The organism is Peribacillus kribbensis DSM 17871, from assembly GCF_000430765.1.
Lineage (GTDB): Bacteria > Bacillota > Bacilli > Bacillales > DSM-1321 > Paraperibacillus > Paraperibacillus kribbensis.
In genome coordinates, this window is record NZ_KE387241.1 from 1 (window position 1) to 81,279 (window position 81,279).

Genomic DNA, 81,279 nt, shown 5'->3' on the forward strand with positions numbered 1-81,279 from the left:
ATTGGAGTGGAAGGCACGAAGACTCCTGCGGGAGCAGCGGGACAGGTGAGACCCCGCAGGCGAAGCTGAGGAGGCTCACCGCCCGCCCCGCGGAAAGCGAAGTGCCCGGAACGGAAATCAACGGACCTATTTCTACTCCATACAGGACCTCATGGAAATTCATGAGGTATTTTTTTTTCTAATCGTGCCGCACTGACCTTCATCCACCAACGCCGTTTACCTCAGCCAGAGGCGGGTAAATAAAATTATTCCAATTAAACCATCTTTGTGTTACTATAGAATCAATACCAAATTATATTAATTCTAATTTATAAATCTCATCTTTCATTTATTTGTATCGCCTATAATCCTTGCTGTCATCAATATGATGACAGCTTTCCTGTTTTTTTCAGCGTATTGAACTTGATTATCTTTCTCAATTAGAATGTTATATTTGCGAACAGGCCATGAAGGAGGAGTTTACATGAATGCCAATGCCAAAGCCTTATCAGAGGAAGATTTACGGAGTGACAGTCCCTCCCTGCTGCAAAGGATCCGCCCGCATGCTGAATTGATAGCAGCCTTGGTGAGCGGAGTCTTAATCGCAGCCGGATGGCTCTTATCAAAATCAGATGCTTCTGTCCTGTCTATTGTTTCGTTTTTATTAGCCTTTGTGATAGGAGGCTATGCCAAAGCCAAGGAAGGAATCGAAGAAACGATTGCCAATAAAGAGCTCAATGTGGAAATGCTGATGGTTCTCGCTGCCATCGGTTCTGCGGTAATCGGCTACTGGACAGAAGGCGCTGTGCTGATTTTTATATTCGCTGTCAGCGGCGCTCTCGAGACGTATACCATGAATAAGAGCCATAAAGAAATATCCTCTTTAATGGAGCTTCAGCCTGAGGAAGCCTTAAGGATCCTGCCAAATGGAAGAGAAGAAAAAGTCAAAGTCAGTTCTCTTGAAATAGGAGATATGATTTTAATTAAACCAGGTGAACGTGTTCCATCGGACGGCGCCATTGTGGAAGGCTCCACTAATATTGATGAGGCAGCGATTTCTGGGGAGTCCATCCCTGTAACCAAGGGTGTGAATGATGAAGTCTTTGCCGGAACGGTAAATCTTCGGGGGACCATCTCTATTAAGATTACTAAATCAAATGAAGAAACACTTTTTCAAAAAATCATTCAGCTTGTTCAAAATGCCCAAAGTGAGAAATCGCCCTCCCAGCAGTTTATTGAACGATTCGAAGGAACGTATGTAAAAACAGTATTAGCCATCGTATTTTTAATGCTTTTTGTTCCCCACTTTTTATTTGGCTGGAACTGGAACACAACCTTTTACCGGGCGATGATCCTGCTCGTCGTTGCCTCCCCCTGTGCGCTTGTGGCCTCGATTATGCCGGCAACCCTTTCAGCGATATCAAACGGCGCTAGAAAAGGAATTCTTTTCAAAGGCGGGATTCATCTTGAAAATCTCGGGAACATGAAGGCAATTGCTTTTGATAAGACTGGAACTCTTACAAGGGGAAAACCAGAAGTTACAGATGTGATTACAAGGGAAGACATGAAGGAAGAAGAGTTCCTTCAAACAGTTGCGTCCATTGAAAATTACTCCAGCCATCCGCTGGCACAGTCCATTGTAAAATATCATAAAGGCCGCTTTAAGAATGAATTGTTTAGACCAGAGAATATGGAAGATGTCCCTGGCTGGGGTGTCCGTGCTTATGCTTCAGGGCAGGAATGGCTTGTTGGGAAAGCCGGTTTTGCAGGCCTTGAAGCTGCTGAAAACTTTATGGGTGGAATCGGCCATAAGCTTGCCGAAGAAGGAAAAACGCTTGTATTCGCAAAAGACCAGCATGGGATTGCCGGGATTATTGCCTTAAAGGACCTGGTGCGGGAGGAGACAGCAGCCGCCCTGGAGGAGCTGAAAGCGGAGAGTATCCATACAATCATGCTGACCGGGGACAACAGGGATACAGCCCGCGTGATTGCCTCGGAGAGCCATATTGATGAGTATATCGCGGAATGTCTGCCTGAAACAAAGGTGGAAGAAATCAAGCATCTGAAAGAAAGGTTCGGTTCGGTAGCCATGGTCGGGGATGGTATAAATGATGCACCTGCCCTTGCCACCTCTTCAGTCGGAATCTCCATGGGAGACGGTACCGATGTTGCACTGGAAACAGCCGATGTGGTGTTGATGAAAAATGATCTTCAAAAGATTGCCCATGCCATTAAACTATCGAAGAAAATGAACAGAATCATTAAGCAGAACATTATTTTCTCCATTACTGTGATTATGGTGCTGATCTGCTCAAACTTTCTTCAGTTCCTGGATCTTCCTTTTGGAGTTATCGGCCATGAAGGCAGCACAATCCTGGTGATATTGAATAGCCTGAGGCTGCTAAAGATTAAATGAAGAATAAGATGATATTAAGAAGGACCCTGCTATATCTGACTGTCATTTCTAGATAAGCAGGGTCTTTTTATTTTTGACTCTTAGATCTTAACCTTTGCAGCAGCTATTTTTAACAGTCAGGCTTATGCCGGTCGCTTGCCATGGCGTTGATTTCCCCTCCGATGATAAGGATAATCCCAGTCAAGTAAAACCACACCATAAGAACAATGATTCCTCCGAGCGTTCCGTAGGTAGCTGCATAATGGGCACTTTTCTCTACATAGAACGAAAAGGCATAAGAAACAAAAATCCAGCCTCCAGTAGCAAATAAGGCTCCTGGAAGTACGGTCAGACATTTCAATTTAATATTAGGGGCGAACCAATAAAGCATCAAAAAAATGATAAATAACACGAATGTACTGATTCCCCATCTAATAAAGGCCCATATGTACATGAATTCTGAAGAGAGGCCAAGGAAATCGCCAGCAGCTCTGCCAATCTGACTCCCGAATACCGGAAGAAGCAGGGCAATGATGATCACTGCCATCATCCCCAGTGTAAATACCACAGACAATGCCCTCGATAGGATAAACGGCCGATTTTCTCTTACATCATACGCTTTATTAAAAGCCTTGACGATTGCGTTCATCCCCGTCGAGGCTGTCCATATAGAGGCAGCGATACCAAATGAAAGAAGTTTCCCGCTTCCTTTCATGAGTAACCCCAAATTTTTCCGCACCAGCTCCATTGTCCCTTCAGGCGCATACGATGCCGCAAAATTCAAGATATCCCCCTCCTTGATAGGAAGGTAGGGAAGCAGGGAGATAAAAAAAAGCATAAAAGGAAAAAGAGAAAGAAGAAAAAAATAAGCAAGCTGGGCCGCCATACCGGATACATCATCCGCTGCAATTCGTTTATATAAGTCACGGATAAAGACCTTCATGCTCCCAGCTCGCTTTTCATTAATGAGTGATTTGTGAAGCCTGATTCATGCTGCCCTCATGCATTTGGGCATGGCCGTCATGGGTTAAAACATCCTTTGTTTCCATGACCACTTCAGCAACCTGAATCGGGACTTCCTTTAATTCATCCACCTTTTCGGAGATAAAGGTAAGATCATCCGAAATTTCTTCAATCTGAGTGCGCAGTCTTCCAGAAAACTCACCCATCCTAGCAAGGCCATCCATCGGATTTTTAAAGAAAGACTTCATTCCGGCATATGTCTTCCGGCTTCCATCCATGAAGGACATGCGGGTTCCACGATCAAACATTGCTAGAGCCCCTCCCGCTGCAGCACCATATAAAAGCCCTCTCAATAGCTTGCTGTTCCCCCTGCTAAAGCTGTTTACCTGCTTTTCCATCATTCAGCTCCTCCTTGCCATGCTAGTCAGTTTTCTTAAAGTATTGTGGTGCTTTTTTATTTTTTATCATTTCAATAAAAATATAATCCACAAATTTTTCTAAATCTTACATATGACTTAAGTAACGGCTGTTCTTTTAAAGTGGTTGACTTTTATCATGGAAAAATGGAAAGATGGACTTACATATTAGTTGCAAGGAGAGGACAAACAGATGGACTTAAAACAAAATACCCCTCAGAATGTAGAATTTATGGTGGAAAAGATCATTGATAAGTTAAGGATCATGAACATCGGCGCAGTAAAAGCGGTATCGTTTAACCAGGAAATGTATGAGGAGCTTTTTGATATTTATGAACTGGTCATGAAACAGAAGCAATTTTCTCCGAGGGAATTAGAGGCAATTGCAGAAGAGCTTGGAAGGCTTAGAAATTAATCCCTAAAAGTTTCAAAACACAAAAAAAGAATCCGCCCTTATGTGCAGAATACACTCCATAAGGGCGGATTCTCTAAAAATTTTTTTTAGAATTAGACGACTTCCTGATCGGTCAGGATCAGCGGACCGTTGGAAGTTATGGCGATGGTGTGTTCATACTGCGCAGAATACTTTCCGTCAAGCGTCCTTGCAGTCCATTTATTTGCATCCATCCGGGTATGGAACGTACCGATATTAATCATGGGTTCAATGGTGAATACCATTCCCTCTTTAAGACGGACTCCCTTCCCCTCCTGGCCAAAATGGGGAACATCCGGTTTTTCATGGATAACGGATCCGATTCCGTGTCCGATAAAATCCCGCACTACCGAAAACCCCTTTGCCTCAGTGAACGTCTGGATGGCATAGCCAATATCCCCTATACGGTTCCCAGGCTTGCAGGCCTTAATTCCTTCATATAAGGCATCCTTTGTTACTTTTAACAGCTCCTCAGTTTCCGGCTGAAGGCTCCCCACTCCATATGACCAGGCAGAATCCGCTAAAGCTCCGTTTAGATTGACCACCATATCGATTGTGACGATATCCCCGTTCCTCAACGGACTTTTTCTCGGAAACCCATGGCAAACCTCATCATTCACACTTGCACAGGTGGCATATTTGTAGCCTTTATAGCCTTTTTGCTCAGGGCTGGCTCCATGCTTTTGCAGATAACCATTCACGAACTCCTCAATTTCCCATGTAGTGATACCGGGTGCAACCAGTTTGGCTATTTCTTTATGACATGAAGCCAGGAGCCGTCCAGCCTCGTGCATCGAAGAGATTTCGCGGTTCGATTTTAGAATAATCAATTTTTGACCACCCCTTGATTGAATAATCCTCTCCCTATTCTATCCTAAAAAGACTCACTCTGTTAAATTCCAAAAGGAGCTGCATCCGTCTTCCGCTGCCTCATGAATAGATTCAGCTTCCGGGAGACTCGGGAATCATAAAACCATTATTGAAACATAAATTGTTAGGAAGAGCCTTATTATTACAAAGGAGGGTCTTTATGCTGATTCATGTGGTCAAACCAGGAGAAAGCTTATGGTCCATTTCCCAGTCCTACAGGGTTTCAGTCTCCGAGATAATAGCCTTAAACGAACTGCAGCAGCCGGATCGGCTGGTGAACGGGATGTCCCTGATCATCCCCTCACTTTCCCAGACCCATATAGTCCTAAGGGGAGATACCATCTGGAAAGTTGCAGACTTATACGGCGCCGATGCACAGTCCATCGTCCAGGCAAACAGGCTTACGGATCCCGGCCGCCTTGTCCCTGGCACTTCCCTGCTCGTACCGCCAAAGACCCATATCGTCGCTGCAGGTGAGACGTTATCCCAAATTGCCGTCCGAAACGGAGTTCCTCTTACAGAATTGATTCGGATAAATCAGATACAAAATGAGCAGGTGCCTGCTGGTACAAGGCTATTCATTCCTTTGAGGAAAAGATTCATTGAGGTAAATGCTTATACAACAAACCAGGGGAAAACCGGTGCCAAAGAGGTAAGTGATTCTGGAAGATACCTGACCTATTGGACACCATTTGCCTATACTATACAGGCAGATGGAGGTCTGGATCCTATTAAAGACGAACCAATCCTTGAGGCTGCAAGAGTTCAAAAAGTAGCACCTATACTTGGAATTACAAATTTCTCCTCTACGGATCCCGGTTCTCGGCTTGCTCATACTATCCTGTCAAGCAGGGATCTGCAGGAACGTCTCCTGGACAATATTATCAGCGTGATGCAGGCTAAAGGATATGCAGGATTAAATGTAGACTTTGAAAACGTACGGCCGGCTGACCGTGAGCTTTATAACCAATTCTTAAGAAGGGCTGCAGCTGTCCTTCACCCGCGGGGATATTCCCTCTCAACTGCTGTAGCTCCCAAAACAAGTGCCGGGCAGCAGGGCCCTTTAGTCGAAGCACACGATTACCCAGCCCATGGAGATATTTGTGATTTCGTTGTCCTGATGACCTATGAATGGGGCTATAGACTCGGTCCTCCACAGGCTATTTCACCGCTTAACCAAATTAGAAATGTGCTTGATTATGCAGTGAGCGTTATTCCTAGAAACAAGATTTTCTTCGGATTTCAAATATATGCACGTGACTGGCTCATCCCGCATCGACAGGGACAGGAGGCAGAAACCTTCAGTCAGCAGGAAGCCATCCGGAGGGCGGTTCTGCATGGTGCAGCGATTGAATATGATCCTGTCTCCCAATCCCCCTTTTTCCGTTATACGGATTCCAAGGGACAGAGGCATGAAGTTTGGTTTGAAGATGCCCGGAGTGCACAGGCTAAATTTGAAACGGCACTGGAATATGGAGTCCGCGGTATCAGCTACTGGGTGCTGGGGTATCCGTTTCCCCAGAACTGGCACCTGCTGGCTGATCGGTTTACCATCCGAAAAATCCGCTGATGACCATAAAAAAAAGGAAATGAGCCGCGGCCCATTCCCTTTTTTTATTTCAATAAATTCAAAGACTCCCGGGTAAACGCAGGAATATCATCCGGATTACGGCTGGTTACCAGCTGGCTGCCACATACAACCACTTCTTCATCTTTGAAATTCACACCTGCATTCTCCATATCTACACGGATAGAAGTGAATCCAGTAGCTGAACGGCCGTCAAGTGTTTTTGCCGTAATCAGCAGCTGAGGACCATGGCAAATTGCAAAAACCGGCTTCTTATCATCCATGAATGATTTCGCAAATTGCACAAAGCGATCATCTGCCCGCAGCTGATCAGGAGAAAATCCTCCCGGAATGAAAAGAGCATCAAAATCGCCAGGGTTTACCTGATCGATGCTCTCATCGATCGTTACTTCAACTTCGCCTTGTTTGCCCTTGACTGTCTTGCCTTTTTCCTTCTCTATGGCAACCACTGTATGGCCGGCTTCCTTAAAGCCCTGCGCCGGGTCTCTGTACTCAGAATCCTCAAAGTAATCCGTAATCACACAGGCAATTTTACTCATGATCAATCGTCTCCTTTTCCTTTTGAAATGTTGTCTACAACATATTGTCTTCCCTTTTCCCATAGAGATAAACCTTATCAAAACAATAGGAATCGTTACTTTGATATTGTAATATAATCAAAGTCGCATTTTTCAGGAGAGAGCAGAGATATAACGTTAACTCCAGGCTCAAGAGAAATCCGGACGATTGCATCCGTCCAGTCCTTCGCCTTATTTAGTGAAGCGGATGCTTGATGCCGTCCGTTAACATTAATGGACTGAGTCATATTCCTGCTTCCTGTGTTTTTATATTTGATTTCCAGCACATATGCTCCTCCCTGCTTGACGGAAAGAGGAAACACCAGGGTGCTGTTTTTTTCGGCCGCTGCTATCTGCTGGTTTCCTGCCTCAGGGTCGAAAGCTGGACTGGCTTTTTTTAGATAGGCTAATTCTGCTTCGTATCTAAATGCCCGGGCTGACTTTGGTATAAGCTCTATCGAATCTACCTCAGTGAAAAGTTTCCCTTTTCCAAGACGGATGCTGTCTTGATTTCGGTCCAGCCGGACATCCATTTGGGCATCCCTCCAGGAATCCCAGCCAAAGCTGTCATAAAGCAGCTCGTTCTGTCTTCCATTAACCGTCACCAGATGGCTTGCGGTATCTCCCATGCCATTTGAATAACGCACATTCAGGATATAGTCTCCCTTAGGAAGACTTAGATTGTTAAATTCAATATAGCTGTCTTCATAATCCATTTTCCCTACCTTTGCACCACCCGACGCACTGGAATTGGGGATGATTTCAGCATGATGGATTTGTGCTTTTTCTGCCTCATACTTATATACAATCCCGGGCTGTGCAGACATAAGCAGTCCATGTGATTCTCCTGAGGGGGCATGCATCCAAGAATCTGCTGGTACAGGGCTTCCAAAGTCCGGGGAACCATCCTTGTTCCAGCTGAATTCCTGCATCCGTATATTCCGATTCCAGCCTGCCCCTTTAAACTTAGCTGCATGATAGACCATCCAATCTTCCCTTCCATCCGGTGACTTCACAAAGCTGCCATGCCCGGGGCCGTACACATTAAGCGCCGGATTGCTTTTAAATACAGGCTGCCGGCTTTTAATCCAGGAGGATTGAATCAATGGATCCTTCCCTTTTAGCGACAGCATGCCAAAACAGTAATCATCTGTCCAGCTTCCGCTTGCTGAGTAAATAAGGAATACCTGGCCTTTATGATTTTTAAGAATTTCCGGACCCTCATTTATAAGCGGATTACCTTTCTTCTCCCAGTCCAGCTCTGGACGCGAAATTTGTGCTCTTTTCCCGCTGATGGTCCAAGGGTTTGCCATTGGAGCGATGTACAAGTTCTGGCTTATATTCTCATCGCCTTCCCAGCCTGACCAAATAAAATATAATTTGCGGTCCAATTCCAGTACAGTGCCATCTATTGCCCATTTATCGCTTGGATCGGATAATTTCCCAAAGCTTGTCCCTTTAGGATAATGATAGGGGCCCATTGGATCAGAGCCATCAGATTCAAGCACATACATTCGCTGCTTGCCCATATCACCGTCAGAAGCAGCAAAATAAATGTACCATCGTCCTTCCAGATAATGAAGTTCTGGCGCCCAAATATTGGCTCTGTTCGGATCACTGGCCCCAGGGCTCCAGACCACCTTTTTTTCACCAGAATTAAGGTGAGTTAAGTCCTTTGATTTCCAGACTGTAACATTATTTCCCGTTGTCTGTGTGTAATAATAAAAGCCGTCTGAATGCTTGATTACCCACGGATCTGCTCCATCCCCCATAATAGGATTTTTAAAAGTTTTTTGCTCACCGGAGTTCAAGTTTTGATTTTCCGGCACTTTTGCTTTTGCTGAATCTGCAGACATAAAAAGTGGATTCATTGTAAGAAGGACAATGGCTGCAACGAAAATACCTGCCGCTTTTAGTTTCATAGAATCTTCCTCCTGTTTTATAGATTGGCTGTTTTCGCAAACTGCTTTGGAACAAGGTGGTTGATTTAACAATGAGATCCCCTCTCAGAACTCTTTATAAAACAACAATCTTTTAGAAAAGAGCCTATAGATTTTTAATTTCCATCTCATTAATGATAGCGCTGTCATTTATTGTATTCCATAAGCCAATTCTCCTAAAAAAAGAGCAGTTTCAGTTCTTAATAACCTGGTAACCAGCCCAGCCGTCCTCTATCAATCAACCCTGCTCTTTTTCTTAGTCAATCTCCCGAACCGATTCATTCCTTCTTCCAGATGATCCAAAATCTTTATCCTATGATCCAGAATCATAAAATGTCCTTTATGCGGTATCAAAAACAGATTTGCTCTCTTATATTCATTTTTTAAGAAAGAGGAAGCGGCATGAGTGGAAAACAGGTCTTTTTCTCCCTGCCAGATCGTCACAGGAAAATAGCTGTCTTCTGGATATTCAAGAACAGCTGAACAAACCGCAGACAGTTCATCATAAAGATGGCGGCCCTTAAGCCGGCTTACGTCTTTGACCGCCTGGTTAAGCAGTTCTTTTACTTCAGAAGCGGGGGGGATGGGGTGACCGGAAGCATCGGAAACCGATAAACTCAGTCTCTTTTTTAATTTTCTGGCTATCCATCTGCTTATTAGTTTAGCTGCTTTACTTGAAAATGCCGGAGCCTTCTCTATCAGCCAATTCACACATTTCCAACTAATTGGAAGGATAGACTTGACCCTTTTTAAACCAATTGGCAATGTACTTCCTATAAGAGTCAAACTCCTGATTTTTGATGGATACCGGTTGGCAAATGCCTGAGCGAATAGCCCTCCCGTTGACCATCCGGCAATCGAGAAGGCTGACAGCTTAAGAGAATCCGCCAGTTCCAGCAGATCTTTCGCATAATCATGAAGATCATATCCGGAAAATAAGCTGGATTTTCCATAACCAGGTCGGTCTGGCGCGATTAAATAAAGATTTCTCCTGGTTAGTTCTTCTTCCATTTCAAACATGATTGGCGAGGACGAACCAAAGCCATGCAAATAAACAATTGGTCTGTTCTGCTGGTTTCCAATCAGAAAATACGATAAAGTACGGCCATCCCGAAGCCTCAATAGTTTTTGTTCCATCACTCGAAAGCCCCCCGCCAAGTTTCAGATACCCTAACTGATTAATTCCCTTTTCAAGCATGAAGAAACCCTGTTCATTTGAAAGAACAGGGCCGGTACTTTTATGGTATACTTTTATGGTATTTATTGATTATTCTCATTCGGCATGATTAAAATCTCCACGCGCCTGTTCTTTGCGCGGCCTTCTTCAGTGGAGTTGGATGCAACAGGCTTAAATTCTCCATATCCCTTTGCGCTGAACCACTGCGGTTTTAGTTTTGGGTTTTCCAGCAGGATTTTCATGAAATTCACTGCCCTCATAACACTGAGGTCCCAATTGGAATCAAATTGAGAAGTGCTGATCGGCATATTATCTGTATGACCGCTGATCACCACGCTTCGCGGAGGATTCATGACCAAAAGGCCTGAAATCTCACTTGCGAGCTTTTGGTCCTCCGGCCTGATATCAGCGGTCCCAGAGTTGAACAGAACTTTATCACTGATCGTGACAAGAAGACCTTCGTCTGTAAGTTTAGTTGCAAGTCTTCCTGTCAGGTTTTTCTCCTGAATATATGCATTCACCTTTTGCTGAATTTGGGAAAGCTCCTTCTGATCCTCTTTGCCCAGTCCGCCTTTATCCTTCTGCTGGTTATTATTATCTGCATCATTTTTCCTGTCCAGATTTTCTTTCTGTCCCTCTGGCACAGGGCTGGGATAATCCAGGACCCCGGTTCCCCCGGTGAACACATCATTGAAGGCTTTGGAAATCAGCTGAAACTTTGCAGCATCCACTGAGCTCATGGCAAAAAGAACAATAAATAAAGCAAGGAGTAATGTCAGAAGATCCGCATATGGGATAAGCCACGACTCGTCTACATGGTCTTCATGATGCTGTTTCTTCTTTCGTTTAGGCATCTTCTTTCACTTCACCTTCAAGCAAGTTCTTTCTTTCCCCTGCCGGCAGATAAGAAATCAGCTTCTGCTCGATCGTCCTCGGTGCTTCACCTTCCAGAATGGACAGGATTCCCTCAACCATCATTTGTTTGACCCTGATCTCAGCTTTTGACTTTCTCTTTAGCTTATTCGCAAAAGGATGCCAGAGCATATATCCTGTAAATATACCCATTAGGGTTGCGACAAAGGCCGCGCTGATTGCATGACCCAATGCTTCCGTATCATTCATATTACTTAAAGCAGCAATTAATCCGACTACTGCCCCCAGTACGCCAAGAGTAGGGGCATAAGTACCGGCCTGGGTGAAAATGGCCGCTCCGCCTAAGTGCCGTTCCTCCATCGCTTCAATTTCCTCTGATAGAATATCCCTGATATAGTCCGCACTCTGTCCTTCTACAGCTAAATTCAGTGCATTCTTTAAGAATGAGTCTTCCACATCCTCAGAAATGGCTTCAAGAGCGAGAAGTCCTTCCTTTCTTGCTACCTGTGCCCATTCTGAAAATGTCTTAATGACTTCCCTCTCCGAGATGAATTTACTTTCGGTAAACAATATCTTAAAGAGCTTTGGGACCCTTTTTATATCACTTGCAGGAAATGCTATGACTACCGCAGCCATAGTTCCGGCCACGATAATTAAGATAGCCGCCGGATTTGCAAGTGCCGCCGGGCTGACCCCCTTTAAAACCATTCCGACACCTATGGCTATAAGGGCAAGTATTATTCCGATTATTGAAGTTTTATCCATAATGCCCACCTGTCTTTATTAGTCGTTTTGTTTCTTCACTTATATATCGGCCTAAAAAAGAAAATAGTGAGCAGTTTCCGCATTTTTTCATGCGCAATTATGGACAAAAAATGAATGGAGGCTTCTTCAGAACTGGAACTCTTATTCTTAGTGAGACGAAAAAAGAAAAAAGAGACTGGCGCCTCCCTTCTCTATTTGGGCGATTCCAGTCTCCTTTGCGGATACTTTTATTTTTTCGGGTGAGATCTTGAAAGATCCCCGTTCCCGCCTATCCTGCTGTAAACTTTATCACCATACTGCCGAAAGGCTTTGGAATGGGATGATTCTCTTTTTTCCATGACCTTCCCAAACTGCAGAAGCTTTTCATTCAATTGCGTTGAAAGTCTAGCCTTCTCATTTTCATCATCACAATTAGCCATTAAATCCTCTATATTGATCAGCTCTTTTCTGATTTTATCTTCTTCGGACTTAAGCATGCCGGCGTTTTTCATCATTTTATACGCCATTCTCATGCTCTCAGGAATAGAAGAAAGATCTTCGAGCTCTAACGGTTTACCCAGACCTGAAAGATTTTTAAATTCACCCTCGCTGATGGCTTTTTTGATTTTATCCTCTGCTATCAGATGAGCTATATCCATGTGAATCCCCCTCGCACCAAAATATAAAAGAATAGTCCTCCATGGCCAAGAATTCAGCCCCTTTCACCTACTATATCGCAAAAAAGCAAAAATACACCTTTCCTTTCTTATTCGGTGTGGAATTTCGTTTGTTCAGATACTTGGACCCATTATGAAACGGCCTTCTTTATCAGCTCTTTTACTTTTGCATCGTTTTTCCATATATAGCCTTACGTTAGAACGTTAATAATAATGCACACAGAGGAGCAAACTGACTAATATCAAACATCAAAGGAGGAATTCCCCTGGCACGCGGCAAATCATTCGATCATAAGAAAAAGGGTCATCCCGGAGATTTTCCTGATCACAGTCCCGCCCTTCCAAAGGACAAAACCCGGAATTTTGAAGAAGTTGAGGATATCGTTACTTATGAAGCCTTTAAAAACCGAGTAAAAACTGGAGAAAACGAACAATAAATATTTTGAAAGCAGGCTTTTTTGGGCCTGCTTTCCTCTATTCCTGTGACATCATCCATATTCCAACGGCAGCAGTCTCTCCTGCATTTTTAAAGCTGTGAGGCAGCGTGCTGTCAAACATAATACTGTCTCCCTCCTGGAGAGTGTATACCTCATCTCCCACAGTGACTTCCAGGATTCCCTGAAGAATATAGCCGCATTCCTCCCCGTTATGGAACATAAGGGGCTGGTCCTTTGTATGTCCTTCTTCAATAATCATCTTAAAGAATTTTTGCTTTTTCCCTGTGCCCGCAAAAAGCATTTCATACCATACATCAGGCCGGGATAATTGAAGCCGGGAATGACCTCCCTTTCGGATAATCTGCACCCGATCATTCTTCGGCTCTTGAAAGAAAGAAAAAACATCCACCTCTAAATGGCAGCTGAGTTTCCAGAGCGTTTCAAGAGATGGAGCAGCCATCCCCCGCTCAATCTGGGAAATCAAACTCTGGCTGACACCGATCAATTCAGCCAGCTTATCCGTCGTCAAACCCTTGCTCTTCCTAAAAGCACGAATCTGCTTGCCAATCAGCTCCTTGGGGAGGTCTGCAGGTTTTTCAAGCTTGCTTTCCATAGAGAACTCCCCCTTTTAAAACAGATAAGACCGCAAACTTTAAGAGCCCTGGAGCCGCAGTGAGGGAAAAAGGAAGCTCCAGTCTTTCTGTCCGCTTATGTGCATCCTTTCCGTAGGGACCGATATTAATGGCTGGAATATTCAGGTCCTTTATGACAGGCAGAGGCAGGTCATAGCCTCTTCCGTACAGCGGCATTTCCTTTTCCAGCGAGGGAATGACTTCATCTGCATCCATCAGCCTGCAGTAGCAGATATCGGATAAACCCTCAAAATAGTTTTTTAGCTTCACTTCCTCATTATAGGTATACCTGGCATGATCAATCAGCTCCCCAGCCATCTCTAATAGCCTCTCTTCCTTTGGGCTCATTTTATCCAGGTAGATATGAGGGTAATAAGGAGGAGCAAACATAATCAGATAAAAAGGGGCAAGATCCGGAAAAAAACTGCTGATTCCCCTGGCAATTTCTACAGTAAGCTGCCTGTAGTCCATATCAGCCGAAGTCTTCATTTGCAGCAGGCTGTCCATTTTTTCGGCAAAAGGATCGCCGTGCCTCTCCAATCCAAGCGCATAGAGATCTGAATACGTATAGACCCCTGGCTTTAACCCTGCCAATTTCTCATTCAACGGAAGGCGGTCCTCCTGATAGGCCTCTGCGATCCTTTGAAATATTTCTTCAGAGCTTTCCCTTGCTGCCATGACAAGTTTATCCATTACGGTCTGCGGACTCTGCTTCAGGGTTAAGATGTTGTATAAAACATACGCGTCTGTTGGTGTCTGTACATTATAGGCATCCTTAAGATCTGTAATCTTCAGGGAGGTCGGCCTTGGGTTTCGCTCATACCCCTCCTCTTCCTTAAAATAAGCAGAGAGCTCGATTTTATTGGTGACTGCAGCTGCCATCCACGAGGCATTCACGCCTTCAAGAGGCTCCCCCACATGCGTTTCCTTCCCGCTGCAAAAAATCAGCGGCAGAAGTTTTCCGACAGAACCTAGATACATGTATTTAGATTGGTCGCCAGGATAGCCTGCAAAGCTGGGTTCACTGCATATGCAGACTTCATAGTCCAGGCCCAATTCTTCCTTCAGCCTATGCAGCAGCCGGATTCCCTCAAACATTCCTTCAGAATTTCTCTCTTCATCCGGGACCGCCAGCAGCAAAACATTACCTGCAAAATCCATTTCCTGAACCAGCTCGGAAAGAAGGGCGATTTGCAAGGCAAGTCCCGCCTTCATATCCATGATTCCTCTGCCAAACAGCCAATTACCCGACTCCAGGTCCTCCCTTACTTCAGGAGGCAGAGGTTCAGATAAGAGCCTGGCTGTATATTCATCCGGCTTAAATGCCAGAGGCTTCAAATATCCATAATCCTCGATTCCAACCACATCAAAGTGGCTTAATAAAACCACAGTCTTGGAGGAATTCCCATTTCCCTTGAACAAGGCAGCCGCCATATTTCTTTTAAGAGAGTCATTCAGGAGAGCTTCTTTATACAATTGATCTGGATGATCTTGAAAATAGGGGATTTCTCTTAAAATAGCCAGAATTTCATCTGCCATATCTATTTCCTGGCTTGATCCTGATATACTCGGAACTTTGACCAGCCTTTTGATCAATTGCAGGATACCTTCCTCATGATTCCAATGTTTCATGTGGAACTCCCTCCTTTTATTAATGTTGTTAATTTTTTTATTAATACTGTTTCTATCATTATATAAAAATTCTAAACATTCAATCATTATTTTCTGACATAAAAGAAGAATATTGTCCGGGAAATATGTCTTTTTGTGAAAATGCTCCTTCTCTTTTCTTTTTCTTTTCTGTATTGTCAGTCATATTTCAAACAAGGTAAGATGGTAAGGGTAAATACAACGAAATGGAGAAACTGTATGCGGCTTCGTGAATGGAACAAAAATTTAAAAATCCGCCTTGGCGGAGAGGCTTTGGTGAATATCACATTCTGGATGTTCTTCCCCTTTCTTGCCATCTATTTCACAGATGCCTTTGGAAAAAATATTGCCGGAATGCTATTAATTTTTTCACAGGTATTTTCAGTAATCGCCAACCTGATGGGCGGCTATTGTGCAGACCGATTTGGCAGAAAGAAAATGATGGTGATTTCTGCAGCCGGGCAGGGGGCTTTCTTTGTTTTATTTGCAATGGCGGATTCCCCGTGGCTTCATTCCCCGATGATCGGGTTTATCTGTTTTACCATTGTGAGCATATTCGGCTCCTTCTATTGGCCAGCAAGCCAGGCAATGGTAGCCGATGTAGTGGAAGAAAAAGACCGGAATGATGTCTTTGCCGTTTTTTATACCTCTACGAATATTGCGGTTGTCATCGGCCCTATCCTGGGCGGCATTTTTTATGTGAACCACCGTTTTGAGCTTCTATTTTTATCAGGAGTGATCTGTATCCTGCTAAGCGTCGTCCTGGCAAAATGGACAAGTGAGACCGCACCAAGGATGGACGCCCCATCTGCGGCAGGAAGCAGCAGAAACGGACTGCAGTTTTTAAAGAACCAGATTTTCGAGTATGGGGTCATTATCCGTGATAAGACCTTCCTGCTCTTTATTGTGGCAGGAGTTCTTGCAGCACAAACCTTTATGCAGCTGGACCTGCTGATCCCGGTCTACACAAAAGAAGTCATTTCCTCCCAGACTCTTTTTTCATTTGGGGACTGGTCCTTTGGACTCGGAGGGGAAGAAGCTTTCGGACTATTAATCTCTGAGAATGGGTTTCTAGTGGCGCTGCTGACAATTGTCGTATCTAAGTGGATGTCCTCCTATCAGGAAAAGCATGTATTCATTGCTTCATCTATCATCTACGGCGTTTCCATTTTCCTCATGGGCCAGACTGGGATACTATGGGGGCTGATTGGAGCGATGGCTCTTTTCACCTTTGCGGAGCTGATGACTGCAGGTATACAAAACGGATTTATTTCTAAGCTTGCACCCGAGCACATGCGCGGTCAGTATTTTGCCGCAGCCAGCCTGCGTTTTACTCTGGGGAGAACCATAGCCCCCTTATCCATTCCCATGACCGATTTTTTTGGATTTGACTGGACTTTTGGAATTCTTGCTCTCCTCTCCCTCTTCAGTGCCCTCCTTTACTTTGTCATGTACAGGCGGTATGACTTAACCAAGGTGAATCCTGCCAAATAAATAATAAAAAAAGGCTTATCCCTGCATAAGCCTTTTTTACTGTTTTTATAAATAGGAATTTTGGCTAATCTTTCATATTCCGTCAAAATTTATTACTTCATTTCCTTTTTCCTGCAATTTCCTATAACTCTAGAACTAGAATTCACGCAGTTTCCCGACAGGAGCCAACAATTACCACCTTTTCAAACCGACATAAAATTGAAATTTTATGTAGAATGCTGTTATGGGGTTAATCCAAACTCTATCGAAAGGGTGACATTTTTGTTTAAAAACACAAATGAAATAGGAATTGATTTAGGAACTGCCAATACACTGGTATATAGTAAAAATAAGGGAATCGTATTAAATGAACCTTCTGTGGTAGCCATAGATACAACAACAAAAACCGTTCTTGCCGTTGGAGCAGAAGCCAAAAGCATGATCGGGAAAACACCGGGAAATATCATAGCCGTGCGTCCGTTAAAGGATGGAGTTATCGCAGACTTTGATATTACCTCCCAAATGCTAAAGCAAATCATGAAAAAAGCCGGCAAAAAACTAGGCTTCTCCATTAGAAAGCCAAATGTAGTCGTTTGCACACCATCCGGGTCCACATCTGTTGAGCGGCGCGCCATCCATGACTCTGTAAAAAGCTGCGGCGCGAAACAGGTCCATCTAATTGAAGAACCGGTAGCAGCAGCCATCGGCGCCGATCTGCCTGTAGATGAACCAATCGCAAATGTGGTTGTCGACATAGGAGGCGGAACAACAGAGGTAGCCATTATCTCATTCGGAGGAGTTGTTTCCTGCAATTCCATCCGCATAGGAGGCGACCAGCTTGATGAAGACATCGTCCAATATATAAGAAAAAGATACAACCTCCTTATCGGAGAAAGAACTGCGGAACAAATCAAAATGGAAATCGGATACGGACTTATCGAGCATGACGAACTTTCCATGGAAGTCCGCGGGCGTGACCTGGTTACCGGCCTTCCAAAGACCATCACTCTAAGATCCTATGAAATTCAGGATGCCATCAAAGAATCCCTGCTGCATATTCTAGAAGCCATCAGAGCCACTTTGGAAGACTGCCCGCCGGAACTAAGCGGCGACATCGTCGACCGGGGCGTCATCCTGACAGGCGGTGGAGCACTCCTCAACGGAATCCAAGATTGGCTGAGCGAAGAAATCGTAGTACCAGTCCACCTGGCTCCAAACCCGCTCGAATCCGTAGCCATCGGAACAGGCCGCTCCCTCGACGTCATCCACAAACTGCAAAAAGCAGCGAAGTGACCCGAAAAGCGGAGAACGGTGCCTCTCCAGTAAAAAAAATGCTAAAGAAGCATGTTTAGCCATACAATTTAATTACTAGACTTGTTGAGAGGCAGCCATCCGACAAGCATAAGACGAAGCTCCCATGGGAAGTGCTCTTTCTTCCCATGGGAGCTTTGGCTTATGACTCGAGGATGGCAGTTCGGAGCTGGACACCCGAAAAGCGGAGAACGGTGCTTTTCTAATTTAACTGCTTTTGGCAGAATGAAATCTTACATTTTATAAAAACGCTGACTTATTGAAAAGCAGCCACCTGAGAGGCATAAGAAAAGCGGCAGCGAAAGGCCGCTTTTTGCCTTTTGGTGGCGATTGGCTTATGACCGAAGGTGGCAGTTCGGAGCTGGACAACAAGAAAAGCGGAGAACGGTGCCTTCCTAATCAAACTTGGCTAAGAGAAGCTTGATAATCAAACTAATTAAACAACTAGACTTGTTGGAAGGCAGAGACCCGACAAGCATAAGACGGGCAGGCTGTGAAGCGCTTTTCTTCTCATGGCCTGCTTGGCTTATGACTCGAGGGTCTCAGTTCGGAGCTGGACAACAAGAAAAGCGGAGAACGGTGCCTCTCCAGTAAAAAAAATGCTAAAGAAGCATGTTTAGCCATACAATTTAATTACTAGACTTGTTGAGAGGCAGCCATCCGACAAGCATAAGACGAAGCTCCCATGGGAAGTGCTCTTTCTTCCCATGGGAGCTTTGGCTTATGACTCGAGGATGGCAGTTCGGAGCTGGACACCCGAAAAGCGAAGAACGGTGCCTCTCCCGTAAAAAAAGTTAAAGAAGAATGATTAGCTATATAATTTAATTACTAAACTTATTGAAAAGCAGCCACCTGAGAGGCTAACAGAAGCATGAGCAACCTGAGTAAAGACAAAACTCAGGGAATAGGTAAAAGCTCTACTCTAATCTGACATAAATCACCAGATAAGGGATGTAATCCAGACAACCAGCAAAAGTTTATGTCCTTCATAGACCGGATAAAGGACATAATCCAGACAGACGGCAGGAGTTTTGTCCTTGATATTTACCCCAGCTATAAATTGGAGAGCCGATGGAAGTGTGCTTTCTTTCCATCGGCTCTTTTGCTTATTATCAAGGATGCCTGGATACAAAATAAAACCACTGCCCTTAGACAGTGGTTTTATTTTGTAGTTATTGAACTTCAGCAGAAAATGTTGGTGCTACAAGCTTAGCACTTTCAAATGCTTTAGCAAGCTTTTCCTGGCCTTTTTCAAAGGTTGCATTGGCTGCATCAAGGGATGGTGCGTCCTTTTTCAGCTCATCTGCTTTAGCCTGATAAGAATCTGCAAAGTCTTTTAATGCTTCTTCAAGGTCAGCTTTTTGGCCTTTTAATTCACTTGGAATCTTGATTCCCTTTAGTTCCTCAGCAACAGCAGCTGCTGAATCGGATGCTTTTTGTCTGTCGGCTGCAGGCGGCGGAGTTTGAGCTCCTTCGTATGCATTTAGATCGCTGTCTTTTTCATTAACCTTGCCTTTTAGGTTTAAATAGAAATCAAGTAATGTACCTGATACATCTGCTTTCTCAGTTGTAGCTTCCTTGTCTTTGTTTGCAGAAGCCTTGTCATCGGTTTTGTCTGAGCATGCTGTTAAAGCAAGTGCCAAAGCCAGCGCAGAACCTAGTAACCAAATTTTTTTCATGATAATCCCCCTTTTATACCTAAGAGCAGATCAAGCACCTCTACTCCTCTATTTTGGAATTTCCAATGTTTAGAAAATTCCTCCGACTTACATAATATCATTAGCCATATACCTAGTAAAGGCAATCTTCAGTAAAATCCCAAAGATTAAATTATATGAAAATTCAGATAAACATTCAATACTTTTTTGTTTACAGTTAGATTACAATTTAAATTCCCCTTATATGAGTTCCTCCATTTGTTCATATAATTTTGCCTGTCTGCTTTCTATTTCCGTTTGCTTATCATACAGTCGTTGAAGTGCTTCCAGGCTCTCCTCCGCCTCCATAGACCTCTGAATCTCTTTTAATTCAGCGTCCAGGTGGTCCATTTCCTTTTCAATCATGCTGACATCCGCTTTTTGAATAATAACAGGAGCAGGAAGTTGATCTGGCATGGTGTTTCTATCTTCTACTTTTGTTCCTTGACTGGCTTTTCTCTGCCTTGCTTCTTCCATCTTTTTCTTAGCCCAGTCATAATTACCGGTAAATGTGCGGAGGCTGCCATCTTCCAGCCAGCATGTTTTTGAAAACAGCTTATTTAATAAATAACGGTCATGGGAAACCGCCAGGATAGTACCGCTGAATTCCTCCAATGCCTCCTCCAGCACTTCACGTGAATCGATATCTAAGTGATTGGTCGGTTCATCCAGAATCAGGAGGTTGATGTCCTGATGCATCAGCTGCGCAAGCTTTAGGCGCATCCGTTCGCCTCCGCTCAGCTGTCCAACCTTCTGGAAGACTGCCGGACCGTAAAAAAGGAACCGCGCCAGTACATGCCTGGCCTCTCCTTCTGTCATCGAAAGGTCTTCTCTGAACGCCTCAATAACTGTTTGCGAAACATTTTGCATATATAAATGCTGCGATAGATATCCGATTTTAACACTGCTTCCCAGCCTTACTTTTCCACCATCAGCTTCCATTTCCCTTTGAATGATTTTCAGGAGGGTAGATTTCCCCGAACCGTTTTTCCCTACAATTGCTATACGCTCCTGGAACTGCAGATGCAGATGGATATCCTGGAAGAGAAGGTTTCCGTCAAAGCTTTTCCAAACCTCCTCCATCACAATAACATCCCTGCCGCTTCTTTCTCCCGACTCAAGGGTCAGCCCGATTTTCCTCCGTTCAAGCACAGGGCGCTTAAGCTTTTCCATTCTTTCCAGGGCACGTTCCATATTTCTTGCCCTTCTATGCAGTCCTTCATTAGGAGGATTCGCTCTGTTTGCCCACTCTTTGAGCCTTTTTATGGCTTCCTTCATTTTCTTTATCTTTTTCTGCTGTTCCTGATAGGCCTGGAATTCCTCAAGCAGGCGCGCTTCCTTTTCTTTCATAAATCCAGAGTAGTTGGCATGGTATACAACCGCTTCACCATCTTCGATATCAATGATTTTCCCCGCAATCTCATCGAGAAAATAGCGGTCATGCGAAATGACAATGGCCGTACCATCATATTCCTTTAAGAACTGCTCCAGCCATTCCACTGCATCTATATCAAGATGATTCGTCGGTTCATCCAGCAAAAGCAGTTCAGGTGCTGTTAACAGCAGCATACCGAGGCATACCTTAGTCTGCTCTCCTCCGCTTAATTGGGTAAATTCAGACTGCATTAACGGATGAAGCTGTAATCCATTTGCGATTTTCGCTATCTCAGCGTCCATTTCGTAGCCACCCTGCAGAGTAAACCTTTCCTGGGCGGCTCCGTACTCCTCGATTGCCTTTTCAAGCTTTACTCCTTCTGCAGACTCCATCATTTTCTCCAGTTCCTTCATCCTGCCTTCAAGCTTCAGCAAATCACCAAAGGCAGTCCGAAGCACCCCATCAACCTTAATTCCCGCCTCAAACTGTGGTATCTGCGCCAAATACCCAACTCTCAGCGACTTCTTCAGGGATATCAAACCCTTGTCAGGTGAATCCGCCCCGGCAATGAGCTTCATGATGGTTGTTTTTCCACATCCGTTTGGCCCGACTAATCCAATCCGGTCTCTTTCAAGCACCTCAAAAGATAAACTGTCAAAAATGCTGTTCCCTCCATACATCTTCCCTGCCTGCTGTACACTGCATACAATCATGATTTTCCCTCATTTCTAATTGAATAGAATGAAACACAAAAAGCCCATGGAAAGATAAAACTTCCATGGGCTCCCAAAAAAACAAAAAGAGGCTTAAGAGCCTCTTTTCCGCCGTATTTTAAAAGCTGTGAAGAGATATCTTACGTTTTATTCCCATATGCAATTCTTAAAAAAGGGCAGACTTCTCCCTTGGAAAATTGCACATGAAAAATTGCACAGACAATATAAATAAACTCTAAATATTGTTCGCGCATGGGAATAAAACGCTTCATCTCTTTCACCTCCTTAATAAATTTCTAAATTATGAGATAATTATATCTCTTTTTTCCTATTTTAACAATCATCAATGTTAATGATTTCCTAAAAATAGAAATTTCATTCTTTCTGTCAGCACCTCTTGATCACACAAAGGCGCAGGACTATATATAGTCCTGCGCCTTGAGCGACAAGTTCTTTTATCCTCTAGGGCCTTATCGATATAAAGTATATCGATTATGGACGAGCGTTCCTTTGTTACGCTCAGTATAAATCCCTTGTCGTGCATTGCCAAATACTCCAATTGAAGTCGCTGCTAATCGACTCATCGGCTATCAGTCCCCTCGTTTTTTGTATTTCAGCGTTGCCTTATTTATATAGCCGCTGGCAATAAGGTTAAACACATTTATTTAAAATATTTAATTTGTCTGAATGAGCTTGATCAAGCGCAAATCATCACTTTTCACTTAGATTTGGTCTGCAGAAATTCCTATTGGAGAAGTATCTACTTTTCCCCCGATAGGGCTTGTCCTTTAGACCCCTGCTAAGGGACAAATCTTTCTTCCACTGGCCGGGTTTTGTCCTTTAGACTCCTGTTAAGAGACAAATCTTTCTTCCACTAGCTGGGTTTTGTCCTTTAGACTCCTGCCAAGGGACAAATCTTTCTTCCACTAGCTGGGTTTTGTCCTTTAGACCCCTGCTAAGGGACAGAGCTTTCTTCTACTAGCTGGGTTTTGTCCTTTAGACTCCTCCTAACGGACAAATTCTTCTTCCGCTGGATAGGGTCTGTCCTTTAAACCCCTGCTAATGGACAGAGCTTTCTTCTACTAGCTGGGTTTTGTCCTTTAGACTCCTCCTAACGGACAAATTCTTCTTCCGCTGGATAGGGTCTGTCCTTTAAACTCCTGTTAATGGACAGAGCTTTCTTCCACTGGCCGGGTTTTGTCCTTTAGACTCCTGCTAATGGACAGAGCTTTCCTTCCCTCGATGAGGTATGTCCGTTAGAGCCTCTTTCTAAACGATTTTTCCACTCTCAAAACGAATTTCACTGGGAATCCTTCTATGACTTTTGTTCTGCTTTCCGCCTGAGTTTTTGTCTTGTGAGAGCCTCTCTCTGAACCGTTTCTTCCACTCTCAAACTAAGTTTTGGTCTTGATACCACTCCTCTGAACCGTTTCTTCCACTCTCAGCCTGAGTTTTGATCTTGAAAGCCCTCCTCTGAACCGTTTCTTCCACTCTCAAACTAAGTTTTGGTCCTGAGACCTCTTCTACCTGCCATTTCTGCAATAACAACAAGTTCCAGCCAGGAGGCTGCAGACCCTTCCGCCTCCCGACACGTAAATATACCCGGAGCATTCCAGCTTATTTTTGACGTTCTCTCACTTGGGATGATAGCCTTGAATTAGGAGTGAAAATTTATCCAATTTGAGGAGTGGTAGTATGCAAAATAAGCAGATTCTTCTTGCAAGCCGTCCAGTAGGGATGCCGGATGAACGTACATTTGAGATCAGGGAGGCAGCCATTCCTGATCTGTCAGATGGAGAGGTTTTGATTCGTGCTGTATATGTGTCCGTTGATCCCTATATGAGGGGAAGGATGACGGATGCGGAGTCCTATATCGAGCCCTTTCCTTTAAACGAGGTGATTACAGGCGGTGTGGTCGGACAAATCGAACGGTCTGCATCTCCTGACTTCAATGAAGGAGATTTTGTCATCGGGACATTGGGATGGCAGGAGTATTCCATTGCAAAGGCGAAGGAAGTCAGAAAGATTGATCCGGCTGCCGCTCCCATTTCCACTCATCTCGGCATTCTGGGGATGCCGGGCTTAACCGCTTATTTTGGCCTTCTTGATATAGGCAAGCCTCGGGAAGGAGAAACGGTTGTAGTGTCTGGTGCGGCTGGAGCCGTTGGTTCGACGGTAGGACAGATTGCAAAAATCAAGGGCTGCCGCACGATAGGTATTGCCGGGTCAGATGAAAAAATCAGGTACCTGGTTGAAGATCTCGGATTTGATGATGCGATAAATTATAAAACAACTCCTGATCTTCGTGCTGAACTGAAGGAAAAGTGCCCTGACGGTGTTGATATTTATTTTGATAATGTCGGAGGAGAGATTTCGGACAAGGTTCATGCCCGGTTAAATCGGCTGGCGAGGGTTCCTGTCTGCGGCGCCATCAGTACCTATAATCTTAAGGAAAGAGATATTGGACCAAGAGTTCAGACACTCCTGATTAAAAAGAGTATACTCATGCAGGGCTTTACTGTGGGAGACTATGCAAAGCGCTTTAAGGAAGGCGCTGCTGATCTTGGAAAGTGGCTTGGGGAAGGCAGACTGAAATATGAAGAGACGGTCCGGGAGGGCTTCGAAAATATTCCCGATGCATTCCTTGATTTATTCCGCGGGAAAAACACAGGAAAACTCCTGGTTAAGGTAAGTGATCCCAAGTAAAGACTTCATAAATAAAAGGAGGCAGAATGGTTGATTCTGTCTCCTTCATTATCTTAGCTGACCAGCATTTTAATAATCGTAATTACAAGGCCGATGATAAAGCCGCATACTGCCCCATTCACCCTGATCCATTGCAGGTCTTTTCCAATATTGTTTTCCATAATTTCAATCAAGGTTTCATTATCCAGCTTATCAAGGTTTTCTTGAACAAGCTTTCCGATTTTCTTGTGATTGTCCTCGATGACCTGTGCAATTTGTCCTTGGACAAATTGTTCTAACGCTTCTATTTTTTGTTCATCACTTTGTAATCCGTTAATCCGGCTGTGTATGAATGGCAGGATGGTCTGGTCCCAAAGTTTCTCATCTTCCAGCTTTTCACGGCAGATTGCAATAAGCTTTTCCAAATTTGTTGAAATTAATTGGTGCGGGTCCCATTCGTTGATCAGCTGCAGCTTAAATCCCTCTGCTTCTGAAAGAAGTTTTTCATTCTCGGTCAGTCCCTTCAACTCTCTGCGGATATAGGCAAGAAGGGTCTGGCGGTTGGAGTTGTCTTCCCTTTTTAGGCTTTCAATTCCTCCTGCAAGAAGGCTTTGGATGATGTTACCCAGCTTTTCCTCACTCATAACGCTGCGGAAGGATTTAATGGCAAATTGCAGGAACCCGTCAAATTCCATCTGGTCAAGGGCATGGAGAGCCATTCTTCCTAATTGAGTGCTTCGATTATGGGTATGAAGCCAGTTCTCACCGGCCCCAATGAGCTTGTCCAGCAGCTTTTCATCGTATTTTCGGCTTACCGTACTTTCTACGACAGACGAAAGCACCGGCTGCAGCTGAACGGAAGAAAGATATTCCTTCATCTTTCTTTCAATGAATGGAGTCAGATCTTCCGGATGGACTTGATTTAAAGCATAACCTCCAACCGATTTTATACCCTTTTTGACTCCATCCGAATATAATCTGTTTTCCACAAAACCCAGCACCTTCCGGATGATGGAAATCTGCTGTATTTTTTCAATGATGCTTTCCTTTGTAAGCCAGTTATTTTCAAGAGCGGATACAAGGGCATTGACCATGCGGTCTCTATTTTTAGGCAGCAATGCAGTATGGGGGATCGGCAGTCCTAAAGGATGGCGGAATAAGGCTGTGACAGCAAACCAGTCAGCCAGCCCTCCGACGATCCCTGCTTCAAATCCCCCCTGCAGCAGCCTCATTATTAAATAATCCTGGAAAGGTATCGTAACAATAAATCCAATTCCCATGATCAGAAGTGATAATCTGGCTAAATATCTTGAGCTTTTAAACATATAATTCCTACTTCCTCTTTCATTGCGTATCGTATTAATTTAAATACCGTTATAGAGAGAATACCATTCTATTATAAATAGAACAAAAGCACCGCGTTATAAAATCCCTGCTCACACTGTAAATGGATATTCCTTCATTTCCCTATTATATTATAAACCATATCTGCCGTCATTTCGGCCTTCTTGCAAACACGTGAAAAAAGGGCATGCATGCTCTAATACCTTTGACCCTGCCTGCATTAAGCCATATTTGGGGGAATAAAATTTGTTCCTTTAATGACCTCCGGAGGAGTATCATGAATATACGGCGGCGCTGGCTTGAGCTTAGGGCTTTGGCAAAAGGGACAAGATTTTCCACAAACTGAAATACCCCTTCTCCATCCATACTCAGCCCCTGCGCCCAGTGCCCTTCTGCACTTTCATCCCCTGCTGAAAAGTTAAATAGAACATAAGAAACCTCGCGCTTTTCAAGCTCCTTTGGAAAAGTGCTTGGCACCACGATTTTTAAACCATATTCTCCCGGCAGGAGTCATTATTCAAAATAATATTTAGGGGTATATTCTCAGCAGACAGAAACAAAGAATATGAATAGTGGTACTAAAGGAGGGATGTTTATGGAGACTACCAATCATAATCTGGATCAGAATATGGGGGGCGGCCCTGTAAAAGAACGGCTGGAAAGCGATAACGCATTCAGCACCAGCGGTCTGAAAAACCTTCGTCTCACCAAAAAAGCAGTACGAGGATCTTATAAGCAGCATTAGGATGAAGGCAGCCTGCGGCTGCCTTCATCCTATCTCCTTCTCGAGACTGCCGTCCTTTCCTCCCATAGTTCCCTCTTCTTCCTGTCATTTCTCCAGGATAGAAAATTGGAGATCGTTAAGTATATGGAGACAACCATACCACTGACTGCTACAAATAACGCAATATACTCAAAAAGATTATAGTGCAGTACCTTATTCCAATGAATATTCCCCTTAAAATCATCTATTACCTGATTCATCCCGTAGATACCGCTGATTACCGTGAAGAGGGTCAGGTATAACAAAAGCAGACTGTCCTTTTTGTCATTAAATCCCTCTTGATACCGATACAGGCTCTCGAGGGTCTCCTTTCCATCGCTATACATCTGATCGACCTTGAACTCTTCTCTGAGATGAAGGAAAAGATCACGGCCCTGAGATTCAGCGGCCAGCTCGACAAAATAGTAATTGGCTGTAAAAGCATTGACGATATAGATTAGTTCTTCAACCTTTTCTTTATCCCGTTCAATCCGGATCTCAGAATAATCATTTGCGATTTTCAGGAGTACGATTTTATGAAAAAGATTTAAAAGAAGTCCATAATAATGTTCTCCAAACATCTGGCTGACCCAGCCTTCCAGCGATTCTCCCTGTTCATTGGTCACACAGGAAAAATGGTCTTCTTTTACCACATAGTAAGTATCCGGCTCCCACCTCTTATAACTATTCTCCTCCAGAAAATCGTTAATATATTCTCCACTGGAGGAACTGATCTCTGGAAAGCCGTTTTTATCGAGGCCATCAAGATTGGCAGCCCGGAATGCTTCAATTTTATCAATCTTCTCCTCGCCCTTGAGTGCGAATATGGATTGAACATACATACGGTCATCCTCAAAGAAGGGAAAAGTCTCAAAATAGGATTCCTCCATATTTTTGTGGTCCATATACTGGGGAATGGATGGATTAACAAAATCAAAGATAAATTCTTCCACTTCTTTATATATGGCAGCTTCCCCTTCTATCTCGATTTCATGATTTATATTTCTTCGTGAATTCAGGCTTCTGAATCTTTTCGTGAATTCCACTGCAGCTGCAAAATCTTCTTCTCCCACCTGCAGGCGGAGGGTGAGAAAGCCAACATTAAACGGGCAGATGGTGATATCGGTTGATAAAAGCTTAAATGGAAGGGAAAAATGCTCAGCCTTAAAATAGCAGTTTGTGTTCAGGGGTTTTGAATAACGGTGAAAGCCTTCATGCTCTTTAGAGGCGGGGAAGAGAATCTTGTTGGTAAAAGGCAGATAGTAGCTTTCAATATTTTCATGAGAAACAGAAAAGTCTCCATAATAGCTTTTCTCCAGTGAAAGTTTATCGAGTTCAAACCATTCATACCCCTGTTTTTTCAAATCTTCACGCAAAGGCTTTATAACATTATTTTTAAAAGAAAATGGAAGTACAAACATCAGCAGTGCATGATTCAGCTTTTGTTCCTTCAAATTAATTCTACTTTTCATATCCAGAGCTCCTCCATAATGAGTGCGGACTGCTTCACTTTACTTTTTCCCTGAATATTATGTTTCAAGCCTAACTTTTTATGGCAGGAGTGTTAATTCATTCAAATCCTTATTGGACCACACATAAAATCTTAAAAAAAATTTTAAAATAAATAATAATTAGGAAGGAATCCGGTTATTTTAAGGAGAGAAGAGCAGTGATTAAATTTCGATGTTTAAGAAGTGTCTATAAGGGGCAAAAAAAGAACAAGCTTATAAGCTAAGCAAAAAATTCAACCAAAAAAGGAGATATGCTATTATGAGTTTTTTATGGTCATTAATTATCGGCGGTATCATAGGCTGGCTGGCAGGATTAATCTTAGGACGTGATGTTCCAGGCGGTATCATTGGTAACATTATCGCTGGTTTCATCGGCGCATGGCTTGGCGGATTGGTTTTCGGAGATTGGGGTCCTGATGTAGCTGGATTTGCTATTATCCCTGCTTTACTCGGTGCCATTATCTTGATTCTGATTGTAAGCTTCATTATGAGAGCCGTCCGCGGCCGAAGCGCAAATCATTAACTGTAAACGAAGAGACCGCAGATATCTGCGGTCTCTTTTTTGTTTTTAAGCAGCCTGTCCATGACATTTCCAAAGGTTACAAGCATGACGATGAACACGAATACCACCGCTGCGGCCATGGCCGGTGTCATGGTGATAAAGCCTTCGTTCATAGCCTGGGACTTCCCTTCAGACCTTGTCTTTACTCCGGAAGGAAGCTTCAGAGAATCGATTTTCCTTATTCACTTCTGCTGGCGCCTGACATGTTATCGGATGTGAACCGGCCTGAGATCTCACCGTATTCCTGCTGGTTTAGACGATAGAGGGCAGAAGGACCCGGATTTATCATTTATTAAAATAAATGAGATTTAATTGCTGAAAATTAGGGGTATAGACCCAATATCCCATAATTAGGAGGTAGATTATGAAGGCTGTAACATTTCAAGGAGCAAAAAATATGCAAGTCAAAGAGGTTGCGGATCCGAAGATCGAAAAAAAGGATGACATTATAATTCGTGTCACATCTACCGCTATTTGCGGTTCAGATCTCCACATATATGCTGGAGCTCTGCCGGCACACAAGGATTATGTAATCGGGCATGAACCCATGGGAATTGTTGAGGATGTAGGTTCTGAAGTTACGAAGGTAAAAAAAGGGGACCGTGTTGTCCTGCCATTTAATGTTTCATGCGGTCATTGTTATTATTGCCAGCATGACATGGAAAGCCAATGTGATAATTCGAATTCCTCTTCACCGATAGACAGCGGAGGCTATTTTGGCTTCACAGAAAGATACGGAAATTATCAGGGTGGACAGGCAGAATTGCTGCGTGTACCGTATGGTAATTTTATGCCTTTTGTAATCCCTGAATCCTGCGAGCTGGAAGACGAAGCCCTGTTGTTTATGTCAGATGTACTTCCAACAGCTTATTGGAGCATCGAGAACTCCGGGATGAAGAAGGGTGATACAGTCGTGGTTCTCGGATGCGGCCCAGTAGGATTGATGGCACAAAAGTTCGCCTGGATGAAGGGCGCCGGCCGGGTCATAGCCGTTGATAATCTGCCATACCGCCTTAACCACGCAAAAAACAAGAATAAAGTAGAAACGATTAATTTCGATGAACACGATGACACAGGTTCTTATATAAAAGAAATCACAAACGGAGGAGCAGATGTGGTTATCGACTGCGTTGGAATGGATGGCAAGAAATCTCCCATTGAAGCTGTCCAGCAAAAATTAAAGCTGCAGGGCGGGACCATCAGCGCCATCCAAATCGGCTTGAATGCCGTAAGGAAGTTTGGGACCATCCAGCTTACTGGAGTCTACGGTTCTATGTACAATATGTTCCCGCTCGGTAATATCTTCGAACGGAACGTGACATTAAAAATGGGACAGGCCCCAGTCATCCATTATATGCCGATGCTGTTTGATAAAATCATGAATGCCGAATTCGATCCGACCGAAATCATCACACACCGTGTCCCGCTCGACCAGGCAAGCCAGGCTTACCAAGTCTTCGCCAATCATGAAGATGAGTGCATTAAAGTTGTTTTGAAGCCTTAGTACTAGGGGACAAGGCCTATTTTCGAGAAATAGGCCTGTCTCCCTTATTTACGGAGATGCAATTCCAGCTCTTTTCGTATTTCTGGAGGAATGGGTTCTGAGTATTTTTCTTTTATATGATAATTCACGTATACGGCTGTTCCTTTCACGCATAGAGTTTCTCCCTGATGAATTTCTTCATATAAGACCAGGCTTGTACGGCCGACTTTTTCCACCCAGGTATATATGTCCACTGTTTTCCCATAATAAATCTGGCTGACATAGTCCACATTCATATTTAAAATGATCATCCTCCAATTTTTGAAGGAAGAATCAGGTGTGAACAGCTTAAAGATTTCATTCCTCCCGGCTTCGAGCCATATGGGAATGGTGGTGTTATTGATATGTCCTACTCCATCTGTTTCTGACACTCTAGGTTCAATCCTTGTGTGATACATACAAATCCACCTTTCTAAATACCCAGGATCACTTCCCCCTCCAGGGCTGCCTTAATAGCTGCTGCCTTCCTGCCGGAAAAAAGCCATAGAACCTATGGCTTTATCTCATACAAAAATTTAGTGCCTGCTCCAGGTCTTCCCACAAATCCTCCCACTTTTCCAGGCCGACGGACAATCTGATCAGCTGGTCTGTGATACCCATTTCGATTCTTTTATTCTCCGGAATCACTGCATGTGTCATGGTTGCGGGGTGCTGGATCAACGTTTCTGCATCTCCGAGGCTGACAGCAATTTGTATGAGCTTCAGAGAATTCATGAGAGTTTGGGCATCTTGCTTGCTGCCCTTTATGGTAAATGAAATCAGTCCGCCTCCCTGCTTCATCTGCTTCCGCATGATGGGATAGTCAGGATGCTCAGGGTCTCCGGGAAATAATACTTTCTCTATCATAGGATGGGATTTTAGTTTTTCACTGATTCGGGCAGCATTTTCACAATGCCGGTCCATCCGTACTGGCAGGGTCTTCAGCCCTCTCAGGAGAAGCCAGGCATCAAATGGGGCCATGATTCCTCCAATATCCTTCAAAGTGGTTTTGGCAACCTTATCAATAAAGTCCTTCTTTCCTGCGGCCAGGCCTCCGACTACATCCCCATGGCCGCATATATATTTGGTTGCACTGTGGAGCACAATATCACATCCATGCTTTAAGGGCTGCTGCAAGTAAGGAGAGCTGAAAGTATTATCAACAACTACCGGGATTCCGTATTCATACGCTATCTTTGATACCAGTTCCAGGTCGATGATCTTCATCGTGGGATTTATCGGAGTCTCTATATAGATGCATACCGTTTCAGGACGGATCAAACTTCGGATCTGCTCTTCGTTTTCCATGAATGACAGGCTGTGGGTAATGTTATACTTTTCCTCCATTAATTCTAATAGTCCATAGGTACATCCGTACAACCCTTGGGAACAAATGATATGGTCGCTTGATTTTGTCAGTGCCAGAAGTACCGCTGATACTGCCGCCATTCCGGAACCGAAAGCAAGTCCTGCTTCAGCTCCCTCCAGGAGGGCTATTCTCTCTTCCAGTGCCTTCACGGTTGGATTGCCGAGCCGCGAATAGATATAGCCGTCCTCTTCACCCGCAAAACGCCTCTCTCCCTGCTCTGCCGATGCAAAAGTAAAGGTAGAAGTCTGGAATATCGGCATAGTGAGACTGCCGAGCAGATCATTTTGGCTCCCTGAATGTATCACTTGTGTTTCCATATTGCTAAATTTTTTTTCCATAGAAAATCCCCCCGAAAAAATGATAGCTCTTCTTCATTTTATGATGCATCATATAAAATTGTAAGCGTTTTCTAAAATGTTCATGAAAAACCGTCAAATCTTCGTGGCAAATGCCCTCCTTTTTTCATACCAATATATACATCTAATTACTCCTCGGAGGTTCCATATGAGAAAACTATTAATCCTGGCATTTATCGGCCTGGCTGCCCAGCTTATTGACGGCTCCCTCGGTATGGGCTTTGGCATTACTTCTACATCACTTCTTCTGCTGCTCGGCTCTGCCCCTGCTGCTGCATCCGCTTCGGTCCACCTTGCCGAAGTAGTGACCAATGCAGCATCAGGCATCTCGCATATCCGGTTTGGCAATGTCAATAAGCAGACCGTTTTTAGACTGATACTGCCAGGGTCCATCGGTGCTTTCGCGGGTGCCTGTTTTTTAAGCAGTCTTCCCGGAGATGTAATCAAACCTTATATATCTGGATTTTTGCTGCTGTTGGGCTTCTATGTCATTTTCCGATTTGCCTTTATAAAACAGAAAAAGCACTATGCGAAAAAGGGATTTTCAAAGAAACAGCTGATCCCTCTCGGCCTTGTCGCCGGATTCATGGATGCAACCGGCGGTGGCGGCTGGGGGCCCGTCACTACGCCTGTCCTCCTTGCTAAAAATGATGATGAGCCCCGGAAGATTGTCGGTTCAGTAGATACAAGCGAATTTGCTGTATCCCTCTCAGCCACTCTTGGATTTTTGGTCTCCTTAGGATGGAAGGAAGTCAGCTGGACTTGGGTGCTGGCTATTATGGCGGGTGGGATGCTTGCCGCTCCAATTGCAGCCTGGCTCGTTAAGAAAATGCCTGCACACATCCTGGGAATCTTGGTAGGCGGGATTATTATCTTAACCAATCTGCGCACTCTTCTGAATACAGGAGGACTCTTCACCGAAGCCTTTATCTACCTGACGTATGCTGTTATCTTTGTATTATGGGGAACTGCTCTTTTTGTTTCCGCGAGGAAAAATAAGAATTCAAGCCGCAGCATCATTTAGTTCCACAGAAAAAAGGGCAGCATGCCGCTGCCCTTTACCTTATTTTCTATGAACTTTTGCCGGTTTTTTCTCTTCCCTCAGGTCTCCAATTTCACCCTTATAGAAGTTTTTTTGCGAAATGCTTATGTTCAGTGCTTTTGCATACCGTTTTAAATCTCTTTCTTCACTTGGTGAAAGAAGAGAGATGACGGTTCCTTCAGCGCCTGATCGTCCAGTCCGGCCTGATCTGTGAATATACTGCTCTACAGTTTTCGGCAAATCATAATGAATAACATGTGTCAGTCCCTTTATATCCAGTCCCCTCGCCGCGACTTCTGTAGCGAGCAGTAATGAATGCTCCCCTGCACGAAGACTCTTAATCGCTGCTTCACGGTCCTTTTTGTTTGATTCCCCATGCAAGACTCCATGAGGAACTTTGTTATAGGAAAGTCTCTCAGAAAGCACGCTTAAATTGCCAATATCATTGACAAAAGCAAGCCCCTTCATACCTTTTAGTCTGCTGATTTTTTCAAGGAGCTTTATTTTATCCCTGGGATCGGAGATAAAATAAATATGATCTACCTTTGAAGGAATGTTTTCCTCTTTCTCTACGGTAATTACCTCTGGTTCGGACATCAGTTCTCTCGCACGGTTTTCAATTTCCTCGCCAAGAGTCGCAGAAAACAAGACAACTTGTCTATCCTTCAAAGTACTTTTAATTATATTCTGGATCGTCCCGGTATGCTCTGGAACTAAAAGCTGATCTCCCTCATCAAGGACAATCGTTTTTACTTCATGCATCTTCATCTTCTTTTGTTTAATCAGTTCAAAAATTCGTCCGGGGGTTCCGACTACAACCTGAGGGCGCTTTTTTAATTTCTCAAGCTGCCTCTTCAGGTTGGCTCCGCCAATAAAGGAAGCTCCGGAAATCTTTGTTCCCTTTGTCCACTTTTGAATTTCCTCATTAATCTGCATCACAAGCTCATGGGAAGAGGCAAGGATCAGGGCCTGGATTGCAGAGCTTTCTTCGTTGATGCTATTTAAGGCAGGCAGAAGATAGGCGAGCGTCTTTCCAGTGCCTGTAGGAGACTGGGCCATAAGGTCCTTTCCTTCAAGCATGACGGGTATGGCTTTTTCTTGGATAGTTGTTGGCGCAGAAAAACCTGAATTATTCCAGTTCTCCAAAAATGCAGGCTTCAATTTATTTAAAAATTCATCTGTTTGAGTCATGTAAATCTCCTTCAGTATATTATAGAGAATATATTAACATAAAAGAGCTGACAGCCTGTTAATTTAATTCAAAATCACCAGATATTTGTATACCTGTTAACTTGATATCTCCTGATTGAACCTCTGACTTAAGCGAAGCAGCCTTATCTTTTATAGTAATATCTCCAGAGGCCGCCTTTACTATGAGACTATTGTTCAGTTTCCTGGGGACCTGCACCCAGGCTGATAATACCTACTAAAGAAACCCGCCAATAACGATGGCGGGTTTCACTTTTTTCACTGTCAATTCGGCACCTTATGAGAAAGCACCTCAAACCGGATCTCTTACTCTGACAGCTCAGGTTTTTTTATCATTTATCTTTCTTTCTCTTCTTACGGTTCTTAATCCTGCTTAATGCCTCGTAGACAATTGGAACAATAACCAGTGTCAGCAGGGTTGAGCTTGTCAAGCCGCCGATTACGGTCACGCCGAGTCCCTTGGAAATTATGCCGCTTCCTTCAATACCGAGCGCAAGAGGAATAAGTGCGCCGATTGTAGCGATGGCAGTCATCAGGATCGGACGGAGACGGACTGTCCCCGCGTCAAGCAGGGCCTCTCTGGTACTCATGCCCGCTTTCTCGTTATGGATGACACGGTCAATTAAGACAATGGCGTTGGTGACGACGATTCCGATCAGCATCAGCGCTCCGATCATGGCAGAAACACTTAATGTTTCTCCTGCAATCAGAAGTCCCAGCAGGCCTCCGATAATCGTAAACGGCAGGGCGAACAGAATGGCAAACGGGGCAAGCCCTCCTCCGAATGTTATAACGAGGACCAGGTAAACAATGGCGATGGCTGCAAGCATGGCAAGACCCAGCTGCTTGAAGGATTCATTAATATCCTGGCTGACACCGCCCATATTGATTTCTGTATTGCCTTTATCGATCTTATCGACTTTCTTTTGGATATCGGCAGAAGCCTTCGCAGCATCATCTGTTTTCAGCTGGCCGCTTACTTCTACATAAATTTTGCCGTCTCTTCGGCTGATGGTATTGGATGTTGTGCCCTCTTTGACATCGACAACATCTTTAATCCTTACTTCTCCGCCGATTGGAGAAGAAATGGTCTTATTGGTAATATCCGAAATGGAATGGTAGGTTTCCTTGTCGGCCATCACATATACATTTAATTCTTCGTCATTCTTCACTACCTTGGTCAGAACTGGACGATTTCTCTGCGGACTGAGTGCCATTCCGATCTGGCCAGCAGTAAGGCCCAGGCTGCTCAGTTTTTTCTGGTCTGCAACCAGCGTATATTCCGCATATGTTTCAGACATGCTTGAATCCACATTCTTCAGCCTGTTGTCTTTTTTCATGATATCCTCGATATCGCCGACAACAGGTTTAATGTCCTTCATGCTGTCGCCGTACACATACATCTTCACTTCATTGCTGGAACCGCTGGAACTGAAATTCTGGGACATCCACTCGCCATTGTCAGTGAATGACTGAAGCTTTTTGATCACTTTGTCCTTTTCATTCTCAAAGTCTGGTGTGTCATCCTTGTATTGTACGTAGAATATGGCACTGTTCGTTTCTCCGGGATTCATTGGATTTTCTCCGCCAAGGGACATTTGGACCGTTTTTACATTCTTACGGTTCTCGAAAAAGTCTTCAGCTTTCTTTGCTGCATCCTCAGACTGATTCAGGGTTACCCCAGGGTCAGGCTTGAATGTAGCAATCATCATCTTCTCTTCTTCAGAAGAAAGGAAGCTCACACCTATAACCGGGATGAGGAACAGACTTCCAGCCAAAATCAGAACGGCTGCGATAAAGGTGATGATTTTATGATTTAAAGCTCCGTTCAGAAGCTTCCGATAAAATCCTGCCAATTTTCCGGGACCATGATTCTCATGTACCTTGACTCCCTTTTTAAACAGAGATGATGCAAGCATCGGCACAATGGTAATGGCCACAATCAGGGAAGCTGCAAGTGCAAAAACAATGGTCAAGGCAAACGGAAGGAAGAGTTCGCCAACCATGCCCCTAACCAGCCCCAATGGCAGGAATACAGCCACAGTTACTATGGTTGAGGAAAGAATGGGAATGAACATTTCCTTTGTAGCTTCCCGGATTAAGTCTCCGCCTTTTAGGGATTCCTCTTTAAGAGACATTCTTCGGTAGATATTTTCAATAACAACAATCGAATCATCCACTACCCGGCCTATCGCGACCGTCATGGCACCCAGTGTCATCATGTTCAGGGTGATATCCATCTGCTTTAACGCCAGGATGGCTATAATCAACGAAAGCGGGATGGATACAACTGCAATCAGCGTAGATTTAATGTCCCTCAAGAACAGCAGGATGATGACTATGGCGAAAATGGCGCCAAACACAGCTTTATTTAACATCGTGCTGACAGAGTCTTCAATTGGTGTTGCCTGGTCGAATGTATACACTGTCTCAAGGCTGCCGATTTCCTTCTTTAGGTCCTTCATTTTATCTTTTACATCGTTCGCAACATCCACCGTATTGGCGTCCTGCGCCTTTACAATCGAAATTCCGATCGCTTCTTTTCCATTTGTCCGGGATATGGATTCAGCTTTCCCGACTTCCTTTATATCAGCGATTTCTTTAAGCTTTACAGCCGGGATGGCAGTACTTCCCTGCTGAGCTCTGCCCTGGAGTGCAGCTGCCCCGGCGTTGGTGCCTTGGCCTTGCGGGCTCTGGCTGCCTGCACCCTGCTGGCTGCCCATACCTGAATTTTGCTGCTGTGAAGCCCCTCCGCCTGATGAAGGGACTGCCGGGATTTCCAGATTCTTTAAATCTGAAATGGTCGTAATATTCCCATCAATCTTTACGGATTTTTCTGTATCCTTAAACGTGTAAAGCCCAAGAGGAATATTGACATCCGAGCCTTTGATGATGTTTTGGACGGTTTCTTCATTAAGGCCCAGCTGTTTCATTTTATCCTGCTTGAATGTCAGCTCTACCTCATCCACCTGCTGTCCGGAAATCTGGACGGAGGAAACACCATCGATTCCTTCCAAGGCAGGAGCTATTTTGTTCTTAACCGTTTTTGTCAGCTTTGCCAGAGATTCTTTATCATTAGAAACACTAAGAGTCAGGATTGGAAAAGCGTTAAAGTTCAATTTAGAAGTCTTCGGATCCTGGACGCCATCCGGGAATTTGATACCAGAAACAGCTTCCTCTACATCTTTCTTGGCATCGTCCATGTTTTTTCCAAAGTCATATTCAATCTGTATGGACGAAGCATTCTGATAAGAAGTCGAGCTTACTACTTTTACTCCGCTCATGCTCTGCACAGCCTGTTCGATCGGCTGGGAAACTGAATCGGCGACTTCCTGAGGAGTCGCGCCCGGGTATGCAGTCGTAATGCTCAGTACAGGAGTACTGATATTCGGGATTGTTTCAAGCTTCATGTTCATGCCGGAATACAGGCCCGCTGCCACTACGATGAGTGTCATCAGCCAGACGGCAAATTTATTTCTCAGTGTAAAATTGATGATTTTATTCATTTTACCCTCCCTTTTACAGATAAAGCATTGACCAGTCGGTCATAATATATAATAATATATCTGACCGGTCATTCACCGTCAATACATTCCTTTCCAATTCACAAATTCTTAATAATTTGAATGTCTGGGATTATCATACATATTAGCTTTTAGGCGGTGGTATTTTGAAGGAAAAAGAAAGAACGATTATGGAGACAGCCATTAAGTTATTTGCGGCAAAAGGATTCGATGCAACTTCCATTCAGGAAATTGCCAGCCATGCGGGTATATCCAAAGGTGCCTTCTATCTGCACTTTAAATCCAAAGAAGCCCTGCTTCTTGAGATTTTTAAATACTATTATGAAAAAAACAAAGAAAAAATGGAGAGCTTAAAAGGTCTGAATCTGGCTCCTGAGGATCTATTTATAGAACATATCGTCTGCCAATATGAGTCCATATTAAATAAGAAGGACTTCATTATCATGCACGCCCGCGAGCAGGCTCTTCCTTTTAACGATTCAGTAGCAGAGACGATAAAAAGCATGCGCCGGGAATCTGCCGAAATGATCCGGCAGAATATCTACTCCCTTTATGGGCAGCCAATAGAAGAATATCAATGGGATTTGACTATTCTTGTTCAGGGAATGATCCACTCCTATTTGGAGCTGATCCTTTTTTTGAATATGGAGCTTGATCTGTACGAGATCGCTGGGTTTATCCTGAATAGAACTCATGATATAGCACAAGGGTTACTACAGTCTGATGCAAACCCGATTATCACCAGCCACAAACTTACAGAGTTCATGAATTGTCCTTTTCCTGGGAAAGTGGACAGGGATTCCGTCCTCCAGGCCATTTCTTCTGCAAAGGAGGATTATAAAGATTCGGAGGATGCCCTGGTGTCCCTGGAGCTCATAGAATCCGAGATGCTGTCCAAAAATCCAAGGATCCCTGTCATACGGGGGATGCTTTCCAACCTGGAAAGTGAAGAAGGGATGCAGTCTCTCGTTCGAAAGATTGAATTCCTTTTCAATATCTAAGCATTTAAAAGGCTGCACCCTATGGGTACAGCCTTATTTCATTTAAGAAAGGACTATGACAGCTTTCGCACTGCTTCGTCAAACTCTTTGTTGATTTCTTCAGATGGCTTCAGTGTTAACAGACTTACCACAATGATGGCTATCCCGCTGATAATGAATCCTGGGATGAGCTCGTATACGTCCGAAAAGGCGTCAATCTGCTCCCAGATGATGACCGTGAGTGTTCCCGCAATCATCCCCGCAAGCGCTCCCCACTTGTTCATACGCTTCCAGTAAAGACTGAGAAGGATTAGCGGACCGAAGGCAGCACCGAAACCAGCCCAGGCATATCCGACCAGATTCAAGATGGTATCGCTTGGATGGACGGCCAGCCACAATGCGATCAGGGCGATTCCGAGAACAGATAACCTGCCGACAAGTACAAGCTCCCTATTGGAAGCATTTTTTCGTATAAAAGCTTTGTAGAAATCCTCAGTCAGGGCACTGGATGTGACCAGAAGCTGGGAGGATATTGTACTCATGACTGCAGCCAGTATGGCAGCAAGCAAAAAGCCGGTAATCAAAGCAGGGAAAAGCTGATCGGAGAGCACAATAAATACCGTTTCTGCTTTATTTAAGGTTTGATGGGTAATATGGAAATAGGCAATCCCTATAAGGCCGGTGAACATAGCGCCTACAATCGAAAAGACCATCCAGCCCATACCAATTCTTCTGGCATTCTTCATTTCCTTAACAGATGCAATGGCCATGAAACGGACGATGATGTGAGGCTGGCCAAAATAGCCCAGTCCCCAAGCTAAAAGAGAAATAATTCCGATGGGTGTGATCCCTTTAAATACCGAAAGTAACTCAGGATTAATGTCATGAATGACGTCAAATGTATGGCCTACGCCGCCATTATTCACAAAAACGACGATTGGAACGATGATAAGGGCAATAAACATAATGGTTCCCTGAACAAAATCGGTCCAGCTCACTGCCAGGAATCCGCCAAACAATGTATAACAAACCACAACACCAGCCGTAATCCATAATCCGGCCGAATAGTCCATATTGAATGCTGTCTTAAACAAAGCTCCCCCGGCAACCATCCCGGAGGAGGTATAGAAGGTAAAAAACACTAAAATAACAAGCGCCGAAACAATCCTTAATATCCGCGATTCATCCTTGAATCGATTTTCCAGATAATCCGGGATGGTGATAGAATCGTTGGCAACTTCTGTATAAGTCCGAAGCCTGGGTGCGACATAGAGCCAGTTCGCATATGCCCCAAGGCATAATCCTACAACTATCCAGCCGCTTGAAACACCATTTGCATACATGGCCCCAGGCAGACCCATTAACAGCCAGCCGCTCATGTCGGATGCCCCGGCGCTCAAAGCTGTTACAGCAGGGCCGAGATCCCGTCCCCCCAGCATATAATCGGAGAGATTAGCTGTTCTCCTATAGGCTATATACCCGATTAAGAGCATACCTGCCATATAAATCGCTATTGACGTCAATACCCCATAATCCATAGAATTCCTCCTATATAAAAATAATTTTTTATAAATCCTTATAGGATTATCTATTGCTCTAAAGCCTTTACACCTCCCTTTTTTCTTTCTATTCTAAAAATACAATTATATTTATATAAGAACAACAAGAAAAGAAGAGTTTGTTAAACTTTTTTAACCCTTGGGTTATAGCCCTGCTGAAGCAGCGTGTACTGCATCATTGAATTGTAAAGAAGGAAATGATACTCTTAACAGGGTGTTTTTCAGAAACAGCATATAAACAGCTAAATAGGAGAGTCATCATGTTTGATTTAAAAAAGAACAATACAACCCCTGGGACTGAATTAACAGCCGGCCTCACAACTTTTTTTACAATGGCTTATATCATTGTTGTGAATCCGCTGATTCTTTCAGATGCTGGGGTGCCCTTTCAACAGGGCTTTACAGCCACCATCATCGCAACCATCATCGGAACCTTGTTCATGGCCGTGGCTGCGAACTACCCCATTGCTGTCGCGCCTGCCATGGGTACGAATGTATACTTTGCTTACACGGTCATCCAGGCACACAGCGGAATTGGTTACAGTGAAGCCTTTTCCGCATTATTTATAACGGGCATTCTATTTTTTATATTATCCCTAACCAGACTCCGGTCCATGCTGATCCGGATCATTCCTGAAAACCTTAAGTACGCCATTACTTCTGGAATCGGCCTGTTCATTGCATTCATCGGCCTAAGGTTATCAGGGATTATCAAAGCACATCCATCAAATCTTGTCGGGCTTGGCAATCTGCATTCACCGAGCGTTGTGCTGGCATTGGCCGGACTTGCCATTACACTCATCCTGATTACCTTGAATGTACCCGGGGCCATCTTTATCGGAATCGTCTTGACGGGCATCATCGCTATGTTTACCGGACAGCTTTCCTTCAACAAGGGATTTGTCTCGCTTCCTTCTCTTCCAGAAGGGCTGGTTGCGTACAATCCGGTCCATGCCATCAGTGATGTCATCCAGTTCAGCCTATATCCGGCCATCTTTTCCATTATCCTGGTTACCATTTTTGATACAACCGGTACGGTACTCGGAGTGGCTAAACAGGCTGGCCTTATGCAGGGTGACAAACTGCCGCGTGCACGAAGGACCCTTGTGGCAGACTCTGTAGGCACTTTGTTCGGAGCCATCTTTGGGACTACCCCAACCTCTGCCTATATCGAATCCGCTTCGGGGGTTGCTGCAGGCGGGCGTACTGGCCTGACTTCAGTGTTTGTAGCCTTGTTCTTTGCCATTGCAGCATTTTTCGGACCGATGATCAGCGCGATTTCAGGAATAGCGGCAATCACTTCACCGGCACTTGTCATTGTAGGGGCTTTGATGCTTAGCAATGTACGGCATATTGTCTGGGATGATTTTGATGAAGCCTTTCCTGCCTTTATTGTAATCCTAACCATGCCGCTGACGTCAAGCATTGCGACAGGGATCGCCTTTGGATTCATCTCTTACCCGCTGATGAAAATGGCAAAGGGCAAGTGGAAGGCCGTCCATCCGCTGGTATACATCTTTGCTGTTTTATTTGTCATTCAGCTTGTGTTTTTCCCTCATTGATCGGTAAAACTAAAAAAGCTGTTCCTGGCATGATACCTGGAACAGCTTTTTTTCATTTCGATGTTAATCCAGGGCTGGAAAGTGTCTTTTAGGTTATGAATAAACGGGATTCTGCCGCAGTTTTTTTAGCAGCACCGGGAGACTTTTCCGCCCTTTGCATTGTATCTGGCATCCTGGGCCTCGCAGAAAAACTCTTTTCTGCTTTGGATCTTTTCATCCGGATGATGCCTTTTCATATGATCGACATACTTCTCATAGTCTGGGACCCCGACCAGGAGGGAGATAAATTGCCTGCGATAGCTCATTGCTTTTAGGAGTTTAGCCAGCATATTGTTTAGGGCCCTCCCCGGTTCTTTTTATATAAGGATCTTCATGCAGCGTGACTTTTTTGTTTGATAAAACTTTGAACCAAATCTTGATGGCCGAAATCAAAACAGCAATCACAACCACCATAAAGATGGCGCACAGGGCCGCATCGACATAGTCATTCATGACCACCTGCTTCATTTGCGCTTTCGTTGCTGCCGGGGCGAGCACTTTCCCGCTGTCCAAAGCATCCTTGAAGACCCTTCCGTGTGCAAGGAAGCCAATTTTAGGATTATCATGGAACAGCTTCTGCCATCCCGCAGACATGGTGACAATCAAGAGCCAGGTAGTTGGAATAAGAGTGATCCATACATATGCTTTTTTTCCCATTTTAAACAGCAGGGTTGTTCCAAGGAGGAGAGCTATCCCTCCAAGCATCTGATTGGCAATCCCAAACAATGGCCAAAGCGTATTAATACCGCCAAGAGGATCAATGACTCCCTGGTAAAGGAAGTAACCCCAGGCAAGAACACAAAGGGTGGTTGCAATAATATTGGCGAAAAGTGATTCCGTTCTAGCGAACGGTTTATAAAATTGTCCAATGAGATCCTGAATCATAAAGCGTCCTACACGTGTGCCAGCATCTATTGTAGTCAAAATGAACAGGGCCTCGAATAATATCGCAAAATGATACCAGAAAGCCATTAAGGCCTTTCCCCCTGCGACATTTGAAAACAAATAAGCCATTCCTATAGCAAGCGTTGGGGCCCCTCCGGTTCTTGAGAGGATGCTTCCTTCTCCAACGTCCTTGGCGAGAGTGGTAAGGTCGTCCGGTGTAATCGTAAAACCCCACTCTGTTACCGTTTTGGCCGCCTGGACAGCATCGACCCCGATGGCAGCAGGAGGGCTGTTGATCGCAAAATACACACCCGGCGTCAGGACGCATGCCGCAATCATAGCCATTACTGCCACAAAGGATTCGGTAAGCATCGCCCCATATCCAATCGGTCTTGCATGCGATTCCCGTTCAATCATTTTAGGAGTCGTTCCAGAGGAAACCAGGGCATGGAACCCGGATATGGATCCGCAGGCAATCGTTATAAATAAAAATGGAAACAAATTCCCTGAAAATACGGGTCCTGTACCGTCAATGAATTTGCTGACAGCAGGCATCTGCAGGTCAGGTGCCACTATTAGGATCCCTAGAGCCAAAGCAGCGATCGTACCTACCTTTAAAAAAGTGCTTAAGTAATCCCGCGGGGCAAGCAATAGCCAGACCGGCATGACTGAAGCGATGAAGCCATAAACGATCATCATAATGGCAATCGTTTCACCTTTGAACGTAAACATTGCAGAGAGTGCCTCATGCTGTGATACATATTGCCCGCCGTAAAGTGATAATAATAGAAGAATGATTCCTATAATTGAAGCTTCCCCGACTCTGCCCGGACGGATAAACCTCATATAAATGCCCATGAAAATAGCGATTGGAATGGTAGCCGCGATCGTAAACATTCCCCAAGGACTTCCTACGAGCGCCTTCACTACAACTAAGGCTAATACAGCTAATAAGATAATCATGATTCCCAGGATGCCTATCATGGAAATAATGCCTGTGACAGGACCCATTTCTTCTTTAATGATTTCTCCCAGCGACTTTCCTTTCCTTCTCATGGAACCAAATAAGATGACAAAATCCTGGACGGCTCCGGCAAGAACTACTCCTGCCACAATCCAGATGGTTCCCGGAAGATATCCCATCTGTGCGGCAAGGATGGGTCCCACAAGCGGTCCCGCACCCGCGATGGCTGCGAAATGATGGCCGAATAGCACCCACTTATTCGTCGGTACATAATCCTTTCCATCATTGTGAACTTCAGCCGGAGTCTTGCGGGTATCATCCAGTTCAAACACCTTTTCAGCTATATACCGGCTGTAAAAACGATAAGCAACGGCATACGTGCTGACCGCAGCCACAAGGAGCCAGATTGCATTTATAGACTCCCCCCTCTTCAAAGCAAGCACGGCAAACCCCGCTGCCCCAAGAGCTGAAACAATGCCCCAAATCAATATCGATTTAAGCGCTTTCAAAACTATCCCTCCTTTTTCCATTTATAAAGCTATTATACTAATAATTTTGAATATTACAAATACATTAAAGCAATTATGGGGTCTGCCCCGTTTCCCGGGCTCCGAATGGTTCAAATGTATAAACGCGGGCGGCATTCGGACTACTTCCCTGGCTCTGCCTCTCAACCTGTCCGAATGGGGCTCGCATTCGGACAACTTCCCTGACTCTGCCTCCCAACCCGTCCGAATTGGGTTCGCATTCGGACTACTTCCCTGGCTATTTCTCTCAACCTGTCCGAATGAGACCCGCATTCGGACTACTTCCCTGGCTGTACCTCTCAACCTGTCCGAATGAGACTCGCTTTCGGACAACTTGACCGGCTTTTCCCTCTAAACAAAGGGCGGCTTTGAGGCTTTCGGACCCAAGTTCCGAATCTTCCCTAAGGCAGGCTTGCTGCCCAAGCTGACGCCGCTTCCGATTTTTCTTTTCTAAAAATGGTTTTTACGTTCTACGAGACGATTCCATTGTTAAAACAGGTTGAATAGAGCAAAAGATGATTAACAGGACAGGTGAGACCCGAAAGGCGGAGCTGAGGAGGCTCACCTACCCGTGGAAAGCGAGCATCCTGGAGCGGAAATCAACCACCTTGTTCTAAAAGCAGCAAAGTTTGTGAAAACAGACAAATAAAAAACTGGCCAGAGGCCAGTTTCATATAATTACAGCAGGGATTCTGCTCCATCGATATAGATTTCGGTACCTGTGATGTGTGAGGACTGATCTGAGGCAAGGAAATAAACAAGATCCGCTACCTGTTCTGGTTTGCCTGCTGCATTTTCGAGCGGCTGATTTCCTTCCGGATACTCAATTGGAATCTTCACCTCCTCGACTCCTTTTTGAGTGAAGGTATTCTGATCAATGTTGGTATCGATGGCTCCAGGACAGATTGCATTTACCCGGATTTTATATCTGGCAAGCTCTAAAGCTGCCATTTTCATAAAGGCTACCTGCCCTGCTTTTGTAGTGCTGTAAGCAGAGAAGCCGATATTTTTAAACATTCTGTTACCATTAATAGAGCTCGTGATAATGATGCTTCCGCCGCTGTTTTTCATGTGCGGTATGACAGATTTAACCAGAAGGAAGGTCCCTCTCAGATTTATCGTCATAGTCTGGTCCCAATCCTCCGCTTCCATCTCCTCAATGGAGGTAATCGTTCCGTTAATGCCTGCATTAGCAAAAAGCACATCGATCTGCCCCCACTTTTCCATAACCTGCTGAATGGCAGAAAATACATCCTCCTTATTCGAAACATCAGCCTCCGCCACAAAAACCTCTGCACCGCCGTCAGCTATTTCACTGCGGACTTTTTCTGCTCTTTCTTCCTTAATGTCTATGATGCACACATTCATACCTTCCTTAGCGAACCTTTTGGCTGCAGCCGCTCCAATTCCAGATCCTCCTCCAGTAACCACCGCTACCTTGTTTCCCATATGAATCCTCCTATTCTATTTTCAAAGTGCTGCCTCTGAAGAGTTTCCTGCATCCTCTTCATGCAATTTTCAAACCTTCTGCACGATACAGCCTCTCCTACGTTTTATTTCCCACTTTTCATACATAAAATGTGTGTTCTGAAAAAAAACTAGAACTATTAACAAATTTTTTAAGGGAGGCGGGCAGCCTGGCACAGTTTTTTAAAAGCAGAAAAGGGAAGCAAGGTTCCCAAACGGACTCTGCTTCAAACAGCAAGGATAAACAGGATGACGTCCAGACCTTCACTTTTAATCTTGAAACAAACATCCAATTAATCAAGGATACTTTAGGTAACCCGCCAGATATCAATGTTAGGAAGATCGAGATAGATAAAGAGCAAAACTACACGATTGCGGTTATCCGGATGGATGGAATGTCAGACAAAATGGAAATCAATTCGAGTGTTATCGAGCCGCTGACGAAGCTTACCTTCGAACAATTAAGAAAGCAACTGGAAAACCCAAATTCCTCTAATACTTTATCGAAGCTTATATCAGTAAATAAGCTGAGCTGCTATACAGAAGTGAACAAAGTAGTCCATTCTCTCCTCCAAGGCAATGCCGCCATCCTGGTAAACCATTCACAGGAAATATATATGGCTGCGACCAGGATGCTGAAGGTAAGAAGCATTACGGAGCCTACATCCCAAACCGTTATCCGGGGACCCAAGGATAGCTTTACAGAGGATCTGAGAACAAACACCTCCTTAATCAGGGCGAGAATTACGAATAAAGATTTAAAGCTTGAAATGGTAAATAAAGGTGAAGTAACCCACACTGATATTGAGCTTATGTACATAAAGGGTATTGCGGATGAATCAATTCTGAGTGAAGTAAGGAGAAGGCTGGAAAAGATTAAGGTTGATGGGATACTTGAATCCAGCTATGTTGAAGAATTTATCCAGGACAGCCGATTTTCCCTTTTCCCAACCATCTTAAGTACAGAACGGCCGGATGTGGTAGTGTCCAACCTCTTAGAAGGCAGGTTTGCCATCTTTGTATATGGCACCCCCTATGTACTTATTGGTCCCGCTGCCTTTATCCAATTTTTCCAATCAGCTGAGGATTATTATCAAAATCAATATATGGGGACATTTATCAGAATCCTCCGCTTTATTGCATTTTTCATCGCCCTCTATGCCCCGGGGCTGTATGTTGCTATTATGACGCACCACCATGGGCTTATTCCTACCACTCTGCTGGTATCACTTGCCGGGCAGAGGGAAGGTGTCCCCTTTCCTATAATCATTGAAGGATTGGTTATGGAGATTGTATTTGAGGTGCTGCGGGAAGCGGGTATAAGGATGCCCAGGGCTGTCGGCCAGACCGTATCCATTGTAGGGGCATTAATCTTAGGGCAGGCAGCGGTAGAAGCTGGCTTTGTTTCGGCCTCGACTGTAATCGTTGTATCTTTGACAGCGATTGCAAATTTCACTATGCCATTTTTTAATGTTGCCATTGCGGCAAGGTTATTACGATTTTTTATCCTGCTTTTAGGATCATTCATTGGATTGTACGGGATCATGCTGGGAACGTTCATGATTCTTGCCCACCTATGCAGCATCCGCTCGTTTGGCATCCCATATTTCGAGCCAATCGCTCCATTCAGGCTTAATGAGCAAAAGGATGTTTTTGTGCGGCTGCCTATTCCTTATCATTTCAGCAGGCCATCTCCGGCAAATCCTGAGCAAAAAAAGCGGGCAGGGAGAAAGCAAAATGAAAAATAAAGCGTTCATTGCCATAGTGGCATCTGCAGTCATTCTGCTGGCAGCCGGATGCTCCAATTACCGTGAGTTAAGAGATATTACCTTTATTTCGGGTATGGGAATTGATTATGTTAAAGAAAAAAAAAGGTATGAAGTAACCTTTCAGGCCTTTGCTCCAAGTTCATTTTCTGGCAGCGGGTCCATAGGGAGCGTCCTCTACACTTCTCAAGGAAGAACCATCAGTGAGGCAGCGCGAATGGCGTCAAAAAAATTCTCGAGGATAGCAGATTATTCACAGGTAAGTTTGGTGGTTTTGGGGGAAAAACTATCCAGAAGATTAAGCTTGAATTTTATTTTTGATGTTTTTGAAAGAGACGCAAAAATCCGAACCAACATTCCTGTCCTCATCGCAAGAAAAAATTCTGCAAAAGAGGTATTATCTGTCGTTCCCGGAAATGAAAATCCTGTCCAATCTATCATTGGAAAAATAAGAAATGCTTCTCAAACGCAGGGTGAGAATGGGGAAACAATGATCTACCAAATCATAAATCAGCTTGCCAGTAAGGGAATCGAACCCGCCATTGATGGAATATCCGTAATTAATTCAAATGATCCTTCTAAGGCCGGGCAGAAAGAAACTAAACTGAATGGTACCGGAATCATCAGGAAGGGAAAACTGGTTGCCTGGATGGACGGATCAAATGCTAAATCGATATTTTTGTTAACGAATAAGATACGCCAGACAAATGAAGCCATTCTCTGCAGCGGAAATAGATATACCTCAGTCCGTATTACGGATGCCCATAGCACTCCCAATATTAAGGTCAAAAATGGAGTTCCCCAAATTACCATTAAAGTCCGGGCATTCGGGGTTATTGACGAAATGCTCTGTAATGCAAACCTTATGCAGAATAATATAATTAATAAATTTGAAAAGGAAGCCGCCTTTAACTTAAAAAATCATATAAGTGAGGGAATAAAGGAAGCACAAAAACAGAAAAGTGATGTTTATGGATTTGGCGAGCTATTGCACAGGGGAAATTTCAGAGTATGGAAAAATTACGAAGATAATTGGGGAAAAACATTTGCAAAGGCAAAGATAAAAATTAATGTAACAGTTATATTGCATGGAACAAATATGAGGATTGAACCTTATCCCTACAAACGGTAGAAATGAAATTCATGAAAGCACTGGTGAAATTATGAATGAAATAAAAATTGGCAGATTTCAATTCTTTACTTTACTATTCCTTTTTGAATTAGGAAGTGCTGTTTTATTTGGCATGGGAAAGGATGTCAAACAGGATGCCTGGATCCCAGCACTAATTGGAACCCTGGGAGGATGTCTCATATATACAGTTTATACTATGCTTCATAATTTATATCCAGATCTTCCTATCACCAGCTACTCCAAAAAAATATTGGGAAAATATATTGGTTCAGCGGTAGGATTTGCTTACATCGTCTATTTTATATATTTAGCCACACGCGTGCTTCGCGATTTCGACGAAATGCTTGTCATATCCCAATATCATAATACTTCGCTGCTAACAATAGGACTATATATGATAGCCACTATCATGTATGTTATGTTTAAAGGGTTTGAGGTATTTTCAAGGGTCAGCCTGATTTTATTTCTGGTTCATACCGCAACAATTACAGTCATATTCGCATTGGAGATTGCGGACAATCTGATTATTCCTGTAAATCTTCTGCCTGTACTCGAAAAAGGCTGGATCCCTATCTTTAAATCTGTCTTCCCCGCATCATTAACAGTTCCTTTTGGAGAGCTAATTGTAGTGACCATGTTTTTTCGATTTGTCAATGGCCAAAGTTCAATTAGAAACATCGGTTTCATGGCCATTATTCTAAGTGGGTTGTATTTAACTTTCCGTAGTCTGATCAATATCGCTATCATTGGACCTGATGTAAGATTCCGCTCTACCTTTCCAATAATATCGGAAGTGGGGCTTATCAATATCGCTAATTTTATCCAGCGAATGGATTCATTCGTCATTGCCGTTCTGGTGATACTCGGTTTTGTGAAAGTATATATTTTCTACTATTGTGCGTTATCCGGAGCATCTGATCTATTCAAACTTAAAAAACCGGAAAAATTGATCTTTCCATTTGGATTTATCATTATTATTTTTTCCGTTTTTATTGCGCCGAATTTTAATTTTCATATGAAAATAGGCTTTAACATTGTGCCGCTTTACCTGCACATTCCATTTCAAATTGGAATTCCCCTTCTTCTCTTAGCGGTCGCTCTCATAAAAATAAAAAGAAGCAGATTGAGGCAGCAGGATTGCTGACCTTCAGTTCTGCTTCTTTGTTTTTTTACTGAATATCGCATAAATCAGCCAAGCGGTACTAAGTCCAAGAACCGAGACCAAGTCCTCTTTTCCTAAGTTTATAGAGTAATCAAGTATAAATTGAATAAGTTCCTGCAGGCTCACTCCAGCTACAGCGTTCTCTATAAGAACCAGAACCGCCAAGGAAGCAGCGACCATAATACTGACTATAGTTTCCTTCACTATTTCGGACCGCCTTACTTTTTACCTAGTATGTGTTAAATCGCGCTGCTTTATGATTATGCACTTTTAACAAAGAAAGACTGTTCCCATGAGGAACAGTCCCAAACGCGTATTCTATTAAGCAATAGGATCATCAGGGTTATGATCTCTTCTTACCGGCCGGCCTTCATGGGTCGCGTTTGTATCCGTGACAATGCTGTTCCGGTCAAAAGGATTCACGGTACCCTCATGATTTTGAGTGGCGTCTACCATAGGCTTTTCTGCAAGGAGCGGATCCTTCGTCTCCTCAAGCAGATTTGCCGTGTCCTTCTCAGTTTCATCATCCAGACGGTTTGTACGGTCCATAAACCCGTCATCATCTGAAGAAATGGTTGTCCGCCCTTTCTGAATACGCCCCTCAGTCTGAGCGGTATTTCCTGAAAGTACGGAATTATTCCGGCGTTCCCCTAGGCCCGTCCCTTCAGAGCTCAGCCCCTCCATGCCTGAATCCAGGGTCGTTCTGTCTGTTTCCATGGTATGGACCCGGTCTGGATCACCTGACCCCAATACTGTTCCATCTGTTGTACCGGCCCTGTCCAGATCTCTTGATCCCAAGTCTGCGCTGCCAGGATTGAGCACGCCCGATCTGTCACGTTCCATCGTACCCGCAGTCATTCCTCTGCGGCTATCCGCATCGACTAATACTAATATCTTTCCGGATTTAAGGTCGCTTTCATATCTTTCCGCCTCTTCATCCGGGATTCCCATGCCAATCAAAGCTCCTGCTATACCGCCAGCTCCAGCTCCTGTAGCAGCGCCCGCAATGGTTGCCGCAATAGGACCTGCTGCGAGGATTGGGCCAATTCCAGGAATGGCAAGAGCTCCAACACCCGCAAGGAAACCGGTCAGGCCGCCAAGCACACCGCCCGTCGTTGCCCCGGCTGCCGCTCCTTCTCCCGCTTTCGTGCCGGTTTCATCGGTTATCTCCCTGGCCTCTTCAGGATCTTTGGCAATAACAGATATCTCATCTCGTGCATATCCCTGTTCCTGTAAATCTTCTACTGCTGCAATTGCAGAATTTCCATCATCGTAAACACCAACAACTCTCTTATTCATCATTTATACCTCCTAAGAAAATTTGGCTATAGAGTATCATTACCCGATGAGGAGCAGAATAACCCTGATTGTCCCCATTGTCGAAAAGTTCCATGTTTGCCATAATGAGAAAGCTGAATAATCTAATGCAGCGCAGGTTCTCTGCTATTCGGAATCATCTCCACCCCTCCGCCTGCCCCCTAGATCTGCAAGCAGGTGAAAAATAAAACTTGGCCCTTTCAGCCCCAGTTTGTCCAAATTTTCCAGAATACCTGCCCCTTCATTTCCAATCAGAAAAAAAAGGACAGCCGACCTTGTATATTGTCCTGTGTTTCCCATCACGATGTCGAGCTGATTGGCCGCTGTCAGCAGGATAAAAAGGAGCGGCTTTGCGGCCGCTGTCCGGAAGGATTTTTCCCATGAGAACGTCCCTGTAAAAAGCATGGCCGCATTTTTTGTGACACCTTCACAGCAGGTCAGAATAAATAAAGCAAGAACAAAACGGTCCAGCCCGCCGGCGAGATAAAGGGCTGTATGCAATAATCCAGAATGAATGCCTTCCCAGTTAACTATGAATAACGGATGCACAGCAATTCCCCCTTCACAAAGACAGAACATATGTTCTTGAATCTATTATAATGCTTTTTGAAGGTTCAGCCGGCTCCCATTTAGTGTTCGATTTATCCTGCTTTTTGTCTGAATAAAAGATGATCCTAGATCATTCCAAGAGCCGTGGCAATCCGGGCTAAAGCCTCTCTCTTTTTTTCATAATATTTGGCCTTCTTTATCCCAAGCTCCATATAAACCTCCAGATCTGTGGGATCATGATTGCTCAGGAACTTTTTTTCGATTACTTCCCTTTCCAAAGGGTCCAGGGACTGCTCAATCGCCCTTTCCATCTGCTGCACCTTCAGTCGGGATTCCTCGTTCATTTCTCTCGAATTCGGAAAAAGATTTGCAAAGCCAGCCCTCTGCCGTTCTTCCAGATTGGCAAGCTGTATTTTAAGTACCGTATAATTTTTCAGCTCTGCTATCACCAGCTTATATATCTGCTCCATCTATAAGTCTCCTTTCTTTTTTTACTAGGACAATTTTCATAATTTCATTTACTATTTTAATTTTATTACAGAAATCCTACTAAAAACAAGAACACTTGTTCCTGTTTTTATCTCATTTGGCTGGCTGAGTTTGTCTTTTTATTTGGCTGTTTTCACAAAATTTTCGGCTTTGGAAGAAGGTGGTTGTCGAATTTTTAAAAAAACAGCAATCCTTTAGAAAGAGACTTTTATTTAAAATAACATCCCCTATATCCTTGGAGCCTATAAGGGACTGTTTCCACTCTGCATCTATTAAAAAAGGCTGATTGAAAAGAAGGGGTGTTCACCCCTTTCGTTCCAACCAGCCTTATTTGCTCATTCCGTCATGGTGACAGCCTGACTGCCCATCTGCTCCCAAGCCTTGATAAAGCTTTCCTTAGGCAGCTTACTGTTCTTATGCCCATACGGGTCATTTATATAAATATGGTCCTGATCGTACCCTGTGATCACGACACTGTGCTCTTTATACGTTACTTTAATTGGGCCAAGCGGAGTATCCCAGGCAACAAAATCATTGACTGGCGCAAAAATCGCAGTCGTAATGATCCAAACCGGCGACCCTTTTCCGACCTGTTCAATAATCTGGTCGAATGGCTTGCCTGTCAAGTCCATGACTCTTCCGCCCGCATATTGCTTTGCAAGCTCTGCAATGGGGCCATGGTAAACCCCGAGGCCGGGTCCATCCTCCATATTGCCCACGAAGCCGCTGTTAGGATTACCCTTTTTCCCTGATGTGTAGGTCAGAGGGACTCTCTTAATGGCCTTTGCAAGGTCGTTCTTTGATACATGAATTCCCCGGTAATTCATCAGCATTGCAAGGCTCGTCACTTCACAGCCATTATAAAGCCTTGGTGCATCCATCTGATTTAAGATCGGCACATCAAGCATCTGGGTATCAGGCACCTTTTCCTGCTCCTCCTTTTTGATTTGATCCACTTTTGTTTGTATCTTATCTTTAATGTTCTTTACTTCATCCTTTGCCTTTGCTTTGGCTTCATCAGCAGCGATTATATTTTTTTCCGGCTGATTTCCACTCGAAGAACATCCTCCCGCAAATAGCAGCAGTCCGCAAAGAACAGCAGGTATTTTTAGATAGCGCTTCACTTGTCTGCTCCTTATCATGGCATTTTCATATGGATATTTTACCATAATATTTGTCGGAATCTGTCCGAAAGTACTGATTTTTTTATTGGAAGTTGTAATCAGGGATTCTTCAGCTGACTATTAAATAGTCCGGAATAATAGCCTCCGAGGGCCAGCAATTCATTATGTGATCCGCTTTCCATGATTTGTCCTTCATTGAGTACTATAATCTGATCAGCTTTCTGAATCGTATTTAATCGATGCGCAATCACAAAGCTGGTTCTGCCTTTCATCAGCCTTTGAAGGGCTTCCTGGATTTTCATTTCGGTAATGGTATCGATGCTGCTTGTAGCCTCGTCCAGGATCAAAATTTCGGGATCCGCTAAAATTGCTCTGGCAATTGATAGAAGTTGTTTCTGCCCCTGGCTTATTCCGCTTCCATCCTGCTGAAGCATCGTATCATACCCCTCCTGCATCCTGGTGATGAAGGAATGTGCATTCGCGAGAACTGCCGCTCTTTCGACTTCTTCGTCGGTCGCCTCAAGCCTGCCATAGCGGATGTTTTCCCTGATGGAACCCTGAAATAAGAAAGAGTCCTGGAGAACAAAACCCATATTCTTTCTCAGATCCTCTCTTTTCACCCTGCTTATATCAATGCCGTCCAGAAGGATTGAACCGCTGTCTGGATCATAAAACCTTGATAATAGGTTAATGATGGTGGTTTTGCCTGCACCGGTTGCCCCGACGAAGGCAGTCATTTGGCCTGGTTCTGCTTTAAAGCTTAAATTAGAGACCGTGTTTCCTTCTTTCTCATAAGAAAAGGAAACATTTTTAAACTCCACTTCACCAATTACAGAGTCCAGGGGAAGGGTCAAACCTTCGTTATGCGCTTCCTCTTTTTCATCGAGGATATCAAAAACACGCTCTGCACCTGCAATAGCCGAAAGGACGGTATTGAACTGGTTTGCGAGGTCATTCAACGGCCGGGTAAACTGCCTGGAATATTCGGCAAAAATGACGATTGTTCCTATGGAGATGTGTCCTTTGTAGGCAAGAAAGCCTCCGATTGCAGCTATGACTGTAAAGCTTAGATTGTTTAATCCGTTCATTAGCTTGGGAATGAATCCGGAGTAGGAGGCAGCCCAGAAGCCGGCCTCTTTTAGCTGTCCGCTTTTTTCGAGGAACTGCCCGATCACATTTTCCTCCTGCGAGAAGGTTTTGATAATCCGCTGGCCAGAAATGGTTTCTTCAATAAATCCATTCAGCTGTCCCAGATTTATCTGCTGCAGCTTATACAAACGGCCTGTCCGGTTTGTGATCCACTTCATTCCGGTAAACATCAAGGGGACGATGATAAGTGTCAAAATGGTGAGCAGCGGGCTCAGCCAAAGCATGACAGCCACAGTCCCAATCAAGGTCAAGAGGCTGGAAATCACCTGGATCACCGAGCTGTTAAGGGTGGAGCTGACGTTTTCAATGTCATTCGTCACCCGGCTCATCAGCTCTCCATGCTGCCTCTTATCAAAAAAAGGAATAGGGAGGTTATGCAGATGAGCAAAGAGCTGAGTCCTCATCTTCGAGACTGTCCCTTGTGCGATGCCGATCATCCAGTAGTTCTGCAGAAAGAGAGATAGAGAGGTCAGCACATAAATAAAGGCCAAGCCTCCCAGCAGAAGCAGGATGCCCTCATTTTTTCTCGTCACGATATACCAGTCAATAGCTTTCCCTGTCAAAAATGGGCCAAGCAGCGATAAGACTGAGCTGATAATCACCATGGCAATGACTAAATATAACTGCCTGGAGTTTTCCGCAAGATATCTCCACAGCCTTTTAAGGGTTTGAGACTGATTCTGCGCCCGCGGCTTTTTCCTTGAAGGAGCCTTCGTCTGGGTCAGTTCCTCTTTCTCCAAAATCCGTTTATACCGAAAGGGTTTAGAAAGATCTTTGGGCATGCTGCAGCTCCTCCTTTCCAAACTGAGATTGAAAGATCTGCTGGTACAGCTGGGATTCTTTAAGCAGTTCAGTGTGGCTGCCTCTTTCAAGCAGCCTTCCCTCTTCCAACAGCAATATAGTATCCGCTTCTAAAGCGGTGCTTATTTTTTGAGTGATTATAAAAATCGTACATTGATACTCTTTGATCGCATGAAGCAGAGCTGCCTCCGTTTTCAAATCGAGGGCGCTTGTGCTGTCATCCAGCATAAGGATCCGGGGCCTTCTTACCAATGCCCGGGCAATGGAGAGCCGCTGTTTCTGACCGCCTGACAGGTTGACGCCCTTTTGGCCAAGCATCGTATCATATTGTTTGGGCAGCTTAAGGATGGTCTCATGAATCTGGGCAGCCTTAGCTGCCTTCACGATTTCCTCCATGGAAGCATCCTCCTTGCCCCAGGCAATATTTTCTTTTATGGTGCCGGTAAACAGCAATGCTTCCTGAGGGACATATCCTATTTGTTTTCGCAGGGTTTTGATTTTATAGGTGCGCAGATCCTGGCCATCTATAAGAATGCTGCCGCCTGTTGCATCATACAAGCGGGGAATCAGCTGGAACAGGGAGGATTTCCCTGATCCTGTCGCCCCCATGATACAGACGGTGCTCCCTGCCGGGTAAAAGAAGGATACATCCTTTAAGATCAAGGCTTCTGAGCCGGGATATTGAAAGGATACCTCATGGAACTCTACTTCACCCGAAATCCTTTTATCGCCCTCAGGTCCCGCATCCTTCATTTCGTTCTCAGTTTCCAGGACATCGGAAATCCTTCTGGAAGATGCCCTTGCCCTTGAGAAAGCTGCGATAATAAAGGATAAAGGGGAAAAGGCAGCAGTAACCCTTGCTGTATAATTGACGATAGCCACGACCTCACCTACCCTGGCACCATGGACAGGCAAAAGCTCACTGCCAAGCCATAAAATCACCATCAGGCTGATATTCATGACAAAAAGCAGGGAAGGATTGACTGTTTCCATCATCCTCAACACATATACGGTCCTGGATTTTAATGAATCGTTTGCCTCACCGAAACGGCTTCCCTCATAATCCTTTCTCAAATAGGCTTTGATTAGCCTGATTCCGATCAGATTCTCCCTCATCACACTATTCACATTGTCCAGCCTTTCCTGCACAGTGCGGAATAACGCACCGCCCTTTTGCATGATCCAGGCCAGGAAAAGGATCAAAAATGGAATGACCGCTGCAAGGACAAAAGCAAGCTTATAGTTCACAGTAAATGCCATGGCCGTGGCGCCGACAATCAAGAGAGGCGCCCGCATCATAATTCTTAGTCCCATAAACACTGTATTCTGCAGCTGAGTTACATCATTCGTCATCCTGGTAATCAGGGATGATGCTGGGAACTTATTAAAATTCGCAAAAGAAAAGGACTGGATTTTTGAGTAAAGCTTTTTTCTTACATCATAAGCAAAGCTTTGACTGACATGGGCGGCGTAAAACGAATTGACGATCCCGCCGAGAAAGGCAAAAAGAGAAATACCAATCATTACCGCTCCCCACTTCAGAATGACCGGGGGATCCTTTTCCACAATTCCATGATCAATAATTTTCGAAATGATCAGCGGCTGCCATAGCTCGACAGCCAGCTCCACCAGCATAAAAAATAAGGCCACCGCCGCAGAGGCGCGATATGGCTTCAAAAACTTAAACATCGTTCGCATATTAACATGCCCCCACCCATGATGATTTTTATAATTAGCCATCCTAATATCTCGAATCTCAACTATTAACTACCTATAATAATCATACTCCCGTTCCCCCGCTTTTTACACAAAAAATTCTCTGTGACATGGGAGAAACGCTTTGGGGATTGTCCCCATTTCCCAAGAATATTTCCCGGATGTTCTACTGGCGCGAACGGACACCATCGCTTTATAATGTAGTTTACTGATAATTATAAAAATACCATATTGGGGGTAGGTTCATGTACCAAAAAGCAGCAGAGGATGTGTGGGAAGGCAGGATAGACAGTACGTTTGATAAGGCAATGTTCCGGCTGCACCAGGGCATCCGGAACTTAGACCTGCAGGAGAATCCAAAAGATATTCCTACAGGAAGCATCGGGTTCCTGGGTTTCAAATGTGACGAAGGAGTCAGAAGGAACCAGGGAAGGACCGGCAGCCGTGAAGCCCCTGACCTTTTGAGGGAAAACCTGGCTTCCCTTCCACTTCCGCAGCAGGCCACCCTTTATGATTTCGGCAGCATCATTTGTGAAGAAACCTCTATGGAGGAAGCGCAGAAGGAATTGGGAGAGGCCGTCGCCAGGCTTCTGCAATGCGGTATTTTTCCCATCATACTGGGCGGCGGGCACGAGACCGCCTTCGGGCATTATCTTGGCCATAAACAGCTGGATCCTTCATGCAGCCTCTCTATTCTGAATATCGATGCTCATTTTGATCTCCGCCCCTACCAGGACAGTCAGACTTCGTCCGGAACCATGTTCAGGCAGATCCTGGACGATAACTCGAACGCGGCTTACTTCTGTACCGGCATCCAAAAGAACGCCAATACAAAGTACTTATTCGATACGGCTGAAGCTTATGGATGCGAATTTATATATGAAGAAGAAATCCACCAGGATTCCTTAGCCAGTTCGATTAAAAAGATGGAAGCCTTCATTCGTACACGTTCCTCCTGCATGCTGACCTTATGCTGCGATGCCATTGAGGCCGCCCACGCCCCTGGCGTCAGTGCCCCTTCTCCCTTCGGCCTGCATCCGAAGCACGTCCGGGCCATGCTTAAGGCCCTTGCCGGGAACCCCTGCGTTAAGAGCTTTGATATTTCGGAGATTAATCCATCCCTTGATGAAAACGGAAGGACAGTAAAGCTTGCCGCCCAGTTGATTTACGAAGTTATTTTAACAAGACTTTGTCCGCCTTCTCATTAGAACAAGAAAAAAGGAGCATATCTCAAGACAGGGCATGTGCTCCTTTTAGTGTCACCTTTTCACAGGAAACCTCATCACTTTTTCGCCATCCCAGACCTCCCCTGTATCTTTAAATCCAGTCCGCTCGTAGAGTCTGCAGGCTGTATGGTTTTCAGGAAAAACGGTGAGTCTGATCTCCTTGCATTGCGGGAAGCGGCTAATCACATAGTTCATCATTTCCTGAAGCGCCTCTCTTCCATATCCTCTGCCCTGATATCTCGAATCGATAAAAAAGCCATTGATCCAATACATATCTTCGGTATTTTCCTCAAAGGCATGCATGATAAAACCAACCATTTTAGCATCTTTATAGATAGCAAACGGAACATATTCCACTCTTTCACCGTCAGGCCTAATATAGACCTTCGCAAGCGAAACAGCTGCCAGCGGCACAAACTTCGACTGACTTTTCTCCACATTGAGTGAAAGGCATTCAAGCCAATTATCCCTCGTAACCTGCACCAGCTTAACCATAAAACCCCTCCAGTCTCCTCTTTACCTCCATCGTAACAGGATGCAGCTCGTCCGAACATCAAATTTTCCCACTTGATGGAAAACTGTCTGTCCCTTAAGATTATTTTTATATACAAATCGGGGAAATGGGGACTGTCCCCACACATAGGAGGTTTAAGGCATGGCTGGATATTCAGAGCTTGAGAACGGGGTTTTTCCTTCGGTTTGTTCGCTGGACTGCCCGGATCAGTGCGGGCTTCTTGTTCATAAAGTAAATGGCCGGATCGTGAAGGTAGAGGGAGATCCAGGGCATCCTGTGACTCAGGGGAAGATCTGCAATAAGGTTCGTAATATGCCTGAGCGGCTTTATGATGGCAAGCGGCTTCAGCATCCTCTTAAGAGGATCGGACAGAAAGGTTCCGGGAAGTTTAAACGAATTACCTGGGATCAAGCCATTGAGGAGATTACTGGAAGATGGAAAGAGCTGATCGCCTATGAAGGTGCAGAAAGCATTCTTCCCTACAGCTTTTATGGCAATATGGGCAATCTTGCCGCTGAAGGCATGGACAGAAGGTTTTTTAACCGCCTGGGTGCAAGCCGTCTGGAACGTTCCATCTGCAACTCGGCAGGCGCAGTTGGCTACAGCTATACCATGGGGGGAAGCATTGGCACAGACCCGGAGGAAACCGTGCATTCCAAGCTGATCATCCTGTGGGGTGTCAATGCGGTAAGCACAAATATGCACCAGATTGTCCTGGCCCAGAAAGCGAGAAAAAATGGGGCAAAGATTGTGGTCATTGATGTGCACCGAAACCGGACCGCTGATTGGGCAGACTGGTTCATCCCCATCCTGCCGGGCACAGATGCAGCCCTCGCTCTCGGCATCATGCATATTCTGTTTAAGGAACAGCTGACGGATGAAGAATTTTTGAAGAAGCAGACGGTCGGGCATGAAGAGCTCCGAGACCATACAGCGAAGTATACTCCTGAAATTGTATCTAAAATTACAGGAGTGCCTGCAGAGGATATCTATAAGATCGCCCGCATGTACGGCACCATCTCTCCATCCTTCATCAGGATTGGCAATGGCCCGCAGCACCATGATAATGGGGGAATGTGCATCCGGACGATATCCTGTCTTCCTGCTCTAACCGGACAGTGGACAAAAAAAGGAGGCGGCGCCTTGAAAGGAAACTCCGCTTTCCTTGCCCATAATGCCGCCGCCCTGCAGCGGCCGGATTTAGTAAAAAAGCAGACCAGGGTTATTAATATGAACTCCCTTGGCCAGGCACTCCTTGATGAGAAGCAGCCTGTCCGTTCCTTATATGTTTACAGCTCCAATCCGGCTGTCGTTGCTCCTGAAGGGAACAAAGTCAGACAGGGGCTTCTCCGTGAAGATCTGTTCACGGTTGTTCATGATTTATTTTTAACCGAAACAGCAGCCTATGCGGACATTGTACTGCCTGCAGCGTCTTCCTTTGAAAGCACTGACTTTTATACTTCCTACTGGCATCATTATCTGCAGATTCAGCAGCCTGTCATAAAGCCGTACGGAGAATCTAAATCCAATGTGGAGGTATTCCGCCTTCTGGCTGCTGGAATGGGCTTTACGGAAGACTGCTTCCATGATTCAGAAGAGGACATGATCCGTCAGGCGCTTGACCATCCTGGCAATCCGCATTTAAAGAGTATAACCCTGGAGGGCCTGCTGAAAAATCAATATCTGAGAGCCGGCCGGCACAGCTTCCTTCCGGAGAAGCTGCCGACACCAAGCGGAAAAATCGAGCTGTATTCGAAAAGGATGGAGAAAGACGGACATCCTCCCCTCCCAACCTATACAGCCCTTCCTGATGAGAAGTTTCCGCTGCAATTCATTCCAGCTCCTAATCATAATTTTTTGAATTCCACCTTTTCTAACAATGATAAACACATCAATCTGGAAAAGGCGCCCCGGCTGTTCATGAATAAAAAAGATGCAGAAGAAAGGGGCATCTCACACGGAGATAGGGTGAAAATCTGGAATGACCGCGGCTCCTGTGAGCTTACCGCATCAGTCGGAAACGATATACTGCCAGGGGCAGTACTGTCAATGGGCCTGTGGGCTGACCTTCCCGGCACAAAACAGCTTGTAAACTCCCTCTCTCCTGACCGGATTGCGGACATGGGCGGAGGTGCCGTATTCTTTTCCGGAAAAGTAGAGGCAGTAAAGCTGTGATTGCATTTCATAACAAAAAGCAGGCATCCCGGCTTTAATGGCCGTTTTGCCTGCTTTTTCTTTTTATACAGAGTCTTTCTAATCGGGCATCCCAAAATCCTTAAACGGCCGAAGCTTGAGCTTTACTTCCCCTATAACGGACTTTATCGAAATAAAACCGAATCTGCGGCTGTCCGTGCTCCAGAGGCGATTATCCCCCATCACAAACAAATATCCTTCGGGCACCATGGACTTCCCTGTTACTTCCTTTAAGGTAAAATTTCCTGTCAGCTTATCCCCCTCGGGAACCTTTGCCTTATTTTTCTTAAGATAAGGCTCGCTGTACCGCTTGTTATTGATATAAAGAACATCGTCTTTCATTTCAACCCGGTCACCGGGAAGCCCAATGACCCGCTTGATATAATAATCCTCAGACCTCGGAGAATGAAAAACAATATTGTCAAAATGATCTATTTTACTTACCTTCGTAACCAGAATCCGATCTTTGTCATTGAAGGTAGGAGCCATGGAGACACCATAGACCGTAAGCGGGGTAAATATAAACTGGCGGAAAATAAAGGCGATCGCAGCCGCCAGCAGAATTGATTTTGTCCAAGACCATAGCTCTCTATAGATCTTTTTTTCCATTTATTAAAAACCTCTCCTTAGAAGGAATATGAAATTGTCTTACTACCATTATATCTTCAGGAGAGATTTTTAAAAGAAAAGTCTTTTATAGTTTCAAAGGATGTTTCAAATAGAATAATCCTCAGGAATAAATACCTTTAATTCTCTGGGCTTTATATAAACCTGTTCCCCCGCATCCAGTTTCAATTCCTTAAAAACCTCTTTCATCATCTCCGATTCAAGGAACTCCCCTGTATCAATCCGCTTTAATTCAATACGGACAACAGGTCCTACTCTATGGATATAATGAACAACCGCTTTAATACACTCCCCGCCGATATCTTCTCTATGAATTGTAATATCATGGGGGCGGGCATACCCTACTGCTTTTAGCGGTTCGCTGCCACGTTCCCCCTCTGCCTGTTCCTGTCCATAATCCAGGCCTCCTTCCTTCAAGCGCCCGTGAAACAAATTAAAGTTGCCAAGGAAATCATATACGAACGGGCTGACAGGATGCTCATAAACTTCCTCGGGGCTGCCCTGCTGTTCAATTTTCCCTTGATTCATGACCACGATCCGATCAGCCACATCAAGCGCCTCTTCCTGGTCATGAGTGACAAATATACTGGTAATATTAAATTCATCATGCAGTTTTCTCAGCCACCTGCGCAGCTCTTTTCTAACCTTGGCATCCAGGGCACCAAAAGGTTCATCCAGGAGAAGCACTCTCGGCTCCACCGCAAGGGCCCTCGCCAGGGCAACACGCTGCCGCTGCCCCCCAGAAAGCTGAGACGGATAGCGGCCAGCAAAGGCTTCCAGTTTGACAAGCTCCAACAGTTCCTTCACCTTTTCCTTGATTTCCTGTTTTCCCGGCCGGGTTTTTCTCGGCCTGACCTTCAGCCCATAGGCTACATTATCAAAAACTGTCATGTGGCGGAACAAAGCATAATGCTGAAAAACAAAGCCTACCCCGCGTTCTTTAGGATTTACCGAAGTTATATTTTCCCCATGAAACAGGATGGATCCATGATCTGGAGCTTCAAGACCTGCAATAATCCGCAGCAGAGACGTTTTCCCAGATCCTGAAGGCCCAAGAAGGGCAATCAACTCTCCGGTATCCACATTGATATCTATTTGATCAAGTGCTGTAAATTGGCCAAATCTCTTTGAAACATTCTTAATTTGTATACTCATTCCTTAAGCTCCTTTATACCAGCCTGTTCTTTACCGGCCCGCTCTAGTAAACTTTTTATAACTAAGGTAGCGATTGCCAGCAGAGACATTAAGGATGCAACAGCAAAAGCGGCTGAAAATTGGTATTCATTATAAAGGATTTCAATATGCAGGGGCATGGTGTTCGTCATGCCTCTTATATGTCCGGAAACCACCGATACCGCTCCAAACTCCCCTATGGCTCTTGCATTACATAAAATGATTCCATATAAAAGACCCCACTTTATATTGGGCAGAGTAATTCTCCAAAAGGTCTGGAAGCCTCCTGCCCCAAGGGTCATGGATGCCTCCTCCTCTGCAGACCCCTGGGACTGCATGAGCGGAATCAGTTCCCTTGCCGTAAAAGGCAGTGTAACGAATATCGTAGCAAGCACAATGCCGGGTAATGCAAAAATAATTTTAAGGTCGTGCCGGAACAGGAAGTCTCCAAAGAGGCCATGGGAGCTAAACATTAGTACAAAGATTAAACCAGCGATGACCGGAGAGACTGCAAACGGAAGATCAATGATCGTCATAAGAAGATTCTTTCCTCTAAAGTGAAATTTCGTAATGGCCCACGCGGCGGCAATTCCAAAAAATGCATTCAGGGGCACCGAAATAGCCGCAACAATCAGTGTGAGTTTTATTGCCGAGAGGGCATCCTTATCTGACACGGCCGCAGCATATGCCGCCAGCCCCTTCTCAAAAGCCTGGACAAAAATGGCCATGAGAGGCAGTACTAGAAATAATAGCAAAAATCCAAGAGCCGCACTTATGGCTGCCCATTTTATAAGCGGTGATCCTCCTTTTACAGTTTTCCTGGAAACCGACGTTTCTCCATAAGTCATAGGTACATGTCCTGCCATTTTCCCTCTCCTCTTCAGTTCTCTAGATAACGCCTGTTGCTCCACCATTGAAGCAGGTTTATGACGAGCAGCAGGATAAAGGAAATAACCAGCATTACCGCAGCAATGGCGGTGGCTCCCGCATAGTCGTACTGTTCAAGTTTAGTCATGATCAGAAGGGGAGTAATTTCTGTTTTCATCGGCATATTGCCAGATATAAACACAACCGAACCATATTCCCCCAGAGACCTGGCAAACGCTAGGGCAAATCCTCCAAGGGCAGCCGGGAGCAGCTCTGGGAAAATCACCCTCCAAAACGTCTGTGCCCTGCCTGCCCCCAGGCTTGCTGAAGCCTCTTCCAGCTCGGGCTCGAGGTTTTGAAGCACGGGCTGGACCATCCGTACCACAAACGGCAGCCCGATGAAAGTGAGTGCTATGATAACGCCAAGCGGCGTGAAAGCAACCTTAAACCCAAGGAATCTCCCGATCCATCCGTCAGGCACATATAAGGTAGTTAATGCAATTCCTGCCACTGCTGTGGGCAGTGCAAACGGGAGATCCACAAGACCATCTATTAATTTTTTCCCGGGGAATTGATATCGAACAAGAACCCATGCGAGTAAAATTCCAAAGACAGTATTAATTCCACCCGCTATTAAAGAAGATCCGAAACTTAATTTGTATGAAGCTACTACTCTAGGGTCAAATATCGTTTTAAAAAACTTCTCCCAGCCCATCCCTGCCGTATTTATAAAAATAGTGGATAACGGCAATAATACGAGGACACTTAAATAAAAAACTGTAAACCCTAGCGAGAGGCCAAATCCCGGCAGCACACCCTTCCTTCCAGCCCTGCCTTTTCCTTTTTTATTCATCTATTTCTCCCGCTCCCATTCATTAGTAAAAGCACCCGGCTTATGCCAGACTGGCTTTATTTAGGCTGATATATCTGATCAAATGTGCCTCCATCGCTAAAGTGATCCTCCTGTGCTTTCTTCCAGCCTCCAAAATCCTTGTCTACTGTGACCATTTCTATAGAAGGAAATTGACTTTTAAATTTTTTGAAGACCTCCTGGTTTCGAGGTCTATAGTAATTTTCCGCTGCTATTTCCTGGCCTTTAGCAGAGTATAAGTACTCCAGGTAGGCTTTAGCCACTTTCTCCGTTCCCTTCTTCTCCGATATTTTATCTACAACAGCAACTGGTGGTTCTGCCAGGATGCTGAGGGAAGGGTTAACAATTTCGAATTTGTCTTTACCGAGCTCATTCAGTGAAAGATATGCTTCGTTTTCCCAGGCAATCAGAACATCCCCGATTCCTCGTTCTACAAATGTGGTAGTCGAACCGCGGGCACCTGAATCCAGTACTTCTACATTCTTATAAAGCTTTTTCATAAAGTCCTTCGTTTTGCCCTCATCATGGTTATACTTTTTATCCGCATACGCCCATGCCGCTAAATAGTTCCATCTGGCTCCCCCGGATGTCTTCGGGTTCGGCGTAACCACAGATACACCTTTTTTTACAAGATCATCCCAATCATGAATCTGCTTAGGGTTGCCCTTCCTTACAAGGAAAACAATGGTGGAGGTGTATGGTGTGGAATTATCTTTTAGTTTGGACTGCCAATCGCTTGAAAGCAGGCCGCCAGCTTTTGAGATTTCATCAATGTCATAGGCCAGAGCAAGCGTCACAATATCTGCCTGGAGCCCGTCAATGACTGCTCTCGCCTGCTTTCCAGATCCGCCGTGAGACTGCTGGATGGTGACATCCTGGCCAGTCTTGTCTTTCCAATACGCCGCAAATTCTTTATTGTAATTCTCATACAGCTCCCTCGTAGGATCATAAGATACATTCAGCAATTGAACAGTTCTTTTTGCTTCACCTGCTTCCTTTTTCTCTCCGCTGCTGCTTTTTTCACCCGCACTGCAGCCAGCAAGCATAAGAACCAATACTCCCGCTGCCGCCAATAGAAGTCTTGCCTGTTTACCGATTTTTTCCATAAGAGTTTCCTCCCCCAAAAAAAGAAGACTGATCTAGAAATTCTAGAATCAGCCTTCAGTTTTCTGATCAGCTTTTATTTATTTGTAAAGTGTTTCCTTTATGATATTTACATTTTTCCTATGTGTCAACTAGGAATTAGAAAAATTTTGATTATTCCCACAACTTTTTTATGGCTTCCAGAAGAGAATGTTTCCACCACATTTTCCAGAAAAAATACAGGTAAAGACACACCTTGAGCAATTGAATTTTACAAGTTATCTCAGTATAATAAAAAGGTTGCTTGATACAAGTTTTTCTCAAATATCGCAGTGTTCACACAATCTTCACACGTTTCACAGTTCTGTCACATGTACACCTGTTACTCCCAGTAAACCCAAGAACCTTCACCAATTTGTCACTATTTTGAGGTTGTTATTTTACTCATATATTACTAATATATGTATAGGGAATATGTGAAGAAATTAACACTATTTCGATATTGTATTATTTTGGAAATTCTGTTTTCAATGCCTGGGAACTGCTGTTTCCGGCTCAAATATTTTTTTGAAACTTGTCTTGTAATTCTCAATTATCTGATTATCTAAATGGTCATTGGGTAAAACAAGTCAGGCGGCAATGTAAACAGAGTTTGTGAAACAATTAACATTCACCTTTACCATGCAGAAAAGGAAGAAAGGGGTACATTATGAGATTAAAATGGTCTATATTAGCTGTCGTGTTCACTGTGATCACCGTTTTATCGGGATGTGACCGGTTATTGGTTCTCGATCCGAAAGGGCCGCAAGCCAAGACTCAAGCACACGACATAATAGCGACAATTTGGATTATGGCATTTATCGTACTTGTCGTATTTGCACTTTTAGTTTATATGTTAGTAAAATACCGCGCTTCTAAAGTGGGCTCGGATTATGAACCGCCTCATATTGAAGGCAGTAAGCTTATTGAGGGGATCTGTATTGGGGTTCCGATCATTATCGTTACCATCCTTTCAATTATGTCTGTCCGTTCCAACTATGCTGTTGAAGCTACACCTAAAGGATATGAAAATCAAAAGCCTTTAGTCGTTTATGCTTCTTCATCCGATTGGAAATGGCATTTCAGTTATCCTGAACAAAATATCGAAACTGTTAACTATTTATATATCCCAACAGACCGTCCAATCGACTTTAAGCTATATTCTTACGGTCCGATCACAAGCTTCTGGATTCCACAGCTTGGCGGTCAAAAGTATGCAATGAGCGACATGGTAACAACTCTTCACCTAGCTGCTGACAAACCGGGCGAATACATGGGCCGGAACGCAAACTTCAGCGGTAAAGGCACAGCTGAGAATACATTTGATGTAAACGCAATGTCTAAAGGCGACTTTGACAAATGGGTGAAAGAAGTAAAAGTGACTGCAAAGCCACTTACTGAGAAAAAGTTTGATCAACTGCTAAAACCCGGCCATGTTGGCAGATCAACTTACAATGGAACTCACTTGAAATTCAGCCCTCCTCCAGCTATGCAGCATGGCGGCGGCGGAGATGGTTCTGGATCGGTCGATCATAAAGATATGAACAAAGCTGACCACAAGAACATGAGTGACCATGACATGAAGAATATGAAGATGGATGACAGCAACAAATAATATTTGATAGTTTACGAGTTTATTGAAATATAAACTTCTGGAAGGAGTTAAAATCATGGATTTCTTTGATCGTTTTGCGATACCTAATCCAAGCCCCGTGATTTATGCATCTATGGTTGCCATCGGTCTTACTGTGCTCGCCATTATTGCAGGTTTGACACATTTTAAAAAATGGGGATACCTTTGGCGCGAATGGCTGACAACCGTAGATCACAAACGCATTGGTGTTATGTATCTGATATCCGCCTTATTGATGCTTTTCCGCGGCGGCGTAGATGCAGTAATGCTTCGTGCCCAGCTGGCCACTCCTGATGCCAAGCTCTTGGATGCACAGCACTATAACGAAATTTTCTCAACACACGGTGTTGTCATGATCCTGTTTATGGCTATGCCGTTTATCATAGCTTTATTCAACTTTGTTGTTCCTTTGCAAATTGGAGCACGTGACGTAGCATTCCCACGTTTGAATGCCTTAAGCTTCTGGCTGTTCTTTATGGGTGCAATGCTATTCAATATCTCATTCGTACTGGGTGGATCCCCCGATGCAGGCTGGACTTCATACTTCCCTCTTGCGGGCAATCAATTCAGTGAATCAGTCGGAACCAACTATTATATGATTGCCATCCAGATTGCTGGTATTGGTACATTGATGACTGGTGTCAACTTTATGACTACGATTCTAAAAATGAGAGCACCTGGCATGAAATTAATGAAAATGCCGATGTTCACTTGGTCAGCCCTAGTTGCTAACCTAATTATTGTCTTTGCTTTCCCTGTATTGACAGTAGCACTTGCTATGGGAACCATGGACCGTCTGTTTGGAACACATTTCTTCTCAACAGATGCCGGCGGCTTGGACATGCTTTGGGCCAACCTATTCTGGGTTTGGGGACATCCTGAAGTTTATATCCTGATCCTTCCTGCATTCGGTATCTATAGTGAAATTATTTCTACATTCGCAAAACGTAACCTTTATGGCTATAAATCAATGGTTTGGTCAATGGTTGTTATCGCTGGATACTCATTCTTAGTTTGGGCCCACCATTTCTTCACAATGGGTCAAGGCGCATTAACAAACAGTATCTTCTCGATTACAACTATGGCTATTGCTGTACCGACAGGTGTTAAAATCTTTAACTGGCTGTTCACGCTTTGGAGAGGTAAAATCCAAATGACAGTTCCAATGCTTTACTCCATCCTTTTCATCCCGCTATTCACCATCGGCGGTGTGACTGGTGTAATGCTTGCGATGTCAGCTGCTGACTACCAGTACCATAATACAATGTTCTTGGTTGCCCACTTCCATAACGTTATTATCCCAGGTGTAGTATTCGCTATGCTTGCTGGATTGACTTACTACTGGCCAAAAATGTTCGGCTTCATGCTGAATGAAAAGATCGGTAAATGGACAGCGTGGCTGCTTTCTATCGGTTTTGTACTTGCGTTTTTCCCAATGTATATCACAGGTCTGGACGGTCAGGCCCGCCGCATGTACACGTACTCTGCATCAACCGGCTTCGGACCATGGAACATGGCTGCCTTCATCGGTGCCCTGATCATGGCAGTCGGATTTGCATTGATTGTTTACAACATTTATTACAGCGTACGCTACGCTTCAAGGGATATCGGCTCCGATCCATGGGATGCACGTACTCTTGAATGGGCTACACACACACCGGTTCCAGAATATAACTTTGCCATCACTCCGCAGATTGATTCAATCGAACCATTCTGGGATGCAAAGAAAAATGGACAGGAACTATTTAAAGGTAAATTTGAAAAAATTCATATGCCGAATTCAAGCGGAATGCCATTCATCATGGGCTGTATCTTCTTTGCCTGGGGCTTCTCATTCGTATTCAGCATCTGGATTCCATTAATCATCACAACAATCGGTATCTTCGTATGTCTGGCACTTCGCTCATTCGAAGTTGACCACGGCCACTACATCACTGTTGATGAAATTGAAGAGACTGAAACAAAATTGCGAGGTGCTAACTAATGAAAATAGATAACTCGCTTCCTCTTGAATACAGTACTGAAGAGAACCAATTAAAAGTCTTAGGTTTCTGGATTTTCCTTGGCGCCGAAGTTATGCTTTTCGGCACCCTGTTCGCAACATTTTTCACGCTGGTCCATCGTACGGCTGGCGGCCCGACTGGAGCAGAGCTATTTGAAATCACTCCTGTTCTGATCGAAACTTTCTTGCTTCTTGCAAGTAGTTTCACCATCGGCCTTGGCATTCATGCCATGCGCCTTGGCAGAAAAAACGCGATGCTTGCATTCTTTGGAATCACCCTTCTTCTTGGGCTTGGATTCCTTGGCGTTGAAATCTTTGATTTCGTTCAGTACGTTCATGAAGGTGCGACCATACAGACAAGCGGATTTACCTCCATCCTGTTCTCAACACTGGGAACACACGGAGCGCACGTTTCAGTTGGCTTCTTCTGGGGACTATTTATCATGCTGCAGGTTAAAAAACGCGGCCTTACCCCACAAAACGCCAACAAAGCTTTTATCTTTTCACTTTACTGGCACTTCCTTGATGTAGTTTGGATCTTTATCTTCAGCTTCATCTACCTGAAAGGAATGATGTAATATGAAAGAACTATTTCCAGCGAAGCAGGTAATGGGATTTGTATTCTCCCTGATTCTTACAATCGTTGCACTTTTGGTGTATTACACTGACATGTCATTCACAGCTGGCATGACCGTCCTTCTTATCACAGCATTCATCCAGGCTGGCCTACAGCTGATCGTATTCATGCATGCTGGTGAAACTAAGGACAAAGGTGCCATCTACACCAACATCTACTACGGAGTATTCATGGCTCTGATCACCATCCTTGGTACACTGCTATGTATGATCTGGGGTTACGTATAATAACCAGGAAAAAGCGCCCTTCAAGAAGGGCGCTCTTTTTGTGCTGCTTGATATCCGCTTTCCATATAAAAGGAGCGCCCATACAGGCGCTCCCCCTCTCCATTATTCTAATTCTAACGGGGCAACTCTTTTGCCCTTATATCTTTTTTCTAACACTTCATCCGTAGCAATTAAGAACATACCCATCAAGAAGATAAAAATAGAACCCATGACTGTACCGATGCCAATAGGAGTCCATATGCTGGAACCGCTTTCAAAGAATCCTTTCAGAAATAAACCAATACCGATCAATAGGATAGGGGCGGCAACATTTATTACTGATTTAAGTAATTTTGAGTCCATTTCCAACTTCCTCCTTTTTCTATATATTATTCCCCTGTTCACATTATTGTCAAACATTTTTTGGTTTTTAGTCACATTTTTTGTTGACAAATTTTAAAATGTTTGAAATAACGTTATATTTATATAGGTTTTTTTACAAATAAGCCAGGCTCTCTCCCCTCTTCTTTAGTGTCCACGCAATAATCATGAATCTGGCGCAATTATAGATTAAAATGCCGCAATAATTTTAAAAAAAGACGCAATTTATCTTAATAAAGACGCAAATATTGTACAAAAGGATGCAATTCATTACAGCCTAAATCTAAATTGTAAAGCAGGAAATCCATGTACGAATGGCTAATCTTTTTAGAAACAAAAGGTGTGATTTAGTGATAACCAAACAAAGAACTATTCCCCTTATTATTTTAAAATTAGATTCGCTGCTGAGACGCCTTCCCCCCACTCATCCCAAGCGTATCCTTATACAAGGAGACTTTGCAAAGCGGATGGCCGGTTATAAAGGCGAGCAGGCACTGGACTATTATTTAAATCAGCTTTCTCCATCTGATTTTTTAATCCTTCACGACCTCCGTTTACCCTCTGAACCTTACTTCTTTCAAATTGACACTCTACTGTTAACAACCCGATACCTTTTAATACTTGAAATCAAAAATATTGCCGGTACCCTCTATTTTGAGAAATCTTCTAGTCAGCTTATACCGGGGTGCAATGTCCAGACTGTAAGCTCCTTCCGATTGAAAGAGCTAACAGCTCCTGGTACTGCTCAATTTGCGGGAAAAACTTTAAAGAGGCTCACAAAAACGCTCTAGCAGATTATTTTCTGTTAATGGGGGATTTCATTTCAAACAGCCAATTTTCTTCATTTGTTCATATTAAATCTAGAAACATAGCATACAATTTACTTAACAACGCAAATCTTGAATCGAGCGGAAATACAAAAGGAAAAATTTATTATTGCCCCCTCAACATGGATGATTTAAGATCCTGTCCCATATAAAAAAACACGCCCCAAAAGACGTGTTTCCCTCTCAATGCCTCTGCCGGTAATAAGTCAATCCCAGAGCAAATGCCAATACTCCCCCTTTGACAATGTCCATGCTGTAATAAGGGACGCTCATCATGACAAGCCCGTTTTGGAGGATGCCGATAAGCACAGCTCCGACGAAGGTCCCGATAGCATTCGGCTTTCCTGATCCCAGGACGGAGAAGCCGATAAAGGCGGCTGCGACTGAGTCCATGAGATAAGGGCTGCCTGCGTTGATTTCAGCAGTCATGACCCTGGATGCGAGTACAATACCTCCGATGGATGCGAAGATGGCAGATAAGACATAGGCCCAGATTTTATATTTGCTGACGGGTATTCCGGACAGCTTGGCTGCCTCCAGATTTCCTCCAATGACATACATATAGCGTCCGTGCTTCGTGTACGTCAGGAAAATATGGACAGCTGCCACAGCCAGTACCATGATGATGATAATCCAGGGAACCTGGCCGATTTTAGTGAATAAAGGAGAAATTTTCCCTTCTGCAAAGGTTCCATCCGGCATGACCATATTTTCCGAAATGGTCGCCCCTTTGGTATACGTAAGAGCAATCCCCTGGATAATGAACATGGCTGCCAATGTCAGGAGCATATCAGGAATCTTTAGTTTAACAATCAGAAACGAGTTGAAGAGGCCTACCACGATGGAGGCTGCCAAGGCTGAAACGATGGCCACAAGAGTATTTTGTGAAAACCAGACGAACATGGAAATGACAATGGCATTTGATAGGGATGCTACTGAGCCGACTGATAAGTCAAATCCATTCACCGCAAGAGATATGGTGATCCCGATAGCAATAATGGTAACGATGGAAATAGAGCGGAGAATATTGACGATATTATGCCCTTGTATAAAGGACGAATTAGCAGCAGAAAAAATCCCGATCAATATGAAAATGGTAAGAATCGTTCCGTATTTATATAAGAAATCAAAGAGTTCAAATTTCGGTTTCACTTTTTGTTTTGCCTGCAGTTCCACTTAATTCCCTCCAGTCGAATAAAATAAAAGTTCTTCTTCGTTTGTTTTCCGGGTTTCAAGCTCTTTGACAGTCCGGCCGTCGTACAACACATAGATACGGTCCGTAACCCCCATAATCTCGGTCAGCTCTGAAGAGGCATAAATGACCGCTTTCCCTCTGCCAGCCAAACCGGCAATCAGATCAAATATATCTTTTTTGGCTCCCACATCCACACCCTTTGTGGGCTCATCGAAAATATAGAGATCTGCATCTGCCAGCAGCCACTTTCCAATGGCAATCTTCTGCTGGTTTCCGCCGGACAGATTCTTCACTTTTGTTTCCAGTGCAGGAGTTTTAATTCCAAGGCTTTTTACAATTTCCCCTGACTTTCCCCGTTCTGCCTTGAAATCCAGAAAGCTAAGCCCTCCGGCAAACTGCCCGAGGCTGGCAGCAGAAAGATTGACAGAAACAGCTTCTTCCACAAGTACCCCTTCTTTTCTGCGCTCCTCCGGAACCAGGGCAATTCCATTTTTCACAGCCTGATGGGGCGATTTAAGGTTCAGATTTCTCCCTTTCAGGAGAACCTCGCCTGCAGTAATCCGTGTGTGTCCAAAAAGTGTTTTGCATAACTCCGTCTTTCCTGCGCCGACAAGGCCGGCAATCCCCACAATTTCTCCTTCCCTGACATGTAAATGAATATCCTGGATCTTTTCTTGATCATACAGCCCCCTCACCTCAAGCATCTTTTCTCCGATGGAGGACTTCCTTGACGGAAACTGCTCGACCAGCTTTTCACCAAGCATTTTTTCGATCACTTCATTTTGGGTAATTTGAGAAATCTCATGATTTGAAACCAGTCTTCCGTTTCTCATGATGGTAATCTGATCACAAATTTCAAATATCTCAGGCAGTCTGTGAGAAATAAAAATCACTCCCACGTCTTTCTTTTTAAGATCGCGGACAATCCTGAACAGCTCCTGCGTTTCCGTATGGCTCAGCGGAGCGGTTGGTTCGTCCAGAATCAAAAAACGGCATTCTGTGGAGATGGCCCTCGCTATAAGTACCATCTGCTTTTCTGCCAGCGTCAAATCCTGGACAAGTTTCTTGGATGGGACGTTCACATGAATGCTCTTTAAGATTTCCTCCGCCTTCCTGTGAAGCAGCCCCCAATTAATAAACGCCTTTTCATGGGTAACCAGAATATTCTCCCCTACTGTTAAATAAGGAATGAGTGCCGTATCCACTTCCTGATAAACCGTTTGAATCCCAAAGGAGGCGGCATCCCTCGGCGTCCTGATAGCAGCCTGCTTCCCATCGAAATGCAGCTCACCGGTATAATGGCTGTAAGCTCCCGATAACACTTTCATAAGGGTGGACTTTCCGGCTCCATTTGCGCCGATCAGCGCTTGCACCTTTCCAGTTTCCGCCGTAAAGCTAACCCTATCCAGGGCTTTTACACCGGGAAAGCCGATGGAAATATCCTTCATTTCAAGCCTCATCATTTAACCAGCTCCTTTCTTAAGAAAAGCAGCACTCCCCTATTAAACAAGAGAGTGCAGATTTAATGATTATTTATAAGCCTTTTTCAGCGTCTTCATCCAGTCTTCTTCAAATGCATCTGATTTTCCCCATCCGTTAATGATCCCTGCAAGGCTTTGCATGTTGACTGCTCCGCTTGCACCCTGGAGATCCTTCTGTGAAATAAGGGAAGCCTGCAGATCATAGGCTGGCGGTGTATCTTCCTTTGCCAGCTTTTTCGCTAATATCCTCATATCCACCGATCCGATCAGTTTAGGATCCACAGCAGCTGTATACTTCCATGGACTTTGCTTTTCCTGAATCGCCTGCAGGTCGGCATTCGAAACATCAATTCCATAGATCTTCACTTCATTTCGTCCCGCTTCCTTAACAGCACGTTCAGCTCCGATGGCAAAAGCATCCCATGTAGCAAAGATCGCATCTATTTTACCCTTAGGATACTTGTTGAGCATAGCAGCCACAGCATTTTGAGTCTGGACTGACGTATCTGCCGACGCTACGCCAAAACGGGCGATTTCTTTAATTCCAGGATTGGAAGCCAGAGTTTCCTTATAAACAGCATTCCTTCTCACCATTGGAGGGAAGCCATCGACCCATAGGTACACAATATTCGCCTTGCCCTTTGTGTCCTTCACAAGCTGCCCAAGGGACTGCTTTGCCAAGGCTTCATCATCCTGGGAAGTAAGGGTGACTCCGTTTATTTTTCCGGCATCTGGATTAGAATCGAAGGTAACGACGCTTTTCCCTTTTTCGGTAATCTTTTTGATGTCCTCCACAGTCGCGGCATCATCTCCATGCGAAATGATGAAGCCATCATAATCTTCCTGCAGCGCCTGTGAAATAGCATCATGGAACTTGGCGGTATCACCATTTGCTGTATAAACGTCCACTTTAAAACCCAGTGACTCTCCTTCTTCCTTTGCTCCCGCTAAAAACTGGGCTGTATGGTCATCGCCGCCGATTTTCCGGATGACCTTTATTTTTATCGGATCATCTTTTTTCTTGAAGCGGTCAGGAACACCATCCAGCGATACATTTGCATTTGCCTTCTTCGGCTTGGATGCATCCTTAGAGGAAGAGCACCCAGTTAACAGCAGCGATAAAGCAAGGGCTGACACTGCAGCTTTTTTGATTAGATTTTTTGGCATAATAAAATCTCCTTTTCTTTGATAGATAGGAGAGGCCGTATTTCTGCCGTTTCTTCAGCACAAAATAAAAGCCTCTCTTTCACAAGAGAGGCTTCATCGCACACAGGCAGGATTCTTCCTCTCTCATCTCTCAAAACACATAGGTGTTTTGCAGGATTTAGCACCAATCCCATTACGGAACGGTTGCTGGGCGTCATCGGGCCAGTCCCTCTGCCACTCTTGATAAGAGAATAAATAATATTCATTTTATTCAAAAACTGATAAGCTTAACTTTAATGCCTTAAAGGAAAGGTGTCAAGATTATTTTGAAATTTTTTAATTATAAAAAATAGAGGAGTGAATTGCATGCTGGATGATTCTCCTGCCATACAGCAGTTTCTACCGTTCATCCACACCCTTCCTGCCGGCCCGCTGACAAAAGAAAAACTTTTGGTACCTGACCTGCTCGTTCAAAAGAAGGAGAATGTGGAGATCTATTATGCACCTCATAACGAATTTATCAACCCTCATGCCTCCATCTTGATTGCGGGCATTACCCCAGGCTGGACCCAAATGAAATCCGCATTTGAAAAAGCAAGAGACTGCCTCGCTGACGCCACGTCTCTCGATGACCTTGCTCTGGAGGTAAAAAGGGCGGGAAGATTTGCAGGGGGCATGCGAAAGAATTTAGTAGATATGCTGAATGAATGCGGATTAAATGACAAGCTTGGCCTGGATAGCTGCTCAGCAATATTTGGCACGCATGATTTTCTCCTGCATACCACATCCATCATTAAATATCCGGTTTTCATTCAGGGAAGGAATTACAATGGCCATACGCCCTCCATTGAACGAGTACCCGAATTGAGAAGCTTTGCTTATCAGTCATTTCCTGAGGAATTATCCAAGCTCAGGGACCGCTTTCTTATCATTCCTCTCGGCAAGACCGTTTCCACTGTCCTGCAGTCGCTGATGAGTGAGGGAAGAATCACTGAACATCCCTGTCTTTTTGGCTTTCCCCATCCTTCAGGAGCCAATGGGCACCGCCACAGGCAGTTTAAGGATAGAAAAGAAGAATTTAAGAAAAAAATAAATGAATTTTTCAATAGCTGAGAACGCCGGACTTCCCTTTTCAAAAGAATATTGACACCGTCATCCACTGTCATTAAAATGGCTAAGAATGTATATGAGGGGGAATGGAAATGCAATACAGAGGATCTTCCGTATATGACAAAGATGAGTTTTTTGAACATTACATGAATAGAAGGCACCGAGAAGAAAGCCCAAATGAAAGCATTGAAACACCTTCTCTCTTTGAATTATTAGGCTGTGTAGAAGGAAAGGATCTCCTGGATTTAGGCTGCGGGGACGCTTCTATAGGAAAGATGCTCCTGACCTCTAAGGGGGCTCGTTCTTATACAGGCGTTGACGGATCGAAAAACATGTGTAAAAAAGCGGAACAAAATCTTGCAGGCTTAAATGGAAAAACCGTTGAGGCTGCCATGGAAAGCTACGATTTCACGCGGGATACTTTTGACATCATCCTTTCACAGCTTGCCATCCATTATATCGAGGACTTTTCCGCACTTGCGGCTAATATCCATAAAGCCCTGAAGCCGCATGGTACATTTGTCTTCAGCGTACAGCACCCACTCATCACCTCATCCTTTGAAAGCCTTCAAGCATCAGGAAGGCGCAGCAGCTGGCTCGTGGATAACTATTACTTCAGCGGACAGAGAATCGAACCCTGGATCGGCGAACAAGTCGTGAAATATCACCGCACTATCGAAGAATACTTTATTACCCTTCAAAAAGCAGGATTCACCATACATTCACTAAGAGAAGCCACCCCCCGGAGAGAAAACTTCTCCAGCCAGGAGGAATATGAGCGGCGGATGAGAATTCCTTTATTTTTGCTGTTCGGGTGCAATAAGTAATATTTAAGTCTGAAGGACACTTCCGCCAGCTGGCTGAGGTGTTTTGTCCTTCAGCAGCTTTATGACGGACATTCCGGCCGGCGGCACTCAGCATTTTGTCCTTCATCGGCCTTATGAAGGACATTCTTAGCGGCTTCCCTCAGAGTTTTGTCCTTCAGCCGCCTCATGAAGGACCTTCCAGCCGGCTTCACTTAGCGTTTTGTCCTTCATCAGCTGCCGATATCGAACAGTATGCAAAACTGGCAAAAGAAAATAATGCCCTATTGATCCTGGATGTCCAACGGGGCCGCGACACCGTTACAAGTAAAATCCATCGAGCCTTATGAAGAACATTCCGGCCGGCTCCCTCACAGCTTTGTCCCCGTTAAACGGATTCCTCCTGAAACAAATCCCCAGAAAAAAGACCAATACTAAAAAGGCCCCGCGATTGTACGGGGCCTTTACATGTTTAATTGATCAATTTCACCTTAATTTCCTCAATCTGTTCCAGGTGCCGTTTTTCATGATAGCCGATAAAGGGAATCCACTGGCTCAGGCTTAAGCGTCCAAAGACAGGATGCGGGCAGGATCTGCGTTTTAGCTCTTCTGGGTCCGCGCTGTTTACGAAGTCAAGCAGCTCCTGCCTGGAAAAAGCAAGCTTCTGCAGAAGCTCATGAAGAGTTTTATTATCTTCTGATGGAGTGACGGAATCTGGTGCTTTTACTTTTACACTCCTATTGACCGCAAGCTCAATCGGCTTATCTTCGGCCCCGACCACCTCTGGTCCGTTCAGTGCTGCTGTCATGGCTTCAATTATAACGGTTTCCATTAAGTACAAGTGCTCGAGGACCTGTCCGATAGTCCAGCTGTCTTCACTTATTCTAGTATTCAGCTGCTCGTCTGTAAGGGTATCTACCGAGTTCAACAGCTCTTCTCTAAACTCTTTAACCTTTTCCACGACTTCTCCCTCCTTTTGGGTGCTTGCCGGCTGAAGCATTTAAAATGGACATCTTTGGACGATCCTTCCTTTGCGCCCCTTAGTCGTTTCTGCCTGTGAAAGGGAATTAAGGATCGCTTCCTCCGCTGCTTCAGCAGCGGCTGCAAACAGCTTGTTCATGATAGGATGATCTTCTCTCAGCTGAAGCCGCTGCTCTGTTTTTTCCTCATAAAAATGAGGGCTTGTTCCAGCTGTCGAGAAAGCAATCACGATATCTCCGCTTCCATGGCTGAAATGGCTTCCTGTCCTTCCCAGCCCAATCCCGGCACGTTTGGCTATTCTTCCAAGCTGCCGGTCGTTTAAAGGTGCATCAACCGCTATTATTATTATAATAGAGCCGTCAGGGGTGTCCTGCAAGCCTGAACCATCCTGCTTTATCTGATAATGGAGAGATTTGAATTCTTCCCTGCTCCCAAAGTTGCTTAGGACAAGGCAGCCTAAGGTATAGTCCTCCACAAGCCGTGAGGAGCTGCCGATCCCTCCTTTATAGCCGAAGCACATCATCCCTTTACCAGCACCGACAGCACCCTCTGCCGCCCTGTCGGTTCTTGCATTCATGATAGCTTTTTTTGCGTGCTCCGGCTTCACTCCAAATAACCGGATGGAATTCAAATAGCTGTCATTGCATTCTCCCACCACAATATTGATGGTGCCGGCCGTATCACCGATTTCCGGATTCTCGTCCAGCATATATTCAAGCGTTCCCTGGGTGACTGCCGGTATACCGAATGTATTAGTGAGCATAATGGGAGATTCCAGCAGACCAAGCTCATTAATTTGGACAAGCCCCGTGGTTTTTCCGAATCCGTTGATGACATAGCTGGCTGCCGCTGCCTTTTCTTTATAGAGATTACCACTGTGCGGCAGAACGGCTGTTACACCGGTCGCCAGATACTCTTCCCCCTCCAAGGGCTGATTCAGTGTAAAATGGCCGACTTTAACTCCCTCAACATCAGTGATACAGTTTTTACTGCCAGGAGGCAGCGTGCCGATTTTGATTTCAAGTTCTCGTATTTTCATAGCTGCACCCCTATTTATGAACTGCGCTTACTTTTTCTTCAATCAATCCCGCCCTAAGACACAGCTCGATTAGTTTTTTCACATAGGAGGGCTCGCACATCCCTGTCTCCAGCTTTGTCAATTTCAAGACCTCAGCGAGGGGGCGATTCCCGTCCATCCAGTTAAAAATAAAGTCTGAATAGCCAAGACCCGTCTTTGATTCATACTCCTGCATCCAATCAAGCCTGTCTTCCTTCAGCTCATCTGAGATTTTTATTGGCCCGGCAAAAGTCCGTGCGTACACTGCCTCCATTGAAGGCTGTTCCTTGTCCTCTTCCTCCTTGAAGGCCTGAAAATAATCCAGCTGCTGTTCCATAAACTGTGTCTGAGCTTCTGCTGCCTTTCCGAGCATTCCTTTTGCCCACTGAAGCTGAGCGTTTAATTCATTAAAATCCCGCAGCTCCGCATAATCCTCAAACTTCTCTAACACCTGCCGTTCATAGCGGGTAAACAGCTCAGAAGCCTCTGTTTTCTCATTTCTGGTAAAGCTTTGTTTCAGGATCCATGGACTCTGCGAGGAAAGCTCGCTCTGCATTCTGCCTGCATGCTTAAATAGATAGGAAATCCATTCTTGTTCACTGCCTGCTGCCAGTCCGTAAGCATACAGTGCGGCCGCCATTCCAGTCAGCTTCATCATGGAGCTGTCCAGATTTGCGACAGAATCTGATGTGGTATGGTAGTGTTTGTCCGGCCATTGGATCAGCATCGGGCAGGGAATCCCAATAGTAGAATCCGAAAGTATATAATGATCGCTTCCTCCCGAATGCCGGGTCCTCAAATAATGGACCGTACTATAGGAAGTGGTCCCGGTAAAATTCGAAGTATTCTGGGCCAGGACTTCAACAAGGCCGTGTAAATACCGATCTGTAAATGTCGGGCATGAAAGAGGAGGCTGTTCAATACAAAGCGGTCCTCCGCCCTTCGTCTGGTCTGCCCCCACCATATCGAGATTAAGGGCTGCAATGGTGTTTGGGATCCTCTCCGGGTGCTGATCTAAATACGCACAGGTTCCATACATTTCCGGCATCATCAAGAAACGGATGCCAAGCTCCGGCTTCTGGAGCTTTCCTGTTGTGATCAGCTTTGTTAAAGATCTCATAATCTCCATAAGCGTACCTGGCCCGGAAGCATTATCCTGCCCTCCCGGATATGGATGACATAAATGGCTGACAAGAAGAATTTCTTCTTTCTTCTTTCCTGGAATAAAGTATTCAATATTTTCGTAGCTTCCATCATACAGTTCCGCATCCACATGTGCCGATAAAACGACCCTCTGCCGGGCAGCAAGCTGCCGCAGCTTCTGTCCGATTCTTGGGGAAACCACAAAGCCGAATGACTTCCTTTCTTCCTCGCTAGTCCACCAATAGGAGGTATACTGCCTTGTATCAGGCATATCCATCCTCGTCCTGAGCGGCGGATAATCATTCAAATTTTCAAAGATCAGTCCTGCTGCCCCATACTTTTCAACCGCAAGGGCATGCACCACATGAGGCACTCCCTGAACCAAAGCCACTTTTCCCTTCAAATCCAGATTTTTATAGCTTTTTTCATCCCCGGCATTATCCACTACTACCAATTCAGCGGTTACTCCTTCAGGACCCGTTGAAATACTGCGCTGCACGAGGGATATCTCCTCCTCATGGAAACGGGCGATGCGCTCCCTGGCAGGAGACTCGATCCACAATTCGGCAGATCGGCAATGCCATTCCTTAAAAGAGCGGTGGGACAAAAGCCTATTCCCGAATACAGCCGGATACGGCACCAGCTCCGCTTCAACTCCCTCCCTCTTTAACAGACTGATAATCTGTGAGGCTGCTTCCCTATAACCTGGGGAAGCCTGTATTCTATGATACTGCCCAATACGCTCTGCATATCGGTAGGCCTGCCTGCCCGAAAACTCCTCATCCAGCACTTTCCTCCACGATTCAAACATCTATGATCCCCTCCTCTCTATTTATTTCGATAATCTAAATAGCATCCCTTTATTTTTTTGCAGAAAATTGTAAAAACAAGGCTCTTTGCTCAATACACAGTCAGCCTGACCCTTTCTTCTTGCGGGACATTTACTAAACGCCAGTTCTCTGGCTCCGTGCTAAGTTTTGGTCTTGGGGGCCCCTTCTCATGGACAAATCTCCGACTCCCTAACCAAGTTTTGTCCTTTAGACCCTTCCTCATGGACAAATCTCCGACTCCCTAACCAAACTTTGTCCTTTAGAACCTCTCTCATGGAC

At 44.6% G+C, this 81,279-nt stretch carries 71 protein-coding genes, 2 pseudogenes and 1 riboswitch; of the genes and pseudogenes, 26 read left to right on the plus strand and 47 right to left on the minus strand.

Going from position 1 to position 81,279, the window contains the following annotated elements; translation table 11 throughout:
• Both H539_RS32630 and H539_RS0120245 read left to right on the plus strand, forming a co-directional pair.
• Nucleotides 1-182 (plus strand): annotated as a pseudogene (locus H539_RS32630) (hypothetical protein); the annotation flags it as partial.
• A 281-nt stretch (nt 183-463) separates the two neighbouring features.
• The gene (locus H539_RS0120245; protein ID WP_026695035.1) at nt 464-2,395 is read left to right on the plus strand and encodes a heavy metal translocating P-type ATPase; all 1,932 of its coding nucleotides are present in this window, start codon (nt 464-466) and stop codon (nt 2,393-2,395) included.
• 109 nt (nt 2,396-2,504) lie between these two features.
• Here the strand turns inward: H539_RS0120245 and H539_RS0120250 are convergent, their stop codons facing one another.
• Both H539_RS0120250 and H539_RS29165 read right to left on the minus strand, forming a co-directional pair.
• Nucleotides 2,505-3,317: a YihY/virulence factor BrkB family protein gene (locus H539_RS0120250; protein ID WP_026695036.1), complete on the minus strand. Its 813-nt coding sequence runs from the start codon at nt 3,315-3,317 to the stop codon at nt 2,505-2,507.
• 19 nt (nt 3,318-3,336) lie between these two features.
• Complete coding sequence (locus H539_RS29165; RefSeq protein WP_051348702.1) at nt 3,337-3,738, minus strand: hypothetical protein; 402 nt, start codon at nt 3,736-3,738, stop codon at nt 3,337-3,339.
• Nucleotides 3,739-3,946: 208 nt separating this feature from the next.
• On the opposite strand from H539_RS29165, the gene H539_RS0120260 reads away from it, so the two are divergent.
• A complete protein-coding gene (locus H539_RS0120260) occupies nt 3,947-4,168 on the plus strand; it encodes a DUF1128 domain-containing protein (protein ID WP_026695037.1) in 222 nt (73 codons plus the stop codon).
• Between the two features lie 92 nt (nt 4,169-4,260).
• Here H539_RS0120260 and map read toward each other — a convergent pair whose 3' ends face one another.
• Nucleotides 4,261-5,016, minus strand: coding sequence for a type I methionyl aminopeptidase (map, locus tag H539_RS0120265; protein WP_026695038.1), 756 nt, complete (start codon nt 5,014-5,016; stop codon nt 4,261-4,263).
• A 200-nt stretch (nt 5,017-5,216) separates the two neighbouring features.
• Between map and H539_RS0120270 the strand changes: the two genes are divergently transcribed.
• A complete protein-coding gene (locus H539_RS0120270; RefSeq protein WP_026695039.1) occupies nt 5,217-6,626 on the plus strand; it encodes a glycoside hydrolase family 18 protein in 1,410 nt (469 codons plus the stop codon).
• A gap of 44 nt (nt 6,627-6,670) precedes the next feature.
• Here H539_RS0120270 and H539_RS0120275 read toward each other — a convergent pair whose 3' ends face one another.
• From H539_RS0120275 to H539_RS29185, 8 genes are all read right to left on the minus strand, one after another.
• Nucleotides 6,671-7,186, minus strand: a complete 516-nt coding sequence (locus H539_RS0120275; RefSeq protein ID WP_155890190.1) for a type 1 glutamine amidotransferase domain-containing protein — start codon at nt 7,184-7,186, stop codon at nt 6,671-6,673.
• 92 nt (nt 7,187-7,278) lie between these two features.
• Nucleotides 7,279-9,123 carry a family 43 glycosylhydrolase gene (locus H539_RS29170; RefSeq protein ID WP_051348703.1) on the minus strand — a complete coding sequence of 615 codons (1,845 nt, stop codon included), beginning with the start codon at nt 9,121-9,123 and terminating at the stop codon, nt 7,279-7,281.
• A gap of 252 nt (nt 9,124-9,375) precedes the next feature.
• Complete coding sequence (locus tag H539_RS30275; protein ID WP_026695041.1) at nt 9,376-10,278, minus strand: alpha/beta fold hydrolase; 903 nt, start codon at nt 10,276-10,278, stop codon at nt 9,376-9,378.
• 123 nt (nt 10,279-10,401) lie between these two features.
• Nucleotides 10,402-11,172, minus strand: a complete 771-nt coding sequence (gene motB, locus H539_RS0120290; protein ID WP_026695042.1) for a flagellar motor protein MotB — start codon at nt 11,170-11,172, stop codon at nt 10,402-10,404.
• Entirely contained in the window at nt 11,165-11,956 is a 792-nt protein-coding gene (gene motA / locus H539_RS0120295; RefSeq protein ID WP_026695043.1) for a flagellar motor stator protein MotA, read from the minus strand. Before motA ends, motB begins: the two co-directional genes overlap by 8 nt.
• Before the next feature lie 227 nt (nt 11,957-12,183).
• Nucleotides 12,184-12,594 carry a DnaJ family domain-containing protein gene (locus tag H539_RS29180; RefSeq protein ID WP_051348704.1) on the minus strand — a complete coding sequence of 137 codons (411 nt, stop codon included), beginning with the start codon at nt 12,592-12,594 and terminating at the stop codon, nt 12,184-12,186.
• Nucleotides 12,595-13,086: 492 nt separating this feature from the next.
• Complete coding sequence (locus H539_RS0120305) at nt 13,087-13,662, minus strand: cupin domain-containing protein (protein WP_051348705.1); 576 nt, start codon at nt 13,660-13,662, stop codon at nt 13,087-13,089.
• Nucleotides 13,646-15,313 carry a M20/M25/M40 family metallo-hydrolase gene (locus H539_RS29185; RefSeq protein ID WP_051348706.1) on the minus strand — a complete coding sequence of 556 codons (1,668 nt, stop codon included), beginning with the start codon at nt 15,311-15,313 and terminating at the stop codon, nt 13,646-13,648. The genes H539_RS0120305 and H539_RS29185 overlap by 17 nt, the downstream gene beginning before the upstream one ends.
• A gap of 237 nt (nt 15,314-15,550) precedes the next feature.
• Between H539_RS29185 and H539_RS0120315 the strand changes: the two genes are divergently transcribed.
• Together H539_RS0120315 and mreBH are read left to right on the plus strand one after the other, a co-directional pair.
• Nucleotides 15,551-16,825 (plus strand): MDR family MFS transporter, encoded by a 1,275-nt coding sequence (locus H539_RS0120315; RefSeq protein WP_026695045.1) that lies wholly within the window; start codon nt 15,551-15,553, stop codon nt 16,823-16,825.
• A 261-nt stretch (nt 16,826-17,086) separates the two neighbouring features.
• Nucleotides 17,087-18,097, plus strand: a complete 1,011-nt coding sequence (gene mreBH, locus H539_RS0120320) for a rod-share determining protein MreBH (protein WP_026695046.1) — start codon at nt 17,087-17,089, stop codon at nt 18,095-18,097.
• A 1,190-nt stretch (nt 18,098-19,287) separates the two neighbouring features.
• Here the strand turns inward: mreBH and H539_RS0120330 are convergent.
• The 3 genes from H539_RS0120330 to H539_RS33160 all read right to left on the minus strand — a co-directional run bounded on the left by H539_RS0120330 (nt 19,288) and on the right by H539_RS33160 (nt 22,172).
• A complete protein-coding gene (locus tag H539_RS0120330) occupies nt 19,288-19,794 on the minus strand; it encodes a hypothetical protein (RefSeq protein WP_026695048.1) in 507 nt (168 codons plus the stop codon).
• A gap of 219 nt (nt 19,795-20,013) precedes the next feature.
• Entirely contained in the window at nt 20,014-21,900 is a 1,887-nt protein-coding gene (gene abc-f / locus H539_RS0120335) for a ribosomal protection-like ABC-F family protein (protein ID WP_026695049.1), read from the minus strand.
• Between the two features lie 140 nt (nt 21,901-22,040).
• Nucleotides 22,041-22,172: an RAxF-45 family protein gene (locus H539_RS33160; protein ID WP_281171453.1), complete on the minus strand. Its 132-nt coding sequence runs from the start codon at nt 22,170-22,172 to the stop codon at nt 22,041-22,043.
• A 1,423-nt stretch (nt 22,173-23,595) separates the two neighbouring features.
• Here H539_RS33160 and H539_RS0120355 point away from each other — a divergent pair.
• On the plus strand, nt 23,596-24,606 hold the full coding sequence (locus H539_RS0120355) for an NADP-dependent oxidoreductase (RefSeq protein ID WP_026695051.1): 1,011 nt from the start codon (nt 23,596-23,598) through the stop codon (nt 24,604-24,606).
• 53 nt (nt 24,607-24,659) lie between these two features.
• On the opposite strand, the gene H539_RS0120360 is transcribed toward H539_RS0120355, so the two are convergent.
• Complete coding sequence (locus H539_RS0120360) at nt 24,660-25,910, minus strand: DUF445 domain-containing protein (protein ID WP_026695052.1); 1,251 nt, start codon at nt 25,908-25,910, stop codon at nt 24,660-24,662.
• 239 nt (nt 25,911-26,149) lie between these two features.
• Nucleotides 26,150-26,412: pseudogene (locus H539_RS0120365) on the minus strand (manganese catalase family protein); the annotation flags it as partial.
• A 112-nt stretch (nt 26,413-26,524) separates the two neighbouring features.
• On the opposite strand from H539_RS0120365, the gene H539_RS31715 reads away from it, so the two are divergent.
• Entirely contained in the window at nt 26,525-26,674 is a 150-nt protein-coding gene (locus H539_RS31715; protein ID WP_155890169.1) for a hypothetical protein, read from the plus strand.
• Between the two features lie 29 nt (nt 26,675-26,703).
• On the opposite strand, the gene H539_RS0120375 is transcribed toward H539_RS31715, so the two are convergent.
• Nucleotides 26,704-28,164: a hypothetical protein gene (locus tag H539_RS0120375; RefSeq protein ID WP_026695054.1), complete on the minus strand. Its 1,461-nt coding sequence runs from the start codon at nt 28,162-28,164 to the stop codon at nt 26,704-26,706.
• 298 nt (nt 28,165-28,462) lie between these two features.
• Here H539_RS0120375 and H539_RS0120380 point away from each other — a divergent pair, with 298 nt between their 5' ends.
• Complete coding sequence (locus H539_RS0120380; RefSeq protein WP_026695055.1) at nt 28,463-28,726, plus strand: GlsB/YeaQ/YmgE family stress response membrane protein; 264 nt, start codon at nt 28,463-28,465, stop codon at nt 28,724-28,726.
• On the opposite strand, the gene H539_RS31720 is transcribed toward H539_RS0120380, so the two are convergent.
• Nucleotides 28,723-28,878: a hypothetical protein gene (locus tag H539_RS31720; protein WP_155890171.1), complete on the minus strand. Its 156-nt coding sequence runs from the start codon at nt 28,876-28,878 to the stop codon at nt 28,723-28,725. The two genes, H539_RS0120380 and H539_RS31720, sit on opposite strands and share 4 nt — an antisense overlap.
• Nucleotides 28,879-29,129: 251 nt before the next feature.
• On the opposite strand from H539_RS31720, the gene H539_RS0120390 reads away from it, so the two are divergent.
• On the plus strand, nt 29,130-30,269 hold the full coding sequence (locus tag H539_RS0120390; RefSeq protein WP_026695056.1) for a zinc-dependent alcohol dehydrogenase: 1,140 nt from the start codon (nt 29,130-29,132) through the stop codon (nt 30,267-30,269).
• A 44-nt stretch (nt 30,270-30,313) separates the two neighbouring features.
• Here the strand turns inward: H539_RS0120390 and H539_RS0120395 are convergent, their stop codons facing one another.
• Nucleotides 30,314-30,706 (minus strand): acyl-CoA thioesterase, encoded by a 393-nt coding sequence (locus tag H539_RS0120395; RefSeq protein WP_026695057.1) that lies wholly within the window; start codon nt 30,704-30,706, stop codon nt 30,314-30,316.
• A 100-nt stretch (nt 30,707-30,806) separates the two neighbouring features.
• A complete protein-coding gene (gene megL / locus H539_RS0120400) occupies nt 30,807-31,994 on the minus strand; it encodes a methionine gamma-lyase (protein ID WP_026695058.1) in 1,188 nt (395 codons plus the stop codon).
• Nucleotides 31,995-32,160: 166 nt separating this feature from the next.
• Here megL and H539_RS0120410 point away from each other — a divergent pair, with 166 nt between their 5' ends.
• Entirely contained in the window at nt 32,161-33,036 is an 876-nt protein-coding gene (locus H539_RS0120410) for a sulfite exporter TauE/SafE family protein (protein ID WP_026695059.1), read from the plus strand.
• Nucleotides 33,037-33,075: 39 nt separating this feature from the next.
• Here H539_RS0120410 and H539_RS0120415 read toward each other — a convergent pair whose 3' ends face one another.
• From H539_RS0120415 to H539_RS0120420, 3 genes are all read right to left on the minus strand, one after another.
• A complete protein-coding gene (locus H539_RS0120415) occupies nt 33,076-34,245 on the minus strand; it encodes a DEAD/DEAH box helicase (RefSeq protein ID WP_026695060.1) in 1,170 nt (389 codons plus the stop codon).
• A gap of 58 nt (nt 34,246-34,303) precedes the next feature.
• Entirely contained in the window at nt 34,304-34,462 is a 159-nt protein-coding gene (locus tag H539_RS33450) for a DUF4097 family beta strand repeat-containing protein (RefSeq protein ID WP_220096138.1), read from the minus strand.
• 133 nt (nt 34,463-34,595) lie between these two features.
• A complete protein-coding gene (locus tag H539_RS0120420) occupies nt 34,596-37,769 on the minus strand; it encodes an efflux RND transporter permease subunit (RefSeq protein WP_026695061.1) in 3,174 nt (1,057 codons plus the stop codon).
• A 164-nt stretch (nt 37,770-37,933) separates the two neighbouring features.
• Between H539_RS0120420 and H539_RS0120425 the strand changes: the two genes are divergently transcribed.
• Entirely contained in the window at nt 37,934-38,788 is an 855-nt protein-coding gene (locus H539_RS0120425; protein ID WP_026695062.1) for a TetR/AcrR family transcriptional regulator, read from the plus strand.
• 53 nt (nt 38,789-38,841) lie between these two features.
• Here H539_RS0120425 and putP read toward each other — a convergent pair whose 3' ends face one another.
• Nucleotides 38,842-40,305 (minus strand): sodium/proline symporter PutP, encoded by a 1,464-nt coding sequence (gene putP / locus H539_RS0120430; protein WP_026695063.1) that lies wholly within the window; start codon nt 40,303-40,305, stop codon nt 38,842-38,844.
• A gap of 281 nt (nt 40,306-40,586) precedes the next feature.
• Here putP and H539_RS0120435 point away from each other — a divergent pair, with 281 nt between their 5' ends.
• Nucleotides 40,587-41,888 (plus strand): NCS2 family permease, encoded by a 1,302-nt coding sequence (locus tag H539_RS0120435; protein WP_026695064.1) that lies wholly within the window; start codon nt 40,587-40,589, stop codon nt 41,886-41,888.
• Between the two features lie 125 nt (nt 41,889-42,013).
• On the opposite strand, the gene H539_RS0120440 is transcribed toward H539_RS0120435, so the two are convergent.
• From H539_RS0120440 to H539_RS0120450, 3 genes are all read right to left on the minus strand, one after another.
• Complete coding sequence (locus H539_RS0120440) at nt 42,014-42,217, minus strand: YbdD/YjiX family protein (protein ID WP_026695065.1); 204 nt, start codon at nt 42,215-42,217, stop codon at nt 42,014-42,016.
• The gene (locus tag H539_RS0120445; protein ID WP_026695066.1) at nt 42,207-44,285 is read right to left on the minus strand and encodes a carbon starvation CstA family protein; all 2,079 of its coding nucleotides are present in this window, start codon (nt 44,283-44,285) and stop codon (nt 42,207-42,209) included. The genes H539_RS0120440 and H539_RS0120445 overlap by 11 nt, the downstream gene beginning before the upstream one ends.
• A 696-nt stretch (nt 44,286-44,981) precedes the next feature.
• Nucleotides 44,982-45,752 carry an SDR family oxidoreductase gene (locus H539_RS0120450; protein ID WP_035323587.1) on the minus strand — a complete coding sequence of 257 codons (771 nt, stop codon included), beginning with the start codon at nt 45,750-45,752 and terminating at the stop codon, nt 44,982-44,984.
• Between the two features lie 131 nt (nt 45,753-45,883).
• Here H539_RS0120450 and H539_RS29190 point away from each other — a divergent pair, with 131 nt between their 5' ends.
• The 3 genes from H539_RS29190 to H539_RS0120465 are packed head-to-tail and all read left to right on the plus strand — an operon-like array spanning nt 45,884 to nt 49,812.
• Complete coding sequence (locus H539_RS29190) at nt 45,884-47,518, plus strand: spore germination protein (protein WP_245602231.1); 1,635 nt, start codon at nt 45,884-45,886, stop codon at nt 47,516-47,518.
• Nucleotides 47,508-48,668: a Ger(x)C family spore germination protein gene (locus H539_RS0120460; protein WP_026695068.1), complete on the plus strand. Its 1,161-nt coding sequence runs from the start codon at nt 47,508-47,510 to the stop codon at nt 48,666-48,668. The genes H539_RS29190 and H539_RS0120460 overlap by 11 nt, the downstream gene beginning before the upstream one ends.
• Nucleotides 48,669-48,699: 31 nt before the next feature.
• Nucleotides 48,700-49,812 carry a GerAB/ArcD/ProY family transporter gene (locus tag H539_RS0120465; RefSeq protein ID WP_026695069.1) on the plus strand — a complete coding sequence of 371 codons (1,113 nt, stop codon included), beginning with the start codon at nt 48,700-48,702 and terminating at the stop codon, nt 49,810-49,812.
• A gap of 3 nt (nt 49,813-49,815) precedes the next feature.
• On the opposite strand, the gene H539_RS0120470 is transcribed toward H539_RS0120465, so the two are convergent.
• From H539_RS0120470 to H539_RS0120500, 7 genes are all read right to left on the minus strand, one after another.
• Nucleotides 49,816-50,034 carry a hypothetical protein gene (locus H539_RS0120470; protein WP_026695070.1) on the minus strand — a complete coding sequence of 73 codons (219 nt, stop codon included), beginning with the start codon at nt 50,032-50,034 and terminating at the stop codon, nt 49,816-49,818.
• A gap of 117 nt (nt 50,035-50,151) precedes the next feature.
• Nucleotides 50,152-51,132: a general stress protein gene (locus tag H539_RS33295; RefSeq protein ID WP_342664028.1), complete on the minus strand. Its 981-nt coding sequence runs from the start codon at nt 51,130-51,132 to the stop codon at nt 50,152-50,154.
• Between the two features lie 141 nt (nt 51,133-51,273).
• The gene (locus H539_RS30280; protein ID WP_051348708.1) at nt 51,274-51,696 is read right to left on the minus strand and encodes a phage holin family protein; all 423 of its coding nucleotides are present in this window, start codon (nt 51,694-51,696) and stop codon (nt 51,274-51,276) included.
• 125 nt (nt 51,697-51,821) lie between these two features.
• The gene (locus H539_RS29205) at nt 51,822-52,166 is read right to left on the minus strand and encodes an ArpU family phage packaging/lysis transcriptional regulator (protein WP_051348709.1); all 345 of its coding nucleotides are present in this window, start codon (nt 52,164-52,166) and stop codon (nt 51,822-51,824) included.
• Nucleotides 52,167-52,520: 354 nt separating this feature from the next.
• Entirely contained in the window at nt 52,521-53,309 is a 789-nt protein-coding gene (locus H539_RS29210; protein WP_051348710.1) for a C39 family peptidase, read from the minus strand.
• Nucleotides 53,310-53,407: 98 nt separating this feature from the next.
• On the minus strand, nt 53,408-55,240 hold the full coding sequence (locus tag H539_RS0120495; RefSeq protein WP_026695071.1) for an ABC transporter ATP-binding protein: 1,833 nt from the start codon (nt 55,238-55,240) through the stop codon (nt 53,408-53,410).
• On the minus strand, nt 55,221-56,957 hold the full coding sequence (locus H539_RS0120500) for an ABC transporter ATP-binding protein (protein ID WP_026695072.1): 1,737 nt from the start codon (nt 56,955-56,957) through the stop codon (nt 55,221-55,223). Before H539_RS0120500 ends, H539_RS0120495 begins: the two co-directional genes overlap by 20 nt.
• Nucleotides 56,958-57,220: 263 nt before the next feature.
• Here H539_RS0120500 and hutG point away from each other — a divergent pair, with 263 nt between their 5' ends.
• The gene (hutG, locus tag H539_RS0120505; RefSeq protein ID WP_026695073.1) at nt 57,221-58,183 is read left to right on the plus strand and encodes a formimidoylglutamase; all 963 of its coding nucleotides are present in this window, start codon (nt 57,221-57,223) and stop codon (nt 58,181-58,183) included.
• A 51-nt stretch (nt 58,184-58,234) separates the two neighbouring features.
• Here the strand turns inward: hutG and H539_RS0120510 are convergent, their stop codons facing one another.
• Nucleotides 58,235-58,696 carry a GNAT family N-acetyltransferase gene (locus H539_RS0120510; protein ID WP_026695074.1) on the minus strand — a complete coding sequence of 154 codons (462 nt, stop codon included), beginning with the start codon at nt 58,694-58,696 and terminating at the stop codon, nt 58,235-58,237.
• Nucleotides 58,697-58,856: 160 nt separating this feature from the next.
• On the opposite strand from H539_RS0120510, the gene H539_RS0120515 reads away from it, so the two are divergent.
• Nucleotides 58,857-60,890 carry a molybdopterin oxidoreductase family protein gene (locus tag H539_RS0120515; protein ID WP_026695075.1) on the plus strand — a complete coding sequence of 678 codons (2,034 nt, stop codon included), beginning with the start codon at nt 58,857-58,859 and terminating at the stop codon, nt 60,888-60,890.
• A 78-nt stretch (nt 60,891-60,968) separates the two neighbouring features.
• Here the strand turns inward: H539_RS0120515 and lepB are convergent, their stop codons facing one another.
• The 5 genes from lepB to H539_RS0120540 all read right to left on the minus strand — a co-directional run bounded on the left by lepB (nt 60,969) and on the right by H539_RS0120540 (nt 65,552).
• The gene (lepB, locus tag H539_RS0120520) at nt 60,969-61,517 is read right to left on the minus strand and encodes a signal peptidase I (protein ID WP_026695076.1); all 549 of its coding nucleotides are present in this window, start codon (nt 61,515-61,517) and stop codon (nt 60,969-60,971) included.
• A 105-nt stretch (nt 61,518-61,622) separates the two neighbouring features.
• Nucleotides 61,623-62,690, minus strand: a complete 1,068-nt coding sequence (locus H539_RS0120525; RefSeq protein WP_026695077.1) for a sulfate/molybdate ABC transporter ATP-binding protein — start codon at nt 62,688-62,690, stop codon at nt 61,623-61,625.
• Nucleotides 62,687-63,574 carry a sulfate ABC transporter permease subunit CysW gene (gene cysW, locus H539_RS29215; RefSeq protein WP_035323591.1) on the minus strand — a complete coding sequence of 296 codons (888 nt, stop codon included), beginning with the start codon at nt 63,572-63,574 and terminating at the stop codon, nt 62,687-62,689. Before cysW ends, H539_RS0120525 begins: the two co-directional genes overlap by 4 nt.
• Before the next feature lie 14 nt (nt 63,575-63,588).
• The gene (gene cysT / locus H539_RS0120535; RefSeq protein WP_026695078.1) at nt 63,589-64,428 is read right to left on the minus strand and encodes a sulfate ABC transporter permease subunit CysT; all 840 of its coding nucleotides are present in this window, start codon (nt 64,426-64,428) and stop codon (nt 63,589-63,591) included.
• Between the two features lie 56 nt (nt 64,429-64,484).
• On the minus strand, nt 64,485-65,552 hold the full coding sequence (locus H539_RS0120540) for a sulfate ABC transporter substrate-binding protein (RefSeq protein WP_026695079.1): 1,068 nt from the start codon (nt 65,550-65,552) through the stop codon (nt 64,485-64,487).
• A 686-nt stretch (nt 65,553-66,238) separates the two neighbouring features.
• Here H539_RS0120540 and qoxA point away from each other — a divergent pair.
• Genes qoxA through qoxD form a run of 4 tightly spaced genes read left to right on the plus strand, consistent with a single transcriptional unit; the run spans nt 66,239 to nt 70,067 of the window.
• Nucleotides 66,239-67,183: a cytochrome aa3 quinol oxidase subunit II gene (qoxA, locus tag H539_RS29220; protein ID WP_035323593.1), complete on the plus strand. Its 945-nt coding sequence runs from the start codon at nt 66,239-66,241 to the stop codon at nt 67,181-67,183.
• A 55-nt stretch (nt 67,184-67,238) separates the two neighbouring features.
• Nucleotides 67,239-69,185, plus strand: a complete 1,947-nt coding sequence (gene qoxB / locus H539_RS0120550) for a cytochrome aa3 quinol oxidase subunit I (RefSeq protein ID WP_026695080.1) — start codon at nt 67,239-67,241, stop codon at nt 69,183-69,185.
• Complete coding sequence (gene qoxC / locus H539_RS0120555) at nt 69,185-69,781, plus strand: cytochrome aa3 quinol oxidase subunit III (RefSeq protein WP_026695081.1); 597 nt, start codon at nt 69,185-69,187, stop codon at nt 69,779-69,781. Before qoxB ends, qoxC begins: the two co-directional genes overlap by 1 nt.
• 1 nt (nt 69,782) lies before the next feature.
• Nucleotides 69,783-70,067 carry a cytochrome aa3 quinol oxidase subunit IV gene (qoxD, locus tag H539_RS0120560; RefSeq protein WP_026695082.1) on the plus strand — a complete coding sequence of 95 codons (285 nt, stop codon included), beginning with the start codon at nt 69,783-69,785 and terminating at the stop codon, nt 70,065-70,067.
• Between the two features lie 102 nt (nt 70,068-70,169).
• Here the strand turns inward: qoxD and H539_RS0120565 are convergent, their stop codons facing one another.
• Complete coding sequence (locus H539_RS0120565; RefSeq protein ID WP_051348711.1) at nt 70,170-70,409, minus strand: hypothetical protein; 240 nt, start codon at nt 70,407-70,409, stop codon at nt 70,170-70,172.
• 368 nt (nt 70,410-70,777) lie between these two features.
• Here H539_RS0120565 and H539_RS0120570 point away from each other — a divergent pair, with 368 nt between their 5' ends.
• Nucleotides 70,778-71,218: a nuclease-related domain-containing protein gene (locus H539_RS0120570; protein ID WP_218970926.1), complete on the plus strand. Its 441-nt coding sequence runs from the start codon at nt 70,778-70,780 to the stop codon at nt 71,216-71,218.
• Nucleotides 71,219-71,437: 219 nt separating this feature from the next.
• Here the strand turns inward: H539_RS0120570 and H539_RS0120575 are convergent, their stop codons facing one another.
• The 3 genes from H539_RS0120575 to H539_RS0120585 all read right to left on the minus strand — a co-directional run bounded on the left by H539_RS0120575 (nt 71,438) and on the right by H539_RS0120585 (nt 75,097).
• A complete protein-coding gene (locus tag H539_RS0120575) occupies nt 71,438-72,430 on the minus strand; it encodes an ABC transporter permease (RefSeq protein WP_155890173.1) in 993 nt (330 codons plus the stop codon).
• Nucleotides 72,431-73,912: a sugar ABC transporter ATP-binding protein gene (locus H539_RS0120580; protein ID WP_026695086.1), complete on the minus strand. Its 1,482-nt coding sequence runs from the start codon at nt 73,910-73,912 to the stop codon at nt 72,431-72,433.
• A 66-nt stretch (nt 73,913-73,978) separates the two neighbouring features.
• On the minus strand, nt 73,979-75,097 hold the full coding sequence (locus tag H539_RS0120585; RefSeq protein WP_035323596.1) for a sugar ABC transporter substrate-binding protein: 1,119 nt from the start codon (nt 75,095-75,097) through the stop codon (nt 73,979-73,981).
• A 120-nt stretch (nt 75,098-75,217) separates the two neighbouring features.
• Nucleotides 75,218-75,326: riboswitch (SAM riboswitch) on the minus strand.
• A 116-nt stretch (nt 75,327-75,442) separates the two neighbouring features.
• Between H539_RS0120585 and H539_RS0120595 the strand changes: the two genes are divergently transcribed.
• The 3 genes from H539_RS0120595 to H539_RS32285 all read left to right on the plus strand — a co-directional run bounded on the left by H539_RS0120595 (nt 75,443) and on the right by H539_RS32285 (nt 77,339).
• Nucleotides 75,443-76,189 carry a uracil-DNA glycosylase family protein gene (locus H539_RS0120595; protein ID WP_026695089.1) on the plus strand — a complete coding sequence of 249 codons (747 nt, stop codon included), beginning with the start codon at nt 75,443-75,445 and terminating at the stop codon, nt 76,187-76,189.
• Between the two features lie 89 nt (nt 76,190-76,278).
• Nucleotides 76,279-77,013, plus strand: a complete 735-nt coding sequence (locus H539_RS0120600) for a class I SAM-dependent methyltransferase (protein ID WP_026695090.1) — start codon at nt 76,279-76,281, stop codon at nt 77,011-77,013.
• A gap of 95 nt (nt 77,014-77,108) precedes the next feature.
• Nucleotides 77,109-77,339 carry a hypothetical protein gene (locus tag H539_RS32285; RefSeq protein ID WP_026695091.1) on the plus strand — a complete coding sequence of 77 codons (231 nt, stop codon included), beginning with the start codon at nt 77,109-77,111 and terminating at the stop codon, nt 77,337-77,339.
• A 122-nt stretch (nt 77,340-77,461) separates the two neighbouring features.
• Here H539_RS32285 and H539_RS0120610 read toward each other — a convergent pair whose 3' ends face one another.
• From H539_RS0120610 to H539_RS0120620, 3 genes are read right to left on the minus strand one after another with little or no spacing between them, the layout of a single operon-like run.
• The gene (locus tag H539_RS0120610) at nt 77,462-77,989 is read right to left on the minus strand and encodes a DinB family protein (protein ID WP_081415978.1); all 528 of its coding nucleotides are present in this window, start codon (nt 77,987-77,989) and stop codon (nt 77,462-77,464) included.
• The gene (locus H539_RS0120615) at nt 77,990-79,009 is read right to left on the minus strand and encodes a DmpA family aminopeptidase (protein WP_026695093.1); all 1,020 of its coding nucleotides are present in this window, start codon (nt 79,007-79,009) and stop codon (nt 77,990-77,992) included.
• 10 nt (nt 79,010-79,019) lie between these two features.
• Nucleotides 79,020-80,981: a DUF4910 domain-containing protein gene (locus H539_RS0120620; protein ID WP_026695094.1), complete on the minus strand. Its 1,962-nt coding sequence runs from the start codon at nt 80,979-80,981 to the stop codon at nt 79,020-79,022.
• Nucleotides 80,982-81,279 lie beyond the last annotated feature (298 nt).

Excerpts from the sequence above, each read along its gene's own strand:
- qoxC (WP_026695081.1), top strand. The coding sequence starts at position 69,185 with ATGAAAATAGATAACTCGCTTCCTCTTGAATACAGTACTGAAGAGAAC.
- H539_RS29185 (WP_051348706.1), bottom strand. The coding sequence starts at position 15,313 with ATGAAACATTGGAATCATGAGGAAGGTATCCTGCAATTGATCAAAAGG.
- H539_RS0120270 (WP_026695039.1), top strand. The coding sequence starts at position 5,217 with ATGCTGATTCATGTGGTCAAACCAGGAGAAAGCTTATGGTCCATTTCC.
- H539_RS0120595 (WP_026695089.1), top strand. The coding sequence starts at position 75,443 with ATGCTGGATGATTCTCCTGCCATACAGCAGTTTCTACCGTTCATCCAC.
- H539_RS31720 (WP_155890171.1), bottom strand. The coding sequence starts at position 28,878 with ATGAACGAAGGCTTTATCACCATGACACCGGCCATGGCCGCAGCGGTG.
- motA (WP_026695043.1), bottom strand. The coding sequence starts at position 11,956 with ATGGATAAAACTTCAATAATCGGAATAATACTTGCCCTTATAGCCATA.
- H539_RS0120330 (WP_026695048.1), bottom strand. The coding sequence starts at position 19,794 with ATGAAAAAAATTTGGTTACTAGGTTCTGCGCTGGCTTTGGCACTTGCT.
- H539_RS30275 (WP_026695041.1), bottom strand. The coding sequence starts at position 10,278 with ATGGAACAAAAACTATTGAGGCTTCGGGATGGCCGTACTTTATCGTAT.
- H539_RS0120460 (WP_026695068.1), top strand. The coding sequence starts at position 47,508 with ATGAAAAATAAAGCGTTCATTGCCATAGTGGCATCTGCAGTCATTCTG.
- H539_RS0120375 (WP_026695054.1), bottom strand. The coding sequence starts at position 28,164 with ATGAAAAGTAGAATTAATTTGAAGGAACAAAAGCTGAATCATGCACTG.
- H539_RS0120435 (WP_026695064.1), top strand. The coding sequence starts at position 40,587 with ATGTTTGATTTAAAAAAGAACAATACAACCCCTGGGACTGAATTAACA.
- H539_RS0120410 (WP_026695059.1), top strand. The coding sequence starts at position 32,161 with ATGAGAAAACTATTAATCCTGGCATTTATCGGCCTGGCTGCCCAGCTT.
- qoxA (WP_035323593.1), top strand. The coding sequence starts at position 66,239 with ATGAGATTAAAATGGTCTATATTAGCTGTCGTGTTCACTGTGATCACC.
- H539_RS0120610 (WP_081415978.1), bottom strand. The coding sequence starts at position 77,989 with ATGCTTCAGCCGGCAAGCACCCAAAAGGAGGGAGAAGTCGTGGAAAAG.
- H539_RS0120355 (WP_026695051.1), top strand. The coding sequence starts at position 23,596 with ATGCAAAATAAGCAGATTCTTCTTGCAAGCCGTCCAGTAGGGATGCCG.
- lepB (WP_026695076.1), bottom strand. The coding sequence starts at position 61,517 with ATGGAAAAAAAGATCTATAGAGAGCTATGGTCTTGGACAAAATCAATT.
- putP (WP_026695063.1), bottom strand. The coding sequence starts at position 40,305 with ATGGATTATGGGGTATTGACGTCAATAGCGATTTATATGGCAGGTATG.
- cysT (WP_026695078.1), bottom strand. The coding sequence starts at position 64,428 with ATGAATAAAAAAGGAAAAGGCAGGGCTGGAAGGAAGGGTGTGCTGCCG.
- H539_RS0120390 (WP_026695056.1), top strand. The coding sequence starts at position 29,130 with ATGAAGGCTGTAACATTTCAAGGAGCAAAAAATATGCAAGTCAAAGAG.
- H539_RS0120510 (WP_026695074.1), bottom strand. The coding sequence starts at position 58,696 with ATGGTTAAGCTGGTGCAGGTTACGAGGGATAATTGGCTTGAATGCCTT.
- H539_RS29180 (WP_051348704.1), bottom strand. The coding sequence starts at position 12,594 with ATGGATATAGCTCATCTGATAGCAGAGGATAAAATCAAAAAAGCCATC.
- H539_RS0120305 (WP_051348705.1), bottom strand. The coding sequence starts at position 13,662 with ATGGAAAGCAAGCTTGAAAAACCTGCAGACCTCCCCAAGGAGCTGATT.
- motB (WP_026695042.1), bottom strand. The coding sequence starts at position 11,172 with ATGCCTAAACGAAAGAAGAAACAGCATCATGAAGACCATGTAGACGAG.
- H539_RS0120540 (WP_026695079.1), bottom strand. The coding sequence starts at position 65,552 with ATGGAAAAAATCGGTAAACAGGCAAGACTTCTATTGGCGGCAGCGGGA.
- H539_RS0120250 (WP_026695036.1), bottom strand. The coding sequence starts at position 3,317 with ATGAAGGTCTTTATCCGTGACTTATATAAACGAATTGCAGCGGATGAT.
- H539_RS0120565 (WP_051348711.1), bottom strand. The coding sequence starts at position 70,409 with ATGGACTCAAAATTACTTAAATCAGTAATAAATGTTGCCGCCCCTATC.
- H539_RS0120420 (WP_026695061.1), bottom strand. The coding sequence starts at position 37,769 with ATGAATAAAATCATCAATTTTACACTGAGAAATAAATTTGCCGTCTGG.
- H539_RS0120360 (WP_026695052.1), bottom strand. The coding sequence starts at position 25,910 with ATGTTTAAAAGCTCAAGATATTTAGCCAGATTATCACTTCTGATCATG.
- H539_RS33160 (WP_281171453.1), bottom strand. The coding sequence starts at position 22,172 with ATGAAGCGTTTTATTCCCATGCGCGAACAATATTTAGAGTTTATTTAT.
- H539_RS0120465 (WP_026695069.1), top strand. The coding sequence starts at position 48,700 with ATGAATGAAATAAAAATTGGCAGATTTCAATTCTTTACTTTACTATTC.
- H539_RS0120495 (WP_026695071.1), bottom strand. The coding sequence starts at position 55,240 with ATGCCCAAAGATCTTTCTAAACCCTTTCGGTATAAACGGATTTTGGAG.
- H539_RS0120450 (WP_035323587.1), bottom strand. The coding sequence starts at position 45,752 with ATGGGAAACAAGGTAGCGGTGGTTACTGGAGGAGGATCTGGAATTGGA.
- megL (WP_026695058.1), bottom strand. The coding sequence starts at position 31,994 with ATGGAAAAAAAATTTAGCAATATGGAAACACAAGTGATACATTCAGGG.
- H539_RS0120380 (WP_026695055.1), top strand. The coding sequence starts at position 28,463 with ATGAGTTTTTTATGGTCATTAATTATCGGCGGTATCATAGGCTGGCTG.
- H539_RS0120615 (WP_026695093.1), bottom strand. The coding sequence starts at position 79,009 with ATGAAAATACGAGAACTTGAAATCAAAATCGGCACGCTGCCTCCTGGC.
- H539_RS29205 (WP_051348709.1), bottom strand. The coding sequence starts at position 52,166 with ATGGAGCAGATATATAAGCTGGTGATAGCAGAGCTGAAAAATTATACG.
- H539_RS0120580 (WP_026695086.1), bottom strand. The coding sequence starts at position 73,912 with ATGATGAGGCTTGAAATGAAGGATATTTCCATCGGCTTTCCCGGTGTA.
- H539_RS0120415 (WP_026695060.1), bottom strand. The coding sequence starts at position 34,245 with ATGACTCAAACAGATGAATTTTTAAATAAATTGAAGCCTGCATTTTTG.
- qoxD (WP_026695082.1), top strand. The coding sequence starts at position 69,783 with ATGAAAGAACTATTTCCAGCGAAGCAGGTAATGGGATTTGTATTCTCC.
- hutG (WP_026695073.1), top strand. The coding sequence starts at position 57,221 with ATGTACCAAAAAGCAGCAGAGGATGTGTGGGAAGGCAGGATAGACAGT.
- H539_RS33295 (WP_342664028.1), bottom strand. The coding sequence starts at position 51,132 with ATGATGAATAAGAGAGTTGTTGGTGTTTACGATGATGGAAATTCTGCA.
- cysW (WP_035323591.1), bottom strand. The coding sequence starts at position 63,574 with ATGGCAGGACATGTACCTATGACTTATGGAGAAACGTCGGTTTCCAGG.
- H539_RS0120620 (WP_026695094.1), bottom strand. The coding sequence starts at position 80,981 with ATGTTTGAATCGTGGAGGAAAGTGCTGGATGAGGAGTTTTCGGGCAGG.
- H539_RS31715 (WP_155890169.1), top strand. The coding sequence starts at position 26,525 with ATGGAGACTACCAATCATAATCTGGATCAGAATATGGGGGGCGGCCCT.
- H539_RS0120395 (WP_026695057.1), bottom strand. The coding sequence starts at position 30,706 with ATGTATCACACAAGGATTGAACCTAGAGTGTCAGAAACAGATGGAGTA.
- qoxB (WP_026695080.1), top strand. The coding sequence starts at position 67,239 with ATGGATTTCTTTGATCGTTTTGCGATACCTAATCCAAGCCCCGTGATT.
- H539_RS0120600 (WP_026695090.1), top strand. The coding sequence starts at position 76,279 with ATGCAATACAGAGGATCTTCCGTATATGACAAAGATGAGTTTTTTGAA.
- H539_RS0120440 (WP_026695065.1), bottom strand. The coding sequence starts at position 42,217 with ATGCTGGCTAAACTCCTAAAAGCAATGAGCTATCGCAGGCAATTTATC.
- abc-f (WP_026695049.1), bottom strand. The coding sequence starts at position 21,900 with ATGATTGTATGCAGTGTACAGCAGGCAGGGAAGATGTATGGAGGGAAC.
- H539_RS0120525 (WP_026695077.1), bottom strand. The coding sequence starts at position 62,690 with ATGAGTATACAAATTAAGAATGTTTCAAAGAGATTTGGCCAATTTACA.
- H539_RS0120585 (WP_035323596.1), bottom strand. The coding sequence starts at position 75,097 with ATGCCAAAAAATCTAATCAAAAAAGCTGCAGTGTCAGCCCTTGCTTTA.
- H539_RS29165 (WP_051348702.1), bottom strand. The coding sequence starts at position 3,738 with ATGATGGAAAAGCAGGTAAACAGCTTTAGCAGGGGGAACAGCAAGCTA.
- H539_RS0120245 (WP_026695035.1), top strand. The coding sequence starts at position 464 with ATGAATGCCAATGCCAAAGCCTTATCAGAGGAAGATTTACGGAGTGAC.
- H539_RS0120515 (WP_026695075.1), top strand. The coding sequence starts at position 58,857 with ATGGCTGGATATTCAGAGCTTGAGAACGGGGTTTTTCCTTCGGTTTGT.
- H539_RS0120315 (WP_026695045.1), top strand. The coding sequence starts at position 15,551 with ATGCGGCTTCGTGAATGGAACAAAAATTTAAAAATCCGCCTTGGCGGA.
- H539_RS0120500 (WP_026695072.1), bottom strand. The coding sequence starts at position 56,957 with ATGCGAACGATGTTTAAGTTTTTGAAGCCATATCGCGCCTCTGCGGCG.
- H539_RS0120260 (WP_026695037.1), top strand. The coding sequence starts at position 3,947 with ATGGACTTAAAACAAAATACCCCTCAGAATGTAGAATTTATGGTGGAA.
- H539_RS29170 (WP_051348703.1), bottom strand. The coding sequence starts at position 9,123 with ATGAAACTAAAAGCGGCAGGTATTTTCGTTGCAGCCATTGTCCTTCTT.